The sequence below is a fragment of the Litoribacter ruber genome (assembly GCF_018500185.1).
Classification (GTDB): Bacteria; Bacteroidota; Bacteroidia; order Cytophagales; family Cyclobacteriaceae; genus Litoribacter; species Litoribacter ruber.
In genome coordinates this window covers 1-115,343 of sequence record NZ_JAHBGI010000010.1, presented here as the reverse complement: position 1 = coordinate 115,343, position 115,343 = coordinate 1, and the positions used below count along the sequence as shown (strand labels likewise).

The following is a 115,343-nucleotide window of genomic DNA, read 5'->3' as shown; positions in this document are numbered from 1 at the left end:
TTTCCTAAGTGCCAGAAGGCTAATGTATTGGCAGGTATACCTGCACAAAACCACCGTGAGCGCGGAAAAAATGCTCATCAATTTAATCAGCCGGGCAAAAGAAGTACAGCAATCCGGCGTTAACCTTAATGGAACCGACGAACTCATCCATTTGCTCAAATACGATTATACAGTAGAGGATTTTCAAAACTCCAAAGAGCTTCTTGATATTTTCACCCAGCTTGATGATTTTGATATTTGGGGGGCTGTAAAACTTTGGAAGTCCAATGAGGACTTTGTGCTCAAAACTATTTCCAACATGTTTTTGACACGCAACCTTTTCAAAGTTGACCTGGTAAGCTCCCCTATTGAAAAATCGCAACTAGAGGAAATGAAAAAGAAAACCATCCAGAAACTGGACATTCCGGAAGCATACCTCCCCTATTTCTTTTCTTATGGCAGCATCAGCAACAATGCGTATGTGGCCAAAGACAGCATCCTGATCTACACAAAAAAAGGTCAGGTGATCGATGTGGCCCAAGCGGCTGACTTACCAAACATCAAAGCTATGAGCAAAATTGTAAAAAAGTATTACGCTTGTCGAGCCAAAAAAATTTAACTTTGAGCCAACATAAAATTAACATCCATGGAATTTACCATCAGTCAAGTAGCTGAACTTTTGAATGGCAAAGTAGAAGGCGATGGTTCTCAAAAGGTAAGCAGACTGGACAAAATCCAAGAAGGCAGCCCCGGGGGAATCAGTTTTCTTTCCAACCTGAAATACGAAAACTACCTTTATACCACCAAAGCAAGTGCGGTGATTGTAGCCGACAGTTTTAGCCCTTCCAAGGATTATAACACCACCCTGATCAAAGTTGAAGATCCCTATATAGGTTTTACCCAATTGCTGGAAGCTTATGAAATGATGATCAAGGAAGACAAGCTGGGCGTAGAGCAACCTTCCTACATGGACCCCACCAGTACCATGGGTGAAAATGGCTATCGCGGCGCTTTTTCCCATATCGGGAAAAACACCAAAATCGGAAAAAACACCAAAATCCACCCCCAGGCATTTATTGGGGACAATGTGACTATTGGCGACAACTGTAAAATCTTCTCTGGTGCAAGAATCCTCAACGACTGTGTGATCGGCAACAACTGTGATGTCCACGCCAATGCGGTAGTTGGCGCCGACGGTTTTGGCTTTGCCCCACAGGCTGACGGCACCTATAAAAACATCCCCCAACTCGGCAACGTGGTATTGGAAGACAATGTAAGCATTGGGGCAAACTCCACCTTGGACAGGGCCACGATGGGGTCAACGATCGTCAAAAAAGGCGTGAAAATTGACAACCTTGTGCAAATTGCCCATAATGTGGTAATCGGCGAAAACACGGTAATTGCCGCCCAGGCTGGAATCTCTGGTTCCACCGAAATAGGAAAGAACTGCATAATCGCCGGAAAAGCAGGGATTGTTGGACATTTGAAAATTGCCGACAACACCACAATTGGAGCAAATACAGGGATTTCAAAGTCTATCACCAAGCCCGGCAACACCCTTTTGGGCTACATGGCTATGGACATCAAAGACTTTCTGAAATCCTACGCGGTTTTTAGAAAATTGCCAGAGCTTCAAAACAAATTGAAAGATCTAGAAAAAAAACAATAAATTTGGAGCTTGTTCCAAAAGAATTTCGACCCTTCGAAAAGAAATATTCTGAATGAAAGTAAAACAGCATACCATAGGAAAGCAAGTATCCGTGTCAGGCGTGGGCCTACATACAGGAGTAGTCACCAACATGACTTTTGTCCCTGCCCCACCAAACCATGGCTACAAGTTCCAAAGGACTGACTTGGAAGGCCAGCCTATCATAGATGCGGACGTGGACAATGTAGTGGACGTATCCCGCGGTACCACCCTCGAGCAGGGCGGAGCTAGGGTTTTCACCGTTGAGCACGTATTGGCAGCATTGGTTGGTCTTGAGATTGACAATGTACTTATACAGCTGGATGGCCCCGAGCCCCCTATCATGGACGGCAGCTCCATCCAGTTTATCAATATCTTGGAGGATGCAGGATTTCAAGAGCAGAATGCCTTGAGAAGATTCTTTGAAGTTCCCGAAAGTATCCATTACAGAGATTCCGAGCGGGAAGTGGAAATGGCAGCTCTGCCCCTCGACGACTATAGAGTGACCGTAATGGTGGATTACAATTCCCCTGTTTTGGGAAGCCAGCACGCCTCCATTACCGACATCAGCCAATTCAAAAATGAGATTGCCTCTTGTAGGACTTTCTGCTTTTTGCATGAATTGGAAATGCTATATAACCAGAACCTGATTAAAGGTGGCGATCTAAACAATGCCATTGTGGTGGTGGATCGCGTGGTGGAAGAAGCAGAATTGGCCAATTTGGCCAAAATGTTCAACAAACCTAAGGTTGAGGTTCGAAAAGAAGGCATTTTGAACAATGTGGAGCTCCGTTATAAAAACGAGCCAGCCAGACATAAACTCTTGGACGTGGTAGGGGATTTGGCTTTGGTAGGAAGACCTCTGAAGGCCCAGATTCTGGCGGCCCGACCTGGCCATGCCGCCAATGTGGCTTTTGCCAAAAAGCTGAAAAGAGCCATGGAGAAAAGCGGGCCTAGCCACATCCCTCATTATGATCCAAAGCTTCCGCCTGTTTTGGACATCAATCAGATCAGCAATATATTGCCACACAGGTATCCCTTCCAGTTGTTGGATAAAATCATTTATTTGGACGATACAGTAGTAGCCGGTGTGAAGAACGTGACCATCAACGAACCGTTCTTTATGGGGCATTTCCCAAACAATCCGGTGATGCCCGGAGTACTTCAAGTGGAAGCCATGGCACAGACTGGGGGAATCCTTGTTTTGAGCACTGTGGATGACCCTGAAAATTACTGGACCTACTTTTTAGGAATTGAAAGTTGCAAATTTAGAAAGATGGTACTTCCTGGTGATACCCTGATTTTCAAATGTGAGCTCTTGGCTCCGATCAGAAGAGGTATAGCCAAAATGAAAGGCGAGGCATATGTGGGCAACACATTGGTCTGTGAAGCCGTCATGACCGCAAGTATCGTAAGAAAAGAAGCATGATAAGTAAGCTAGCGCATATAGAAGAAAGTGCAGTAATTGGAGAAAATGTAACCATAGACCCTTTTACCTGCATTCATGAAAATGTTGAAATTGGTGAAGGGACTTGGATTGGGTCAAATGTAACCATCTACCCTGGGGCCAAGATTGGCAAAAACTGCAAAATTTTCCCTGGCGCGGTAATCTGTGCCATTCCTCAAGACCTTAAATTCCAGGGAGAGGACTCTACAGTGGAAATTGGTGACAACACCACCATTCGCGAGTGCGTCACCATCAGCCGGGGTACTTTGGACAAAAGGACTACCAAGGTTGGTTCTAACTGCTTGATAATGGCCTATGTTCACATTGCCCATGACTGTTTTGTGGGCGACAATGTGATCATCGCCAACTCTGTACAGGTGGCAGGGCACGTTACTATTGACGATTGGGCAATAGTGGGCGGCAGCAGCGCCATACACCAATTTGTCAAAATAGGCATGCACTCTATGATTTCGGGTGGATCACTGGTAAGAAAGGATGTGCCACCCTTTACCAAGGCAGCCCGAGAGCCGCTTAGCTATGCGGGTGTAAATTCCTTAGGATTGAGAAGAAGAGGATTTTCCAGCGAGGCCATCAGCCACATACAGGAAGTCTATCGCTATCTTTTCCTTAACAGTCTTAATAACAGCAGGGCCCTGGAGGAAATTGAAATCAACCTGCCGGCAACCAAAGAAAGAGACGAAATTGTCAATTTTATCCGCACTTCAGAGAGAGGTGTCATGAAGGGATATTTCAATTGATATGATCAGCATACAGCTAGACCAGGCTGCCAAGAGATTCCAATACGACTGGATTTTCAAAAATGTCAGCCTGGTTTTTCCTTCTCACAGCAAAATAGCCATCACCGGAAGCAACGGCTCCGGAAAATCCACTTTTTTGAAGTGCCTTTCAGGCCTTATTCCCCTCACTGAAGGCAAAATCACCTATCAGGCCAACGACCGAACCATTACCGAGGAAGATTTTTACCAATACCTTACCCTGAGCGCCCCCTATCTCGAGCTTCCGGAAGAATTCACCCTGGTGGAGTTTCTGGATTTCCATTTCAAATTCAAGAACAAACTTGAAGGTTTGACCACCGAAAAAATGCTGGAATTGATGTATCTTCAGGAGCATAAAAACAAACAGATCCAGTTCTTTTCCAGCGGAATGAAGCAACGGCTTAAACTGGGTGTGTGCTTTTTCTCCGACTCCCCACTGATGCTTTTGGACGAGCCTACCTCCAATCTGGATGTGAGGGGGGTGAATTGGTATTTGGATATGGTAAAAAAATTCGGCCTACAGAAAACTACCATAATCTGCTCCAATGATGAAAGGGAATACAATTTTTGTGATCAAACCATATCCATTGAAGACTACAAGCTTAAAAATCAGCTTTGATTTTTGAAGGGATTAGTTAAATTTACAGCAGAACAATTTTGTATTTATGATCAAGCATCTACTAAAAGGCTTTTTAGCCTTAACTATTTTGATTGCGGCATCTGCCTGCGGAAGTGAAACTCCCGAACCAGACCAAAAAACCCCAGAACAATTGGCAATCGAAGAACTGGCCGATGATGGATCAGCCACTTGGACGGTGGCCCAAGGAGGCTCTGTGACAAAAGATGGGGCAAACCAAACGGACTTGTTCAACGGTTTTTCAATCACCTTCAATGCTTCCGGCCAAAGCCGCACCTATAGCAGTTCAAATGGGCAGGGGATCTTTGATGCCTCAGGCAATTGGTCCTTGGCAGGCAGCAACCTTGACCGGGTGATATTGACAGGCGATCAACCCGCCTCCGGAGAAGAAATCCAATTCACCCGCAACCAAAACAACCTCCGACTCAGCTTCTCCATCCCAATGCCCAACGCAAGAACCAATGCTGTGGCAGGTTCATATGTGTTTGAGTTGACGAAAGAGTAGGCTTAACGCGGTCATTACTTCATTATTCATTATTCGAAGTTCATCATTCATCATTATTTAGTGATCAAATGATGAACTTCTTATTTTTACTGCTTCAGCGTCACCAGCGTCACTCCAGCTCCCCCTCTATCGGCATGCTCGTCTTCAAATGAGGAAACACTATCCATGTGCCTCAACAGGTTTCTGGTAATATCTCTCAAGATGCCATCTCCTTTGCCATGGACGATCCGAAGATCCTTCAAGCCTAACATGAAGCCCTCATCGACAAATCTTTCGACCATCGGCAGAATCTCTTCTCCCCTTTTGCCTCTCAAGTCAAGGTTGACATTAAACTCGCGCATGGCCGCCGTGGTGTCATAGGACATGCGCTTGGCAATGGCTTTCTTCTCTTTTTTTACCTCAGTTTTGCTGATCTTCTCCAGCCTGTTGAGTTTCACATTGGATTTTAGCTCCCCAATGCTGATTTCCACATCCTTATTTTTGATCGAAATCACCTCAGCAACGGCCCCGTTATCCTTCAGCCTCACATGGTCGCCAGGCTGAATAGCTCCTCCGACCACCTTAATCTCAGCCCCCTGGGCTACTTTCTGCTTTTCAGGCTTCACCTCCTGCTTGTGCTGCTCGAGAGTGGCTCTGGCCTTTTTGGTGGCCTCCTTATCAGCCTTGCTTTCACGGATCTCCCGGATAGTGGCTTCTATTTGCCTGTTGGTTTGATCAAGCAGTTGCTTGGCCTCCACCTTGGCCTGTTGCACAATTTCCTTTTTGTTCTTTTCTAAAGTTTCCTTTAACTGAGAGTACTCTTCCATAAGTTTGGTCAGTAGACGGTCTTTCATCTGGGTTTCCAGCAAGAGCTTGTCATACTTGTTTTTTTCCGCTTCTACCTTGTTGAGAAGCTTGTCATATCGCACCCGCTCCTCCCCTATTTTCTCTTTGGCTTCTGCTATGATATCCTTGCGGATCCCGATTTTGGAGGCGATTTCCAAAGCAAAGGAACTCCCAGGCTTGCCTACCTCCAATTGGTAGAGAGGCTCGAGTTTATCCACGTCGTACCGCATGGCACCATTGACCATGCCCTGGTGCTTGGCCGCCACCTGTTTGAGGTTGCCGTAGTGGGTAGTCACTATCCCATACGCTCCCGTTTGGTTGAGGGCTAGCAGGATCGCCTCCGCGATGGCCCCGCCAAATTGCGGCTCGGTACCCGTGCCAAATTCGTCAATAAAGAATATGGTCTTCTTGTCGGCAAATTCGGTAAAATACTTCATGCTCATCAAGTGTGAGCTGTAAGTACTCAAGTCGTTTTCTATATTCTGCTCATCTCCTATGTCGATGAACAGGTTGTTGAAAATGCTAAACTTGGAATGTGGATCCACCGGGATCAGTAGACCACACTGCACCATATATTGGAGTAGGGATACCGTTTTTAAGGTCACCGACTTACCTCCGGCATTTGGTCCAGAGATCACTAGGAGCCTTTTGTTATGGTCAAGCTGTATGTTAAGCGGGGTTATCTTTTTGCCTTGCTGGGCCAAAGCCATTTCCAATAGCGGGTGTCGGGCGTTGTACCATTCGATCACCTTGGCTTTTTCATAGGAGGGCTTGCTTGCATTCACCTTAATGGCAAACCTAGCCTTAGCCCGGATGAAATCCACCATGCCTAGAAACTGGAAAGCCTTTCTCAGGTCTGGAATATAGGGCCGCAAGGTATCGGTAAGTTGCGTAAGGATCTTGGTGATCTCCCTTCGCTCCATGTACTCCAATTCCTTGAGTTCATTGTTGATGTCCAGTACCTCGGCAGGTTCGAGGTACACCGTCTGACCAGTGGCGGATTCATCGTGTACGAAACCTTTAATCTTACGCTTGTTTTCAGCCAAAACAGGCATCACCATCCTTCCTCCCCTGATGGTGAGCGAAGCATCCTCCGGCGTATACCCCTTGGATTTGGCTTCTCTGAAAATCCTATCCAGCACCTTCCTCAACCTGTTTTCTTCATAAAGGATCTGCGACCGGATCAAGGCCAATTCTTTGGAAGCATTGTTTTTCAGCTTTCCTTTTTCATCAATCACCTTCTCAATTGCCTTCAGCAGGGTATTGTCCAAAGTCACCATGCCTACCAGCTGATACAGATTCGGATATTCTTCCTGGTACTTTTCCAGAAATGCCGTGCATCCCCTCAGGGTGATCAATGACATTTTGATGTCATGAAACTCATCCTCATATAGAAAGGTCCCCTCAATCTTGGCTTTTTCCAGAAAAGGGTAAATATTCAAGAAGTTGGAAGCGGGAAACATCTCACCGGATATGATGATCTGCCTAAACTCCTCGGTTTGGTCGAGAAGCTTTTGTATCAATTTGGGGTCCTTGGAAAAGGAAATCTTGGAAACAAACTCCACCCCTAGTGGGCTTGTACATTCGGCCTTGATGTGATCTTTGATTTTGTCAAAATCAATCTTATGCTCAAGGCTTTTGGGATATAGCATATATTATTGTTCTCCTATATTTTGTTTGACCGTCAAAGAATCAATCACCCTGGCATAGAGCTGCTCCATCTTGGCGGCATCACGCAGGTAATACTGAAGGTTTTCAACGTAAACTGAATCCGGCACCCCATGTTTTTCAAAAACCCGGTGCTCCAGGTAAGGGTACACTTTTTTGGAGGAATCATAGGAAATGGGCAACGAACTGGCGATGCCCTCCACCATGTGGATGTCCATCATGATGGCCACCATCTGATCCTCATTCAACAACTGTTTGGGTCTGTCACCGTTGCCGCAGGAAAGGGCAAAAACCGACAGAACCATAAATATTATCAACTTTTTCACACTGCAAAATTAGCCAATTCAAACGAATTTAAATAATATGTTACCTTCTACACGTTTTATTATTCAAATGAGTGCGTTAAATTTAGGCCTCAGGAAAAACACAGCAAATGAAACACCTGCTTAAAAAGCTCAGAAAATATGAAATTATGCTCCGAAAAGTGGCCAACAACCATTTACAGGGGGATTACAAGTCTATTTTCAAAGGGGCAGGTCTGGAATTTGATGACCTCCGCCCCTACCAGTATGGAGACGATGTGAGGACTATTGAATGGAAAGTATCCGCAAAAGGGCACGGAACATTTGTTAAAACTTTTAAAGAAGAAAAAGATCAGTCGGTAATATTTCTGCTCGACATCAGTGGATCCCAAAATATTGGGGCAAAAGGCAGAAAGAAACTTGACCTCGGAAAAGAGATTGCCGGAGTGCTCACGTTGGCCGCCCTCTATGAAGGAAGCCAGGTAGGCCTGATTTCCTTCAGTGACCAAAAAGAACAGGTGGTACTCCCTGGGAAGGGCCAGCGCCATGGGGTCAAACTCATCCGCGCAATCTTTCAGCATGAAAATAAATCCCTGAAAACCGACCTCAATTCCATGTTTACCTACACCTTGAATTTGGTCAAGAAAAGAAGTATCATCATTGTGATTTCGGATTTTATAGATGAGGGCTACGAAAGGACTTTGAAAGCCATGGGCGAAAAACATGACGTGGTGGCCATACAGGTAACCGACCCTCGGGAAACCAAACTTCCTTCCCTGGGCATCATCCCCATTTATGACAAGGAGGAAGACAAAACCACTTGGGTAAACACCGCTTTCCGAACCTTTTCTAAAAAAATCTCATCCACCTTTACCGATGAAAGAGAAGCTATCAGCGACTTATGCAAAAGACATCAAATAAATTACCTATCCATTGACACCCAGCAGGACATTGTTTTGCCTTTGATAGAATTATTTAAGTATCGAAATAAAACCATGAAACGTGGGTAAGCAGCATTCGTTTTTATTCATCATCACCTTTCTATTCCCTTACATGCTGTCCGCCCAGGATGTGCAGGTAGAGGGATATTTCCGTAAGGATTCCGCCAAGCTCGGCGAACGGGTGGAGTACGTGCTTAAGGCCACCTACCACCCCAGCCAGCAGGTCATTTTCCCCGATTCCTCCTTCCGGTTTGAAGATATGGAATACCTGGGCAGAAAAACCTTTGTCACCGATACCCGTGACACCGTCACCAGGGATAGCGTAATCTATTACCTCTCCAACTTCTCCCTGGATCCGGTGCGGAACTTTACCATGCCGGTGTATGAGGTGTTGAAATATGACAGTCTCGAGTACTTCCCCGAAGAGGACCAGCTGGCCCTTATCCTAACCTTATCTGAGATCCCGCCTGAACCGGCCTTCAAAGACAACGATACTTACCAGAAGATCCAAAGGGAATTCAACTATCCATACTTCTATATCGCTCTGTCCATCATCCTGGTGCTGGGTATTGTGATCTATTTTGTGTTTGGAGATAAAATCTATAACCACTGGCTTGCCTGGTTGGAAAAAAGGAGATGGAACAGGTTTGAAAAGAAATGGGAGAATGTCACTTCCACTTTCATTTCCCAACCCACCGCCTCACATGCCGACAATGTGCTGGGCCTCTGGAAAAGGTACCTTGAGCTGGTGACCAACCGGCCCTATCAGGAATGGACCTCCACAGAGGTGGCCATGGACCTTCCCCGTGATGGCATTTTGGATGACCTGCGAAACATCGAACTTATCATCTATGCAGACCGCAAAACAGAGCAACTGCCAGCCATCTGTCAGAACCTGAAAACGGATTGCCGAAATATGTACACTAACAAAATTGAACTGATCCATGAACATAAATAGTATAGGCGACATGCTTTCATGGCATTGGTTTACCCCAGAAACTTTGCGCTCCTTCGAGTGGGAAAACATCTGGGCGCTGCATCTGATTTGGATCATCCCTATATTGATGCTATTGAGGGTTTTTATCAAGTTTTTGAGAAACCCTTCCTTGGAGCTTACCCTTCCCAAGAGAGTGGCCCAAAGCAACCCTTGGACTTATTTAAGGCTGATTCCCACCTTCTTTTTCCTACTGGCCCTCTGGATGATCGCCATCGCCTTGGCCCGCCCACAACGCACCAATGAGCGGGTGGAACAGTCCACGGAAGGTATTGACATCATGCTGGTGCTGGATATCTCTGAATCTATGGATCTGCAGGATTTAAAACCAAACAGATTGGAAGCCGCCAAGGAGACAGCCAATGAATTTATAGAAGGCCGGCGAGGTGACCGGATCGGAATGGTGGTTTTTGCCGGAGAGGCTTTTTCCCTTTCTCCCCTCACCACCGACCACAAAATGCTCACCGACGCCATCAGTGACATTTCCTTCAACATGATGGATGCCAAAGGTACAGCCATAGGAAGCGCCCTCGCAACTGCCACTAACCGCATGAGGGAATCAGAAAGCACCAGCAAGGTGATGGTGCTGCTTAGTGACGGCGACAATAATGCCGGGAATGTGGACCCGGTTTTTGCCGCACAGCTGGCCGCCGCCCTGGATATCAAGATATACACCATTGCAGTGGGGAAAGACGGGATGGTGCCCTACGGCACGGATTTCTTCGGCCGTCCCCAGATGATCGAAAGCTACCTGGATGAGACCACCCTTCGTGAGATTGCCCAAATAGGCAGCGGACAGTTCTTTAGAGCAGGCGACGACGATGCGCTAGACCAGATCTTTGACCAGATCGATGAACTCGAAAAGGCCGAAATCATCGAAAACAGATACAAGGAAACCCAGGACTACTATCGGGCATACATGATGTGGGCTTTTGTATTCTTGTTTTTTTGGATGATGCTGAAGAGTAGTTTTCTTAATAACTTTTTGTTGGATTAGAGGGGTGTACTTAAGTACTATGTACTATGTACTATGTACTATGTACCTAGTAATTACCGTTTGTTCAGGAGTGAGTGGATTTTAGGTAGTTAGCGGAGATGGTGCGTCTCAATGGAACTTGAGGTATGGATGGATACATACACTTGCCACCCATTTTGCAGAGAAGAAGCCTTTTTATCTCATCTGTTCGTATCTGGTACTTGCGTATGGGTACAAAGTACCAGGTACCAAGTACCAGGTACAAAGTACCAGGTACAAAGGTTCTTACCATCGTGCCCCTCCCTCTGAGCTGCGCTATTCGGATGGGGTATCGGTAAGCGAAGAAGCCTTTGAGCGACTTCTTTTTTAACTTGGTGCCCTTTGTGACCCATTTGCCTACGTGAAGCCTCATACCGCCTCAGCAGCAAATACAATCAGCCTGATTCCGAAGCCCACCAGTGCCACTGCCACAACCTTGTTGAGCAACTGCATGATCTTCGGAGTGATGAAGGTGCGGAGTTTGGTAGCGCTGTAGGCCTTGAGAACGTCTATCAGGAACACCGTGAGCAGGATCCCCAAATAATACCCCACCACGTCAAGAGCTCCAAATCCATCCTTTAAATGCACTAATCCCGCAATGGAAGTCCAAAAGAGCAACACAAAAGGGTTGACGCCGTTGAGGGAAAAGCCTTTGGCAAAGCCTTTCCGCTTCATGGGCCGCTTTTTACTCTTGGGGAAACCTCCGGTGTTTGGTCGGCCCATGCCTTTCTTCATAAAAGTCAGGACCCCAAAAGCCACCAAAAAACCGCCACCGACAAAACCCAAGACCATCTCCACCATCGGATTGTTGGTGATCAGGGATACGCCAAAGTAGGTAAGCAACACATAAAGGCTATCACTCAGCAAAATGCCGGCAGCCATCGCCACGGCATACCTGAAACCTTTTTCAATGCTGCTTTGGATCAGGGCAAAAAAAACGGGCCCGATGATAAGGGATAGCACCAGCCCCATTCCAATTCCTTCTATTACATTCATTTTATGCCAGCCCTTTCTCCTTCAAAAAGCCAACCCAAGCCTCCGCCTTATCCCCTTTCAACACACGTGGGAATTTATTCTGCCCGCCTTCCTTGCCCTGTTGCCGCATATATTCAATGAAGGTCTCCTGAGGCAACACTTTCACCTCAATTTCCTTCAACGCATGCTGGCGCTCTGTAATATAGTCGTCATTCAGACTTTTCAGCTTCTCATCAATAATGTTCCTCAACCTCCCCGCATCCACTTCATCATCGCTGCCAATATACCAGTGATGGGCAAATAGGCTCCCGTGTGGCACACCTATGACCGTAAATTCCCGGATATCGATATCCAATTCCTCTGAAGCCAGCTCAATGGCCCTGTTCATATTGTCCACGGAAAGATGTTCCCCACACAAGCTGAGAAAATGCTTGGTCCTGCCGGTGATCACAATCTCGGCTTCCGCCAAAGATTCAAACTTGATCACATCCCCAATCAAATAACGCCAAGCCCCGGCACAGGTGCTGATCAGTATGGCATATTCCTTACCCTCCTCGAGCTGGTCAATGGAAAGGGTTTGCGCATCCGGCTTTACCTCCCCATTTTCGTCAAAATTTTCATCCTTGAAAGGAATAAATTCATAGAAAATCCCATTATTGAGCACCAGCCTCATTGAGCGGCGGTCAGGCAGGGCCTGAAAGGCCAAAAAACCCTCACTCGCCAGGTAGGTTTCCATATAAATAAGCGGCCTATCCAACAGCTTTTCAAAGCCTTTTTTGTAAGGCTCAAAACTCACCCCTCCGTGCACAAAAATCTTGAGGTTTGGCCAAATGTCATGAATAGATTTCAAGTTGTAACGCTCGATGATCTTCTCGAGCAAGATCTGCAACCATGCAGGCACCCCCACAATGATCCCAATATCCCAGTTGGGGGCGTTGTCCACGATCCTTTCGAGTTTATCACCCCAGTTTTTATTTTTGGCAATCTCGGAACCCGGCTTATAAAACCGCTGGAACCATATAGGAAGTTTGCCAGCCGTGATCCCGCTCAGGTCACCGGAAAAATAGGTGCCGTTAAACTCCAAATCCGTGCTTCCTCCCAACATCAGGATACCGGTGTTGAACAGTCTGTCCGGCAGATCATATTTGGACAGGGAAAGGATCTGGCGCACACCTGTCTTCCGGATGGCCCTCACCATTTCGTAGGAGATAGGGATGTATTTGGAGGAGGCTCCCGAGGTGCCCGAAGTCATGGCAAAATACTTGATAGCCCCCGGCCATGTGATGTCCTTCTGTCCTTCCTGCAACTTGTGCCACCATTCGTCATACATCCTGTTGTAGTCGAATATCGGCATATCCTGTTTGAACACCTCATAGAAGGTATTGCCCTTCTTCTTAAACTCCTTGAGTTTGTCCGAAAAACCGTACTGACGTCCAAACTCCGTTTTGGAGGCTGCGATCATCAGTTTTTTCAGCTCTCTTTTCTGAAGCTCAATTGGGGAACTGTATTCCTGTTCCAGGGATTCCCGCAACCTGATGCCGCGTTTCAATAAAGTGCCTAATATCGCCATAATTTTATATGCTAATGTTAAAACAATGCAGGCCGGAGGATTGCCCGTCCTAATCTTAAACAGTATCTTTGAGAGTGTAAATTTAGGAGAATGGCTATAAAAGAAAACCTTCAGGAGATAAAAAACACTTTTATTAACCCCGACTGCCTACTGGTAGCTGTAAGCAAGACCAAACCCAAAGAAGACCTTCAGGAAGCCTATGAGGCTGGCATACGGGACTTTGGAGAAAACAAAGTACAGGAACTCGTAGATAAACAGCCCCAGTTGCCCTCCGACATCCGATGGCATATGATTGGCCACCTACAGCGCAACAAGGTCAAATACATCGCCCCTTTTGTCCATCTTATACATGGCGTGGACTCCTTCAAGCTGCTCAAGGAAATCAACAAACAGGCCAAAAAGGCCGAAAGGACTATCCCCTGCCTGCTACAGGTTCATATTGCGGAGGAGGACAGCAAGTTTGGCTTTGATGAGACTGAGCTCCTCCAGCTAATAGAAAGTGGGGAGCTGAAGACTCTAGAGCATGTGGAAATAAAGGGGTTGATGGGAATGGCCACCTTCACAGAAAATGAGGAACAGATCCGCAGGGAGTTTTCGGGGTTAAAAAGCCTGTTTGACAAATTGAAAACCTTACCACTCCCCGCCAACATGAAAATGGAGGAGCTTTCCATGGGCATGAGCGGGGATTACCTCATCGCACAGGAGGAAGGCAGCACCATGGTGCGGATCGGAAGCGCCATCTTCGGGGCGAGGGGTTGACATTTTAATGGGACACAGAGGAGTTACTCAGAGTTTTAAATGGAGTTGCACAGAGCTTGCCTTTGCTGCAAGCAGGCCTGCCTCGCCGGCAAGGCAGGCATCTTTGCGGAATCACGCCTTGTTACTTCGGTCATCGGTCTTCCGTCCTGACAATCAAAGAAAAATAGGCTACCGACATCATTCCGGATAATATAAAAAAAATGCATAAAGAAAGAATAATACAAGTAGGAGCCGTTTTGGGGGCGCTGGCTGTGGGGATCGGGGCCTTTGGGGCCCATGGATTGGCAGATATGCTGGAGATGCAGGGCCGAGCAGAGACTTTTGAAACGGGAGTGAAATATCACTTTTATCATGCCCTGGCAATGTTATTGGTGGGCATACTGTCGTTATTGAAATTGCAGGAAAAATGGATCAAGCGTAGCGCGTGGCTCTTTTTGGCCGGCATCGTTATTTTCTCCGGTTCCCTTTATGTGCTGTCCCTGACAGGCATCACCTGGCTTGGCGCCATCACGCCCTTCGGCGGCGTAGCCTTCATCGCTGGCTGGATATGTGTGGCAATGGCGAAGTACGAAGGGTGATGTTCGCGGAAATAAAGGGACACGGACCGGCCTGCGCAGGCAGGGTTTCGCGGAGTTGCAGCAAGCCACAATAGCTTTCGTGGCAAAAAGATAAAATCCTTGAAGAATGGATTTCAAAGAGATTAAAGTTAAAGCAAAAAGCTTTTTGAATAGATGGAAGTAAAGACTTATAGCAAGCACGTACACCGCCCCAGATTACTTAGTTCTTTGTACTTAGTACCTAGTACAATCACGCTCCTTTTATTCCTACAAGTCTCCAGCCTAATTGCCCAACCTTCTCGGGATAAGACTGCGGAGCTGGAAAGCTATTTCAACAAGGACTCCTTCTTCAACAACCACCTCACCGGTTTTATGCTCTATGACCTGGACACCCAGCAGCCGGTGTATGAAAAAAACAGCCACCTATACTTCATCCCCGCCTCCACTACCAAGCTCGTAACCTTCTTTTCTTCCCTGATCACTTTGGGGGACAGCACCACCATTCTTAGGTATGTGAACAAAGGCAACGAAGTCACCGTTTGGGGCACCGGGGATCCAAGCTGGAAATACCATGCCCTGCCCCAACAGCCCAGATTAAGGGAGTTTTTTGACAAGTATGAAAAAATCAACTTCTCCGATGCCAACTGGAAGGACCAGGCATTTGGTTTTGGCTGGCAATGGGACGATTATTATTTCTCCTACTCTGCCGAAAAATCACCCTTCCCCATCTATGGCAACGTCGCCAAAGTGATCAACCGCAACAACAAGCCGGAAGTCAGCCCTTCCCTATTTAGGCAAAACCTCACCACCAGCGATAGGGATGTGCGAAACGTGCAAAGGGAATTTCACAGTAACCAGTTCTACTATAATCCCCGCACCTACAACGGCATGAATACCTACGTACCCTTCCTGACCAGCCAGCAGACTTTTGCCCAACTGGCCAGTTCGGAACTCAACAAAATGGTGATCCCCACCAAGGAAAAGCTCCCGAAGGACCACCAGCGCCTCAAGGGGATCCGTACAGAGGCCCTGTATAAAGAAATGATGCTGGAAAGCGACAATTTTATCGCCGAACACCTGCTGCTGATGATTTCTGATGAACTCTTTCAGGAGCTTAATTCTGAAAGAGCCATTGATTATATCAAAAAAACATACTTAATTGACCTTCCTGACGAATTGTTGTGGGTGGATGGCTCCGGGTTGTCCAGGCACAACCTGATGACCCCCCGATCACTGGTGGTTTTGATGGATAAAATCTACAGGGTAATGCCTGACGAGATGCTGTTCAACCTGCTGCCCAAAGGCGGTGTGAGCGGTACCTTAAAAAACAATTACCATGCGCCCAAACCTTATGTGTTTGGCAAAACGGGCACCATTTCCAACAACCACAGCTTGGTTGGATTCGTCAGAACAAAAAGTGACAAGTTATATGCCTTTGCATTTATGAACAACAATTACCCCTACAAGGCCAGCAAGGTGAGAGCAGAGATGGAAAAGGTGATGGTCTATATCCGGGAAAACTTTTAAACACACATGAACAAAAGAAATTTCCTCAAGTCCTTGGGACTATCCATGAGCCTATTTCCCATCCTCGGGATGCAAAAGGCCATCAAATCCACCTCCCCTGTTCAGAAGCTTTTGCCCAAACCTTTGCAAAAAGGCGACATTGTAGGCTTGATCAGTCCTTCTGCGGCCACGGCCGAAAGGATACAGTTTCAGTTGGCCAAAGAGGCGCTGGAGGCTTTGGGTTTTGAGGTCAAAATGGGCGAAAACCTACAGAACCGAAGAGGGCATCTCGCCGGGACCGATGCCGAGCGGGCCAATGACCTTAACGGCATGTTTGCCGATGAGCAAGTGAAGGCCGTCATCTGCATCCGCGGAGGATCCGGGGCGGCCAGGATCCTGCCCATGATCGATTACGAAAACATCAAACGCAACCCCAAACCGATTTTGGGCTACAGCGACATTACCGCGCTGCACAACGCGATCTATGCCAAAACCGGCCTGATCACCTTCCACGGCCCCAACGGCACAGGCAGCTGGAACAGTTTTAATGTAAGACAGTTTGAGGAAGTGTTTTTCAACCAGTCCCTGCACAAGTTTGAAAACGAGCAGGAAAAAGGCGATGAGCTGATCGTCAAAAACAACCGTATCCAGACTATCACTAGCGGTGAGGTAGAAGGAGAACTGGTGGGTGGCAACCTGACGGTATTGACCGCTTTGGCGGGAACGGGCTATCTGCCGGATTTCCACGACAAAATCTTGTTTCTCGAAGACATCGGCGAGGAACCTTACAAGGTGGACCGCATGATGAGCACCCTAAAGCTTATGGGCGCCCTCAGCCAGATCAAAGGCTTCGTCTTTGGTCAGTGCACGGACTGCAGCCCCACGGGCGGATACGGCACCCTAACGCTGGACGACATTTTTGACGATTACATCAAACCCCTCAACATCCCCGCTTACCGCGGTGCCATGATCGGCCATGTGCCCAAACAATTCATCGTACCGATTGGCGCCAAAGCCCGAATGAATGCGGATGAGGGCACCTTCCAGCTTACCGAAAAGCTATTCCAGTCATGATCCACCTGTTCACCTTTTTGGCCTTGAGCTTGGCCGTACTTACAACCCAACCGAAAATGGAGCAAAAACTCACATACTTGGCATTAGGCGATTCTTACACCATTGGGGAAGGAGTCGAAGAGCATGAAAGATTCCCTAACCAGGCCGTGGTCATGCTAAGGGAAAAAGGTTACGATTTTGAGGATCCCAAAATCATCGCCACCACCGGCTGGACCACCGATGAACTCCAAAAAGGGATCAGCGAGGCCAATATAGAGGGGCAGACCTATGATTTGGTCACCTTGCTCATCGGGGTAAACAACCAGTACAGGGGCAGGGACCTGGACAACTACAGGGAGGAATTCAGGCAGTTGCTCGAGCAGGCCATAAGTTTTGCGGGAGGAAAGAAGGAAAACGTCCTCGTCCTTTCCATTCCAGACTGGGGCATCACGCCCTTTGCCACCGAAAAAGAAACAGACAAGGCCAAAGTGGCCCAGGAAATCGACCGCTTCAACCGCGCCAAGCAAGCCATCGCCGAAAGGCACGGCGTCACCTTCCTCGACATCACCACCCACTACCGGGAATATCCCCTAGCCGTGGTTAGCGACAAGCTGCACCCGGATGCGGAGATTTATAAGTATTGGGCGGAGAGGGTTGTGGGGGAGTATTAAATAAAGAAATCAAGGAGCTGAATAAAAACAATCTTTTAACAATTCCAACCCATCTATTGTGAACGACTCACACTTTAGACATCTTTCTAAATATTCGAATGGATTAATTAAGTTCAGCGAACCAATGGGATTTGCAACTGAATTTGAACATTTCCACATTCTTTAAAGCTTTTTCCCATTACGTAAATATTCACAAGTTTACCTATTGAGTACCTCATGGGTCAGGAAATCAAAAGTCATTACAATATATATATATACAGTTAAAAGTAAAATAATATTTATTGCATGAATTCCTTAATCTTCACAATTAATTGAGACATAGGAAACACATACTTACTTGTCACTATATGATTTTTATATTTCTCCAAAACTTTTGAATCATCAGCTAAAAAGAAAAGATGTCTATAGGAACCCAACTCAGATAGCTTTGCATCACTTAAATCGATATCATTGTTAATGATGTGAATAACATATTTTATGCGGTTCCTGTCTAAAATAGAAGTATCTGTTGTATATGTTTGTTTCCAGCGTTCCCGCAGGGTCCTCTTTAAGCTTATTCCAATATAGTAACCATTTTTATCTTTAATCCAGTTATCAACCTCTAACCCAGTCGAAATATGCTCAGGTCCTCCCCCTGTTTTAATTTTGAAATAGTCAAAAATAAATTGAGTTACACTTTCTAGGTCATTACCTGCCCTTTGCTTTCTTTTTTGACCAGTTCTCCTTTCAAACTCTTGGCTTATTGCCGAAATTATGACATCCATATCATGATCATTAAGTGATCCTTCTGCTTGCCCCAATTCTAACTGTAATCTTCCCCTAATACTTGAGATTAGATTCACAATTAAATCTCTTTCTCTATTTAAAGCAATAGTCTCAGTAAAGATATCCCACTCTCTTATAAGATTAGATAATCCTTTTTCATTTTTAGAATCCAAAATAGCCTTTCCATATAATTTTGCAAAAGCTACACATTCATTACTAGGAACATTCTGAATAGCTTCATTTGTAGGCAACAACAACTCTTTAATCGTTAATGCTAACACAAAATAATCCTTCGGATCAACTAGAAAAACCTGCAAATTGTCATACAAATAAACATAAGCATGGAATTTCTTACTATCATTTTTAACTTTATCAAATAAGGTATCATAAAAAATTGAGTCTAAAACCTTAATTTTATCCTCCGATGACTCTTCCTTATTTAGAAGCTTATATGCTGTCAGAATATTTTCATACAAGAATTTGCATTTTGAAATGTTTTTTCCCAACGCCCCAAATCTATTTGTATCAATTAAAAATCTTAGATACCAATAACACTTGTCCCAGTATTGCAATTCATCATTAGTCTTAAATCCAGTATCCTTTAAGTTCATACTATCCATCATCATTCTTTCACTAAAAATTTTTGTATATTTTTTCCTATTTTGAAAATTACGGGGATTGCAACAGAATTACCAAACTGCTTATAAGCTGATGAATTACTTGGATGAAGAATAAATTCTTCAGGAAATCCCTGAAGCCTTGCGCATTCCCTAGGAGTAAGTTTTCTAGGATTACTATTTTCCTGAGGAATTAAGCATTCTTTTCCATCTTTGTAATATCTAGCAACAATCGTATTTGAAGGCTTTTCTAAATCTGCTAATTTGACTGTAAAGCCAGTACCTCGTTCCTTATTCCTCCTACTTCTATTCTGATGACCTTGCCAGAGTTTATCTGATATAGTAAAAGTTTCTGGAACTTTTTCTTCAAGAATATTTTTCAAAGGCAATGGATCCCCACTAATTTCAGGAAATTCAAAATTAATTTTCTGGTTTAAGAAGCAAACCATATAAGTTCTAACTCGTCTCTGCGGAACTAATGATTCCGAGTTAATTATTTTCCAATCAAATGAATATCCTAATTCTTTAATCATCATTTCAATGGTGGAAAAAGTCTTACCATTATCATGGCTTTTCAAGTTTCTAACATTTTCCAAAAATAGTACTTTAGGTCTTTTCACTTTGACAATCCTAAGAATATCAAAGAATAAATTACCCTGATCTTGATCATGAAACCCATGGCTCATACCTAAAAAATTACGGGCAGAAACACCCGCTAGACTAAATGGCTGACATGGGAAACCTGCAGCTAACAGGTCATGATCCGGAATCATTTGATCGATTTCCAGATCACTTATTTCGTAGCTAGTAAACTCTTTAATATCTCCAAACGGGACCTCTCCAAAATTTGCCTCATATGTCTGTTGAGCCGCTTTATCTATTTCAGAGGAAAAAACACATCTACCACCTAATTTTTGAAGTGCAATTCTAAAACCTCCTATCCCAGCAAAAAGATCAATAAAAGTAAAATCCGACTTAACAGGAGGAAAAGGAACATCCCAATTTAGATTTAATTTTTGTTGAAAGTAAGGTTCTTCTAATATACTTTCTTGAATCAACCCTTCATTTACATATTTTTTAACTTTCGCCTTATACCCCTCGTTTTCAATTTTACTTTCAGCATGTAAAAAATGAGTTAAATAAGCCAATTCGGATTGAGCAGTCTTTTTAACTTCGATTTTGTATTTATTTTTGATATCTGAATAATTTACCATTCCTCTATTATTATTTTGTTAGTACGAAGAATAATTAAACAGCTCTTTCATTTCTATCTCTAGAGCAACAGCAAGCTTCTGAACTGTCTCTATTGAGACATTTCGCTTACCTTTCTCTATATCTGAAATGTATGTTCGGTCTAAAAAGGCTAAGTCTGCGAGACTTTCCTGTGATATGCCTTTCTCGGTCCGGATGGACTTTATCTTCTTCCCAAATGCTTCTTTAATATCCATGGTGCAAATAGAAAAAATGTAGACAATTGCACCACGGACTATAGTCGACAAAAAGACTTTAAGGGATATTTTTATGACAACACGTGTCAGGGATTCAAAAAAGTATTAGTAAGAATGCCACCAGAAAAGTGGTAAATAATTTGAAGGGAAGATACGTGTAGGAGAGGAAATATATGGGTTACTCCCCCTACTCCCACCCACCTTTGGCCAAGCGCTGACCCAGCGCTTGGCCAAAGGTGGGGATTGGGTGGCCTCGGCTGGTGGACGGGTCAGCCTAGCCGGAAATACAAGCCGATCAAGCCCAATTGCCAAGAAAAATATGATTATTCTAAGAAAAGTTACGGAAAGCCCCATCGGAAATCCAGCGTTTTCAATGCTCCCGAGCTCCTACGGCCCATTTCCTAGTCAATTTTCGGAAATATCCGTAACTGATCCGTAAGTGATCCGTAGGTGATCCGTAAGTGATCCGTAACTGATACGGGGGAACCCCGAGGGAAAGTAAAGTTTACTCTGTGTTAATCTGTGTTCTCCTCTGTGGTGATTCTTTCACAAACCAGCAAATACCTGTCTATATCATCCAAGATCTCCCCATACTTGTCCATGACAAACTTGCGGGCAAACAGGAAGTCACTTGCCTTTTCCTTCAGCTCTTCCAAATCTCCGGCGCCAAAGGTGACGGGAAGTTCACAGTTTGGCCTCGTCCAGTTGACGTAGGTGACACTGGGGAGGATGCTGGAGGTATCGCCATTTAATATTTCCATCAGCAGACTCTGGAAAAACTCCTCATCGGCGCAGTAGGTGTACTGAAAATACTCCTGCATCTCCTCCCCGCGCATTTCCATAAAACGCAGGATCTTTTCAAAGGTTTTGGTATTGATGGCCCACCAGGCGGATCCGCCGTAAAGCCTAAAGGGTTCCACCCGCTTCTTGAAGATGAGTTTGAATATATCCAGCCCTACCCTGCCCTTGAGCAGGCAATTGATGAGCATCAAATCAATGCCCTTGAAAAAAGCAAAGTCGGCCCTCTTGTCGGAAAAATTGACTTTGTAGGTCTCCCTCCTGCGGTAACAGCTGAATTCCGGCCAGGCTTCCTCTAGGGGCATGCAGGTGATAAAGTTCTTGTCCATGTGTCTTAGAAAAAAAACCCGTATTTCCTCAGCTGGCCTAAGGGGGTAATCCTGCCCGCTTAAAAGCACCATCATCCCCTGCTGCCCATCAGCCAGGGCCACCTCTGCCAAATTGAGCACGGCCTGCACAAACGCATAATCGGCCCAGACACACGCTACCCGGTTACTGATAAACCTGACCCCGTCCGACTCGAGGTAACGGTATTCACCCATATCGGACCTGATGTCCAGATGCACATAAAAAACCGTATCCGGGCCTTCCAATTTCCTGATTAACCTTTCCACTTGTGCGGGATTGCGATGGGCGATGATGAAATAGATGATTTTGTTCATGGGAAAAAATTGGGGGTACGTGAATTAAAAATTTTGGGACGGAAGACCGAAGACCGGAGACCGGAAGACGGAAGACCGAAACCTTAGATACGCTATCAATTTATAAATAATCCCCAAAATAAAAAAGCCCGGGTCTAAAACCCGGGCCTCTTCATAAGTCCTTAAACCATAAACCTTAAACGGCCGCAGGCCCATAAACTATTTCTTCGGTTGCACATTCGAAATCAAGCTTACTTTCTCGATCGGCTCAGAGGCGTTGGAGTAGATTCTCACTACACTGTTCTGCTTGCCCATCTTGCCTGCAGAGTTGAAGGAAACTTTGATCTCGGCTGATTCTCCCGGAGCGATTGGCTCCTTTGGCCAGGCCGGGACGGTACATCCACAGGTGGCGGCCACGTTGCTGATCACGAGGGGGGCGCTGCCGGTATTCTCAAACTTGAAGGTATGCTCCACCTTGTCACCCTGGGTGATGTCACCGAAATCCTTGGACTTCTCGGCAAATGAAATCGCCGCACCTTCGCCATTTGAAGCCTGCTGTGCCTGCACCGCAAAGGCCATCACGGCCATTACCATTACTAATACTAATTTTCTCATGTTTATATATATGTTAATTTTTATTGATCCAATTATTAGCCACGAAGGCTCGAAGACGCTAAGTCCGTTTCAGTTTCACGCAAAGAACGCGAAGGAGGCGCAAAGATCACAGAGTTTCTTCTTACCCACCGTCATTTCGAGTCACATATTTTGCAAACACACCCAATGCTATGACAATATGATTTCTCGCTGCGGCGCTGCGAAAATCGCCGCGATCGCTGCGAGAAAATTTACACGCCATTGTCATTTTCAGTTTCACCCAAAGACCGCAAAGCAAGCGCAAAGACCGCAAAGTCTTTAATTTCAACACTAATAAAATCTCCGCGCTCTTTGCGTGAAATCTCTGCGCTCTTTGCGTGAAACTACCATGCGTGAAACCACTCCGCTCTTCTCACCCAAAAAACCTCGGATGAAAGTTCACCATGAACACCTCTTTGGTCGCTCTGGTCACAGCGGTATATAGCCAACGAATAAATCCCGTATCTAGTTGCTCTTCCTTCAAATATCCCTGATCAACAAATACGGCATCCCACTGCCCGCCCTGCGATTTATGGCAGGTAAGGGCGTAGGCAAACTTCACCTGTAGGGCGTTGAGATAGGGATCTTTTTTGATCATCTCCATCCGCTCCCCTTTCTTGGCGATATCAGCGTAGTCTTCCTGTACCTGCCGGTAAAGCTCCCTATATTCCTCTTGGCTCAACGAGGGCCCTGAGGAATAAAGCGTATCCATGATCACCTTGGCCTCAAAGCTGGGCTCCTCGGGATAATCGAGCAGCTGCAGCTCCAGGGTGGCAAATCTCAGCCCGTACATTTCCTCAAAAGAACGAATTTTTCTCACTTCTACAAAATCCCCGTTGGCCAAAAAATTCACCCTCTCGGAATCGGCCATGTAGATGTAATTGTTTTTCACGATCATCAGCAAATCCCCAGAAGTGATTTCCTCATCCATGAAATGAATCGCCCTCCTTATATATTGGTTGTATTGCACCGCTGCTTTGTTGGACCTGGTGACGATGATGGTATTTTCCACACCAAACTTGTTATAAGCGTACCGCAGCCCGTCCTCGAGCTTTTCACCCGTCATTTTGTAAAAATCCTTAAAGGGCTTTACCTGAAAGGAAATCTGGGGCTTCTCCTTCACCACTTCCTCTCTGAGTTTGGTGGCATTGAACAATATCCCAGAATCGAGCTGCTGCCTCATCACTTCGGTGAGCTCGGTTTCCAGAATGGACAGTCCATAATGCCTCACCATATAATTTTTATCCAAGGCGGGGCTGTTGGGATTGCCCACGGGAGGCAACTGGGCACTGTCCCCTATCAGCATCAGCCTGTTGGACTTGTGCTGGAAGACATAGCGCACCAGGTCCATCAGCAGGCTCTGCCCCATGCCCCCCTCATCGGAAAGCATGGAGGCCTCATCCACGATGAAAACCGTATTGGTGTAATAGTTTTTTTGCAGGTCAAACCCCGAGAAATTCCCCTGTTCGCCCAAGGGCGTGTAAATGATTTTATGAATGGTGTACCCATTTTTGCCGGAGTAGGTAGACATGACTTTGGCCGCCCTGCCCGTGGGAGCCAGCATCAGGGAGCGGTAATTCAACTGGGGAAGCATCTGCACCAGAGCCGATACCACGGAAGTTTTTCCCGTACCGGCATACCCCCTGAGAATGAAGGTGGGTTTTTCGCCCATATGGGGAGAAAGAAACTCATCCAAAAGCCGGAAGAAGGCCTCCTGACCATGGGTGGGGGTGTGAGGAAACTTTCCTCTGATCAGATAGGAAGGCTTTGGCAGAGGATGCGTATCTTTACTCATAATGCTAATCTAAAGCTTTAATGCCGAATATCGAAAAAGAAATATCAGACAAATTTGGGGGAAGGCTGCGGGTGCGGGTCAATGGTGTGCTCATCAAGGAGGACAAGATTTTGATGATCAGGCATGACATGGGCCAGGGCCGCAGTTTTTGGAACGTGCCTGGGGGCGGGATGAAATTTGGCAGTCCAGCCACGGCCAATCTGGCCAGGGAATTTGCGGAAGAAACGGGATTGGAGATCCGGGTGGAAAAATTCCTTTTCACCTTTGAATATCTGGACAGGCCACTCCATGCGGTGGAACTTTTTTTTGAGGTAAGTACCAATGGGCAAAATCCCCAACTGGGGCATGATCCAGAGCTGCCGGCGGGCACACAATTGATCCAAGAAGTGAAATTCATGGACCTAGATGAGCTGCAGTCCATACCCAACGAAGCCAAACATCAGGTATTTTGGGACCTAAAATCACTAAATGATGTAAGAATATGGAAAGGTTATTTTAATTTTGAAAATAAATGCATAAAATAGCATCTTGTAAAAACAGCATCAACCTTATTAAGACGAATTAATTATCCTTTAAAATGAACGTAACTAAGATCTTATCATTGGTATTCCTAGTGGGCGCTCTTGCTTTGGGCTATTTTCTATACAACGGTATCGATACCGTAATGGAAGAAGAAAAGAGAATTGCAAGACTTGAAGCCAGAGTAGTAGAAAAGCTTCAGATGCTGCGCGACGCACAAGTTGCCTACTTGGCCAGCAACGGAGAGTATGCTGACAATTGGAATGATTTGAGGAATTTCATCCAAAGCGGGGATATCTATCTTGTACAAAGATCTGAGACCACCGTCCTATTGGACTACGGTAAGGAAGAAACCACTGTAACTTATGATACACTGGGTTCTGTACCGGTAATGGACTCCTTGTTCAACGAAAGAAGGCACCCTAACTTCAACCTTGAAAACCTGCACATTGTACCGGGTTCTGGGGGAAGAGAGTTTGAATTCTTTGCCGACAAAATCACCCGTAACAACAGGGAGATCGCTGTATTCGAGATCAGAGATCCAGCTCCAATCAACCCGACCAGAAGAGAGAACAACAACGAGAAAGCTTTGAGAGTAGGTTCTAGAACCGACGCCTCTACTTCAGGTAACTGGGAATAATAGTGGTAAAACCATTAGAGAACATGAAGTTTAAATATCTAAGCGATAAATTTGACACCCAAGTGGTGTCAGATTTGTCGCTTTTCTTGTCTAAAGACAACCTTTTGATTATCGCTAAGGACTCCAATGGGGAAGTTGTGGCTGGGGAAAGCCTTCCCGCCTCAGAACTAAATTCCGTCCTGGAATCCAATGAGCTGCTCAAATCAAACCCAAAAACGGCCAAATTGTGGGTGCACAACGACCACTTCAATCTAGTACCGGGTGTGCTGTTTGACCAAAGCCAAGCCGCCACCTACCTAAACTACTCCAGCCCGCTGGTGCAGCAGGAAGCGCATGAGGTGTTTTCAGAAAGCCTGGACAGCAACAACCTGCATCTGGTGGCCGCAATAGACAAAGCGACTTCTGACAAGTTTAGAAAACGGTTCCCAGAGATCAAATTCGGCCATGCTGGCGCCTTGTCCCTGGATTACGTGCTGCAGCAAAAAAACGATTACCTGGGCCAGGAGATCTTTGTCATCGCAGAGCATGGACACATCTACCTTGTGGCTTTTTCCAGCCAGGAGCTTAAGATGTTCAACCGCTTTGAGGTATCCAACACCGAGGAGTTGCTCAAATATGTTTTCGTAGCTTTTGAGCAGCTTAATTTTGACAGGAATTACTGCAAGGTGAACCTGATTGGAGATCTTTCCTCGCTTGGAAGCAACTTGGAAGACCTACAGCCTTATTTCAAAAACCTTATCCCTATCACCCCAAGAGCCAATACCACCTACCACTCCGGGGCTGAGCGCCTACAGGAAACGCAGAGGCTGGAAACCTATTGGACACTCTAAAACCGATTGAATGAAAAAAGTAGCTATTTTTCCGGGTTCTTTTGACCCGTTTACCCTTGGTCACCACGATATAGTAATGAGGGGCGTGGAGCTCTTCGACGAAGTAATTATCGCTATTGGTTACAACACCAACAAAAGTAAAAGGTATTTTGACATCGATTTGATCGTCGATAAAATCAAAGAGACCTACAAGGACCTTCCACAAGTGAAAGTGGTAATCTACAGCGAACTCACCTCCTCCTTAGCCAAAAAGAACGAGGCCAATTTCCTGCTTAGGGGCTTGAGAAATACTACGGATTTTGAATATGAAAATGCCATCGCCCAGATGAACAGGCATTTGAACAAGGACTTGGAAACGGTGTTTCTGATCACTTCACCCAAGTACAGTTCGATCAATTCTACCATCCTAAGGGAAGTGCACCGCTATGGCGGGGAGATCAATGAATTCCTCCCCTACGAGGTCTGAACCTTGGGCACCATCTTGATAAACTTCTTGTAAAGGTACCTCATGGACGGGTAGGAATTGACCAAGGCGAATTTTGCCTCTTGGTGGTTGAGCCACTTCACATCCTCAATCCCCTCTTCGGTCTGCGGCTTCATGTTGGAGTCATCCACGATTTCCATGGCGTACCAATAGGTTTTCTTCAGGATGCTTTTGCGGTTGTGGGTGTAGGTGTGCCACGTTTTCACGATTGGTTCACCTAATTTCACCTTTACCATACACTCCTCCTCCACTTCCCTAACGGCACATTCCTCTGGAGTTTCACCTTTGTCAAACTTTCCTTTTGGCAGATCCCATTTGCCCAGCCTCTTAATAAAAAGCACCTTTTCGCCTTTTGTGACTACACCACCAGCGGCTTTGACAATGGAAAATCGGCTTTTGATATATCTCTTTAGCTTCTCTTTGTCTTTGGACAGGATGGTAATGCTATCCAGGTTTTTGAGTTTTCGAGTCCTGAGCAAGTAGAGCAATTTGTGGATGATCTCCTTGGAGGGATTTACAAGCAGCACATCATCGTGAAATTCCACATAGGAAGGCAGGTCTGTGGGATTGTCATAAATACATTCAAAGGTTTTTTCCGGGGAAAGCTCCTCAGTAGACAGAATGTCTAAAGGCTTGTCATTGATGAAAATTCTCATGGGGCATTCGATTAGAAGCTAAAATTGCATAAAAAATACACCTATCACAACAGCGTTATGGGTTTTATCTTTTAATTTTATTGTATGGAACTATTTAACAAAAACATTGCCGAAGAGGTAGCCAAAAACCTCCTAGAGATAAAAGCCATCCGTCTTAATCCAGAAAGCCCTTTTACTTGGGCATCAGGCTGGAAATCACCCATTTACTGTGACAACAGATTGTCCCTTTCTTTTCCCGAAGTAAGAAACCACATCAAGCATGCGCTAGTAGGTGCTATTAATGAAAACTTCCCTGGAGTAGAATCCATTGCAGGCGTGGCTACTGCGGGTATCCCACAAGGGGCCTTGATTGCCGATGAGATGGATTTGCCATTTTTGTACGTGAGATCCAAACCAAAAGGCCATGGCATGGAAAACATGATCGAAGGGAAAGTAACCCCTGGCCAAAAAGTGGTGGTAGTGGAAGATCTGGTTTCCACCGGCGGCAGTTCCCTTAAGGCCGTGCAGGACTTAAAAAATGCCGGTTTCGAAGTAATGGGCATGGTGGCCATTTTTACTTACGGATTTGACATCGCAAGAAAAAACTTTGAAGATGCTGGAATAAAGTTGATTTGTTTGAGTGATTACTCTGCTATGTTGCCACAGGCAGTAGCCCTGGACTACGCTTCCGATCAGGACTTGAAGTCTTTGGAAGAATGGAGGGAAAAGCCGGAGATTTGGGGTAAATGAAGCGAATGGGTACAAAGCACTAGGTACCAAGTACGGAGGTGAAAGGGTACAAAGTACTAGGTACCAAGTACAAAGTACACCGCAGGGCATGGTGCTTTTTGGAGTAATTTGGAGGCTTTTCTGATATTAACCGTTGTTATTCTCGCCGCCCTCCCTGCGAGCTGCGCTCTTCGGATGGGGTATTAGTGAACGATGACGGGTAGTTGTCCCGAGGCTGTGCCGCGGGACGGCAGAAATGGAGGCTGTGCCTCCCAACTGTGCACACCTCAGCAGCGAATACCTGGTACTTGGTACGTTGTTCTTGGTACCCTGCCCAGTAAATACCTATTAAATCGGTACAAAGGACTAGGTACCTAGTACTAAGTACACCGCATAACATGGTGCTTTTTTGAGTAATTTGGAGGCTTTTCTGATATTAACCGTTGTTATTCTCGCCGCCCTCCCTGCGAGCTGCGCTCTTCGGATGGGGTATTAGTGAACGATGACGGGTAGTTGTCCCGAGGCTGTGCCTCGGGACGGCAGAAATGGAGGCTGTGCCTCCCAAATGTGCACACCTCAGCAGCGAATACCTGGTACTTGGTACGTTGTACTTGGTACCCTGCCCAGTAAAAACCTCTTAAATAGGTACAAAGTACTAGGTACCAAGTACTAAGTACACCGCATAACATGGTGCTTTTTTGAGTAATTTGGAGGCTTTTCTGATATTAACCGTTCTTATTCTGCCCGCCCTCCCTGCGAGCTGCGCTCTTCGGATGGGGTATTAGTGGAAAGATGTCTCGTGACGGCAGAAATGGAGGCTGTGCCTCCCAAATGTGCACACCTCAGCAGCGAATACCTGGTACTTGGTACGTTGTACTTGGTACCCTGCCCAGTAAAAATCTCTTAAATAGGTACAAAGTACACCGCAGGGCATGGTGCTTTTTGGAGTAATTTGGAGGCTTTTCTGATATTAACAGTTCTTAGTCTGGCCACCCTCCCTCCGAGCTGCGCTCTTCGGAGGGGGTAATAGTGGAAAGATGTCTCGGGACGGCAGAAATGGAGGCTGTGGCTCCCAAATGTGCACACCTCAGCAGCGAATACCTGGTACTTGGTCCGTTGTACTTGGTACCCTGCCCAGTAAATAACGCTTTAATAGGTACAAAGTACACCGCAGGGCATGGTGCTTTTTGGAGTAATTTGGAGGCTTTTCTGATATTAACCGTTCTTATTCTGGCCACCCTCCCTCCGAGCTGCGCTCTTCGGATGGGGTAATAGTGGAAAGATGTCTCGGGACGGCAGAAATGGAGCCTGTGCCTCCCAAACGTGCACCTCCGCAGCGAATACCTGGTACTTGGTACGTTGTACTTGGTACCCTGCCCAGTAAAAATCTCTTAAATAGGTACAAAGTACACCGCAGGGCATGGTGCTTTTTGGAGTAATTTGGAGGCTTTTCTGATATTCACCGTTCTTATTCTGGCCACCCTCCCTCCGAGCTGCGCTCTTCGGATGGGGTAATAGTGGAAAGATGTCTCGGGACGGCAGAAATGGAGCCTGTGCCTCCCAAACGTGCACCTCCGCAGCGAATACCTGGTACTTGGTACGTTGTACTTGGTACCCTGATTCATCATTATTCTGAATGAGGATTATAGAAGCCACTATTCATTCTTTGCGTTTCTTAGCTGATCTTTGTGGTGAAAAGTCTCTCTGTGTCTTCTCAAAACTTCTCCTCTACGCCCAAGCCGAAGAGCGCGAAATCGTATTTTACCGGGTCTAGAGGGTCAAGTTCAGCCAGCCTTCCGGTTAGTTCGACGGCTGTCCTCCAGTCGGTCTGTTTTCTTTCGATCAGACCAAGTTTGCGCCCTACTCTGTCCACGTGTACATCGCAGGGGCAGATGAGTTGGGAGGGCTTGACCCGGTGCCAAATACCAAAGTCCACGCCCTTGTCGTCTTTTCTGACCATCCACCGGAGAAACATGTTGATGCGTTTACAGGCGGCCTTTCTAGCAGGTGTGGCGATATGCTTGCGTGTCCGCTGGGGAGCCAATGGGTCGGCAAAGAAGTAATCATGAAAATGAATCAGCATTTTTTCCATTTCCATGGCGCTTCCTATAGGAAGAAAAGCCTCTTCCAAACTCCCGTGCTGCTGATAAAACCTGCGGAAAAAATCCAGAAAATACAGCGTGTCAGTGGCATTGAAGGTGCGGTGCTTAAAGTGCAGGAAAGACTTGAGGTCTGATTCGGAATGGTTTAGGATAAACTCATACGGAGCATTGTCCATCATTTCGAGCAGGGAAACACACTTGTTGATTATGGTCTTCCGCTGTCCCCAAGCCAGTACGGCCGCAAAAAACCCGGCAATCTCAATATCTTGGGGTTTGGTAAAACGGTGGGGAATGCAGATGGGGTCGTTTTCGATAAAATCCGGCTGGTTGTAATAAGCCACTTTTTCATCCAAAAACTCCTTCATACTTTCTCTCATAGAGCTATCTTCACCTCCCCGCCTTGGGTACCGTCAAACCATTTGAAGTTCAGCGAATTGTCATCTTGCTCGGCTAAGTGCCAATCAAAGCATTTAATATTGGTGAGAGACTTTAGCGAATCTTCGTCAGGGTCGTAAAGGCAGATATCGAAATCGGGAAGGTCTTTCGAGTCGGTGCTGTTCCACTTTTCAAGCAGCAAGCCTTCTTCCAACACCTTGATTTTGTTGCCAAAAACATAGTCTTCCAAAACGGAAGGTACCCCATCAGACCTTCGGAAATGATATCCGCTAGGCCCAAACATGATCTGCGTGCAGACCTTCCCCTCTATCAACGAATTATCCTGAACCATTTTCTTCCATTCAGCTTTATCAAAAGTAATCTCCATCTTTTCCCCTTTCTTGAACTTGGTCAACACCCTTGACAAGCCGGAAAACATGTAAGTAACCCCTATAAATAAGAGCCCAAACGATGCAAGAACTGGATAGGAAATTACAAAGATGGCATTCCAGATAAACCGGAAGAAGTGGTGAATGAAGAGTTGGAATTTATTCATTATAGTGGTAATCGAACACAAAACTAGATCGAAAAAAGGACAAACGCAAAAACATTGGCTATTCCTCTCCTTTTCATCAAAACAGTTACCCACTGAAAATGAAGCAAATAACCCTTTTAAAAGGCCTTTGCTCCCATTGAACCTAATGTGTTAAAAATGGCAAAAAAGACGGGAGACCGAAGACCGAATATATCTACGTCCTCAATCTCCCGCCTTCGGTCTCCCGTCTTCCGTCTTTTTCAATAAGAAACCTCCACTGGGAAACGGCTATTAACTGCCCTGAGTTGCTCGTAGGCAGCCTTGGATACTTTGATCAGCAACCTGCCATTGTCGCCGGTTTCAGGAAGTTTTCCTACCACTCGGGCAAAGATGGTCACATCATTCTCCTCGTTTCTGATCCTCATGATGGTACCAACGGGAGCATTTCTGTGCAATACTAGATATTTGGTATGGTTTCCGGTCCCTTCGATTACTTCAGCCTGACCGGTTTCCTTGATATTCTTTCTTTCTGTAGATTCCTCCACTGGCGGTGCGGTTCTGGTATTCACCACCGGACGGGGATTCTCGGCTGGGGCTTCACTTCTTACTGTTTCTATCCACTTTTGGGCAACGTCTGCTTTGTCAGCATTCCCGCTTTTTGCCTGCTGTGGCTGGGATTGATTGGCAGCTTGGTTCTGCTGAGCTGGAGTCTGGGTGGTCGCTCTGGCCGGGGCCGCCCCACCTTCTCGCTGGCTAACTTTCAACTTTTGCCCAGGGGCCAAGTTAGTAGAAGTAAGCAGATTCCAACGGATGATATCATCCACCTTGGTATCGTAATCTTTGGCCAATGAAAAAAGTGTTTCCCCTGGGGCTACAGTATGCATCACCCATTCGCCATCAGTAGAAGCTGCGTTTGGCTGGGCATCACGGGGAGCTTCAGCTCTTTTTTCCTCTCGCTTAGTAGCTGGAGCAGCGGGAGTCTGTGCCGCCGGTGTTTGGGCTGCAGCCGATTCAACTGCCGCTGGCTTTTTACCCTCCTTGATGATTAGGTTTTGGCCTACACTTAGGCCGTTGCCGTTGAGGTTGTTCCATTCTGTCACTTCCTGCACGGATACGTTGTGGGTTTTGGCAATGGCGAAGAGGGTTTCACCAGGCATCACCTTATGTACTTTAGCCCCTTCGGGAAGCGGCTCTTTTTCCGTATATGGGATCCTGATTCTCTGCCCCGGCTGAAGGCCGCCGGCAAGGGTGGGGTTAGCGGTAATAATATCGTTCATGGGAGCATCATAGCGCCGGGCGATTCCAAAAAGGGTTTCCTTTTGGTCAATTTCATGGATGATGAAAGTTTTGCCATCCTTTTTCTCAATCCCCACGGAGTCCATCGCCGCATACTCTGATGCCGACACTGCCACTCCTAAACCCATAAAACACAAAGTCAATAAACTTTTCTTCATTAGAATATTCTTACCTGGTATTAATGTTACTTTTTTAAACAAAATCAACCTGTTTTCAGCAATAACGGATAGTTTTATTTGATGTTTGACGATCCGCTCGAAATATGTGGCAAAGAGGTAATTTTTGCCTACAAATTTCAAATTAATTTCTTTAAATACAACGGGCAAAAGCCACTAAAATATTTAATTATCGTTAAATATTACACCCTAAAATCAGCACTGTAATCAGTTTGGAAGTCGATTCTTTTACTATAGGAGCAACGATAAAATCAATAATTTAGGTATATTGGTGAGTAAAATAGCATCATTCATGAAGTATCCTTTTTATATATGGCTATGTTTGCTGGGCCTAGTAGCTTCCCAAAGCTTTGCTTTTCAGGAGAACAGCATTCCAGCCGCCACTTCCAAGGTTTTTGTTTTTGACATCAAATCGGACATAGACCCCAGGATGAACAGACAGGTCACCCTTGCCATGGAGGAGGCCAAGGAAAAAGCCGCCGACCTCATCATCATCCATATGGATACTTACGGAGGGGCTGTTAATGATGCCGACGATATCCGTACCATGGTATTGGAGTCGGAGATTCCCATCCACGTGTTCATAGACAAGGATGCCGCCTCCGCAGGGGCACTGATCTCCATAGCAGCCGACAGCATCTACATGGCCCGCGGGGCAAGCATAGGCGCCGCCACAGTGGTGGTAGGTGGATCAGGCGAAGCGGCTCCCGACAAGTACCAATCCTACATGCGCTCCATGATGAGAAGCACCGCTGAAGCCAAAGGCCGCGATCCCCAAATCGCCGAAGCCATGGTGGACCAGAGCATCGAAATAGAAGGCATCACCAAGGAGGGCTCGGTTATTACCTTTTCGGTTTCTGAAGCCATAGAAAACGGCTTTTGTGAAGCCCAAGTAAACAGTATTGAGGAAATCATAGAAAGGCAGGGCATTACTGATTTTGAAATCACCCGATATGAACCAAGCGGCGTGGAAAAGGTCATTGCTTTCTTCCTAAACCCTGCTGTCAGCGGTTTCTTGATTCTGGTGATATTTGCAGGCATCTACTTTGAGATCCAGACACCGGGCGTGGGCTTCCCTCTGGCTGCGTCCGTATTGGCGATGATCTTATATTTCATCCCCTATTACCTCACCGGATTGGCTGGGAATTGGGAGATTTTGATTTTTATAGTTGGTTTTGTCCTGCTGGCGGTCGAAATATTCGTGCTGCCGGGATTTGGGGTGTTTGGCATATTGGGCATCTTGGGTATCCTGGCCGGACTTACCTTCGGCATGCTGCCAAACGACGCCTTTGACTTCACTTTTGTGCCCACAGGGGAATTATTTACCGCATTGCTTACCGTGATCCTTTCGGCAGTAATCAGCATAGCCCTGATTTTCTACCTGGCACCAAAGGTAAACCAATGGAAAGCTTTCAACCACATCTCTTTGGCCACTACCCTCAGCAAGTCGGAAGGCTATACCAGTTCCTTCTACAGCGATTCGCTGGTAGGCAAGGAAGGAGTCACGCATACCCGACTTATGCCTAGCGGCAAAATAATAGTGGAAGATGAACTGTATGATGCCTACAGCCGCGGGGAATTTATCGATAGGGGAGAAAAAATAGTGGTGATCAGCGCCGAGGGCACCTCCCTAAGAGTCAAACGGATGGTTTAATATTTGTTAAGATCCTTGCCTGCAGATTTCAGGTTTTTTTTAAGTATGTTTGTGCCAAAGAAAAAGCATGCACGATTTCCAAACAATCTATAGCAAAATTGGGGAGGAAAAAATCAAGAAGCTGGTCCATTATTTCTATGAGGAAGTGGCTCTAAACCCAGATCTGAGGGCTCTTTATCCCGAGGAGTTGGCTCCTGCCGAGGAAAGGCTTTTCCTGTTTTTGCTACAGGTATTTGGCGGCCCCCAGACTTACAGCGAAAAGCGGGGCCATCCCATGTTGCGCAGAAGGCATTTCAACTGGGAAATCGGCGGTAGGATGCGGGATGCCTGGCTGAATGCCATGATGAAGGCAATGGATAAAATGGATTTTGATTCCACGGTAAAAGATCAAATGTTGGGGTACTTCGTAAAAGTGGCCAACCACATGGTAAACAAGCAATGAAAATTCTGAGGAGGATATATTCAATTTACGGTTTGGGGGTGTTTATCATCACCTTCCTGTTGCTTTTGCCTTTTTTTGTGTTGACCATCGAGATTCCCGGCCTGAAGAAATACGGGCGCATGCTCAACAGAGTGTGGGCCAAGCTGTTTTTTGTGATGCTTTTCATCAAGGTGAAATACGAAAACAAACACCACCTGAAGTTCAGCAAGCAGTACATCATCGTAGCCAACCATTTCTCCTATCTGGACATCCCCGCCTTGGGGCTGATTCCCAATGATGCCATCTTTATCGGGAAAAGCTCCCTGGGCAAACTTCCGATTTTTGGCTACATGTTCAGAAATTTGCACATTGCCGTCAACAGAAGTAGCCTGAGAAGCAGGGGAGAAACGATCACCAAAACCAAGGAGGCCTTGGATAAAGGCAGCAGCGTGGTGATTTTTCCCGAAGGGGGAATCATCGCCCCAAACCCTCCGCAAATGGGCAGGTTTAAAGATGGGGCCTTCAAGGTGGCCCTTGAGAAACAAATCCCCATTATTCCTGTAACTTTATCCTATAATCACTTAATTTTGCCGGACGACGGCAAACTGTTGCTGAACTATAAAAACATCAAGGTCGTTTTTCACCCGCCGATTTCAGTGGAAGGACTGGATGTAAAGGCTGCAGGGGAGCTAAAAGAACGTTGCTACCAAACCATTCAGGAGCAATTGTGGAAGGACAACCCCGAGCTGGTGGTTTCAGGCCAAACAGTAGCTGAAAACAATAATCTTCAGAATTTGATCATACATGAAAATAGATAACAATACCCTTAAGAAAATCGCCCATTTGGCCAGACTTGAATTTGATGAGGCAGGGGCAGAGAAAATGACCAAAGACATGACCCAGATTTTGGACTGGGTGGAAAAGCTCAACGAGGTGGATACCGAAGGAGTGGAGCCCATCACCACCATGTCATCTGAAGTCAATGTATTGAGGGAAGATAAAGTAGGCGAGCACCTTTCACATGAAAAAGGACTGAAAAACGCGCCTCAAAAAGACTCTGATTACTTCAGGGTACCAAAAGTAATGGAATAATGCGGTTTTCGAGTCGCACGAACTACCTCCTTTTAGGCCTGCTATGCCTGATCGGGGCGGTAATTCTTATAGAAACACTTTATATCAACCCGGGTAGAGCCATGCCGCTCGAGCCGGGCATTTTTTCTGAAAAGATAAACATTCCCCTCAAGTTTCTGAATTTGGGATTATACCAGTTGCCACTGGAGGTTGAAAACTTTGTGCTTTTCCAGAATTACGAATCCCTCCCCCCTATCCTTCAGACGAATTCCACCCTTGTTTTTGGGTTGGCCATTTGGCTATTGACCGCTGCGGGGATGGTATTTGTATCCACCTTCAAGCGGGTTCAGTTCATTGTCACAGCAGTAATATTCATAGGACTATCCCTGCTGGCCGGATTCAACGGTTTGAATATTGGGGGCATTAACACTCCTTATGGTCTATTGATCTGGATTTTGGGGATGGTGGCTCCGGCCATGCTTATCCATACTTTTTTGGACCATTGGCAGCTTGGCAAAAGAGCCCTAGTAATTATCCCTGTTGGTCTTTTGACCTTGCCACTGTTGGCATACTTAAGCCCGGTGATCAATCCCTACCTCATGATGGCCGAAAACCTCAGCCTTTTGGCTATGGGATTTTCCTTCATCTTTTTTGCCTACATAGGCCACTCCGCCATCACAGGTTTGTTTTTCCTGCTCGTCAAACTTAATAAAGGCGTCGGGATCAAAGTCACCTGGCACTTTGTAACTATCTTTATCATCTACCTGATAGCACTTATCTTTGTATATCTTGACATTACCGGAAACGCCACATTTGGCTTCCCTATAGTACCCATTCCTTTTTTGTTTTTGCTGGTGGGAGCTTTGGGCTTTTTGGAGGTGCACCTCAAAACCAAGCAGATTGAGCAGCCCTACCCTTTTCCAAGCATAGGGAAAAACTTCTATCTGATCGGTTTCGCCATTGCTATTTTCACCTACTGGAAGGCAGCCTTTTCGGTTAACCAGCCCATGCATGACTTTCTCAGACATGGTTTTATTTATACCCAAATAGCCTTTAGTACACTCTTCTTTGCCTATGTGCTAGCCAATTTCTCCAACTTGATGAACAGCGGGCAGATGGTGCACAGGGTGCTATTCGAACCCAAGCTTTTCGCCTACATCCACATGAGACTTGGAGCCCTGATCGGTATGCTCAGTTTGGTCATGTTTGCCGACGGGGTTATTGGTTTGCAGTTTGGGGCCAGCTCCACTAATTTGGCCGCTGACTATTATTACGCCACCAATCGTCCACTTGAAGCTGGGATCCTGTTTGAAAACAGCTGGGACCGCTATAGGAACAACCCAAAGGCAAAAAATGCCTCGGCCCACATGAAGCTCAACCAAAGACAGCCAACCTTGGCCAAAAGAGAGCTCGAACAAAGTCTGGAGGTGGCACCTACCGTGAATGATATCATTTTGCTGTCCTCGGTTTTGCATAGGGAAAACAAAGTCCTGGATGCGATATTCTACCTGACCAAAGGCTTAGAGATTTTCCCTGACAACATTCATTTGAGCAACAACCTGGCGCTGCTGCAGAGCAGAATCAACAAATCGGAAGATGCCTACGCCTTGCTGGAAAATCTTTCAGCCAACAATAAAATCATTTTGGCCAATAAAATCGGGCTTCAGGTAAAACACCTCATCCGATTTGAAGAGGAAATGGATCCTGAAAACGATTTGATTGCACAGATCAACAGCCTGGCTTTTCACAACCAAAAAGGGAATATAGCCCCTTTCAGTTTACGAGATGAAAAAGAAGTGAATACGCCACTTCTGGAGAGGGCGCTGCTGACCAACCAATGGAGCAACCAGACCACTGGGACAGTTGGGGATGACCTGGCATTTATTGACCAGAAACTTTCCGAGGAAAATGCCCCCCAGGTCGAAGAAGAATGGAGGCAGCTCAGGGTGCTGCGGACCCTCCAGGCCAACAAGATAAATGAAGCTGTGGAATACAGCAACGGACTTGCCTTCGGGTTTGCGGGCTCAGCCGGATATTACCACCACCTCACTGCCATGATTCTGGCTGGTCAACTTGATTTTGAAAAGGCGGCCAAAGAACTTCAGCAGGCAGAAGAAAAGGGCTTTCGGAATTTCAAGCCCGAGCACTTGGCAATCTTATATTTTGGAGGGAAGCCCGATTTGGCAATGCGGATTGCCCTGCAGTATGAGGCAGACTGGCCGGAGTGGCTCAACTTGGAAGAGGAAACAGTAGTGGAAACCCAGGAAGAACGTTTCTTTCACGCACTTTCTAGATTGCTTCCCGCCACCAAGCAAGAGGTTTTGGACAGAATTGCAACTGTAGATGATGTGGATATGAGGTCTAGACTTGCTTATGAAACACTTTGGAGAAAAGCCCATTGGTTCGACACAAAAGAATTGGAAGGGTTAAAGACCTTGATCCTCCAATCGCCAACCTTTCAACAGGAAGAAAGCTATATATCTGAGCTCATCACCATGCTGCAACCCGGTGAATGGAAGATCCCAAGCCATGAAAGATTGGAAAGAACAGTGGACGGCAGTGACCTTACCGCCAACGCCTATTGGACCCCTTTGGTGCTCAAAGCGGTAGAAGCTGAGGAAGACCTGATGGAAAAATACAACATCCTTCAGGAAGCAATCAGTTTCAACAGAGATCCTTTGTTGTGGATCAATTTTGTCAAACACAGCCGGATGGCCGGCTTGCACCAATATGGAAGTGAGGCTTTGAGCGACATGCGGGGCTGGGTGGATGACCAAACCCTTGAGGAACTACAAGTTAAACACTTTTAAATGCCGTTTGTGGCATATCATACTGTAATAATCCTTTGAAAACCGTATATTGAAATCCTAAAATAATTTTATGCGATGGGAAAAGTAATTGAAACCAATGACATTCAGAAGGTTTACCGAATGGGAGCCGAAGAAGTACACGCTTTAAAATCTATTTCCATCACCGTCAACAGAGGGGAATATGTGGCTTTTATGGGGCCTTCCGGATCAGGAAAGTCCACACTCATGAACATAATCGGTTGCTTGGACACCCCATCGGCGGGCACCTACATTTTGAACAACAAAGATGTAAGTGACATGACCGAAAACGAGCTGGCCGAAATCAGAAACCGGGAAATCGGGTTCGTGTTCCAAACGTTCAACCTTTTACCCAGGGCCACTTGCTTGGAAAATGTAGCCCTTCCACTTATCTATGCTGGGTATGGCAAAACCGAACGGCACGACAAAGCCTACATGGCACTGAAGAATGTGGGGCTGGCCGACAGGGTAAGTCACAAACCCAATGAACTTTCAGGAGGTCAGCGCCAAAGGGTGGCCATTGCCAGGGCATTGGTGAATGACCCGAGTATCATCCTTGCCGATGAACCTACCGGTAACTTGGATACCAAAACCTCTTATGACATTATGGGCCTTTTTGAGGAATTGCATTCCAAAGGCAACACCATCATCATGGTCACGCACGAGGATGATATCGCCCATTATGCGCATAGAATTGTAAGATTGAGAGATGGACTTGTAGAGTCTGATACTATCAACCATAACCCAACCAGAGCCAAAGTAAAACAGGAAGCCCAAGAATTGGGTTAAACATAACACCAACTTTCAATTCTTCCATGAAAATCTATACCAAATCAGGGGACAAAGGCACCACCTCTCTACTTGGAGGCACCCGTGTATCCAAGGCTCACCTACGCATTGACGCCTATGGAACAGTCGACGAGCTCAATTCCTATATAGGCTTGCTCAGAGATCAGGAGGTCAATTCGAGCCGAGCGGACTTTTTGAAGGATATTCAGGACAGGCTTTTCACCGTCGGAGCGGCACTGGCCACGGCCCCAGGCAAGGACAAGGTCAAGAGGCCCGACATCCATGAGCAAGATGTCGAGTTGCTGGAGAAAGCTATCGATGAGATGGACAAGCAACTTGCACCGCTGAAAAATTTTGTATTGCCAGGTGGACACCAGGCGGTTTCCTTTTGTCATTTGGCCCGAACGGTTTGCAGAAGGACAGAAAGATGCATCATTCTATTAAATGAATCGGAGCATGTGGATGAACTGATCGTCACCTATATCAACCGGCTTTCCGATTACCTTTTTGTGCTGGGTAGAATGATGGCTAAAGAACTGAATATTAACGAGGTCCTGTGGGAACCTAGAAAATAACAACATGAACACTACCATAGAAATCCAAATTAACCAAACCTCCGACTCCAAACTATTGCAAACTGACTTCGACAACCTACAGTTTGGACAGACCATCAGCGACCACATGTTTGTGGCTGATTTTAAGGATGGCGAATGGGGCGAGTTTAGAATAGAGCCGTATGCTCCGCTCACCCTCAATCCGGCAAACTCGACCCTTCATTATGGGCAGTCGGTATTTGAGGGTATGAAAGCTTACAAAAACAAAGACGGGGAAACCCTGATTTTTAGACCGGAGGAGAACCAAAAACGACTCAACGTCTCAGCTCAAAGAATGTGTATCCCTGAACTTCCGGAGGAAATATTCATGAGCGGGTTGAAAAAACTTTTGGAGGTGGACAATGCCTGGATTCCTAACAAGGACGGGTATTCTCTTTACATCAGGCCCTTCATTTTTGCCACAGACGATTTTCTTGGGATCCGACCATCCAGCAATTATAAATTCATCATATTCACCTGCCCGGTGGGGCACTACTATGCCAAGCCAGTGAAGGTGAAGGTGGAAACTAAATATAGCCGCGCGGCTGAAGGCGGTACAGGTTATGCAAAAGCCGCGGGCAATTATGCAGGTTCCTTGTATCCTGCCTTGCTTGCCCAGAAGGAAGGCTATGACCAGCTACTCTGGACAGACGCCAAGTCCCACCAGTTTATAGAGGAAAGCGGCACGATGAATATTATGTTTATCATCAACGGCACCTTGATCACGGCCCCATTGACCACCAGCACCATTTTGGCAGGTATTACCAGGGAAAGTGTGTTGATATTGGCCAAGGAAATGGGATTGAATGTGGAAGAGAGATTTCTAAGAGTGGCAGAACTGGAAGAGGCCTTGGAAAAAGGCTCCGTGGTGGAAGCCTTTGGTACCGGTACCGCCGCTACCATAGCCCACATTTCACTCATCTCTGTAAATGGCAAGGATTTTACTTTGCCAGAAAAACCAAGCGACTCCTTTAGCTACAACGTATTGGAAGAACTTGATGCTATCAAGTATGGCAAAAAAGAAGATCCTTACGGCTGGATTACCAAACTTTAAATTCATAAAGAGCAACATCCACCTAGGTGTTGCTCTTTTTATGTGCACGATTACCTTTCACTTGGATTTATGAAAGTATTATTCTTATCACTGGCATGTTTATTCTGCCTCGAGGCTGCTTTTGCCCAGCATGTATTGCTTCTGCAAAGAGGCACCAATAAGAAAACCAGGATTTTCTACGAAGTAGGGGAAGAAATCACCTACAGGCAAACTGATGCGGACTACTTCTACACCGACGTCATCACAGAAATCCAGCAGGATATCATAGTGATGCGTGAAAATGTGCTCAAGCCTGAGCAAATCGCTGTGGTGGACATCCGGCACAAGGACGAGAGAAACCAGACTATTCGAAACCTCAGCACGTTGGCGGCTGGAGCGGGAGCTCTGTGGTTGACCGCCGAAACGATCAACAGCCTCTATCATGACGGCAGGCTAAGCTACAGTACAGGCGGGCTGATTCTCTCAGGTGCTCTTTTTGCTACCAGTGGAATCATATCCCTTACGAAATATAAGTATTTCAAAAACCAGGGCCGCAACAGAATTCAATTGATCCGACAGGAGCCTGAGGACCAGATTGACTGATTGGGTGGAGGGCCACATTTCTGTTGAGGAAATTGTTAAACTGGGGAGATTAGGTAAATCGGTTTTAAATATCGAAATTTGCACCCTTAAAATAAAACGAATTTATTATGACATCAGACGGGTTGAAAGACTTGAAGGCGCGTATCACGGCCTTGAGGAGGTATCTTTGACTACGATCGTAAGAAAGTAGAAATAGAAGACCTAGAGGCGGTATCCGCCCAACCGGACTTCTGGAATGATCCGGAAGAAGCCGAAAAAACAATGAAACAAATCCAGGCGCGTAAAGCTTGGACATCTGCCTATGAAAAGGTGGAAACCCAAGTGCAGGACCTGGAAGTGCTATATGAGTTTTACACTGCCGGAGAGGTAGACGAAAGCGAGCTCAAAGCTGATTACAACAAGGCCTTATCAGAAGTTGAAGACCTCGAGCTGAAAAAAATGCTCAGCAGTGAAGAGGACCAATTGAGCGCCATGCTGGAAATCAATCCAGGTGCGGGCGGTACGGAAAGTAACGACTGGGCATCCATCCTGATGAGGATGTACATTATGTGGGGAGAGAAAAACGGCTACAAAGTTCGTGAAGTAGACCTCCAAGAAGGTGAAGTGGCCGGGATCAAGTCGGTTACGCTGGAATTTGACGGACCTCTGGCTTATGGGTTTCTAAAATCCGAGATCGGTGTACACAGATTAGTAAGAATTTCACCATTTGACAGTGGTGGAAGAAGACACACTTCTTTTGCCTCTGTATATGCCTATCCTGTGGTGGACGATACCATTGAGATTGAAATCAACCCTTCGGACATCGAGCTACACACCTCCCGATCAGGTGGGGCAGGCGGGCAGAACGTGAACAAGGTAGAAACCAAAGTTCAGCTGACCCACAAGCCAACCGGAATCGTGGTGGTCTGCCAGATCGAGCGTTCGCAGCTAGCCAACCGTGAGAAGGCCATGCAAATGCTGAAGTCCAGGCTTTATCAGCTGGAGATGGAGAAGCGAAATGCCGAGAGGGCGAAAATTGAGTCCGGCAAAATGAGGATCGACTTTGGTTCTCAAATTCGTAACTATGTGCTTCACCCATATAAGCTCATCAAGGATGCCCGGACCGGTCATGAAACTTCCGACGTACAGTCTGTGCTGGACGGCAACCTGAATGAATTTATCAAAGCTTACCTGCTGGCCCAAAGCGAAAAGGAGTCTAAACAGGATTAAGCATCACCATTCTTATTAATGCGATTAAAGGCACTGCGACAAGCGGTGCCTTTAATCATTTGAAACCCCATGAACTTCCGGCCTTCCTTCTTTACCCTTGATTTCATGTTGCTGTGCATAAGTTCATTTCTGTTCTTTGCCAGCTTCAACATGATCGTGCCCGAGCTCCCCTCCTATCTCACTTCTTTGGGCGGGGAGGATTACAAAGGTCTTATCATCTCCTTGTTTACCCTAACAGCTGGTCTTTCTAGGCCCTTTAGCGGAAAGCTGGCCGACAAGGTGGGAAGGATCCCCGTGATGGTTTTTGGTGCCATGATTTGCTTCGGGGTAAGCTTGATGTATCCTATCATGACCTCGATCGGTGGTTTTCTGTTCTTAAGGTTTGTGCATGGCTTCTCAACCGGCTTTACCCCTACCGGCACTTCAGCTTATGTGGCCGACATTGTGCCCTTTCAGCGGAGAGGAGAAGCTATGGGTATACAATCGCTTTTCGGATCCCTAGGCATGGCAGCGGGGCCGGCACTTGGGGGATACATTGCTGCCATTTATGGCCTTACGCCATTGTTTTATCTCTCGGCTATCATTGCATTGCTGTCGGTAGTCATTCTTTTCAAGCTAAAAGAAACTGTACCCAACAAAGAAAAACTTCACAAAAGCCATCTCATGCTAAAAAGACATGAGATCATTGAAAAGCGGGTGGTGGATCCATCGGTAGTCCTGTTTTTTACCGTTTTCTCTTTTGGCATCATCCTGACAATAATTCCGGATTATTCAGCGCATTTGGGTATAAAGAACAAAGGGCTGTTTTTTGCAGTCTTCACCCTATCCTCTCTGGCTATCAGAATCATAGCTGGAAAAACTTCGGACCGCTATGGCAGGATCCCCATCCTCAAGATTGCCACTTTCATTATGGCATTATCTATGCTAATTATAGCTTATGCAGACAGCAAGATGATGCTGATGATTGGCGGAGTACTTTTTGGATGCTCTGTGGGAATGAACTCACCTACCGTTACGGCTTGGACGATTGATTTATCCCTTGATGCTTATCGGGGAAGAGCGCTGGCCACGATGTACATTGCCCTTGAGGCAGGTATCGGTATGGGGGCATTGTTTTCCGGCTGGCTGTTTGCAAACCAAGCTAGCAATTTCAAGATGGTGTTTTTGCTGGGCACGGTAAGTGCGCTGATTGCTTTTGTCTACTTATTTACTTTTCCATACAAGAGAAAATATTTAATAGGCAAATAAACGCAAAACATTTTGATAATATAACATTAATACATTACTTGAAAGTTGTTACTATATTTCAGAAGTCTAATTCTTGTAAAAGGTAATGATTGCCAATAACAGAACATTCATATTGGGATATACTGTCATCACGCTGGTGGCTATCTTTAGCGCACTATTGGGCGGGGGCAGCAATATGGTTCATTACCTAAGTAGGCTTTTGATTGTGCCAGCCATTTTGTTTGCCCTGATTACCCTGTTCAAAAAATTTGAACACCCATTGATCCCAATTCTTATCACAGCAACCTTCTTCAAATTTCTTGGGGACATTTTCTTCATGGTGGATTTTGAAATCATCCTTTTCAGAATGCTCGGCCTTTGTAGCTTTATAGTGGCCAATGTGGCATACGGGCTGATGTTCTTTCTTTCCTTTCAGCAAAAGCCAAAGTTCAAAAAAGATACCTTCTTCCTTCCTGAAATCATCTTTATCACCATCATTCTGGCGGTATTGTTGATCATTTTCCCACGTCTAGGCGTGTTCAAAACACCCGTTTTGATTTACAGCATCTTTTTGGTGCTTACCATGATAGCCGCATTTAGGCGAAGAAAATATTTAAAACCAAGAACTTATGTTCCGGTTTTGGTGGGATCTGTGCTGTTCTTGACAGTGGATATCCTGCATAGTATGGGCCTATACTATCAGGATCCCATTCGAGTAGTGGTATTGGTGGCCGCCTATAGCTTGGGCCACTACTTTGTAATTGAAGGAATGAGCCTCCAGTTTAGTGATGAAATACCGGAGGATCAATCCTCTTTGATAGAACCCTCTTACGGGTTGAGATGAGTGGAGCGCCGGGGAATGGGCATGATCTTGGTCTGCCTTCCATTGATATAGGTGACCTTCTCCCCATCATAAATCGCCTCTTCCTCCAGCATTATGCGAACATCTTTGTCCCATTCCGTTATAAACACCTCTGCATTCAGCTCAATAGAAAAGGCCGTATTGGGGTAAAGCGGGTAATCTCCCGATCCGGGGGTATCGCCCTGATTGTCCCACATCCCTATGGTAGGGCCCGCCGCATGGCCATGATAACCGATCGGGTGGGTGTAAATGGTAGCCTTGATGTTTTCCTTCTCTGCAATTTCCAAACTTCTCCTCAATATCTCGTTACCGCTTCTTCCTGTCTCAAACTGGCTGGTCAAGATATCCTGCAGCCTGTTTCCTACCTTTAAGGCATCTTCCAAATAGGATGGCACCTCGGTTTCCCCTGGCTTAAGCACATAGGCCAGTTGCTGGGTATCCGTATTTAACCTCAAATAGGTAATTCCAAAATCCATGTGAAGCAGATCACCCGGCATGATCACCTCAGCCTCTGGCCTGCTGGCAAACGACTTCAACGTTTTCTCACTTTCAGGCCGTTGAATATCTACAGTGGGATGAAACCAAGTATCCAGCTTGAGCTCCTTGATTCTTTCCCTATACCACCACACCACATCATCGGTGGTAGTAACACCTGGCGTAATGACTTTTTCGGAAAGCCCTTCGGCAATGATTTCATGTGCCAAACCTACAATATGCCTGTAAGTAGCCATTTCCGCTGGAGTGCGGGTTTCCAGCCAGCCCACGGCCAGGTTTTCGGCTGATACCACCTTGTCTTTCAGGTTTTCCGGCAGGTATTCCATCAGCAGGTTATATTCGGTAGCGTTCAACCCGTCAGCATGCCCATAATTGTCCGCCATATTCACAGCGATTTTAGATGGATTGCGTTCTTCAATTAGCTTGGTAAGCTGCTCCCATTGGTCAGGAGTTTCCTCTGGATCCCAGGATTTCTTAAATGCTTTTCCCACATCATAGCGGGCCACGGCAAGTTTTTCCACCCCTTTTCCCTCCCCTTGATCATAAAGCAGGAGCATGGTCCTTCGCCTTGCGGCATGCCAGGTGGCAGGGAGCAAAGTCCTGATCACCGGATCTTCATTATATTCCCGGCTTACCACAAACCACATATCAATCCCCTCTCTGCGCATGAGTTTGGGAAGGACAGAATCCAGTTTGTCGTTTAGCCATTGGTCAATCACCTCGGCTTGGTCTCGCTGGGACATGACATGCGACTGGGCGTGGCTTTCAGAGTAGGCCAAGGCAATGGCCAAGGCCGCGGTCAGTATAGTTTTTTTCATAAGTCGGCTTTGTTAATACATCTTTCATTCTTGAGCAGGGCCTTGATGTCCTCATCTTCCCAATGGCTTTTGATATCCTTGAGGCTCTCGCCGTAGCTTCTCTTAAACTTCCTTCTATAGATTGCCTCCACAAACCTGCGGAGATCGGTAGGTGTTTCCAGTATTAGTTTAGGAACAGTAAATGGCTTATCATCATCCCCCTTGGCAATCATGGTGAAATAACTGGTATTGGTATGGTTCACCTTTCCTGATTTGACATCCTCAGATATCACCTTGATCCCTATCACCATGGAGGAATTCCCCACATAATTGACGGAAGCCTTGAGTGATACCAGCTCACCTACCGAGACAGGCTTTAGAAAATCCACGGTGTCGACCGAGACGGTCACACAATATGCCCCGCTATGCTTGCTGGCGCAGGCATAGGCTACTTTGTCCATAAGTGACAATAGAATACCCCCATGGATCTTCCCGCCAAAATTGGCGTAGCTGGGAATCATGAGTTCGGTGATGGTGGTTCGGCTGAAATTGATTGGGCGTGAATCTTTCTTATTTTCCATATTTAAAAATTGTAGATTGGAAAATAGTCAAAAATGTTGAATTGCGCCAGAGAGAGGGCAATTAAGGCGCCGGCTTTAGTCCAAAACCGGCGCTTTTGTTTCTTTGAGTAACTTATCACTGAGCTTGTGAAACCTCCACAACAGCATCACACCTGTGGATGTCAAACCAATCAGAAGCCCATACCAGATACCCTTTTCCTGCATGTTGAAGACAAAGGCAAAAAGGTAACCCAATGGAAGCCCCATCACCCAATAGGCGACCAGAGTCACCAAGGTGGGTACTTTCACATCAGACATTCCCCTCAAGGCCCCTAGCCCTACCACTTGAATGCCGTCAGAAAGCTGGAAAAATCCTGCGATAATCAACAAGGAGGCGGTCATTTCAATAACCGGAAGTTCATCGATATATAGGGTCGGCAAGAAATTTCTGAACACAATGAAGATAAAAGCAAAACATAGCATGAACAAGGCTACCATGCCAAAGATGGTAAATCCTGCTTCCCTTAACGTTTTGATATCATTTCGTCCCAGCTGGTTTCCCACCCGCACCATGGCGGCGGCCGATAGCCCAGAGGCCATCATGTAACTGATGGAGGCCAAATTTATGGCTATCTGATGTGCGGCAAGGGCATTCACCCCAATCCAGCCCATCATAATGGCTGCGGCACTGAAGGCTCCCACTTCGAAGATAAACTGAAACCCTGTGGGCACACCTATCTTTAGCATTTTGGAAATCATGGGAAAACTGAGTTTTTTAAAGCCGAAGCCAATTTTATATTCAGTGTACCTTTTGGAATGCCACACATAATACCACATGATCAGGCCCATCAACACCCTCGAAATCAGGGTGGCCCATCCAGCTCCGTTTAGGCCCATTTCAGGAAAACCTAGCTTACCATAGATCAACACCCAGTTAAGGAATACGTTGATCAGGTTGCAGAAAATGGTTATAAACATTGCCTGCTTGGTCTGGGATAGCCCCTCAGCAAACTGCTTAAAGGTCTGGAAAAACATGAAAGGGATAAGGGAAAGGGTGATAATTCCCAAATAAGGAATGGCCAGCCTGACCACCTCTTCTGGCTGGTTCATATAACCCAGCGATGGCGCGGCCATCACAATGATCAAAAACAGCCCCAGCGCCGAGAACATATTGATGACAAAACCATGTTTAAAAAGTTTGGCAATACGTTTCCTGCTGCCCTTCCCGTCGGCTGCAGCAACAAGAGGCGTTATGGCCATGGACACGCCGATCCCAAACATCAGCACCACAAAGAAAATACTGTTGGCCAATGATGCCGCGGCCAATGGCTCGGCTCCCAAGCGGCCCACCATCATACTGTCCGCCACCCCGACCAAAACCTGCCCCAACTGGCTTAACATCACCGGATACGCCAAATTGAAGGTGCGGTTGAAATGCTCTTTATAGGTTAGTTGAGTCATCTGTTATTTTATATCTAAAAGCCTACCTGCTTTCAGCAAGCCTGCAATACTTATCGCATCTGTAATCTCTCCATTCATCACCATTTCCAAAGCCTTGGATAGCGGAAGCTTTTTAACGTGGAGTTTCTCGGTTTCCTCAAATTCAGTCTCACCCTGTGTCAAATCGGTGGCCAAAAAAACGAAGCCCTCCTCATCGGTCACCGAATTGGAAGTGTGGATCCTCATGATGTTTTCCCATTTTTGGGCGGAAAGTCCCGTCTCTTCCTTCAGTTCCCTTTGGGCGCTTTCCAGCATATCCACATCAAGCGGTCCTCCTCCCATGGGGATTTCCCAAGAATATTCTCCCAGTGTATAGCGATACTGTCCTACCAGCCAGGTATCCCCCTGCTCATCTACGGGAATAATCCCTAGCGCAAGGTTTTTGAAATGAACCTTGCCATAAATACCATCTGTGCCTGCAGGTGTCAAAACTTGATGCTCCTCAACGGCAATCCACGGATTGTCGTATTTAAGCTCTAAAGAAAGGGTGGTCCAAGGATTCTTCGTCTCCATTATTTCAACCAATTAAGGAACCAAACTGACCGGTCCCAGAGTACAAAGTTAAACAACAAAAAAAGGGTGACCGCTAAGCCACCCTCAAACTTTTTAAAGTCTTTCTTAAGCAGGTATAGGAAGGACTTTGCTGTCCTTGAAAGTTGAAAGGATAACCATTGACTGCATGGAATCCACTTCTTTGATTTCAGAAACTCTTTCCAACATCAACTTTTGGTAAGCAGTGATGTCTTTAGCGATGATTTTCAAGATGAAATCACCAGTACCAGTAATGTGGTGACACTCAATCACTTCCTGAATAAGGTTGATTTCCTTCATGAAAGCGTCGATGTTACCTTTGTTGTGGCCTACTAGACCTACCAATACGAAGGTACTTACACCTAGCCCGATTTTCTCAGGGTCAAGTTTGGCATGGTAACTTTTGATGATCCCAGACTGCTCCAGTTTTTTCACCCTCTCCAAAGTAGGTGCAGGGGAAAGCCCAATGTCTTTCGAAAGCTGAGCATTAGTGATTTTCGCGTTAGCCTGAAGGATTTCTAAAATCTTCCTGTCAATCTTGTCAAATTTTACTTTGATGCTATTATCCATAATGTAGGTATTTGCAAAATTATATGTTGCACAAATGTACTATATTCTTAAATTATTTTAAAGCAATTCAAAACAAAAAACGGCCATTCAAACAAAATATTGTTAATCTTAATGAAGATTATCTAAAATATTACCATCAAACCGTATAATCATCTTGAAAAAATTCAAATTATCTCCTGAATTTACAATTTAGGTGAAATGAATTTTTGATTAAATTTTATTCTTTTTCACAAAATCTCGCGCTTCTTGGTGCGCAGGGTGCTTTCTTTTGGCATATTTCTTCACATCCTTGAAGTATTTTTTGGCCGCTGCCTTGTCATTTTCCTTGGTGGCTATCTTCCCCAAATTCAACAAACTATACAAATAATACCCGCTCTCTTGTGTCTCGGACTCCTCTCCAAATGCTATGGCTTTTTGATAGTATTGCTTAGCCGATTTGGTCTGCCCAATACGCTCATAATACTGCCCAACGAAGAAAGCTGCATATCGACCACTATTGGCTTCATAGCCCGTCTGCTTTGCCTCTATCCGCTTCAGGATCTCCATACTCGACTCCATAGCATCCAAGCTTCTTCCCACCGAATATAATTGACGGGCATAGAATCTATGGAAATACGGATTGTTGGGATATTTGTTGTGCAAATATTCCGTAATACTCAAAGCCTCGTAAGGTTTCTTTTCCTCCGCCGAATAAAGCCTGAAAAGAAAATATTGGGCCTCCACTCTGGCATAGAAGGCATTTTTGGATACATCCTCCAGCTGTTGCAAGCCAAGTTGCTTATCCCCTTTGGGAAACAATGCCAAAATGGGTTTCAATAGAGGATAATTTTCCGGAATCCACACCGAAAAATAATTGAACAGGGCATCCCCTAACAAAAGTTCGGGGCCCAGTTCTTCCTCGCCGCGACTCATTTCCAGATATTTAAGGGCATTTTTTCCAGAGAAAGTGGCTTTAGTCCAAGCCTTTCTCTCACTATATAATCGCCCCTTAAAACCATGTGCACCAGCCAAAAAGAAAGCAGCTTCCTTATTCTCAGGATCTTGCTTAATAAGTTTCTCGGCCTTATGAATAGAGGAATCCATATAAGCAATAAAACGTTTGTCAAACCGCTCGTTTTCCATATCTGGGGCGATCTTCCACCACTGGCTCAAACCTATCAGAAAATCTGGCAGAGGATGATCAGGATAAGAATGCTTCATCACCATAAATCCCCTTTCAGCCGTGGCAAAATCAAAGTTATACATGCTATTCACGTACTCAGTGATGCGAAACTGCAGGCCCCGGTCTAATAAAAGATATCCGGAGGGGTTGTCCACTACCTCTTCCAACGGCTCTCCCCCAACCGTATCCCCCGCTGTCGTACCGACTGCTTCTTTCATTTGTGCGTGGACTCCCCCCGTAACCAATCCCAGTCCAAACACCAACAAACACAATATATTTCGCATACGATACTTCATTTTTCCGCAAAATTATACGCAATAGCTTTCAAAAGCATACATTTACGGTAATATAATTTTGATAATTCTATGGCCGTTTCTCCTACCAACTTATCACAACGCACGGAAGAACTAATTAATTTCGACAAAAGAATCTTTTTTGCTTTTTTGGTGATAACCTTCATCTTACTGCGTTATCTCACCAATATTTTAATCATTGAGGCCATTCCAGGCTCCAATGAATTGGGTCAGGACGGCACATTCACCTTTTTCCATATCTTCAATACGCTCAATTATTTATGGACGCCTTTTGCCTTGCTTTGGAAGTTTACCTTAACCGCTTTTCTATTATGGATTGGCACATTCCTTTTTGGATTTAAAGTCAAATACGGGGAAATATGGAAATTTGTCCTGGTGGCTGAAATGGTTTTTATTTTGCCGGACCTGATCCGCCTGCTGTATTTTGCGGCCATCCCTCCTGATAATTATTGGGAGATCAGGAATTTTCACCCCTTCTCAATCTTTTCATTTCTCTCGACGGACAATGTGCCTAGCAGGTTTCACTATCCTCTTCAGGCAATTAATTTATTTGAGGTTTCATATTGGTTTTTGCTTGCAATAGGCATCCATACCCTTACTGGAAAAAACTACAAAACCTGCTTGGGATTGGTCTTGAGCAGCTATTTGGTGGGGTTACTTTTATGGCTTGCCTATTATGCGATGGTGTATAAAGGATAAAGAATGCCCTAGATCGGTTTAAAATCTGTTAAACCGCCTATTTTTCATCTATAATTTTTTATTTTCGCCATTTGTAATTAAGATTTTAAACATGTTGAATTATAACAAGGTCAATAACCTCACGGGCTGGATAGTTTTTTTCTTTGCCACATTAGTCTATGTTCTGACAGTTGAAGACACGGCGAGCTTTTGGGATCCGGGAGAATTTATCGCGGTAGCTTACAAGCTCCAGGTCCCCCACCCTCCGGGAGCCCCTTTCTTTTTGCTGGTCTACCGGATGTTCAGCTTTTTTGCTTTTGGAAATGAACTGCAGGTAGCCTACTGGATGAACATTGCCAGTGCCTTGTTTTCGGGATTCACGATTTTGTTCCTCTTTTGGTCTATTACCCTATTTGGAAAAAAACTTTTCAAAGTTGAAATGGGCCAAGAGAGCAAGGGCCACACCATCGCCCTCATGGGGGCGGGAATTGTGGGCGCACTTGCTTACACCTTTTCCGACAGTTTCTGGTTTTCGGCCGTTGAGGCGGAGGTTTACGCCATGTCCTCTTTCTTTACCGCCATTGTAATTTGGGCGTTTTTGAAATGGGATGTGATCACCGATCCACGGGAAGAAAACCGCTGGATGATCTTTATCGCTTACCTGGTAGGACTGTCCATTGGAGTCCATTTGCTCAACTTGGTCACCCTGCCTGCCTTGGCGCTGATCTATTACTTCAAGAAATATCCCAACCCTAATCTGAAAGGCGCCTTTTATGCACTCGTTCTTGGAGGGGTTGCGCTAATTATCATCAACAACATCATCATCCCCGGTCTGCCGAGCATTGCAGGTTCCGTGGAGATTTTCTTTGTCAACAGTCTTGGGTTGCCATTTGGCTCTGGTATCATCGTATTCAGTGCTCTATTTATTGGAGCATTGATATGGGCGATGTTTTTCTCCATCAGGGAGAAAAAAGTATTGCTGAATACCATACTTTTAAGCCTAACCTTTATCCTTATCGGATACGGTTCTTATGCCATGATCGTGATCCGAGCCAATGCCGACACGGTGATCAACGAAAACAACCCTAAAGATGTCCTCAGCTTTGTAAGTTATCTCAAAAGGGAACAGTATGGTGATCGCCCGCTCTTGCACGGCAGGTATTTCACAGCCGACATCATTGATCAGGAAGAAGGGGCGCCCATCTATGTGAAGAGTGAAAACAAGTATGAAATTGTAGACTATCAAATCAACAGTACCTACGATCCAGAGCATACCACCATCCTGCCGCGGATCTATTCCACGCAAGATAGGCACAGACAGATCTACAGAGCCAAACTTGGCTTGAGGGAAGGGGAAAAGCCCTCTTTCTCTGATAACATTTATTTTATGTTCTCCCACCAGTTGGGACATATGTATTGGAGATATTTCATGTGGAATTTCTCGGGCAGGGAAAGTGATTTCTCAGATGCACCTTGGCTGGGCTTCTGGGATGCTTTTGACGACACCTATCCAGATTACATTCAAGATAACAAGGCCCACAACAATTACCTCATGTTGCCATTCATTTTGGGTATCATCGGGTTGATCTTCCAGGCCAAAAAGGATCCGAAATCCTTCTACGTAACCCTGATGCTGTTCTTGATGATGGGGGCAGTACTGGTACTTTACCTCAACTCACCTCCAGTGGAACCACGTGAAAGGGACTACATTTATGTGGGTTCGTTTTATGCGTTTGCCATTTGGATTGGTATCGGGGTGATGGCCCTTACGCACTGGATCGCCAAACTGAACAAGAATTTTGCGGTGGCAGGCATCATCGCTACCATGATTGCTTTCCCTGTGCCAGCCATAATGGGAATCCAAAACTGGAATGACCATGACAGAAGCGACCGTTTCTTCTCCGTGGATTCGGCCAGGAATTTCCTGGCATCCTGTGAGCCCAATGCTATCTTGTTTACAGGTGGGGACAATGACACCTTCCCGCTTTGGTATGTTCAGGAAGTTGAAGGTTTCAGAACCGATGTTCGGGTAATTGTATTGAGCTATTTTGACACGGACTGGTATGTAGACCAGATGAGAAGACCGGTGAATGAGTCTCCAGCCATTGACTTCACCCTTGAGCCACGAAATTACCGCAAAGGCACCAATGATGTGCTATATGTAAGCGAAAGGCCAGGGCTGGATGCTATCTCCGCCAGGGAATATTTGAAACTGCTGAAAAACGAAAGCGACTTGTTGAAATTGAGGTCCAGCTTCAAAGGAACCCTGTTTTCAGTTCCCTCCAAAAACCTGATACTGGACGTGAACAAGGATGAAGTAAGAGCCAAAGGGGTGATACCAGAGCACATGGAAGACCTCATGGTTGACCAGCTTAACATGCGTGTGAAGGGCAATTATGTCACCAAAGGCGGCATGATGCTCATGGACATGATTGTGACCAACAACTGGGAAAGACCTATCTATTTCAACAACACCTCATTGGCCTCCATTGGGTTTGACTTGAGTGATCACGTGGTAATGGAAGGCTTGACCTACAGGTTGCTTCCTGTCAAAAAGCCTGAATATGTTGAAGAATTGGTGAATACGGATAAGGCTTATGACAATGTCATGAATGATTTTGCCTTCAGAGGCATGAACAATCCTGACAATTATTTTGACGATGAGTTCAGGAGATTCACCTCTAATCATAGAAGTGCGTTGAATAGTTTAACTATCGCGCTATTGGAAGAGAACCAGACTGAAAAAGCTAGAGATATACAAATGTTGAGTCTGGAGGCTTTCCCTCACGAAGCCATTCCTTATGATTTGGCCAATGGGCAGGCGGTTCCATTGCTTTTCGAACTTGGAGAAGATGACTGGGCTATGGATATCATCGAAAAGATTTCCCATAGATCTGTTCAGATGCTCCAATTCTACACCGAGCGCGACCGGGCTATCGACCGAGAGGCAATGATTGCTGGAGAGATGCTGAAATATTTTATCCCCCTACTCAAGGAAAGAGGTTATGATGAAATGGCTACCCAAATCCAGAATGACATGGACCGCATATTCGGACAGTCCTCTGGAGGAAACCAGCTTCAAAGAAGGTAACACGAAAAAAGCCGTTCCGCAATCTAAGCGGAACGGCTTTTTTATTATGGTTTCTTATGTAAGAAATAAAAGAGGTCCAGTGCCTGTTCGGGGTTGTCTACTTCTATATAGTCCTTGTAGGTGATTCCCTCCACAGCATCACTTTGCTGTTTGTGGAGCTTGTTGCGGTTGAGTCTATTCAGCACCTCGTAAGGCTTCCTCAACCATTTTGCCGGCAATCTATGCTGCAAGTCAAAGACATCAAACCTGGTGATTTTCTTAACCGATTCGCGGTTTGCCTCATGGTATTCCCAAACTTTATCGTTGCCGCCGATCCCTTTGGCCTCCACGTGGTCAAAAATCCCATCGCATAGGTCGGTCAGCTGGTTTGGAGTATACTCTCTTTCGTGCCAAGGGTTCCTGGTGAGTGAGTGCCGGATGTTGGGAGTAGAAATAATGGCATATCCCCCGGGCTTTAGCACCCGGTAGATTTCCTTTAGAAAAAGTTTATCGTCTTTGATATGCTCAATTACCTGAAAGCTGACCACAAAGTCATATTTGTTGCTTTCGACAGTTTCAAACGGAGGGATATTCATCACCTCAAATTTGCCTTTAGGGTATTTCCCCTTCAGCTTCTCGATGATTTCCTCGTTTTTGTCAATAGCATGAAAGCTTTTTACCTGGTCAATAAGTGCGTCCACCCCCCTGCCTTCTCCACAGCCAACTTCCAATAAATCACCTTTTACGTGAGGGATGGCTGCCATATATGCTTTCAACAGGCGTTGGTGAATGGGGTTGTCACTTACCAACTTATCTGAAGTAATTTCCGTTGTATAGGTAGCCATAGAAAATTTTATTAATTTCAACAAAAATACGGTTAATTTTTCATAACATATGAAGTTTCAAAAATTGCAAAAATCAATCCAAACCCTTTTACTTTTATTGGTAATCTGGTCCGTTCCACAATTTGCTTTTGCACAGGCCACCCTTCAAAATCTTAATCAATCGCTTCGCTATTCACGCTATTCCAGAATAGATTTGAAAATTATTCCCATCAAAAAGGCTGAAAACAGCTTTTCGGTGCAAATGCCTATTGAAAAAATTGAAGACAACATTGAATTTGGGGATTACCTGTTTTCCTATGCCGTGGTCAACAGCTTCACCGAAGAGATCACCGATGAAAAAATCATCCCGCTGACGGAGGATAAATTGCGCTACGATACGGACAGGCACTTTTACTTTGAAGAAAACATAGAGGTGCCTGCTGACCAAAATGAGGCTTATGTGGTCCTTTGGGCCAAAGATACCAGGCAGGGAGATGAGTACATTTACCATGCTGACTTGCGCAGCCCTTACATTTTTGAGACCCCCTCATTGGGTGCTTATTTCAGCAACAACATTCCATTTGATCAAAACTTTCTTATCCGCGGACAAGCCCTTCTATTTAAATCCAACCAGGGGGTAAATCTTTTCAGCTTCTATTACCCCCAGGAATTCAACGTGCCTGTGCCTCCAATGGAAACCAAACCTGCGCCGGTACAGAAAGAAGTGGATGTGATCGAAGAGGAACCTTTTCTACAAAATGTCCCCAAAACCTTTGACCAAACTGGCTATTATTTTATACAGTCTGACACCACGGCCCCGGCCGGAGTGCTTGTCAAAACGGTAAATGAAACTTTTCCAAAAGTGGCAGACTGGGATGAAATGGTGCAGATGGTGGTTTATATCTCAACCCGTCGGGAGCATGAGAAGCTTTTGGAAGCCGAGGATAAGAAGCGGGCTTTGGACGAATATTGGATCAACATGACCAAGAGTGAGGATATTTCCAAAACCTTGATCCGGGAATATTTCCGCCAGGTGGAATTTGCCAACATCCTTTTTACCGACTTCCGTGAAGGCTGGAAAACCGACCGGGGGATGATCTATGTAGTAATGGGTCCCCCAGAAGAGGTTTATTTCAATGTGGATAGAGAAGTGTGGGTTTATGGAGGCGTGGACTCAAATTCAAAAATAAACTTTACCTTTGCGCGGGTCAAAAATGTATTGACTCCAAATTATTACCAACTGAACCGTTCCAGAGCCTACCAGCCTGAATGGTTTAAACGAATCACCCTATGGAGAAGCGGAAAGATAGCTTTCTAATAAATAAAGGCGAACACGAAAAGGACTTCCTTTTCGGTACTAGAGCCGTCATCGAGGCCATCAATGCCCAAAAGGATATAGACAAAATCCTTGTCAACAAGGACCAAAACAACGATTTGACTAAGGAACTGCTGGCTTTGGCCAAAGCAGAAAGAATCCCTGTAGTAAGGGTTCCAGAGGCAAAATTAAACCGCATCACGCGCAAAAACCACCAAGGAGTGGTCGCACATGTATCGGCGATCCAGTATGCCTCACTCGACAATGTGATCGAAACCTGCTTTTCCAAAGGGGTTTCTCCACTGATTCTAGTTTTGGATAGGATTACGGACGTGAGAAACTTTGGCGCTATTGCCCGTACGGCGGAGTGTGCCGGGGTGCACGCCATCATCATCCCTGAAAAAGGCAGCGCACAGATCAATTCCGATGCGGTAAAAACATCCGCCGGTGCGCTGAATTTCCTACCGATCTGTCGTGTAAAAAATCTCTACTACACGGTCAAAGATTTGAAAAAAATGGGCCTTACAGTCATCAGTTGTACTGAAAAGACCGAGCGTGACATGTATGCCGCCGACTACTCCGGTCCGACTTGCCTGATTATGGGTTCTGAGGAAGATGGAATTAGCAACGAACTGATGGGCATCAGCGACGAATTTGTCGCCATCCCTATGACTGGCAACATTGAGAGCTTAAACGTATCTGTCGCTTCTGGTGTGTTGATCTACGAAGCTGTAAGGCAGAGGAAGGCTAAGTAATAGCCAAAAATTAAAAAAAACCGCTGAGGCGCAGAGGTCTCAGAGATAAATTTTCTCTGATTCTCTGCGCCTCAGCGGTTTAAAACTTTTTTATTTAAACAAACTCCTCTCCCCTACTCTTAGCATCACTTACAAACTCTCTGAACTTCTTCTCAGCATCAAGTTTGCAGATTAGCAACACGTTATCGGCTTCGGTGATTAGGTAATTGTCTAAGCCTTGTACGACAACGAGTTTGTCGCTGTTCACTTTTACAAAGCTGTTACTTGTATCATAGAGCAAGGCATTACCTTCCACCACGTTGTTTTTATCATCATGAGGCTGAAGTTCGTGAAGGCTCATCCAGGAACCAAGGTCAGACCAGCCGAAATCCCCCAACACTACAAATACATTTTCGGATTTCTCCATTACCCCGTAATCTATGGAAATGTTTTTCACTAGACTGTAAGCCCTTTTGATGAACTCCTGCTCCTGGTCGGTATAAAAGAATCCTTCCCCTTCCTCAAACACTTCGGCGAGCTCCGGCATGTATTTTTCGAAAGCCTTTAGGATACTGCTGTTTTTCCAAACAAACATCCCGGAGTTCCACACAAAATCGCCGCTTTCCACAAAGGTTTTGGCCAGGTTGAGGTTGGGTTTTTCCGTAAAGGTTTTAACTTTTTTGGCTACCCCATTGGTATCCGTCATAAATTGGATATAGCCATAGCCTGTTTCAGGTCGGTTTGGCTTAATACCGATAGTAACCAGGCGTTCATTTTCATCAGCCGCATCGAGGGCATCATTTACCCTGAGTTGGAATTTCTCATCCTTGAGGATGAGGTGATCCGCAGGGGTCACCACCACTCTGGCTTCTGGATCTAGTTTTTTGATTTTATAACTGGCAAAAGCTATACAAGCCGCCGTATTTCTACGCATAGGCTCGGTGAGGATATGGTCTTCCGGCATCTCTGGCAGCTGTTCCTTTACCAGGTCAAAATAGCTATCATTAGTAACCACAAAAAAACGGTCGGGATCGGAGATCTGAACAAACCTATCAAAAGTCATCTGCAGCAGAGTCCGCCCAGTTCCAAGGATATCTAAAAATTGCTTTGGATGGTTATTTCTGCTATATGGCCAAAACCTGGAGCCTATACCTCCAGCCATAATCACTACATAGGGTTTTTGCTTCATAGTATTAAATTAAACAATTCCTTCTTTCATTAAATCATGAATATGGATAAATCCTGCGATATTTCCATTATCCATGGCAACTAATTGGGTTATATTATATTCTTTCATTCGGTTCAGAGCCCGAATAGCATATTCCTGTACATCAATAGTCTTTGGATTGGCAGTCATAATATCCTGGGCTTTCACCTTGGTGATATCGCTGTGGTTTTGAAGCATCCTTCTCAGGTCTCCATCGGTGATAATCCCCAGCAGTTGTCCCTCTTCTCCCGTCACCGCAGTGGCACCTAAGCGTTTGCCGCTGATCTCTACAATGATCTCAGCCAAAGCCGAATCGTGGCTTACCACCGGAATGGTATTTTTGGGCACCACATCGGCCACAGTAAGATAAAGTTGCTTGCCAAGCGCTCCTCCCGGATGGTATTTGGCAAAATCCTCGCTGGAAAACCCTTTGGCTTCCAGCAGGCAAACCGCAAGTGCGTCACCAAGAGCCATATGGACCGTGGTGCTTGTGGTAGGCGCAAGATTATTGGGGCAGGCCTCTTCTTTTATAGTCGCATCCAAAACAAAATCCGCATGTTCGGCCAAATAACTCTGCGTATTGCTGACTAAAGCTATCAATTTCGATCCAAGCCTCTTCAATAATGGTACCAACACCTTTATCTCGGGTGTATTTCCACTCTTGGAAATACAAATTACGAAATCTTCCCGTTGAATCATACCCAAATCTCCATGGATTGCATCCGCGGCATGCATAAACAGGGCTGGGGTGCCTGTGGAGTTGAGCGTGGCCACAATTTTCTGGGCGACTATGGCACTTTTTCCAACCCCGGTGATCACCACCCTACCCTTCGACTCCAGAATGGCCTCCACACAGGCTTCAAAATCGCCATTGATACGTTCAGATATGGACTGTAGGGCTTCAGCCTCGGATTGAAGCACCTTTATAGCGCTGTTTCTAATATTTTTTATTAACTTCAATTTTACCGCGGTTAATTGTTAAATTTGTCACAAAGGTAAAAAAAGAATCCTTTAAAGTTTAATGAGGGGTGAGGCACACATCATTAAAAACAAGAAAGAGGCGTGGATAAAACAGTAAAAGAGAATCTTAAGAAAATCTTCGGTTTTAACCAATTTAGAGGTAACCAAGAAGGGATAGTAGATAATATATTGGCAGGCAACAATACATTTGTGATCATGCCCACAGGAGCGGGCAAATCCCTGTGTTACCAGTTGCCGGCAGTGATCAAAGAGGGGACGGCGATTGTGATTTCTCCTTTGATCGCCTTGATGAAAAACCAGGTGGATCAGCTCAATGCTTTTGGGATTGACGCCTATTTTCTCAATTCAACACTCAGCAAATCCGAAATCAATAAAGTCAAGAAAGAAACTCTTGCCGGACGGGCCAAGCTGCTCTATGTAGCCCCTGAATCCCTGACCAAGGAGGAAAACATCAATTTCTTGAAGCAGGCCAAGCTTAGCTTTGTGGCCATTGATGAGGCGCACTGTATTTCGGAGTGGGGACATGACTTCCGTCCGGAATACCGAAAGATCAAAAGCATCATTGCTCAAATAGGCGACAACCTACCTGTAATCGCCCTTACGGCCACTGCTACACCCAAAGTGCAGCAGGACATTCAGAAAAACCTGCAGATGGAGGAGGCCGACCTCTTCAAGTCCTCATTCAACAGGACCAACCTCTTCTATGAGGTGAAGCCCAAGGTGAAGAACGAGACCAAAAAGCAACTTATCAAGTACGTAAAGTCCCACAAGAACAAATCGGGAATCATCTATTGCCTCAGCCGCAAAAAGGTAGAGGAAGTAGCCGAACTCCTCAAGGTAAACGGCATCAATGCAGCACCTTACCACGCAGGACTTGATTCCAATCTGAGGATTAAAACCCAGGACGATTTCCTCAATGAAGAAATCGACGTGATAGTGGCTACCATTGCTTTTGGAATGGGTATTGACAAGCCAGACGTGCGGTATGTGGTGCATTACGACGTGCCTAAATCCCTTGAGGGATACTACCAAGAAACCGGACGTGCGGGCAGGGATGGATTGGAAGGCCATTGCATGATGTTTTACAGGTATGATGACATCATCAAGCTGGAAAAATTCAACAAGGACAAGCCTGTAAATGAGCGTGAGAATGCCAAAGTTCTCCTGCAGGAAATGGCAGCCTATGCAGAAAGCAGCGTTTGTCGCAGGAAAGTATTGCTTCACTATTTTGGGGAGCGCTTTGAAAAAGACTGTGGATTCTGCGACAACTGCAAAAAGCCGAAGGAGACCTTTGAGGCCATGGAGTCCGTACTGCAGGTAATCGAGGCGGTTAAAGAAACCAAGCAGCGCTTCAGCCTGGAACATGTGGTGAATGTGCTCCGCGGGGAAAACAATGAATACATGGAAAGCTACCATCACGACCAACTGGCTGTGTATGGAAAGGGCAAGGATCATGACGAAAAGCATTGGAAAACCGTTATTCGCCAAGCAATGATTATAGGGCTTTTGGAAAAAGACATTGAGAATTATGGGGTAATCAAACTTTCTGACAAAAGCGAAGAGTTTGTCAAAAGCCCTTATTCCTTGGTATTTAGCAAAGACCATGATTTTGACCAAATAGCCGAAGACAACCTGGCCGAGGAGCTCAATAACTCCAACAAGGCCTATGATGAAAAGCTATTTGAGCTGCTGAAGGCCGAAAGGAAAAAGGTCGCCAAAACTAAAAACCTGCCTCCATATGTGATCTTTCAGGATCCAAGTTTGGAGGAAATGGCCACCCTCTACCCTACCACACGGGAGGAGTTGGCTCAGATCAATGGCGTGGGAATGGGAAAAGTAACCAAGTTTGGCGCCCCCTTCCTAAAGCTAATTAATACGTATGTAGAAGAAAATGAAATTATTACCGCATCAGATGTGGTCGTAAAATCATCCGGTACCCGGTCAAAGGTTAAGATTTCCATCATACAGCAAATTGACCGAAAGATCGATCTGGACGAAATCGCATCCAATCTGAACATCAGCTTGAGCGAGTTGCTACAGGAAATCGAGCAGATCATCTATAGCGGAACCAAGCTTAATATAAATTATTACATTCAAAACATCATGGACGAGGAACGAGAGGACATCCTCCATGAATATTTTATGTCTGCAGAGACTGACAAGATTAAAGACGCCCTGGCAGAGCTAGAGGATGAGGATTTTGGTGAGGAGGAGATAAGAGTCTACCGGATCAAGTTCATCTCTGAACATGCCAACTAACCCAATAGAAATGAAGATTTTACTACTAGGAAGCGGGGGCCGTGAACATGCCTTCGCCTGGAAAATAGTCAATAGCAATAAATGTGAAAAGCTCTATGTAGCGCCCGGCAATGCCGGAACAGGTCAAATTGCGGAAAATGTGAATCTAGGTGTCAATGACTTTGAGTCCATCCGTGAATTTGTACTTCAAAAGGACATCACGATGGTAGTGGTGGGGCCTGAGGAGCCGTTGGTAAGAGGCATCGTGGATTATTTTGCAAAGGATGAGAGCCTGAGATCAATCCCGGTTATCGGACCAGACCAAAAAGGAGCCACCCTTGAAGGCAGCAAGGACTTTTCCAAGAAGTTCATGACCCGTCACGGCATCCCAACTGCCGCCCATGATACCTTTACGCCAGAGACGGTTGACGAAGGTGTGGAATTTATCAAAAAGCAAACCCTTCCAATTGTACTCAAGGCAGATGGACTTGCAGCTGGCAAAGGTGTCTTGATCTGCCAAAATTACCAAGAAGCTGAGGCAGAATTCAGAGACATGCTGCTCAACCAGAAATTTGGCGAAGCGTCAAGCAAGGTTGTGGTAGAGGAATTCCTTCAAGGTATCGAACTATCTGTATTTGTGGTGACAGACGGGGAAAACTATAAAATTTTACCTGCTGCCAAAGATTATAAGCGCATCGGGGAAAGGGATACCGGGTTAAATACCGGTGGTATGGGAGCTGTAAGTCCCGTTCCTTTTGCAGATGACAGCTTTATTTCAAAAGTTGAACATAGCATTGTGCAACCCACCATACAAGGACTCCATGAAGAAGGCGTTAAATACAAAGGCTTTCTTTTTATTGGTCTGATGAATGTGGATGGAGAACCAAAAGTGATCGAGTATAATGTGAGAATGGGCGATCCAGAAACCCAGGCCGTCTTGCCACGAATCAAAAGTGATTTCTTGGACATGCTTTATGCCGTGGGCACTAAGACACTTTCGGGCTACGATCTTCAAATAGATAATACCGCCACTACCACAATTGTCATGGTAGCAGGGGGGTATCCAGATGGGTATGAGAAAGGCAATGAAATCACCGGGCTGCCACAGCAGCAGTCTGAAAAGGCGATGGTTTTCCATGCGGGGACCAAAGCTGAAAACGACAAAGTTCTAACCAGCGGAGGCAGAGTATTGGGCATCACGGGCAGAGGAAACAGCATAGAGGAAGCCCTGAAAAACGCCTATAAGCAGGTAGAAGCCATATCTTGGAAAGATGTCTATTACAGAAAAGACATCGGCCAAGATATCCTAAATTACGGTAAGTAATTACCTATAACGAGGAGTGGAAGCTCCCTTAACATATAGACAGAAATGGCAGGATGCAGTAGCTGCTCCACCGGCTCCGGTACTTCCGGCGGCTGCCAAAATAACGGCACTTGCGGTACGAGCGATTGTAACAAAATGAATTCCTTCGACTGGCTGTCCCATATGGGCATCCCCGAAGTGGATAGATTCGATATAGTAGAAGTAAAGTTTAAAGGCGGACGGAAAGAATATTTCCGCAATGTGGACCATCAGACCTACACTACCGGTGACCCCGTAGTGGTAGATGTGCCCAATGGCCATCATATAGGCTATGTTTCTCTTCAAGGTGAACTGGTAAGACTTCAGATGCAAAAGAGGAAAGTCAAAAATGACGACAACATCCTCCGCATTTACCGTGTGGCCAATCAGAAAGACCTTGATAAATGGGAAGAGGCCCGAAACCGGGAAATCCCCACCCTTTACCGTGCAAAGCAGATCATTGATGAGATTAACCTCAAAATGAAGCTTTCGGATGTGGAATACCAGGCGGACAATTCCAAAGCTACTTTCTATTATTCAGCAGATGACCGAGTGGATTTCCGTGAGCTTATCAAGATCCTGGCTTCGGAGTTTAAGATCAGGGTGGAAATGAGGCAGATAAGCCTTCGCCAAGAAGCCGGTAGAATTGGGGGAATTGGTGTTTGCGGACGCGAACTTTGCTGCTCCACTTGGATACATGATTTCAAAAGTGTCAGCACTTCTGCGGCCCGATACCAAAACCTGTCCTTAAATCCATCCAAACTGAGCGGTCAGTGTGGCAGGTTGAAATGCTGTCTCAATTATGAACTGGAAACCTATATGACGGCCTTGAAGGATATTCCAAATGTGGATAAACCTCTTCAAACCGAAGCAGGCACGGCCAAGCTTCAGAAAACGGACATTTTCCGCCGTTTGATGTGGTTCAGTTATAACAACGACAACAACTGGTTTTCGGTTGATTGTGACAGGGTATCTGAAATAATTGCCCAAAATAAAGAGGGTAAGAAACCTTTCGATCTTCAGCACGATACGGCCTTCGAAGGTGAGGAAAATAACACCAAATCTAACAGTGACTTGGAAGCTTTGGACAAGAAATTTAGTACCACCACCACTAAAAAGAAGAAAAAGAAGAAGAAAAAACCAAAGCTCCAGGGAAGCGCTGACCAACCTGCTCAGCCAAACCAGCAGCCTCAACGTAACAAGCCCCAGCAACAGCCAAAAAGTGAAGGCAGGCCGCCGCGAGACAAGCAGCAACAGGGAAGACCGTCCAAAAAGCGGAGAAATCCGGAGCAAGCGGACTCCTCTCCAAGGAATCAGGAGGCCAAAAAACCTCAGGACAAAAGACCTCAGGACAAGAAGCCCAACAGACCCCAAAGACAGGGAATGGAATCAAAAGCTTTGGGCAACCAGCCTGACAAGCCAAAAGAAAGCAAGAAAAAGAAGTTTCCTCCCAGAAATAAAGGAAAGAACAACAACAAAGGGGATAACACCAATGAATAGAATATTTCCAGCTCTGGCCCTCATTCTGGGCCTGAGCTTTTTTAGTGCCTGCGATCAAAATAGGGTATTTGAAGATTTTCAGGGCATGCCTGCCATCAGGTGGACGGTAGAAGATACGGTAACTTTTGAAACCGACTGGGAAGCTGAAGGACATACCGCATTTGTAGCCGTGAGGTACAATACCGATTATGATTACCACAATTTGTATGTGAGGTATTTCTTGGAGGATACCGTTTCTCAAGCTGTTGAAGAAAAGCTGGTGAATCTGCAGTTATTTGACTCAAAGACAGGTAAGCCACTTGGCGATGGGTTTGGAAGCACGTATACGCTTTATGATACCTTGCCAATCGAGCAGAATGGTCAGAAAATCTCCTTTGTTCAATATATGAGGCAGAAAGAATTGAAAGGAATTGAGGCGGTAGGATTCAAAATCACCAGGAATTAACCTTTTGGAGTTCCTTTCAAAAGGTTATCCACTAGGCCTCTATTCTGCAGCCAATACTGCCTACTAAATACAAAATGCACCGGCCAGTTCTTGGCCTTCAGCCATTCCGGATGGTAGACAAAGGCTGACTTGACGCTCTTTGCGCTATACAATCTTTGATCGTCGGTCAGTACTGCACCTTCAAACATTTCAGACTTCTTAATCGCCAAGTCATAGACTGGCGAAAGGTTTAGCCGCTTCACCTCAAACTCCCCCAGTTCAGTGGCCAGCAGCTCGGTGAGCAACCAGTCGGGCTGGAAACCAAAAACCTGACGGGGGGTGATTTCCACCTTTCTACCCTGCACGATCTGCTCCACATAGCTCAGGTATCCACGAAGCCTTTTCACCCCATCATGGGTTAGGTGCTTGACCTTGAAGTCAGATGCAAGCATGCTGCTCACCACCGTTACCCGCTTTCTGGCCCTAGTAATAGCTACATTAAGCCTGTTTTCCCCACCTGCCTTGGAGAGCAGTCCAAAATTGGCCGTAAACTTACCGGCTTTATTTTTGGCGTAGCCAATGCTGAAAATCACATGGTCAAATTCATCCCCTTGGACATTTTCGATATTTTTAACCTTCACCAGTCTTTTATCAACCCTGTTATCCTTCACCAAAAGATCCAGTATAAGGTCCATTTGGAAGAAATTAAAAGTAATGACGCCTATGCTTTCTCCCGGGTAGGCTTGTTGGCATTTTAGCACCTGCCTGATTACCTCCTCAGCCTCAATGGGGTTAGTCTGTTTTGTCCATACCCCTTCCACATGGATATGGTCAAAAGCCTGAAATCCCGAATTGAGAAGTAGGCGGTCAGGAAGCATTTCAAGCCTGTCTTCATAAAAATGCTGGTTGGAATATTGGATTAGTGAAAGCGATTGGCTTCTATAATGGCTATTTAAATGGTATTTGGAAAAATAATTGGAAGCCAAATCCAGTAGAGAGTCCGTCTCCATTTCCACCCCTTCCTCATCCAGGTCTATTTTTACCCGATACAGGTCGAATGGCTGTAGCTGCTTGCTGTCTCCTACAATAACCACCTGCTTTCCCCTAAGCATAGCGGGCAGGCCTTTTTCGGTATAGCATTGGGAGGATTCATCAAACACCACCAAATCAAAGTCCTGCTGCATGGGAAAAAGGGCCGAGACCGTCTCTGGCGAGGCCAGCCAGCATGGAATCAACTTAAAAACTTCTTCTTTGTATGTCTCCAAAAGCTTCTTTACCGGCCAGACCTTCTTCTTTTTCCTCACCTGATGGGTCAGGTCTCTGTAAGTAACCATATTTCCCAGCCGATTAAACTCAAGTCCTTGGAAAGTCTGCTCCCGCAACTTAAGCTCTGCATTAAAGCGGGCCATCTCCTGCTTTTCCTTTACAGATTCGTCCAATTCTTGCATCACCTGTTCAAACTTTGCGGAGGTAATTTCACGCAAGACAGGGTATTTGGTTTCGATGTGGTCAATCCAACTTTCTCGAAGCCCGGAGAGGAACCTCCATTTCACCTCGTCAAAAGCCAAATCCGGATATTGCTGGGCCAGCTTGGTCATGATTTCCAAATCCACGCTACGAAGTTTCTTTCGTAGCTTGTCCAAGATCACCAATTCTGTATATTCCTCATCCAGATTTTTCCTAAACTCATCTACCCTTCTTTCATTGGTGGTAGTAAGGAGATGCCTGATCTGCACATTGGTGAGATAGCGCTCCCATTGATTAAGTTTGTGCTCGATGAGGTGGGTTATCCCCAATAGTTCCTCCAGGGTAAGATGAAAGAATTCAAAGTCAAAATTGGACCCAGATAGAAATGGGCCGAGTTTACCAACCTCCTCCACCACCATTCGGGCCTCAATTATAGGGATCAAATCAGCCACCTGGGATTGGAATTCAGTAAGCCCAAACGGTTTTTGGGGCATTTCAATCCAGCCTTTTTCATTCAAAAGGGCATATTGGTGATTGAGGTTAAGGCGGTTTTCAAGCCTTTTCACCAATACCTGTAAACCCTCCCTAGTGTCGGGCAATCCATTGGCCTGCAAAAACTCTTTTACATGCTTATAGGCTTTTCGATCAAATAAAAGGGCCACCTTACCCATCCATGAGCTTTTGGCTTCCAAAATCTGTATAGCTTTTTCAAGGCTCTTTTCAATCTCCTCATCGGGCAATTTCCATTCTATATCTTCCTGCAAAAGGTTTTGGAAAGTATTGATCTTCCCCTTAAACCATAACAGATCAAACTCCCCCACCGAAAAAGGAAGCAGTTGAAGAAAGCATTTGTAATCCCGCTCGTTGGTGATTAGCTTTTGAAGCTTAAGAAGCTGCGGCTTCTGAGCGTAACATTCGTAAATGAAGAGATGGTTAAAGCTTTGCCCCATCAATTCCTGCAGAGTAGACTCGGCTGTGCTTTTAAGTTCCAGGATTTCAATTACCGTTTCACGGAGACGCGGCAATGCTCCTTGGCCAAACTTGGAGAAATCAAGCCTGTGAAGCCAAAATGAATCCCTTTCCTGATATTTGGGATAAAACTGGAGAAATATTTTCAGGTCCCTGAAAAACTCGTCCAACCTGTCCCAAGAATAGTCCTTATAAAATTGAGTGAGGTCAAAGCCCTTTTCGGTGGCATTCCCAGTTACATAAAGCTGCTTTATGGGAATCCCGCACTCCTCAGTATTGTAGAGCGCAGACTTGAACTCCTCCAAATACTCCAGATTAATGCTTATCTGCCGGGCGGCTTTGATAAAGTTCCTTTCCAACTGTATCGCATCCAGCCCCCTATTCAATTCCTTATAATTCTCCAGGGCATCTACCTGATCCGAAATCTTTTTATATAACTCTTTTCTATCAGCCCTAAAATCATGCATCAGCCCTAAAAAATTGGCAAAACCCAAAGGCTTCAGTCTGCCATAAACGACATCCAAGGCCGCCCGCTTTTGGGATACCACCAGCACCTTTTTGCCCCTTGCGATGTAATCGGCAACCAGATTGCTTATCAATTGGCTTTTCCCAGTTCCCGGCGGGCCTTCCACCAAGCAGGATTCACCCGCCCTCACGGCTTTGAAAACCTCCTCCTGAGAAGCATCCATGGGAAAAACATTTAGCATATTGTCCTCACGCACCTCGGTGAGGTGATCAGGATCCACGGCAAATTTCTCCGCAAAAAGTTCTTCCAGGTTTTCTGCCTCTTCCTTTTCCATCAACTCCTCAAAGTCCCTAACCAAATGGGAGCCTTTTTGGCTAAACTGACCCAATACAGCATATGAATGAAGCTTTAGCAAGCCTGTCTTATAATTCTTCTCATCCTCTGTCCTGTTGCTTTCAGGGAAATCCAACAGGTTTTTCTCAAACATCTCCTGGTTAAAATTGAGATTCAGTGTCTCTTTGAGAAAATGGTAGAGGGCTGTTAAAAACTCAGTTGAATCCTTTGGCAGATCATCCAAACTTTCCGAAAGGTCTTGATGGACTTTGGTTTGGGTGGCATGCGAATAGGCAAGCAAAAAGTTTTGATTGAACATCAGGGATTCCTCTTCCCTTTTCACCAAATACCACTCTCCATCTATCTGGGCAAGATCTACGGGGAAAAACAACAGTGGACATTTGATGACCTGCTCGTTGATGAGCTTTCCTTCTACAAAGGGCCAACCCACATACAGGTTTTTCTCCCCTGTTTCTTCCTCTGCAAGTTTGACGGATTGTTGGAGGCGATTGAGTTGGCGGGAAAGTTTATTGGAGGTCCTGTCCCTCATATGCAGGACCTTGATCAAGGGAATTTGCTTTTTTCCCGCCACCAGTGCTTCCATATAGCTGAAGGCATCTTTGGAGCGGAGAAAATGGAAACTTTTCAGGTCAACCATCATATTACCCATTAACTTGGGCAAGTATATCGCCTTGTTCTTTGTGGAAAGGTCAATCAAGCGGTTGAGGTAAACCTGGAGTACTTCCTTGAGCATAGGGGGGATTTTATAATTACTTGAACGGGGAGTCCTTCTCTTTGGCCATGTGATTGTAGACGATCTTATCCATCATACCCGGCATCCATTTGTTCAGGAAAGAGGCCAACTTGCCCTGCCTAGTAAGGATCAAGTCTCTTTTCCTCTTGAGAGTGGCATTCAGCATTTCAGTGGCCACCTCGGTAGCGGTCATCATATCGTCCTCATCTCTGGGTGACTCCCCCTGTGCGCTGCCATCTGCAGTTAGGGCATTGTTTCGGATATTGGAAGCGGTGAAGCCGGGGCAGGCCACCAACACATGTACGCCGCGTTTCATCACTTCCGTGCGCAGGGACTCAAAAAAACCGTTCATGGCAAACTTGCTTGCCGTATAGGCCGTTCTGGCCGGGGTGCCCCTAAAGCCATTTACAGAAGAGACACCGATTATTGAGCCTTTATTTTTAAGGATCTCAGGTAGACAAAACTTGGTGGCGTACACCGTACCCCAAAAGTTGGTGTCCATTACCTTCCTAAACACATCCAGGTCCAAATCCTCAAACAGGGCCCGCATGGAAATCCCAGCGTTGTTGATTAAAACATCGATTCTTCCATATTGCTCCATGGCAAATTCAGCCATCTTTCTGTTATCCTCCTCATTGCCCGCATCGGCCAGGATGCCCGCACAGTCGATGCCGAAATTTTGGAGCTTGATCAGGGTGTTATCCAGTTTTACCTGATTCCTTCCTGTGATGATTACTTTGGCACCTTCCAGTCCAAAGACTTTAGCACACGCTTCTCCGATTCCGGAAGTTGCCCCTGTCACGATGACTACTTTATCTTTTAAATTCATGTTTGCTGTACGGTTTGACCTTAAAGATATAAAATTTAGCCTAATTCAAGTGAAAGCCCCTTGAGGATTACCTCCGCCTACCTTCCTCCTTCTTATTATTTTGCTTAATTTTGCACCCTATGTCGAGAAAAATGAAAAACAAGGTTCTCGAGAACCTTACCATTGAAAGAATTGCCTCTGAGGGGAAAAGTGTGGCCCACTACGAGGGGAAAGTGGTTTTCGTACAAAATGTAGCTCCCGGTGATGTGGTAGACGTGCGTGTGACTAGGGGAAAAAGCAGCTTCATGGAAGGCGAGGCCATTAAAATTCATGAATACAGTAAAGACAGGGTGGATCCCTTTTGCCAGCACTTCGGCGTATGCGGAGGTTGCAAATGGCAGCATATAGATTACAAACTTCAACTTTCTTACAAAAGACAGCAGGTCATCGACCAGTTTCAGCGTATTGCCAAGGTGGCCATTCCTGAGGTGATGCCCATCATCGGCTCTGCCGATACCCAGTATTACCGAAACAAATTGGATTTCACCTTTTCCAACAACCGATGGTTGACCAGAGAAGAGATTGATTCAGGAAAGGATTTTGAAAGAAACGCTTTGGGTTTTCACATCCCAAAAAGATTCGACAAAATCGTAGATATTGAGCACTGCTACCTTCAGGGAAATATTTCCAATGATGTCAGGAACAGTCTGCGTGAGTTTGCCCTTTCCAATGGCATCACCTTCTTTGATATGATCAAGCAGGTGGGTGTGTTGAGAAACCTCATCATCAGGACTACCTCCACAGGGGAATCCATGGTGATAGTACAGTTTGGGGAAGACGACAAGGAAGCGATTGAGAAAGTAATGGACTTCCTCAAAACGAAATTCCCTGAGACCACAGCCCTTCTTTACATTGTCAACCTGAAGAAAAATGAGACCATCCATGATCAGGAAGTGATCACCTATTATGGAAAAGATTATATAGAGGAAGAAATGGAGGGGCTGAAATTCCGGATCAACCCGAAATCATTTTACCAAACCAACTCCGACCAAGCGTATAGGCTTTATCAAGTAGCAAGGGAATTTGCGGACCTCCAGGGCGATGAAGTGGTGTACGATCTTTATACCGGAACCGGCACTATTGCCAATTTCGTTGCCAAAAAGGCCAAGCAGGTTGTTGGAATCGAGTATGTGGAAGAAGCAATCGTGGATGCCAGAATAAATTCAAAAATCAACGGTTTGGACAACACCCTGTTTTACGCAGGGGACATGAAAGACATGTTGAATGAAGACTTTATGGCCAAGCATGCCGCTCCCGATGTGATCATCACCGATCCACCAAGAGCTGGAATGCACGAGGATGTGGTGAATATGTTGCTGAAATTGGATGCTCCAAAGATTGTTTATGTAAGCTGTAACCCGGCTACGCAGGCAAGGGATGTGGCATTGCTGGCTGAAAAATATCAGGTGGATATCGTCCAGCCTGTAGACATGTTCCCTCACACTTATCATGTGGAAAACGTAGTACTATTAACCAAAAAATCATGATACCTGACAGCAACGATCCAGAATTAAATGGCAAATACCTAGGTACCATCACCAAGGATTTTGTCAAAATATCCGACACCTTGAAGGAAGCCTCCTATCAGGTGAGGTCTCGAAAATTCTCCGAGTACCCGATTTTCCCAATTTCCAAAACCGAGCAGCCCATAGGCCAGCTTTTTTTGGGTAGGGAGGAAAAGAAGCTGGACTGGAATTATTACATCACTTACTTGGACGAATTCATCCAGAGAAAGCTAATTCCAGAAGATAACCTACAGGAATTTTATCAGAGCTACAAGGATCCAGATGAATTCTGCTGCCTTTTCGTAGTAGACCAGGAATTCACCAGCTTTGTGTATATCCCCTACCCGGAAGAATAAGGGGGAGTGCATAGGTATTGAAAGTATTAAAATGGTCACAAAGTACATGAAGTTAAAAAGAAGTATCACAAAGACTTCATTGAATTAAAAGGGACACGGACCTGCCTGCGCAGGCAGGGTTGCACAGTGTTTAAAAAGGAGTTTCACAGAGGCCTCTTCACGGAGAAATTTTCAAGGAAAAAAAGCTTATTTTAATTTCTTTTTCCGGAAGAGGCCTTAGTGTTACTTCTTTTATTTTGTGTCCTTCGTGACCAATTTAAATTTTTTTTAAATTTTAAAAATGCTTCCATCCTTGTGCCTTGAGGGCTACGGCGGTTTGGCTTTTGGTGACTAGGAATTTCCCTTCCTCCTCTTTGGTCACATGGCCGATGAAGTGGATATCGGGGTGTTTTTCAAGTTTTTGGAAATCCTCCTGCTTGATGGTAAAAAGCAGTTCATAATCCTCTCCCCCATTCAGCACGCAGGTGATCGGATCGAGATTCAGTTCCACAGCCGTACTGTAGGTCTGCTGGTCGATCGGCAACTTATCTTCATAGATAGTCACGCCAACTTTGGAAGCCTTGCAAATATGGAAAAGCTCCGAGGCCAAGCCGTCAGAAATATCCATCATGCTGGTAGGCACCACTTCCAAATCCCTGAGTTCATGGATAATGTCCATACGGGCGTCTGGCTTCAACTGTCGGGCAGTCACCAAGGTGTACTTTTCCAAATCCGGCTTCATGTTTGGATTGGCCATGAAGACTTGCTTTTCCCTTTCCAAAACTTGAAGTCCTACTACGGCGCCACCCAAGTCGCCCGTTACACATATAATATCGTTTTCTTTGGCACCGGAACGGTAGACTACTTGGTCTTCCATCGCCTCCCCAATAGCCGTAATCGAAATCGCCAATCCGGCCCTTGAGGTTGTGGTATCGCCACCTACCACGTCTACATCGTAGTGCTCTGCAGCGGCATTGATCCCGGCGTATAAAGCCTCAACCGCTTCCACTGAAAACCGATTTGAAATCCCGATACTGACCGTGATATGCTTGGGGATCGCATTCATAGCCGCTACATCAGATACGTTAACTGCAACGGCCTTGAAACCCAAGTGGGTCAATGGAGCATAGGAAAGGTCAAAATGAACCCCCTCCATCAATAAATCCGTGGTTACTACCTTGACTTTGCCCTCTCCACATGCAATCACTGCCGCATCGTCCCCTACGCCCTTTAAGGTAGTTTCATGCTTGATTACAATTTTTTCATTCAACCGGTCAATGAGCCCAAACTCGCCGATTTCACCTATCTCTGTTCTTTTTTCTGACATATATTTTAAATTTAACCACAGAGGATCAGAGGTCCCAAAGGAATGTAAGATTTAACCGCAAAGGACGCGGAGGATCGCAAAGTTTTAAAATAAAAATTTTTACCTCTTTGCGAATCTTAAATTCTTTGCGGTTAGTTTTTCTATCAGCTCTGTGTTAATTTTTTATTTAGTTACTTTTTCTCCTGACACAACTCCACCAAGACCCCATTAGTGCTCCTAGGATGCAAAAATACAACTAATTTGTTGTCTGCACCCTGTTTTGGGGTTTCATTGAGTATCTCAAAACCTTCGGATTTCAACCGCTCCACTTCGGTATGGATGTCCTCCACATCAAAGGCTATGTGGTGTATGCCTTCAGACTTCTTTTCTATAAATTTCGCAATGGGGCTGTCCTCGCGGGTGGCCTCAAGCAATTCTACCTTTGTTTCCCCAACCATAAAAAAAGAAGTGGACACGCCTTCACCCTCCACTTTTTCCTCCTTATAATGCTCCTTGCCCAATAGTTTACGGAAAAGTTCATTGGACTTTTTCAGGTCCTTGACCGCTATGCCGAGATGCTCGATTTTTCTCATGTAAATAATTTGTATATTTGTAGATGAATCATTTGTAAGGTAATCACGTTTTACCGTTACTCAAACCAAATTCAGCTCAAACCAAACCGAAATATGATCATAGTATCTGACAAAGCTAAAGAAAGGATTCTTGAATTAAAAAGAGAGGAAGGCCGCTCTGAGAATGAAAACATCAGGGTTTCTGTCAAAGGCGGTGGCTGTTCCGGCTTGATGTATGACCTGGGTTTTGACGGCAAACTTGCGGATTCCGACCAGGTTTTTGAAGATAAAGGCGTCAAGATCATCGTGGACAAGAAGAGCCTGCTTTACCTAGCCGGCACCACGCTCGAATTTACCGACGGCCTCAATGGCAAAGGGTTTCAATTTGTAAATCCTAATGCTTCCAGAACATGCGGCTGTGGGGAAAGCTTTTCCATCTAAGAGCAAATATCAGATCCAAATATTTAAGCAGCCTAACTAGGCTGCTTTTTTTTATGCCTATTGCCAACCTAACCACTTAATTTTTAATCTATTGGCAACAAAATTTTTCCATCCAAAATAATTCTAGCCTATAAAATCATCAAAATTTTTAACTTTAAAATAGTTTTTGTCTAATTTTGACATTTATTAACATTTAATTTTATTGCTTATTCTAATTGAAACCACAATTCACTGTTTATGAGAAAAAGTTTACTAGGCGTATTGGTCCTTATCCTGCTGATGACAGCGGAAACCTTTGCGCAAGCGCAGACCGTATCCGGCACTGTGGTCTCCGACGAGGACAACCTTCCTCTCCCCGGAGTAAATGTGCGGATAAAGGGCACTTCGAGAGGTGCCATCACTGATCTGGACGGGGTCTATTCACTCCAGGCCAGTAGTGAGGATGTTTTAGTGTTTTCATTTGTGGGTTTTTTGACCCAAGAAATACAAGTGGGAAATCAAAGTACGATCAACCTGACCTTAATGACCGACGCCAAAACACTGGGTGAAGTCGTGGTGGTAGGTTATGGTACCATCGAAAGAAGAGAGCTCACCGGCTCTGTAGGATCAGTAAATGCCGAAGTGATCAGAGACGTACCGGCATTGGGGATTGACCAAGCCCTACAGGGCCGTGTGGCCGGTGTTCAGATCACCCAAAACTCAGGTACTCCCGGTGCGGGTATTTCCGTGAGGGTAAGGGGTTCTTCTTCCATCTCGGCATCCAATCAGCCTTTATATGTAATTGACGGTGTGCCTATGACCACCGGGGATCCTTCCCAACTTGGGTTTGGCGGGCAAAGCTCTAACTCCCTTGCCGACCTCAACCCATCGGATATTGAATCGATGGAGGTTTTGAAGGATGCAGCAGCGGCAGCCATTTATGGCTCCAGGGCGGCAAATGGCGTAGTTTTAATCACCACCAAAAGAGGTGCGGACCAGAAAACGCAGGTCAACCTTAACATGTTTGGAGGCATCCAGCAAGTATGGAGGCAGCCTGATTTCCTTGACCGCAGAGGGTATCTGGATCTGATGAACGATGCAATCGGCGGCTTTGTGGCTGGCGATTTTGGCATTCCCAGAGATGAAGTGGGCGACCAGGATCTACTTGATTGGTACTATGGTGGACTTCCTTTTGGCGAAGATGTGAATACCGACTGGGTGAGAGAAGTGACCCGCACAGCCCCAATTCAGAATTATGAACTTACCCTTAGAGGTGGAAATGAAAGAACGAGGTATTATATCTCAGGAAGCTTTTTTGACCAGCAAGGTACAGTTATCAATAGCCGTTTTAACAGGATGTCTACCAGGTTCAACTTGGATCACGACCTGAACGATAGGATGACCATCAGCCTCAACAGTGGTATAAGCCGCTCGGTACAAAACAGGATTGTTTCTGACAACACGCTGAATGGCCCTTTTGCCAATTCCTTGGCTGCATCACCGCTTTGGCCGGTATATGATGAGGCTGGCAATTACACCCGTCCCCAGTTTTTCTACAGTAACCCTGTAGCGGAGGGTATGGAAAATGACAACATCAACCAGTCCATCCGTATTTTCACCAATGCTTTGGCAACCTATGAAGTCATTCCTGACCTCAATGTAAACGTAAGAGTGGGTACTGACATCTTGAACTTCCAGGAGAGACGCTACACCCCGGACAGCTATCCTGGCAGTGCCTCTGCAGCAGAAGGCGGCTCAGGTTCTTTCAGTACCAACAACCCCATCAAATGGGTAGCCGAGGCTTTTGTGGATTACCGAACAACTTTTGCTGACAGACATGCGCTGAACTTTGTGGCAGGTCACAATAGAGAGGAAAACCTGATCACAACTTCATTTGTGAGAGGCATCCAGTTTCCCGATGACCGTTTCCGCTACGTAGGGGCTGCAGGTTTGGTAAATGAAGGAGACAACAACTTTGTGGCTTGGGGTCTAGAATCCTATTTTGGAAGGGCTAACTATAGCTTGGACGACAAGTATTTGTTCAGTGCAAGTTTCAGGGCTGATGCTTCTTCCAGATTTGGACCAAACAACAGATGGGGTTATTTCCCTTCCGTTTCTGCAGGCTGGAGATTAATGGACGAGGACTTTTTCCCGGAAATCGAGCAGTTATCAGATCTTAAACTAAGAGCCAGCTTTGGGTACACCGGTAACCAAGAAATCGGAAACTTTGCCTGGAGAGGGCTTGTGGGCGCAGGAAATTACCTGGGCACGCCATCCATCTTCCCTGTACAATTGGGCAATCCGGATTTGAAGTGGGAAAACACTGCCCAGACCGATATCGGAATTGACGCAAGCTTCTTCAACGGAAGGCTAACCTTAATTGCGGATTATTACTACAAATTGACCAGAGACCTTCTTTTCTCCAGACCAATCCCAACCCAAAGTGGTTTTGGAACCTACCAGTCAAACATTGGCTCAGTTGAAAACAGAGGTTTTGAATTCACCATTTCCACAGTCAATATGGACAGACCAGGCGGAATTACTTGGAGGTCTGATTTGAATCTCAGCTTTAACAGAAACAAGATTCTTGAGCTGTATCAAGGAGAAGATGTATTCTATGGATTTGGAGGCAATTCCCTTGTATTGAGAGAAGGACATCCAATAGGAACATTCTACGGTCTAATTGCTGATGGCGTATTTGCCACCAACGAAGAAGTGCCAGAGGAAAGAAGAGCATTTGGCATACAAGCCGGTGATATGAACTACCGCGACATCAATGGAGATGGCATCATCACTGACGATGACTTCACCGTGTTGGGCAATTCCCAACCGCTATTTTTCGGTGGTTTCACCAATACTTTCACCTATAAAAACTGGGACGCACAAGTGTTCATGCAGTTTTCTGTAGGCAATGAAATCTGGAATGCTGCCGGGAGTTTCCAAGAAGGTATGTTTGCCAACTTCTTTGACGACAACAACAGGGCAACGGTCAACAACCGATGGAGATCTGAGGAAGATCCAGGGGATGGCTTGGTACCAAGAGCCACTATCGACGTGTCTGCCAATAGAAACAACCAGTCAAACTCCACCCGCTTTATCGAAGATGGCTCATACTTGAGAGTCAAAAACCTTATCGTAGGTTACAGACTTCCTTCAACTGTTGTGGATAGAATAAGAGTGAGTAGCGCCCGTGTTTATTTCCAGGCACAAAATCTACTGACCTTTACCAGCTATTCCGGATTTGACCCTGAAGTCAACTTTGCCGGAACGGACAACATTACGCTTGGGGTGGATTTTTACACTTTCCCACAGCCAAGAACATTTACTTTGGGCTTAAACGTAGGATTCTAAGCATATGAAAAAGAATAATTTAATATATACCTATTTATTGGCCGTCAGCTTTCTTTTTGGGATGGGCGCCTGTGACACCTTGGACCAGGAACCTGTAAACCAAATCCCAACCGATGAAGCGATTACAAATGCCAGAAGTGCCGAAAGAGCTATTTTGGGAATGTATGACGGTATGCAGAGTGAGAATTATTATGGATTGAGGTACCTTTATTATCAGGACACCTATACCGATAACTTGCAGCATGCGGGCACTTTCACCACTGATCAAGAGGTAAGTTTCCGAAGAATCAATCCTTCCAACCTTCAAATCAGAAGTACCTGGCAAACCATGTACAGGGTGATCCGGGATGCCAATTTCATCCTTTTTTCCCTATCAAATCTAGACGATGCCACAGAAGAGCAGCTATTGGCCTATGAAGCTGAGGCGAGGTTCATCCGGGCTTATGTGTATTACGATTTGTTGAGGGTATTCAATGGAGTGCCATTGGTAACCGATTTTGTCACTACGGTTGACGAGATCAACACGTTACCACGAGCTTCTACCGAAGACCTGTATGCCTTTATCATTGCAGAACTGCAGTTTGCCGAACAGAACCTTGGAGAGACTCCTGATGCGCCTTTCCGTGCCAGACCTGCCGCTGCCACAGCCATGCTGGCAAGGGTTCATTTGCAAGCGGGAAACCCAGGGCAAGCTGCTCAGAAAGCTACCGAAGCCATAGGCTTGGGTTATAGCTTATTGCCAAATTACCGGGACATCTGGACAATACCTGGCAATGCGGAGATGATTTTCAACCTTAGCTTTACCAACGTGGATGGGGACCAAAGTGCATTGGCTATCTCATCCGATCCTGATACCGGTGGACAGAAGTTTTATATTAGAGAAGACTTCTTCAACCAATTCGCGGCTTCAGCTGCAGAGGGCGACACCAGGTTTGAGGCATCCATTACTTTAGAATTTATTGCGGATAGAGTATTTCGCAGAGTTTTCAAATATTACCGTTCTGCGACCAATGACGACAATGTTCCCCTTATCAGACTGGCTGAAATGTACCTTATCAGAGCCGAGGCAATTGTCAGACAAGGTTCTGTCACTGCACAGGTGATCACCGATATCAACACGATCAGAAACCGTGCAGGCCTAGTTTCCCTCACCGGCCTGGCCTCACCCGCAGCCGCACTGACGGAGATTCAGCGCCAGAGAAGGTTTGAGCTTGCCTTTGAAGGTCACCGCTATTCGGACATGAGAAGATTTGGCAACATCGGCACCTTGTTTCCTGACAACGAACAGTTCCGGGTTATCTGGCCCATTCCTTTGCAGGAAATAGAGGTTAATCCAAATTTGGAACAGAACCCTGGCTATACCGCCGAATAATATGTAAATTTCTTAATTAGGCCGCTCCCACAAGGGGCGGCTTTTTTTTTTTGCTTTTGAAAAGGGAATTTAGGATATTACAGATTGGGAAAATTAGCTTTAGAAAATGTAACTTTATTAAACCTTAGATAAGCCTATTTTATGAAACCTATTTCCCAAGAAGATAAGACCATACTGCTGGAAACCCTGCAGAAAAGATTTGAGAAGCATCCAGACCGCCATCCAAATGTTCAGTGGAGCGAAATTTTGGAAAGGTTGGAAGCCAATGACGAAAAACTCGCCACTCTCCTTCAAATGGAGCGTTCTGAAGGTGAACCCGATGTGGTTGGTTCCAGAACTGAGGAAGGAACATTCATTTTTATGGATTCCAGCCCTGAAAGCCCCAAGGGTCGCCGGAGCGTTTGCTATGACCGCGCTGCACTCAATTCCCGAAAAGAACACAAGCCCAAGAACAGTGCAATGGACCTTTGCTCAGAGATGGGCATCGAAATGCTTTCTGAAGAAGATTACCGGTACTTGCAAAAGTTCGGCAAATTTGACCTCAAAACCTCCAGCTGGGTGGCTACCCCCTCCCCCATCCGCAACCTCGGCGGCGCCCTATTCTGTGACCGGCGCTATAATCAGGTATTCCTCTACCACAATGGAGCAGAATCCTATTATGCCGCCAGGGGTGTCAGGGGTAAGGTGGAGGTTTAAGGAAAAAAATCAGCCTCAAGTATTAGAACAATGAGCCTTTTTAATCCCGAGAGTGTTTATCGGAACCTTTTCCTTTTGCCAATTTATTGCAGTTAATGTGAATCAAAATCTTAAATATGTCTTGCCAAAATCCCCAAAGCAGCCCTAGATTTCCCCTGACTAAGGTCCCGTTTTGAAATCCTTTCGGAACAGGCACGGAGCACACACAAGCCGGCTGTTCTGCGGACCTGATGGAGCCCTGAAGCGGACCTGATCGGGAGGAGGTCGGGAGTATATAGCCCTTTGGGTCGGCGGGTATACGGCCCCATAAAAACGCCGAAGTGGACTCCACCGCATTTTGGATCTTTTAACCTTCACGCAGAAATTTATATGGTGCATCCCTCTGGGACTTATGATGTGGTAGGTGTTTGCTGCCCACCGGTTGTCACCGGCGGTTATTATATCGGCCGCTCCTAGTGGAGCTGTGGGCATACCGTTGTGTGAAGGTCCTCAGACTTCGCACCACTGAGTGCAATGTCTCCGACTCGGGTTAACGTTTCAAATTTCACCGCAAAGTTTGCAAAGAAGCGCAGAGAGGATTAGGTTAAAAGTGGCAAGTAAAAAGTACATCTGGTAACATGAACGGTGACAAAATTTTTCTCGCCGCTTCGCGATTTCTAACCCCCTAAACCAGGCCGAAGGCCGTATAAACTTCTAAACTACGGCTCCTCCTTAATCCATTAATCAGTCCTTAAGGGAATCTAGCGCAGCTATTCCCTTAAGGACATTAAACCTTTAAACCAACACTCCTCCGCACCTTTTAGCCTTTGGCCCACCCCCTTCGCACCTTCACTTCTTCGTGGCAAAAATACGAGTACCTTACACTTACTTCACTTCCAACACCCCCAAAGTATACCGCAGGATCACTTCCTGAAAATAATGGGTATAGCGAGCTTGGGCATGGTCAGATTGGGCGGTCACCAGTTGCTGGTTTGCCTGGGCAAGGTCCACAAAATTGCTCACTCCAAGTCGAAACCTTTCCTCGATCACCTGTTGAGCCACCTCTGCGGCTTCAAGCTGTACCTTTGTTGCCTCCTCTCTTTTGATGGCCACGCGGTAATTCTCGAAGGCAAGCTTGGTCTCTTGGGTGAGCCTTCTCTCTATGGCATTCAATTCCAGCGATTGATTGTTGTGCTCCATTTTACTTCTAGCTACCGCCACCCTATTTTCAAAATTGTTGAAAATAGGAATGGTGATATTGATCCCAAAAGTCCGCTGCGGATAAATCCTCATGTATTGATCTCTAAAACTTCGCTCATCTAATGAGGTGAAGAAGGTATTGTAATTAAAAAAACCATTGATCTGGGGATAATAAAAGGACCTCGCTGCGGAAATCATATCTTTTTGCCCGGCCACCAGTAGTTTTTGTGCCCTAAAATCCTGTCTGTTGTTTGTAGCTAGTTCATAAAGCTCATCCAGACCAAGGTCAAGAAACTCGCTCGGCACTGTTTTAAGGTCAAGGGGCAACAATTCCGGAATTGTGTTGGACTCTAGCTGCAAAGTTTCGGCAAATTGCCACATATCCGTTTCCAACTGGATTTCAGCATCCAGCACCACGGTAGTTAGTCTGGCCACTTCGGATTGCTGGTTGTACTGATCGGAAAGCGTCCGAAGACCCGCCTCAACGAAGCCCTCGATTTGGCGGAGCTGTTCCTTTTGGTTCTCCAAGTTTTGAACCGCAATTCTATAGAGTTCCTGATCAAGTAAAATCTGCAGGTATTGCTGTGCAATTTCAAACACCACATCTTGGGAAGCTCTATGTAGGTTAAGACTTCCTGCCTCTTCAAATTGCCGGGTTGCCCGGGTGGTAAAAAGTCTGCGTCCAGAATTGAAAATGGGAAGGTTTGCATTCAAACCTGTGGTGAGCAAGTCATTGGTAACATTGGTAACAACAAGCTGCCCTTCCAGCTGCTGGTATTGCTGGCCCATTTGGCGGAAAAGGTTGTTGTTGATATTCACTCTGGGAAGGTGTCCCATTATCGCAGCTTGTCTTTCCATTTTTAGGACATGCTGTTCATTTTTCCTTATTTGGAAATTCTGATTTTGCTGTAGACCAATCTCAACCGCATCCTGAAAAGAAATGAGCAGGGTGTCTTGGGCCTTTACAGGCAAAACATACCCCAACCAAACAATTAAAAACAATACTGGTAACTTCATATTAAATGCTGACTTGTTGTAAAATTTTGCCATCCATCATCTCAATTAATCGGTGACCATAATCTGCATTCTCACGGGAGTGGGTAGCCTGTACAATCGTGGTTCCTTCCCTGTTTAGCTGCTGAAATACTTCCATGATCTCTTTGGCCTGTGCGGAATGGAGGTTGCCTGTAGGTTCATCGGCCAGCAAAATCTTCGGTTTGCCCGCCACGGCCCTTGCAATCCCCACCAGCTGCTGCTGCCCTCCGGATAACTGCTCGGGAAACAGGTCTTTTTTGGCCACCATATTGAACCTGTCGAGTAGTTCGGCAATAATGGATTTCCGCTCGCTTGAGGAGACATTCCTGTATAAAAGTGGGGTTTCAATGTTTTCGTAAACGGTGAGTTCATCAATGAGGTGATAAGCCTGAAAGATGTAGCCGAATTCGCTTTTGTGAAGAGCAGACCTTTGCCGCTCCTTCATAGTCCCGATTGACTGCCCGTCCAACAGGTACTCCCCCTCATAATCATCATCAAGCAGCCCTATGATATTCAGCAGTGTTGACTTACCCACCCCCGACGGTCCCATCAGGGTAACAAACTCGCCTTGTTCAATAGTCAGGTCAACGTCTTTGAGAATAAATATCCGCTGAAAGCGGGAGTCGATGTATTTGTTGATGTTGTTGAGGTGGATCATGGGATGTTGGATGTTTGGATGTCGGGTGTCAGATGTCGGATGTCGGATGTATGGATATATGGATATCGGCTGCCTGCACGCCGTGGCGTGTCGGAAGTTAATGTAGGGTGGTATATTCTACATTCGTGCCATGGGGAAAAAGTGTTTTTCCGTGTCTAGGGAGGGGTATTTTGATTTTATGATGGATTTGAATCGTACATTTTTGTTCGTTGGCGGACGATATGGTAAAATACTTTTAGCCAACACTGCTTTAAAAAAGGCTATTATAAATCAAACCCTTTCATCAACTCTAATTTCCATTTCACCGAACCCAAACTTGAAGTGACCGAATTTAAAAGAACTCATATCCTCCATGGATTACTTTTACATTAAAAGAAGTGTGAAAACTTAATTTTTAAATCTTATGGAAAACTTAAGAACTCATCAGATAGGGTTTGGAGCGACGGAAATGAGAAAAAGAGTTTTTGATGTTTTGTTTGCCATCCTAGTGTTGTTTTTCTTGTTAAGCTGGCTCATCCCATTGATGGCAATACTTATCAAGCTGGATTCTTCAGGACCGGTTTTTTTCAAACAACTCCGATCAGGCAGGAACAATAAGCCCTTCTATTGCCTAAAATTCCGCAGCATGATAGTCAACAAGGAGGCAGATTGGCTCCAAGCAAGGCACGACGATGTAAGAATAACAAGAATCGGGGCTTTTATCCGGAAGAGCAACATTGACGAATTGCCACAATTTATTAATGTCTTATTGGGCGATATGTCGGTAGTGGGCCCAAGACCGCATATGCTCAAACATACCGAGGAATATTCATGGAAAATTGAAAACTACATGGAGCGCCATAAAATCCCACCAGGCATCACCGGCTGGGCCCAGGTTAGCGGCTTGAGAGGAGAAACAACAGAGGATGTAGCAATGGAAAATAGAGTAAAAGCGGATTTGTGGTATATGGAGAACAGAACCATGTCTTTGGATGTCAAGATTATTCTCCTTACTGTTTGGCTGTCCTTTTACCCGGTGCATCAGGATCGGGTGACTTCTTTAATGAAGCAATCCGAATTGGCATAATTCCACCAAACCTGAAAAAATAGCATGTTATCAATGAAAAATACGAATAGTTAATTGCAGTGAAGAGAGGTTTATCTCTATTTGACGAAGGTTGGGTAGAGGTGGCCTTTTATTGTTTGATTAACCTATTAAGGAGAAAAATCATGTGGAAAATACATTAAATAGTCCGAGTTGGCATTTAACAATTTCATTATGCATACAAGAACCGCTCTCGTTACCGGTATTACGGGCCAAGATGGGGCCTATCTAGCCGAATTACTTTTAGAAAAAGGTTACAAAGTACATGGCATCAAAAGAAGGTCATCCTTGATCAATACCGACAGGATAGATCACCTGTACCAAGATCCTCATGACCCTGATCCCCAGTTGGTGCTTCACTATGGCGATATGACCGACTCCATGAACATTACCCGGATCATACAGGAAACTCAGCCGGACGAGATTTATAATTTAGCAGCAATGAGCCATGTTAAGGTAAGTTTTGACTTACCGGAATACACCGCCAATGCAGACGGTATAGGGGCCCTGAGGATACTGGAAGCCATCCGCTTGTTGGGTATGGAAAAAAAAGTCAGATTTTATCAGGCGTCCACTTCTGAGCTTTATGGAATGGTCCAGGCTGTTCCCCAGTGCGAAACCACCCCCTTCTACCCCAGATCTCCTTATGCAGTGGCCAAATTATATGCTTATTGGATCACTGTAAATTATAGGGAGGCCTATAATATGTTTGCCACCAATGGGATCCTGTTCAATCATGAATCTCCTATTAGAGGAGAAACCTTCGTCACTAGAAAAATTACCCAAGGAATAGCCAATATTGCCTTTGGGGCACAACAAGTAATTTATATGGGTAATTTGGATGCAAAAAGGGACTGGGGACATGCAAAAGATTATGTGGAAGCCATGTGGAGAATTCTACAACAGGACATCCCTGAAGATTATGTCATCGCAACAGGAATAACCACCACTGTACGGGACTTCATTAAAATGGCTTTTGCAGAAATAGGGTTTCACCTCAGATGGGAAGGAGAAGGAGCTGGAGAAACTGGAATTCTGGATTCCATAGATGAAAAAATATACCGGGAAGCTACTGGTCAAGAATTAGACCCAATAAAGCATGTTCTGGACTCGAAAATAGTAAAAGTGGACCCACGGTACTTAAGACCAACTGAGGTTGATTTACTGATCGGAGATCCTACTAAAGCAAAAGAGAGGCTGGATTGGCAGCCAAAACACACCCTGACCACTTTAGTCCAGGACATGGTGATTTCGGACTTAGAGTGGGTGAGGAACCAAAGAAGGAGTATGGGTGAACTTTATCAGATCGTCAACTATATCGATTAATCACAAAAGGGAATATTCTCTATTACAGTAATTCGATAAACCGAAATTTGTAGAAGCGTGCTTGGAGATAAATCAGAACCAAGCACGCTCTATTTTGACTACTGCAATTAGTTTTAATTAAAAAGTTGGGTCAAATTCTCATGTATAATGCGTTTTATATTGAACCATCACCGTCAAAAGTTTGAAAGCACATGCATACCGGGGAATATAGACTTTAGGCTTATTAATACAACGCACCAGCCAGCCCAAAAAAAGCCTGTCAGCCCAGGTTGGAACCTGCGCCTGCTCTCCTGTTAAAAAGGCAATTGCCGCACCAGTACAGATTATTGCAGGCCTGTAACTCAAATTACCCTTGAGATAAGCACCAAGGATCTCCTGTACCCCCCCACCTAAATTGATCAGAACATATCGGGGCTTTTTCTCTTCCAGTAGGTTCAGCAGATTTTCATCTTCAATACGATCCTTTGGGTAAATCGGAGCTATATAAGAGTTATCAGTTGTCAATTTGAACCCTTTCTTATTTAGATAATCCTGATTGGCATCTGCTTCTTTTTTGGAAGGGTTTACTAACAGAAATTCGGAATGTTTCACTTCCTCATCGGCGAGGAATTGTTGCAGAAATTCAAGCCCGGAAATCCGGTTTATTTTCTGTTCATGGGTCAAGTTCCACAAAAGAGTCATATATCCGCTGTCTGCTATCACCAGATCAGCAGCCTGAAGGGACCTATAATATTCTGTTTCACTATTGATTGTGGCCAACCCCGGGCCAGAAGGCACTACCAAAAGACCTCCCGATTTTAAGGCGGCTATTACTTCCTGCACCTGCCCGTTAAAAAAATCAAGTCCGAGAATTTTGATGAATTTACCCTCCATAAACACTTCATTTTAAACCATTTGCAAATTACAAAGGGGCAAAAAAGAATTGAGGGATTTTCGGTGAACTGGCTTGCTGGGGATATGAACATAAAGGATCAGAGGTTAAGAATTAATATTGAAAATTACCAAACCGTAATTATATGAATCAATTAGTTTTAGGCAAACTACGAAAAAGAGCCATTCACCTATACACCACTGTATTTCAACGAAATACATTATTTCAGAATCAGGCAAGCTATACATTTGTTCTAAACAAGTATTACAAAATTGTAAACCAATTGGTAGAGTAACCTAGTTTGAAGAACCTAACTGTCGATGATTATGAAAATTTCCAGATTTCTTCCAAAATTGACCTTTATGATGGGAATAATTTTTTATTTCATTCTTTCCGACGCATATTCCCAAGGAAGATCCCAAAGTGCACCTGGGAGGGCAAAATCCGAGGCTGCCAAATCAAAAGGAAAAGGCACTTCAGTTCCAATTGACGGCGGATTGGGTTTACTTCTTGCCGCAGGGGCAGCCTACGGTTTGAAAAGGATTAAAGATCAAAAATTAAAAGATATATCTTAAACTAATTATTTTCTGATGGCCCAACGGGTCTCGCAGCAATTGATCATGCAGAAAAAAAACAGATTGTTCCGATTTCTTGTGATTGTAGTAGTACTCATTTTTGGATGGTTGATCCTATATGATGTCTGGTTGAATAAATTCGATGACTTCTTAACGTATCAAATTTCTTTGGCAAGCGGATGGCTCCTCAATCTAGCGGGTTATGAGGTCACCGTGCAGAATACGGCTATCATTCTGAATGGTGAAGAGCTCGTCAGAGTAGGGGCAGCATGTAACGCAATGGTATTGATGGCACTTTTTGCCGGATTTATCATTGCGTTTCCTGGTCCCTTAATAAGGAAGATGATTTTTATTCCTCTAGGTATTCTGATCATTAATATCTTAAATCTGCTCAGGGTCTCAATTTTGGCCCTAAATGCCTTCTATAGCGAGCAAACTCTTGATTTCAATCACAAATACACCTTTACCCTGGTCGTATATGCTGCTATTTTTTATCTATGGATGATATGGGTCCAAAAATTAAGCAAGTACAGAACCTATGTTCCAGCAACTTCAAACGCATAGTATCGTTCGGGTTTTTCTCCTAGTCTTTGTCACGGGTATTTGGATCCTTGCCGGTTTTTTTGAAACCAAGATCTTGGTTTTTTTGGAGACTCTTCTTAGTTCCAATTTTTTCCTAATGGACAAATTTCCATTATACGTTTATTATGGTATTTACTGTGGCCTATGCCTATGCATTATACATTTGGCTTTTTTAAATGCTCAAACTACCCGATTGGCAACCATCCTATATGTACTGCTTTTCATCATTACACTTACCTTAAATGAAGCCGGTAAGATTTTGCTTTTTGAGCCTTTCCGTATTACTGCTTACCGGATGATGACCATTATTGTTTCCCCTTTCCTATTAATATTGATAATTCCAGCAAATTACTTTTTCAAGTATAATAATAAAGCCCAGCAAACTACAGATGGAGTCAATAATACCCCGGAATAACTGTGAGAATTTAACCATTGGAAATAAGGATTTCGGCTAAGAATAGATGCGGTTCACCGAAAAGAAAGCATAATGAGCCAAGATCTTCGCATTTTTAAACTTAACACTTTTCAGGTATTACTGTACCAAATACACAAGGATGCTAATCCTAATTACTATAAGAATCTATCGGCTAAAATCCAACATGAGCATTCTGTTTTTAGTCGAGTTTCTTATTATCCGTACCACAAAAATGTAGCCCCGGGGCTTACCGGGCGAAGCTGTGTTAAATCCTAAGTCAATCTTTTTATGAAATATTCCATATTCAAAATATTTATATATCTCATATTGTTTGCATCCTGTACGAAACGAAATATTGTTTATTTCAGTGATTTGCCCTATGAGGAAATCAACTCTGAAATAATGAACAGAACTGACCATAGAATCCAACCAATTGATTTATTAAACATTTCAGTCAGCACTCTTAATCCAGAATCAAATCTCTTATTCAACCGTGGTTTACTAACCTCGCTTGGAGGCGGTAGCTCGGGAATTAATCAGGCAAGTGTCAGTGAAAGTTACCGGGTCGACAATAATGGTTACATCAACTTCCCTGTATTGGGAAAGGTGGAGGTGGCTGGTTTGACTTTGGAGGAGGCAAACGAGAAATTATCGACTTACCTCCAAGCTGAAGCTAAAAATCCAATAGTCAATATTCGGATCATTAACTTTCGGATCACGGTGATAGGAGAAGTAAGAAACCCCAATACCTTTCCTGTACCTACCGAAAGGATTAATATTCTGGAAGCCATAGGACTAGCCGGAGACCTGACGGCATTTGGCAGACGGGAAAATGTACTTTTGGTCCGGGATGTGGAGGGTGTGCGGACCACGGTACGCTTAGACCTCAATAAAAAAGACCTTTTTTCATCCCCCTATTATTATTTACAGCAAAATGATATCATCTACGTGGAGCCTGTGAGGGCAAGGGCTGAACAGGGAAGTATGGCGAGGGCCAATATTTCTTTGGGTTTTTCTGTCATCTCAATTGTAACCTTATTATTAACCAGGTTTGTCCTATAACGCTCATGAATCCAAAAAACAATAGTTTGTTTGACTCAGGGTCCCAAAAACCAATATTGGAAACGGTGAAGACACAATATTTACCCTACTGGTATTGGTTTGCCATATGCATTTTTTTGGCTTATATGACTGCAAATATTTATACGCGGTACAATTCCACACCTCAATACCTCATCAGCGGAACTTTATTAATTAAAGACAACAACAGCACAGGCGGGCTTTCCTCTCAAATAGGTGACATTTCCGGAAATAGGAATTTGGGTAATGAAATGGTGATACTTCGATCCAAAAATCTGATGCACCGGGTGATTTCAGAACTTTCCCTCCATACCAGTTATTTTTTTGAGGGAAGATTTAAAGATATAGAAGTTTTTCAAGATGACCTTCCGGTATCCCTAATTATCAGCTCAATTGATTCTTCTGCTTATGGAAAATCATTTAAACTAAATATAAAGGAGGACAATACCTTCAACTTAATTGAGGTGGATGATGACAATCAGGAAATAATATCCAAATATAGATTCGGCCAGGAAATAGTGAAACCATATGCAACTTTTACTGTGACTGGATCCCCTAATACAAAAGTGACAAAAGACATTATAGTAAGGTTCCAAAATTTCCGTAAGCTGGCCAGCAAATACAGTAAAAATCTATGGGTGGAATTAGAGACCAAAGATGCAAATGTACTTAGATTAAGCTTGACCGATGCCGTTCCTCAAAGAGGCGTATTAATTCTCAATAAACTTGTTGATGTTTACAACAAGGAAAACATGGAGGACAGAAACCAGGTAGAGGTAAACAGCATCAAGTTTCTGGACGAAAGAATAGCATTCCTATCTGAGGAAATATCTGATGTTGAAAAACATGTTGAACAATATAAAAAACAGAATGACCTAACGGACGTAAATTCAAATGCTCAACTTTACCTCCGCACAGCGAGTGAGTATAATAGGGAACTTGCATCTTTTGATTTACAACTAGAGATAATTAATTCCCTTGAGGAATATCTACAGCAGGAAGAATTAAGGCTGGTCCCGAGCTCCTTGAACATTTCAGATGGAACACTAAATGGACTTATCTCCAAATTCAATGAGCTTCAATTGGATAGACAGCGGATGTTAAGAACCATTCAACCCAGCAGCTCGCTAATCCAGAACATTGATGATCAATTAGCTAATCTGAGAATTAACATAAAAGAAAACCTGGGCAATATCAAAAAAAGTTTATTGATTACCCGTGACAACCTAAAATCCAACTCAGCACAATTCCAATCAAAAATCAGACAGGTACCTACCATCGACAGGGAACTGCAGGAAATCAACAGGCAACAGACGATCAAGCAATCCATATATTTATTTTTGCTTCAGCGTAGGGAAGAAGCCGGACTGGCCCTTGCGTCAATTGAACCAAAAAGCAGAGTTATCGACGCTCCATCAGCAAATAACACTCCCTTTAATACAGGAAGCAGTTCTACTTACCTAGCATCCATTCTATTAGGGTTTTTAATTCCATTTTCATTTATCTACCTGAAAAATATGCTCAACGATAAAATCACTGAAAAGGAAGATGTTGAAAAATCCACCGGTGTACCCATTTTGGGTGAAATCACCCATAGTGATATAACTGATCCTTTACAGGTCACTGAAGGCAATCTCTCTCCTATAGCCGAATCCTTTCGCCTGATAAGAGCCAACCTTCATTTTGCCACTATAGGCAAAGAGAATAAAGTAATATTAATTACATCCTGCCGGAGTGGGGAAGGCAAAACCTTCTTCAGCACTAATCTGGGAGCTAGTTTGGCCATATCAGGAAAAAAGGTAATTCTTTTAGAATTCGACCTCCGTTTGCCCAAACTGATTTCCAACTTAAACTATAAAAACAAAATAGGCATAACCAATTATTTGATATCAAATGATATAGATCTGGAGTCCATAATTATTCCGATATCGGCAATCCCTGGATTATCAGCAATAGGAGCCGGAACCCTCCCCCCTAACCCAGCTGAAATCATGATGAGCACTAAGGTCGGCCAGATGATTAAAGATCTTAGAAAAAAATTCGATTATATTATCATAGACACTTCTCCTGTCGGACAGGTTGCTGATACTTTTAACATTTCATCTTATGCAGACTCCTCCTTATATATCATCCGGTACAATTATTCACGAAAATTAGATTTGGATATTATTGAAGAGGTTCATCAAAGCCATAAATTAAAAAATCCAATGATTGTTCTCAATGATTCTACTAATAAGAGGTCAAAATACGGATATGAATATGGAACTAAGCCTAAAGCCAAAGTTAAAATCTTCCAGAATATTTTTGGATTATAAATATTCAATAAACTTTTATGGGTAAAATATTTCTGGAAAAATTCTTTGAAAAATATTTTGAAAGCTTTACCTATTTTTTCAAAAGGCTAAAGTATAGAATTTTTATCCGAATGGGACTCAGCATTTGTGTGGGGGTATTGGATGGATTTGGCCTTGCCATGTTTTTGCCTCTTTTACAGATGATTGAAGAGCCTTCAGTCGTTGACCCTGATAGCCTCGGGAAATTGTCATTTTTGCTAAATGGACTCTCCTCCCTCGGCCTTCATCTGAACCTCACCACCATTCTGATCATCATGTGCATTTTTTTTATCCTTAAAGGGTTTGCACAATATGGGAACAACATGTACAATGTCACATTAAGGCAATTTTTTGTCAAAACCATCAGAATTTTCCTTTCCAAAAATTTATCAAAAATGTCTTATAAAGATTTTGTCCTTGCTGATGCGGGAAGGATCCAAAACACCATGTCAGGAGAGGTCACTAGGGTTTCAAAGGCCTATGAAAGTTATTTTGGCGCTTTTCAGCAGGTGGTAATGGTAACGGTTTACATGATGTTCGCTTTTTTCATAGATGCGCAATTTGCCTTGCTGATATGTTTAGGTGGAGCCCTTACGAATTTAATCTACAGAAAATTATATAAAGCTACCAAAGTTTCCTCCAAGAGGCTCACCAAAAACACGAATCATTATCAAGGGTTAATACTTCAATTTGTGTCTAATTTTAAATATTTAAAAGCTACACAGTTCATTGATAATTACAATGATAAACTTATTAAAAACATAAAGAAGATTGAAGAAAACAACCGTAGAATTGGACATTTAAACTCGATGGTAAACGCGCTGAGGGAGCCAATTCTGATCCTTGTGGTAAGTGCTGTTATACTGGCACAAGTAAATCTTTTTGAAGGGGCATTGGGGGTCATTCTTATCAGCTTACTCTTCTTTTACCGTGCACTAGCTGCCTTGATTTTACTGCAAACCCAATACAATGATTTCTTGGCAGTTTCCGGCTCATTGGATAATATGAAAAATTTCGAACGGGAATTGGAAGAGGCAAAGGAAAAAAATGGCAAACACCATTTTGAAGGCTTCCAATCCGATATTAAGCTCTTCGATGTATCTTTTGGATTTTTAGAAAATCAAATTTTAAAAAGATTGAATTTGGAGATCCGGAAAAATGAAACCATAGCATTTGTCGGGGAAAGCGGCAGCGGAAAAACCACCTTGATAAATATAATTTCCGGCTTGTTACCGGTGACATCCGGAAATATGGTAATAGACGGCATTGACAGTAAAGAACTCAACAAAAACAGCTATAGCCGAAGAGTGGGATATATCACCCAAGAACCGGTAGTCTTTACTGACACCATCTTCAACAACATCAGCTTTTGGGCAGAGCCTACTGCCGAAAATCATCAAAGATTTCAATGGGCTCTCCAACAGGCATCATTGATTGATTTTATCCAATCCCTTCCTGATAAAGAAAATACCATGATCGGCCACAATGGGGTAAATCTAAGCGGTGGTCAGAAACAGAGGATATCAATTGCTAGGGAATTATTTAAGGAAGTTGATATCCTGGTACTGGATGAGGCCACTTCTGCTCTGGATTCAGAGACTGAAGAAGCAATACAAAGAGGAATAGATCAGCTCCATGGGAAGTACACCATATTGGTAGTGGCTCACCGATTGTCCACCATTAAAAATGCAGATAGAATTATCATCATGGACAAAGGAGAAATAGTAGAGGAAGGGGCCTTCAAAGAGCTGGTCCAGAAATCGTTGAAATTTCAGAAGATGGTGGAATTACAGGTGATGTAAATGGCAAAGTACGTGGAATTGGTAGGGAAACCGGGGGTAGGAAAAACCGCTACTTATATCAAACTGAAGTGCTCTAAAAGTCATCTCATTTTTCATAAAAACTTCCAGAAAAATCCTTATTCAATAAGTGGTGCAATAAATAACAAAATTCAATCTTTAAGGAAGAAATTCCATTTACGCTCCCACTTATCAACGACACCGGAAGAACTTTTAGCTAGATTTTTACATGATAATCATAGGCTGGCTGATAATTTTTGGGAAATAGTTCTTCGTGACAATGACCCTTTAATCAAAAACCACCAATTTCATCTCATCAATTATATCAGAAAAATATTTGAAAAAATCCAGCTTATAAAAGAAGATCTATCTCCCGGACATTTTGTAGTAGATGAAGGTCTTATCCATAATTACAAATATTTTCTCCCAAACAATTCAGGAGAAAACCTTGATCAACAACTGACTCAATTATTCCATATCATGCACCTACCCCAAGGTATTGTGTTTTTTCATGAAGACATCTCGAAAGTTGGAGACCGAACTTTAACCAGAAACAAAATATTAGAAAAAGACATGAATTTGTCCAAAACCGACCTCAACCTATCCAGAGAGGAGGAAATAATGGACTTGATAAAATGCATACAAGTCCTTAAAGAAAAGAAGGTGGAGGTTTTATGGGTGGAGTCCCACGAAGACATTGATTATAATGTTCAAAAAATAACTGAATTCATCAACGCTCTTGATTGACCCTCAGCACTTTTTTAAAATCTTCCTATAGTAATCCTGTTATGAAATTACGCTCTTACTTCAAAATCAAGCCCTTTGTGGAGTTTTTAGCTCGCAAAATGGGCTATGAATTAGTTGGAGAAGGAAGCATATCAGACTTTAAACTTTATCCACGCAAACTGCCAGAGCAAATAAGTCTACAAGCCACTGATCCTTACACGGTACCCATTAGTGTGGATATATCCAATATAACTTCCCGAGTGGGTTTTTCCTTTTCCTCCAACGACTGGCATCCATTTGTCCAAACCTTGAAGGAGTATAAAATAAATCCCAATCTTCGTTATGAAGACTCCACACTTGCCAAACTTTATAACCGCTATACCCCCCAGAATGTCCAAGAGGTGTTGACCGAACAGATACCCACTCCCCAAAAACCTTTTTGTGATTGGCCCCCCAAGTATCAATTTATCACTTGGGTATGGACACTCAACCAAAACCGGGTGGTTAATATAATGAACTACATTAAGGGTCGCTGTGAAACTAATGGCTGGATTTATTTTGGTCCCCATGACATCACTTATGGAAAAAAAGAATTTGATCGGTTGATCAGTCTTTACAATTCGATAAAAAAAGATGGGTTTGCGTCCACGCTTTCTGACCAGGATCCCGTAAATGGTTATTTCCTGAAAAAAGGGAATGATTTGAAATTTGTACTGCTGCAGGGCAACCATCGGGTTTCTGTTTTAAAGGCATTAGAATATAAAACCGTCAAAATCCTTATAAGGAAAGGCCACCCAGCAGTAGTGGGTTATGAAAAATTACACTTATGGACTCAAGGATTTGGAGGGATATATCCTACCATTCTTATTGAACAGTTGTTCAATAACCTATTCTATGGGTCAGGACTGGACAAGGCTAAACGGTATGGGTTGAATCACTGATCGGTGCCAAGCTTTTATGTTTTTTTATACTTCCAAATTACCTCCCTTCTTCAAGTGAAAATGCATTTTGTTATGAAAAAATACATTCTTTTCCTCCTATTAGGTTTGTGTATGGTAGTTTCAGCTTTCTCCCAGGGATTTTCTACCATTTCGGACTTAACCCCAGTTCCTATTTCTACAAACACAGGTGAAAAGCCCCAGTCAAAAGTCTGGGCTTATGAAGGCAAACACTGGGCTGTTCTGCCAAATTCTTCTGGCACTCATCTTTACCGATTGGATGGAACTACATGGACTAATGTCTTAAGATTATCAACAAGGACATCCTCTAAAGCAGATTGTAAATTAAATGGAAATGATGCGCACATTTTATTATTTCAAGGTGCTTCATCACAATTTGTGTCGGTTGAATATAATCATTCCACTGGCAGTTATCAATTATGGTCAAAAAGAACTTCTACAGTCGGATTGAACTTCAGAACCAATACCGAGACTGCGACTATTGATATGGACGGGACGGGAAGAATGTGGCTCGCTTATGATGCTGCACCTGAAGTACATGTCCGGTACAGTGACTCCCCCTACCATACTTGGAGCGACCCCATCACTTTGGCGAATAATATCGCAAATGATGATATTTCCGCCGTAGTAGCCATGCCTGGCAAAATCGGCGTTTTTTGGTCCAATCAGAACACTAAAAGATTTGGATTCAGAACGCATACTGATGGTGCTTCTCCTACTTCCTGGTCTGCAGATGAAATTCCGGCATCTCAATCAGCATTAAACATTGGGGGTGGCATGGCCGATGACCATATGAACCTTGCTGTTGCATCGGATGGAACCCTTTACAGTGCTGTCAAAACCGAATATAATACGACGGGGTATCCTGACATAGCATTATTGGTACGTCGGCCCAATGGAACATGGGATGATTTATATGAGGTAGCCCAAAGGGGAACCAGGCCCATTGTTGTTCTAAACGAAGATCAAAAAAAAATCAGGGTGGTTTATACCGATAGAAACGGAGGGGGAAATATTGAATATAACGAATCCTCTACAGAAAAAATAGCCTTTGGCCCCCAGTTGAGGTTAATGAGCAGTTCAGTTTTGAACAATTCTACGGGGGCGAAAGACAATTTCACCACTGACGTTGTAATTCTGGCTTCAAGCACCACTCATGCTGCAGGTGTTCTTGCAACAGACGGTACTCCACCTTCAGGACTCCAACCACCAACCTTGGACTCTCCTCCTAATTTGTATACCAATGTACCTGTCAACCCTCGATTAGAATGGATCCAATCTTCCGGAGCTGAAACTTATCATGTTCAGGTTTCGAATAAGGAAGATTTTTCATCCTTATTTTACGAAAAAAACGGCGTGACCGATTTGTGGGTTAATCTTTCCGGGCTTGAAAACAATACCACCTATTACTGGAAAGTGCGAGCGTCTAATTCAAAAGAAACAAGTGATTGGTCGGGGGTATGGAGGTTTACCACCAAAGCGGCGCCTTCCGGCACTCCTCTGGTTGCCCATTGGAAATTAGACGAAGGTAGCGGCACTACTTTAAAAGATGAATCCGAATATACTAATATAGCCACCATACGGGGCAATCCAACTTGGATTGATGGAGTGAAAGGTAAGGCTCTGAGGTTTAATGGCTCTAACCAATTTGCAACTGTACCCGACAATGCCTCTTTGGATCTTAGTGAATCACTTACGATAGCTACATGGATCAAACCCGAAAAAACAGCCACACAATATCTTATCAAAAAAGCAGAGAGCCCAATTGATGGCTATGAATTGTCTTTGGCCAGCAATGGCAAGGTTTTTTTCCGCTTCAACCAAGAAACTTCCGGCAACACTTATAGATTAAACTCCTCCACCTCCTATCCTGCTAATGGCAACACTTGGATGCATGTAGCCATAATCTATGACGGGGCAACCCTACGTATGTATATAGATGGAAAAGAAGACAGTAGACAATCCTATTCATCTCCTCCCCCAGTCAACATGAATGACCTGGAATTAACAATAGGCTCCGGATTTGATGGATATCGAGGACTGCAGGGCGCCATGGATGATATCCACATCTACAATACTGCACTATCCTCCGCAGAAATAGCAGCACTTGCAGCAATTGAAGGAGAAGAACCAACAGCCCCAGTCACACCAATTCTTACTTCGCCGGAAAACCAAGCCAAAGGAGTTTCTACCAATCCTACATTGGTATGGAATACCTCAACTGGTGCCGAAACATATCAGGCTCAAGTCTCCACCTCACAAAATTTCTCCTCTTTAATCTTTGACCAATCAGGAATTACTAGTTCCTCTGTAAACGTCTCTGGTCTCTCTCACACTACTACATATTACTGGAGAGTCAGAGCAACTAATGCAGCAGGAAATAGTGAATGGTCAAGTATCTGGAGTTTCATTACAGGTAATGAACCCATTGGAGGAGACCTGGTGGCAAATTGGAAAATGGACGAAGGCAGTGGAACAATTGTAGACGATGCTTCCGAAAACAAAAACCATGCTTCAACCTCGGGAGGGCCTACTTGGATTGACGGTGTAAAAGGAAAAGCCTTAAGGTTCAACGGATCCAACCAATATGCCATAGCGCCAAATCATGCCTCCCTCAATTTGACCCAGTCCCTGACCATCGCCGCGTGGATCAAACCGGAAAAAACCGCTACACAATATTTGATCAAAAAGGCGATACAGGGTTCTGTTGACGGCTATGAGCTTTCACTGGCCAGTAATGGAAGAGTATTCTTCAGGTTCAATCAAAATATGTCAGGTGACACCTACAGATTGAATTCCCAAGTTTCCTATCCTTCCAATGGAAACACCTGGATGCACGTAGCGGCTACTTTTGACGGCTCAACGATGAGGTTATATATCGATGGGGTCGAAAACAGCTCAACCACCTTCAGTTCTCCCCCTCCAATCAATACGAACACCCTTGCACTTGCCCTTGGAGCAGAGGCAAATGGTTTCAGAGGACTTCAAGGTGCTATGGATGAGGTATATATTTTCAACAGGGCACTAAGCTCGGCCGAGGTTAAAGAATTGGCATCAATTGGAGAACCATCTACTCCAATAACCCCTATACTTGCTTCTCCAGAAAACAACGAAAGCGGAGTTTCTACTTCACCGACTTTAACCTGGAGTGCTTCCGATGGAGCTGTAACCTATCAGGCACAGGTATCCACTTCCGTCAATTTCTCGGGAACGGTATTGAACCAAACAGATATTACCCAGACCTTCGTTGAGCTAAATGATCTCCAAAACGAGACAACCTATTATTGGAGAGTCAGGGCAACAAATGAAGCAGGAAACAGCGATTGGTCTTCCACATGGAACTTTACAACCACACCAGCCGCCCCAGCTCCGGCCGAACCGCCGGTTTTGAGCTCCCCGGCCAACAACTCCACCAACATTTCAACAGCACCGGAATTAAGTTGGAGTAATTCCGATGGGGCTGTGAGCTATCAGGCACAGATATCCACTTCCGCCAATTTCTCGGAAACGGTATTTGACCAAACAGATATTGCCCAAACCTTCGTTGAGCTAAATGATCTCCAAAACGAGACAACCTATTATTGGAGAGTCAGGGCAACAAATGAAGCAGGAAACAGCGATTGGTCTTCCACATGGAACTTTACAACCACACCAGCCGCCCCAGCTCCGGCCGAACCGCCGGTTTTGAGCTCCCCGGCCAACAACTCCACCAACATTTCAACAGCACCGGAATTAAGTTGGAGTAATTCCGATGGGGCTGTGAGCTATCAGGCACAGATATCCACTTCCGCCAATTTCTCGGAAACGGTATTTGACCAAACAGATATTGCCCAAACCTTCGTTGAGCTAAATGATCTCCAAAACGAGACAACCTATTATTGGAGAGTCAGAGCAACAAATGAAGCAGGAAACAGCGATTGGTCTTCCACATGGAACTTTACAACAACACCAGCCGCACCTGCACCGGCCGAACCGCCGGTTTTGAGCTCGCCAGCCAACAGCTCAACCAACATTTCAACAGCACCGGAATTAAGCTGGAGGGCTTCCGATGGAGCGGTAACCTATCAGGCACAGGTATCCACTTCCGTCAATTTCTCACAAACGGTATTTGACCAGACAGATATTGCCCAAACCTTCGTTGAGCTAAATGATCTCCAAAACGAGACAACCTATTATTGGAGAGTCAGAGCAACAAATGAAGCAGGAAACAGCGATTGGTCTTCCACATGGAACTTTACAACAACACCAGCCGCACCTGCACCGGCCGAACCGCCGGTTTTGAGCTCGCCAGCCAACAGCTCAACCAACATTTCAACAGCACCGGAATTAAGCTGGAGGGCTTCCGATGGAGCGGTAACCTATCAGGCACAGGTATCCACTTCCGTCAATTTCTCACAAACGGTATTTGACCAGACAGATATTGCCCAAACCTTCGTTGAGCTAAATGATCTCCAAAACGAGACAACCTATTATTGGAGAGTCAGAGCAACAAATGAAGCAGGAAACAGCGATTGGTCTTCCACATGGAACTTTACAACAACACCAGCCGCACCTGCACCGGCCGAACCGCCGGTTTTGAGCTCGCCAGCCAACAGCTCAACCAACATTTCAACAGCACCGGAATTAAGCTGGAGGGCTTCCGATGGAGCGGTAACCTATCAGGCACAGGTATCCACTTCCGTCAATTTCTCACAAACGGTATTTGACCAGACAGATATTGCCCAAACCTTCGTTGAGCTAAATGATCTCCAAAACGAGACAACCTATTATTGGAGAGTCAGAGCAACAAATGAAGCAGGAAACAGCGATTGGTCTTCCACATGGAACTTTACAACGACACCAGCCGCACCTGCTCCGGCCGAACCGCCGGTTTTGAGCTCGCCGGCCAACAACTCTACCAATATTTCAACAGCGCCAGAATTAAGCTGGAGTGCCTCCGATGGAGCTGAATCCTATCAGGCACAGGTTTCCACTTCCGCCAATTTCTCGGAAACGGTATTTGACCAAACAGATATTGTCCAAACCTTCATTGAGCTAAAGGATCTCCAAAACGAAACAACATATTACTGGAGAGTCAGGGCAACAAATGCAGCAGGAAACAGCGAATGGTCATCCACATGGAACTTTACTACTGTAAAAATATCTAGGATAGGTCAATTGGTAGCACACTGGCAATTGGATGAAGGTAGTGGCACTACTCTCAATGATGCCTCCGGTTTCAACAATACAGGCATCATTACAGGAAGTTCCACTTGGGTACAGGGAGTTAAAGAGTTAGCTATTAGATTAAATGGTTCTGGACAATTCGCTACAGCGGCAAATGATCCTTCTCTAAATGTTTCCGAAGAAATCACCATTGCTCTATGGGTAAGGCCTGAGAAACGAGGTGTACAAAGTCTCCTCAACAAAGCTGATTTTGGAGCCCGAAGCGGTTATGAATTGTCCCTGGCCAATAACGGAAGGGTCTCTTTCCAAATCAACCATAATTCCAGCAGGGTGACTTCGCAGGCTTCCTATCCAACGAATGGTAGAACCTGGATGCACATTGCCGTGACATATGATGGGTCTACATTGAAACTTTTCATAGACGGTGTAGAAAACAGCAGCAATAGTCTCTCTTCTTCTCCCCTAATAGGAACCAATGACCTTCCTTTGATCATAGGCGCTGAACAAGGCGGAGTCAATAGTTTAATGGGGGCTCTGGACGATATAATGATTTATAATAGTGCATTAAGCCCTTCTCAAATCGGGGAAATTGCCGGAGCAGTATCTGGTGCTTCCCTAAGGGTTGCTCCAAGTGAACTCACTGAACCTAAGGAAAAGGAAATAGAAGCTGAGTTGTTGGCTTTTCCTAATCCATTTGCGACCAAAGCCACTGTTACCTTTACCTTCCCAGAAGAAAGCGCCTACAGTCTAACCCTTTATGACAGTAAAGGAACAACAGTTACCCAACTGACCCAAGGAGAAGCAAAAGCAAATGAAAAGAACACCTTTGAAATAGATGGAGCAGGACTACCTGCAGGTATCTATCTACTCAGATTGCAGACAAGGCAGGGTAAAACCAAAACCCTGCGGCTTGTTCTGACAAAATAAATCTCCACTTATACACCTTTTCGATTTTTCTGTCATTTAAATGATTATTTATGAATTTAAAAGATAAAGCACTTAATAAGCTGTTTCTATTTAGGAAAAAACACTCCGGCTATTTGACCAGGCTTGTTTCTTTGGCCAGAAGAAATATGCCGGAAACAGTGAGGGAGAAAATCAAATCAAGCTTCTTGAAACCCCACTATGAAAGACTCAGAAGAATCTTGATCAGTCCGAAAAAAACTCCGAGGGTTTTTATAAAAAGGGGATTATCAAGATCCAGGTTCTTTGATCTATTAAATGAACGAAAAGTAAAATATGTACTATTACGTTGGTGGCAGGATTACCCGGAAATCCCTGTTGGAGAGGACCTGGACATCCTAATCCCTGATGAGGAGAGGAGCAAACTGGATGATCTCGTGGTATTTTATGACAATGGGACAGGCCTTAAATGCGACATCTATACCATACAAGGAGGCAATCATGGTTGTCGAAAAAATTTACCTTACTTCCAATCAAACTTAGCACATAAGCTTTTAGATACACGGGTAATGTACAGGGGGATCTATGTTCCAGCACCAGTACCTTACTTTGCCTCATTGGCCTACCATGCATTATTCCATAAAGGAAAAGCTTCCGGTTTGGAGGGGTTCCAGCAACCTGATAATGAATTGGAGCATAGCTACACGGAAATCTTACGGGATCTTGCCAGAGAATTAAAGCTGGAAGTGGAAATTTCTGTTAAGGGGATTTATTCCTGGTTAAAAGAACACAATTTCGCCCCAGCTGAAGACACTTTATCAAAATTGGCTGAAATTAAACCAGAATTAGACTTTCTCCAGACAAGCCTTAGTTCTGACGTAAGAGGTGGAGACCTCATCGTATATATTATCAGGGAGCGACTTTTGGAGGAGGGGCATTTAAAACCTTTTACGGATTTCCTGAAGAAGGAATTTCTTTTCGACATCATAGATGTCCGAATGCTCGAGGAACAGGAGATTCTAATCTGCTCCAGACAAATCAGGGGGGGCAAATGGGACAAAGGCCCATTCAAATATTCCGGGGGGCCTCCTGCTGCTTTTGTTGTGGCATATGATTATCATCCTTGGCCGCTATCTGATGCAGAGGCCAAAAAGCAAACCAGGATGACCAATCGAAACAATCCAAATGCTAAATACGCCTTCAGGGAAAAAATCAATCAAACAAGAATAAACAGAAATTATAACGGGATTCATTCTGCTGACAATGAACATGATGCCAGGTTCTACATTTCACTTTTAGGTAAAAAATACGCTGAATTTATTTCAGATCAAGTGGAACAAAGAAGATCAGGTTTTATTTCCCCAATAGGCACTCCACTAACTCATAAAGAGTATAATGGTACTTTAGAGATAAAAAAAGATTTTCAGATTATACAAGGGAAAACTGCCTGAAAAGAAAATTAGAATAAAAACATTCAAAATGATCTATAATTATAGGACTTTGCAAAAAAACAGGTAATAATTTCCCCGCAAGGGGATTTTCCACTAAGGAGGAATTTAAATTCCAACGATAGATAAACCAATGAGAACTGCAAATTTAAAAATAAGGCCCTATATTGAATATCTAGCACGAAAGATAGGCTATGAATTAGTTGGGGAGGGAAATAAATTGATAAATTTTTCCGAATTTAAATTGTATTCCAGAAAGTTGCCAAAAGAGATTTGTCAAGAAAATATTGATCCTTATTTTTCACCAGTTAGTGTAGAGATAGAAGCCATAACATCTAGAGTAGGTTTTTCTTTTTCTAGAAATGATTGGCATCCCTTTGTAGAAACCCTAAAGGAATACAAGTTAAATTCAAATCTTCTTTATGAAGACTCCACGCTCGCAAAGCTATACTGCCGATATACTCCACAAAATGTTCAAGAAGTATTAACCGATCAGCTATCCACTCCCCAAAAACCTTTGTGTGATTGGCCTCCAAAGTATAAACTCATTTCTTGGATATGGACACTCAATCACACCCGAGTGAACAGAATTTTAAAACATATCCAAAATCGCAAAAAAAACGACGGTTGGATTTATTATGGACCACATGACCTATCTTATGGAAAAAATGAATTTGATCGATTAATCAAGGTTTATAACTCCATTAAATATAATGGTTATTCTTCCAACCTGTCCAAAAGTGATCCCGTAAGCGGGTACTTTTTGAAAAAAGGAAAAGAAATCAGGTTTGTTTTATTAGAAGGTAACCATCGGGTATCTGCTTTACAAGCACTTGGCCATAAAAAAGTAAACGTCCTTATTAGAAAGGGTCACCCTGCGATAGTAGATTATGAAAAACTGCATTTCTGGACAAAAGAAGAGGGGGGATTATATCCTTCCATCCTCTTAAAACAGGTATTCGATAATTTATTTTATGGGACAGGCTTAGATAAAGCTCGAAGGTATAGATTAAATATCTAACCAAATATAAATTTGAGGTTCAAACGCCAGATATTCGTAAAGTTGGAATTAAAACCAAATGGGCAAATGTAGCATTATCCTTTAAAAACTATGGCAAAATATGTGGAATTTATAGGGGTTTCTGGAGTGGGAAAATCTACCACTTATCGATATTTATTTAAAAATTACAAAACCTCCTTACCATGGATTCCTTACGAGGAGTTATGCAAAGATCAATACCACCACACCAATAGTTTCAAGAACTTTTTGGAATATAGATTATATAAACTTTATAAACCCAACCATATCCCAAGGATACCTCACAATCAGGAATCCCTGAACAAATTCGTAAATCAAAACAGAGAGTTTTTAGAAAATTTTTGGAATACAATGTACAATTGTAAAGAAGATGTCAATTTGAGATTCTATAAGACCAATTATATCCGTGACATAATAGAAAAAATTCAAAACGTAAAAGACAGCGCCTATAAAAAGTACTGTATTATTGACGAAGGCCTTATCCATAATTTGAATTATTTCATCAACCCTAGAATCCCTCCTACAGAGACCGAAGTTGAAAGACTTCTAAATCTAATTGAATTACCGGACGGTATTGTTTATTTCAAAGGGGAAATAGATAACATAATGAGCAGAACAATGAACAGAGGATCCTTGAGAGCCGGGGAAAAAAATTTGTCTTCTGAGGATCTTGTATTGAAAAAAACACAATCGATTAAAGAAAAATCCCTGTTTATTGATTGTATTAAAAAGTCCCAGATCCCCATTCTAACTGTACATGCACAGGACTCCATATCAACTAAGGCTGATAAGATAATGGAATTTTTATCCACCTTACATGAAAAAACCACTTCTGCAAAAAGCCTAGAAAACAAATCCACCCCATTTGTTAAGTGATATAATCATGAAGATAGCATTTTGCTCAAGAGGTAAATTTTCCTTGGAAAAAGGATCAACGAAAAATAGAATAGAGCTTTCCGAAAGTTTAAGGAGCTTGGGGTGGGACACTGTTTTGGTTGATAAACAGGTTTTGGGAATTGGTACCGAAGGGAAAGTCCAGGAATCCGTTCACAGTACCGCTTTAAAGGAATTTTTATTGGACAACAATGATAGCTTTGACGTTGTCTTGTATGAGTATGACAGTTTACCCTTTGAAAGGAATATTTTCAACAAACAAACGCTCTTCGTAGCTAGACCTGCAATTTTAGGCTATCATTTACCTCTTACGAAGTTTAAATACAATTTCAGGACAAAAATCGCGAAGATAATAAAATCATTCCTTGGACATGAAAATAAACATCAGGAACTCCTTTATCAAAAAAAAATCAATTTCTGTTTAAATCAGGCTGATCTAATCCAAGTACAGAACAGAAAGGATTGCAGTATGCTGGTTTCCAAGAACCATTCTCCTGAAAAAATAATTGTTGTACCGAATGGAATAACACCTGAAAGAATATCCGAATTTGGAATCCGCCGCACAAAGAATCAAAACACCACTATAGCTTTTGTAGGAACTTTTGACTTTCGAAAGGGTGCTATGGATTTTCCTGTTCTGTATGAAAAGGTAAAAGAAAAATTTCCTTTACTGAAATTAAAACTTTTAGGAACAAGTGGCATGTTTTATTCCGAAAAGCAAGTACTACAATTTTTTCCTAAGCATTTTCGAAATGATATTGAAGTGGTGCCAATATTCCAAGCCAATGAATTACCAGAACTTTTGAATGATTGTGACATAGGAGTTTTTCCTTCTTTTTTAGAAAGCTTTGGTTTTGGGGCTTTGGAAATGATGTGTGCAGGATTGCCCGTTATTGCCTATGATTCCCCAGGACCTTCCGACTTTATCCTTCCTGACCTTTTGGTACCCACGGGCGATATCAATGCACTTATTGAAAAGGTAATTGCCTTATTGAAAGATAAAGCTTTACTAAAACAGAAAGCCAAACAGGCAAGGGAAACAGTGGTGAAAAACTATTGCTGGGATGATATTGCCAAAGAAGTGGATTACCTATATAGAAAGCATTTGGATTTATTGCGTCAAAAACATGTTTTCCAAAATCAGGTATAGATTTTCTTAAACTGAAGCTGGTATGAAGAATCTGATATCGATCATCATTCCATTCTATAATGCGGAAAAATATCTGGCAGCCACCATCCAAAGCTGTCTTGATCAGACTTACCCTGTCATTGAGGTAATTCTTGTAAATGATGGAAGTAATGATAAATCGGAAAATGTAATAAATTCTTTTGATGATAATCGCTTAAAATACTTCTCTTTACCAAACGGGGGGCCATGTAGAGCAAGGAATTTTGGGTTATCAAAAGCTACAGGAGAGCTTATTCAATTTTTGGATGCTGATGATATCCTGGAAAAGCATAAGCTATCGATCCAATTTAAAAAATTTCTTCAATACGGGGACGATTATATCTTTAGTGGAATAATGGGCAATATTATAGGGCATCAAAAAACTTTAGAACAAGATTTTAATTTTTACTATAAGAACTTGTCCGTCTTGGAATATTTTCAGGAAATGTTCAGAAACTTCGGTAAGTATTATACAACCGGAGTTTGGCTGGTACCCAGAAAACTTGTTGATAAGACCCATAGGTGGGATGAAAAAGTCCTTCTGAACAATGATGGTGAATATTTTTGTAGGGTGATTTTAGCCTCAAAAGGAGTTGTTTTTTGCCCAGGAGCAACTTTCTATTATCGTAGAGATGTGCCAATGAGTGTAAGCAAACAATTAAAATCCAAAAGAATAAATGAAAGTTGGTTATATTCTTATACCTGTTACACCAGACACTTCCAATTGACTTTTGATAAAAAAACAGCTAATAACCTGAGCAGAAAAGCCCTCAGCGTTTTTTACTGCAACTCCTACCCTAATCATCCGGATTTATTAAATGAATGCAAAAAGCAGATAAAGGAATTGGGGTTCAATTCCCCATCAGCACATGGGAGCAAAGTATTCAAGATAATCTCTGCCATAATTGGAGTTGATAATGCATTAAAGTTTAGAACATATAAAGACAGGGCCAAGTACCTAACGAAACCCAGTGTATGATGACGGTAGTATTCATTTGTGGATCATTGGAGCCTGGAAAAGATGGTGTAGGAGACTATACCAGAAGGCTAGCTGGAGAATTGATCCGGCAAGGGCATAAGGCAAAGGTCATAGCCCTCAATGATCGTCATATCGATGAGGGCTTTCAAGGCATACAATATATAGAAAACACTGAGGTTCCAATTGTGAGGCTCCCCTCCTCCTTACCTGAAAATAAACGGCACCAAAAAACATCAGGGTTAGTAAAAACGATCAAGCCTGATTGGATAAGTCTTCAATTTGTCCCTTACTCCTACCATTCCAAAGGACTGCCGGTGAGTTTGATAAATCATCTTGATAAGATTCTTGGAGAAATAAAATTTCATATAATGTTCCATGAACTGTGGACAGGAATGGAAGAAACCTCCAGCCACAAACAAACCTTATTAGGACTAGCTCAAAAGTTTCTTATCCGATTTTTAATCAAAAAATCTCAGCCCTTGGTGGTTAACACACAATCCTCTGTATATAAAACCCAATTGACTGCCATAGGTCATAAAGCTGAGCTGCTCCCTTTATTTGGTAACATTCCCAGAAATCCAGATTTCATCCAAACCGCAAAAAATCGCAAAGGAATAGACAAAATTACATTTGTACTCTTTGGCCAAATCCGTAAAAATGCCCCTGTAGCTCAATTTGCTAAAGAAGTTGCTTTACTAACCAAACAGGGGTATCAATTTAATTTGATTTTAATTGGTAAGAATGGGGATGAACAAAACCATTGGGTTTCCACCTGGACAGAAGCAGGCTTGGAAGTTAATGTTTTGGGTGAAATTAGTTCCCATAGGATATCTTCGGTTTTTGAGTCGGCTACAATGGGACTATCAACCACACCCGTTCCCCTAATTGAAAAAAGCGGTGCGGTAGCCGCTATGAGAGAGCATAGCCTGCCAGTGCTTTGTGTGGCTAAACCTTGGAGGTTGAGAAACCAATCGGAATTCGAAATACCAGCGGGAATAAGGGAATATCAAAAAGGAAACTTGGAAAAGATACTGGCCACTAACAGCCGCCCTACCTCCAATGGGGCCGATGTGACACATGTTAGCCAACAGTTTTTAAGGTCTCTAGAAGGTTTTTCCCTAGAAACAATAAAAACCAATTGACCTATACAAGCTAAAAACTTCCTTCTGAATTATCAATGAAAATCCTATTGTTAACCCATAAGTTTTACCCAGACATAGGAGGAATTGAAGTGAATTCTGAGATTTTGGCTTCAAGATTTCTCAAAGATGGTCATGAAGTAAGGGTTTTAACCTGGACGGAGGCAGTAGGCACAAAAAGCTTCCCTTTCAAAATCATTCGAAAACCAAGTTTAAAGCACTTATTGGAAGAACATAAATGGGCAGAAGTTGTCTTCGAGAACAATCCATGCCTCAGACTTGCATGGACTTCTTTTTTCTTCAAAAAACCATCAGTTGTAGCTTTAAGAACTTGGGTAAGCAGGCAAGATGGTCATATTGGGTGGCAAGATAAAGTAAAATTCTGGTGGTTAAAAAGAGCTTCAGCTGTCATTGCAGTAAGTAATGCAGTCAGGGTAAAGAGTTGGCCGGAAGCTGTAGTGATCGGAAACCCTTATCGGCACCAACTTTTCAGGCCTTCACCCCAACCTGGTTCTAGAGCAGGATTTGTGTTTTTAGGAAGGCTTGTTTCTGATAAGGGAGCGGATCTTGCCATCGCAGGATTACATCACCTGGTGAAGGTTAAAAAGTTAAAAAGCCGATCCGACGAAGAATTGACTTTGACAATTATAGGTGAAGGGCCTGAGAGAAAAAATCTGGAAGAAATGGTGGCTGATCTGGATTTAAAAGATCATGTAAAGTTTACAGGAGCACTACGAGAAGAAAAGCTGGTGAATTGCTTAAACAAGCATAAGTTTTTACTTGTCCCCTCACTGTGGGATGAGCCTTTTGGCAACGTGGTACTGGAGGGGCTTGCCTGCGGATGTATTCCAATTGTCTCTAACGGGGGCGGCTTACCTGATGCAGTTGGTAATGCCGGACTGGTTTTTCAAAAAGGAGACTTAAATTCCCTTTTGAATTGCCTTTGCAAAGTTTTAGAAAATCAAGAATTAGAAAAACAATTACGCTCCAATGCGGAGGCACATCTCAGGACTCACCACCCAAAAACAGTTTCTCGCCGCTATTTAGAGATTCTGGAGAGTGTCGTTAAGCCCCGGCTCATTTTATGAAAATCATACTTTCCCATCCTACCGGAAATGCAAATGTCAGAGCAGCTGCCAACGCCCTGGCCGATGCAGGGCATTTGGCTGAATTCAGAACCTCAATTGCCTCTTTCCCCGGAGGCTTACTTGATAAAATAGGCCATATTTGCTCTTTTCCCGATATTTCCAGAAGACAGTTTTCTCCACAGTTAAAATCCGTCACTCATACCTGGCCATGGAAAGAAATAGCCCGGATCCTTGCCTCAAAAGCAGGAGTTTCCTCTTTGCTTAGGCATGAACAGGGAGCCTTTTGTGTAGATAAGGTATATAAATCTTTTGACTTACATGTAGCTTCCATTATTAAGCATGCAAGAGCAGACGCAATGTATTGCTATGAGGATGGGGCTGAGAACTCCTTTTATGAAGCAAAAAAATTAAAGCTTACCTGCTTATATGATCTTCCTATTGGTTATTGGCGGGCTGGACGTAAGATATTTGAAAGTATACGGCTCCAGTACCCGGAATGGGCTACTACCCTCAGTGGTTTAAAAGACTCTGAAGCCAAGCTTTTGCGGAAAGACGAAGAACTAAAAATGGCAGATCTAATTCTTGTAGCCAGTAAATTCACCGCCGGCACATTGAAAGAGTTCCCAGGAAAACTCGCTCCTGTCAAAGTCATTCCATACGGCTTCCCTGCTGTTGTTGAAAATAGAGAATATTCAAATGGAAGCCGAGGACCGTTAAAAGTTCTTTTTGTGGGCAGTTTATCGCAGCGAAAGGGAATTGCAAACTTATTGGAAGCAGTGGATGGCTTGGAAAAGCATGTCACACTCACCATAGTAGGCAAAAAAGTGAGCGAGGATTGTCATCCATTAAATTCTGCTCTAGCCAAACACACTTGGATTCCAAGTCTGTCGCACCCTGAAATACTTTTCTTAATGAAGGCTCATGACGTTTTGGCATTTCCATCCCTTTTCGAGGGTTTTGGACTTGTTATCACTGAAGCGATGTCGCAAGGAACTCCTGTTATAACCACAGACAGGACTGCAGGCCCTGACTTAATAGAGGATGGCAACAATGGCTGGCTAATAGATGCCGGATCAACAGAAGCTTTGAAAATTGCCATAGAAGGATTAATTGGAAAGCCGAAAAAAATCTTGGAAGCCGGAAAAGCTGCTTTGGAAACTGCACGCCGCCGGCCATGGCAGGTATACGGTCAGGAGCTGGTTGATGAATTGGCCAAACATCATCTTAGGAATATAAGTAAATGAGCACTGCACCTTCACCAACTCCAAGGTTAAAATCTTCTTCCCGTCATGCAGAAAGCCATGATTTGGATTCAACCTATGTTAATGGCAAGGATCCCAACCATTTGCTAAAACAGGCCATTTGGGCATATTTCTTATTACTGATTTTTGAAGGGGCCTTGCGTAAATGGTTTCTACCCAGCTTGGCTACACCGTTATTAGCCATAAGGGATCCCATAGCACTTTGGTTAGTGGTCAAATCGATGCAACGTGGATTGTTACCTTCCAATATTTATTTAACCGGGGCAGTTTTTATTGGAACTATCGGCGTATTTTCTGCAACCTTTTTGGGGCACGGGAGCCTTCCAGTAGCAATTTATGGAGCCCGTATACTCCTAATACATTTTCCTCTCATTTTTGTGATCGGAAGCATATTTGATCAAGATGATGTAATTAAAATCGGAAAGGCAACCTTGGTAATTGCAATTCCTATGGCCTTCCTGATTACACTCCAGTTTTATAGCCCCCAATCCGCATGGGTCAACCGGGGTATAGGCGGTGATATGGAGGGAGCCGGATTTAGTGGCGCGATGGGATACATGCGGCCTCCGGGAACATTCTCCTTTACCAATGGCCTTACTTTATTTTATAGCTTGGTCGCCTCATTTGTTTTTTATTTCTGGCTCAACACTCAGAATATCCACAAATTAGTTCTTTTGGGTGCAACACTTGGCTTATTTGCGGCCATCCCTCTATCTATAAGCCGTAGTCTTTTCTTTACAGTGGGAGTCATTATGATATTTACTCTTTTTGCCGTAACCAAAAAACCTGAGTATATCGGAAAAACCATCGGGGCTGTGATCGGACTTTTATTTGCTTTGGTTGTCTTGAGTCAGGTCAGTTTTTTTCAGACCGCCACAGAAGCATTTACCAACAGGTTTGATACTGCCAATAACACCGAAGGTGGAGTGGAGGGGGTATTACTTGACCGCTATTTAGGAGGATTAGTGGGAGCCATTCTTGGGAAAAACAATGAATCCTTACCATTCTTTGGTTATGGGCAAGGGATGGGAACCAATGTAGGGAGCATGCTCCTTACGGGCAAATCGAAATTTTTGATTGCTGAAGGTGAGTGGGGAAGGCTCATTGGTGAATTCGGGCCTTTCTTTGGCATGGCCCTGATTTTTATTAGAATAAGTCTCAGCGCCAAAATCTCCCTTGCCTCCTTTGCAGCTCTAAAAAGAGGAGATTTACTTCCCTGGATTCTCTTAAGTCTAATGTTGTTGGTTTTTCCCCAGGGACAATGGGCACAACCAACTTCACTTGGTTTTTCGACACTGATTGTAGGTTTGGTTATCGCCTCACTAAACAAACCACAAACTTCAGAAATTCTCCATTCCAACTGATCTTAAATGAAGAAGCTGAACCTGGTATTTTTGGCTCATCCTGAGATTTTGGGATCCCAAAGCATGCCCCGATTTGCCGAAATGATGGCGAATGGAATGGCTGAACGCGGACATTCCACTGAAATCATCAGGCCTTCCCCTCATTTGGCAAAAATGACTATCTCCTTCTTCCGAAAATGGTTTGGTTATATAGATGCGTTTCTTCTGTTTCCATTACAAATAAGGCGTAAACTTAAGGGCTATGCTGACAACACATTGTTTGTAATCTTGGATCATGCATTAGGTCCTTGGGTTTTTCTGGTTGCTGACCGTCCCCATGTTATCCATTGTCACGATTTTTTGGCTCAAAAATCAGCCTTCGGTGAGATTCCCGAGCATCCCACTGCATGGTCGGGGCGAAGATATCAGTCTTTGATAAGATGGGGCTATTCAAAAGGGCAAAACTTCATTTCGGTGTCCGAAAAAACTCAATCTGATCTCCACAGGTTTTTAGTAACACCTCCTAACCTTTCTGAAGTGGTCTATAACGGTATCAATAAGAAATTCAGCCCCATGAATCAGAATATTGCACAAAAAGACTTGAGTGAAATCCTCGGCATAGATCTCTCTAAGGGATTTATCCTCCATGTGGGGGGAAATCAATGGTATAAAAACAGAGAAGGAGTAATAGAAATATATGATGCCTGGCGCTCAACCGGAGTCAAACACCTACCACTCTTATTGGTAGGTAAAGCTCCAGATGCTAAATTAAACAGGATTTATAGCAAATCAGACTTTAAGAATGACATCTATTTTATAGAAGGCTTAGAGGATAGAATGGTGAGAATGGCATATGCGGGTGCCTCATTGTTCTTATTCCCATCGCTAGCCGAAGGTTTTGGTTGGCCAATAGCTGAAGCCATGGCTTCCGGGTGCCCTGTTATAACCACCAATGAGCCTCCAATGACAGAAGTGGCAGGAGATGCGGCTCACCTCATTTCCATAAAACCCACAGAAGATTTTCAAAAGAAAGAATGGGCCAAATCATCCGCAAAAATTATTGATAAAATCCTTTGCTTATCCCCCGACGAAAGGTTTAAAATCATAGAAAAAGGCCTTCATAACGTAAAAAGGTTTGAAATAGAACATACTTTGAATCAAGTTGAAAAGCTTTATTTGAGTATTTTAAAAGGAAAGGAAACCCATGAAAATCTTAAGGGTCATTGCCAGCATGGACCCCTCTAACGGGGGACCATGTCAAGGTATCCGATACTCAATTCCGGAATTGGAAAAACTTGGTGTTTCCAATGAGGTAGTTTGTCTGGATGATCCGGCCGCACCTTTTTGTTCCGCAGATCCTTTTCCTGTCCAGGCTTTGGGAGAAGGAAGAGGTCCATGGCAATACAGCGGAAAATTGGGTCCCTGGCTTATGCAACATCTCCACCGCTTTGATGTCGTGATTGTTCATGGGTTATGGCTGTACCACAGTTTTGCAGTAAATAGGGCCTTGAATCATTTTAAAAAATTAAACCATTCCTGTTCACCCAAATTGTTTATCATGCCACATGGTATGCTGGATCCCTACTTCCAACGAGCGGCCGGACGCAAGATAAAAGCATTGCGTAACTGGCTATATTGGAAATTAATTGAGGGGAATGTGGTAAATGGTGCCGACGGAGTCTTATTCACCTGCGAGCAAGAATTAAAATTGGCCCAGTTACCATTCCGTCCCTACTCTCCTGCAAAAGAATTAAATGTAGGATACGGCATTGCAGAACCACCAAAATCCTCTGAAACTATTCTAAAAGCATTTTACCGGTTGATCCCAGGCCTTCGAAATCAAAAATTTTTACTTTTCATCAGTAGAATACATGAGAAAAAAGGGGTAGATATGTTAATTGAGGCGTATGCTGAAATCTGGAAAAGACACTTGAACCCATTGGATACGCACACAGCAAAACCTCCGCTATTGGTGATTGCCGGGCCAGGTTTGAATTCTGATTTTGGTAAAAAAATCAGGAATTCAGCAGCATCCATTATCCCAAAAAACGCTGTTTTTTTCTCAGGTATGCTTTCAGGCGACGAAAAATGGGGTGCATTTTACAGTTGCGAGGCATTTATATTACCCAGTCATCAAGAAAATTTCGGCATTGCCGTAGTTGAAGCTCTGGGATGCGGAAAACCGGTTCTGATTACTGATCAGATAAACATTTATCGAGAGATTATTAGGCAAGAAGCCGGAATTATTGCTAAAGATAATTTAGCGGGGACTATTAAGTTACTGGACGATTGGATTAGCCTTTCTCCCCGGGAAAAAACAACTATGGGAGATAAAGCTTTCGATTGTTTTTTAAAGTACTTCAGCTTATCACAAAATGCTAGAAAGCTCCTTTCCGCATTACAATAACCTAACAAATAATTTTAGATTATGATAAATCAGGATACACATTCTGGCCCATCATTTTCACTCAAAAATCGAATGGCAAGGATCATTTGGATGATATTTTATTTATTTCTGTTCCGGTATACTCCAAACCCCTTCCATTCCTGGAGGGCGACCATCCTTCGGTTCTTTGGTGCCAAAGTGGGCAAAGGTGTACATGTATACCCAAAAGTAAAAATATGGGCGCCTTGGAACCTTGAATTGGAAGATTATTGTGGAGTGGCTAATGATGTCAATTTATATTCACAAGGGAAAATTACTATTGGGAAAAAAGCTGTAATTTCCCAAGGGGCACACTTATGTGCAGGAACCCATGATTATACCCACCCTGGCTTTCCCCAGATTTCCAAGCCGATCAATATCGGTGGCCACTCCTGGATTGCCGCTGAGGCATTTATCCATCCTGGAATTAATATAGGCGAAGGTGCGGTTATAGGCGCCCGATCGGTGGTGACCAAAAATATGCCCGCATGGATGGTTTGTTCAGGACATCCCTGTAATCCTATAAAGACAAGAAATTTAAATTCACTTTCCTTAGAATCATCTACTATTTTTTCTTAACCACGTTAATATGGAGCCTTTAGATATTACAATCGTCATCCCTGTAAAAAATGAAGAAAAACTTATCGGAGACTGCTTAAAGTCAGTAGGAACAGACTTTTGTAAAAAAATCATAGTCATCGATTCTTCCAGTACAGACAGGACTTGTGAAATAGCTGAGCGGTTAGGTGCGGAAGTGATAAATTTTAAATGGGATGGAAAATTTCCTAAAAAGAGAAACTGGTTTTTAAGAAACCACACTCCTACCACAAAATGGGTTTTGTTTTTGGATGCAGATGAATTTCTAACTGAAGGGTTTAAAAAGGAACTTAGATCCAAAATCCAAAAGGATAGTTATGTAGGGTTTTGGCTTTCATATTCAATTTATTTTGCCGGTAAAAAATTAAGGGGGGGATATCCCCTTCAAAAACTCGCCCTCTTTCAAGTTGGGGCAGGAGAATATGAAAGAATTAAGGAGCAGCATTGGAGTAAATTAGATATGGAAATCCACGAGCATCCTATCGTAGAGGGAAAAGTTGGAAAAATAAAAAGCAAAATAGATCATAGGGATTTTCGAAGTATTGAACATTATATCCAGAAACAAAGGGAATATGCAAAATGGGAATCCTATCGCTACCTGGATTTAAACCCAAAAAGTCGTTTATTACTTACGGCCAAGCAGAAATTAAAATATAGACTTCTTACCAGTCCATGGGTTGGTCCCTTGTATTTTCTTGGCAGCTTCATCTTCTTGGGAGGATTTAGAGATGGTTATACGGGATTGACATTTGCTTTTTTAAAAATGGCATATTTTAATGAAATCTATTGCCGGATTAAAGAATTGAAATCCTCATGCCCCTCCCATTTGATACCAGGCCAAATTACCGGTTTGAAATCAAAATCGAGCCAAAAGATTAAGTCGAGATTTCCTTACCTAAAAAGAAATACCTCAGCCAAAATTTTTCCTAATTGACTTACCCACAAACTTATTTCAATCTATAAATCATCCTTTTTTACAGGTAATACCCGACAGAGACTGGGCGGAATTACTTTAAAAGTTTTGCTTACACATTTAAAACATCTTTAGAGGCATGTTAAAATATTTATTAGTATTTTGTAGGACCTTTGGTGTGCTTTCCCCCCTTCAGTAATTCTCTTCTCTCCCAAGACCTAATAGATCCAGAAGCACAGACTACTACAGGTATTGATTCTGTTAAAGAAGAAGTCCAATCAAAAGTCCTTGTATTACTCAAGGTAGGACCGAATCTTTCAAACATGAATTTCAAAAAAGGTTATCATCCTGATGCTGATCACATCGACCCATCATGGAAAACAGGATACTTTGTTGGAACTGGAATCCAAATACCATTCCCCCGACGATTTTCCTTAGGCAGGAATATGTTTTATCCTGAACAAGAGGAGAACTCTACCCCCAGGTGTCTATTACGGCGATGATGGGCCAGTGATTACGGAGCATG

The 115,343-nt window shown here is 44.1% G+C and carries 99 protein-coding genes (1 of these 99 running past the window's edge); 69 read left to right on the top strand and 30 right to left on the bottom strand.

Annotation, left to right across the window (positions count from 1 at the left end):
* The 6 genes in view from KIH41_RS13960 to KIH41_RS13935 are tightly spaced (at most 52 nt apart) and all read left to right on the top strand, a layout consistent with a single transcriptional unit that may run on beyond the window.
* Nucleotides 1-598: the 3' end of an HD domain-containing protein gene (locus KIH41_RS13960; protein WP_213943758.1), read on the top strand. It extends 623 nt beyond the left edge of the window; 598 of the gene's 1,221 nt are visible here — the last part of the coding sequence; the start codon falls outside the window, past its left edge; it ends in the stop codon at nt 596-598.
* A gap of 27 nt (nt 599-625) precedes the next feature.
* A complete protein-coding gene (lpxD, locus tag KIH41_RS13955; protein WP_213943757.1) occupies nt 626-1,648 on the top strand; it encodes a UDP-3-O-(3-hydroxymyristoyl)glucosamine N-acyltransferase in 1,023 nt (340 codons plus the stop codon).
* Between the two features lie 52 nt (nt 1,649-1,700).
* Nucleotides 1,701-3,095, top strand: a complete 1,395-nt coding sequence (locus KIH41_RS13950; RefSeq protein ID WP_213943756.1) for a bifunctional UDP-3-O-[3-hydroxymyristoyl] N-acetylglucosamine deacetylase/3-hydroxyacyl-ACP dehydratase — start codon at nt 1,701-1,703, stop codon at nt 3,093-3,095.
* Nucleotides 3,092-3,871 (top strand): acyl-ACP--UDP-N-acetylglucosamine O-acyltransferase, encoded by a 780-nt coding sequence (gene lpxA / locus KIH41_RS13945; protein ID WP_213943755.1) that lies wholly within the window; start codon nt 3,092-3,094, stop codon nt 3,869-3,871. The genes KIH41_RS13950 and lpxA overlap by 4 nt, the downstream gene beginning before the upstream one ends.
* A gap of 1 nt (nt 3,872) precedes the next feature.
* The gene (locus tag KIH41_RS13940; protein WP_214162770.1) at nt 3,873-4,508 is read left to right on the top strand and encodes an ABC transporter ATP-binding protein; all 636 of its coding nucleotides are present in this window, start codon (nt 3,873-3,875) and stop codon (nt 4,506-4,508) included.
* A gap of 46 nt (nt 4,509-4,554) precedes the next feature.
* Nucleotides 4,555-5,031: a hypothetical protein gene (locus KIH41_RS13935; RefSeq protein WP_246539133.1), complete on the top strand. Its 477-nt coding sequence runs from the start codon at nt 4,555-4,557 to the stop codon at nt 5,029-5,031.
* An 86-nt stretch (nt 5,032-5,117) separates the two neighbouring features.
* Here the strand turns inward: KIH41_RS13935 and KIH41_RS13930 are convergent, their stop codons facing one another.
* Nucleotides 5,118-7,508: an endonuclease MutS2 gene (locus KIH41_RS13930; RefSeq protein WP_214162769.1), complete on the bottom strand. Its 2,391-nt coding sequence runs from the start codon at nt 7,506-7,508 to the stop codon at nt 5,118-5,120.
* Nucleotides 7,509-7,511: 3 nt separating this feature from the next.
* Nucleotides 7,512-7,850 carry a DUF4296 domain-containing protein gene (locus KIH41_RS13925; RefSeq protein ID WP_317194954.1) on the bottom strand — a complete coding sequence of 113 codons (339 nt, stop codon included), beginning with the start codon at nt 7,848-7,850 and terminating at the stop codon, nt 7,512-7,514.
* Nucleotides 7,851-7,957: 107 nt separating this feature from the next.
* Between KIH41_RS13925 and KIH41_RS13920 the strand changes: the two genes are divergently transcribed.
* The 3 genes from KIH41_RS13920 to KIH41_RS13910 are packed head-to-tail and all read left to right on the top strand — an operon-like array spanning nt 7,958 to nt 10,758.
* Nucleotides 7,958-8,836, top strand: a complete 879-nt coding sequence (locus tag KIH41_RS13920) for a DUF58 domain-containing protein (RefSeq protein WP_213943751.1) — start codon at nt 7,958-7,960, stop codon at nt 8,834-8,836.
* Nucleotides 8,829-9,725 (top strand): hypothetical protein, encoded by an 897-nt coding sequence (locus KIH41_RS13915; protein ID WP_317194953.1) that lies wholly within the window; start codon nt 8,829-8,831, stop codon nt 9,723-9,725. Before KIH41_RS13920 ends, KIH41_RS13915 begins: the two co-directional genes overlap by 8 nt.
* On the top strand, nt 9,712-10,758 hold the full coding sequence (locus KIH41_RS13910; protein ID WP_214162768.1) for a vWA domain-containing protein: 1,047 nt from the start codon (nt 9,712-9,714) through the stop codon (nt 10,756-10,758). The genes KIH41_RS13915 and KIH41_RS13910 overlap by 14 nt, the downstream gene beginning before the upstream one ends.
* Nucleotides 10,759-11,145: 387 nt before the next feature.
* Here the strand turns inward: KIH41_RS13910 and KIH41_RS13905 are convergent, their stop codons facing one another.
* Nucleotides 11,146-11,772, bottom strand: coding sequence for a LysE family translocator (locus KIH41_RS13905; protein WP_213943749.1), 627 nt, complete (start codon nt 11,770-11,772; stop codon nt 11,146-11,148).
* Nucleotide 11,773: 1 nt separating this feature from the next.
* Nucleotides 11,774-13,321 carry a GH3 family domain-containing protein gene (locus KIH41_RS13900; protein ID WP_213943748.1) on the bottom strand — a complete coding sequence of 516 codons (1,548 nt, stop codon included), beginning with the start codon at nt 13,319-13,321 and terminating at the stop codon, nt 11,774-11,776.
* Nucleotides 13,322-13,411: 90 nt separating this feature from the next.
* Between KIH41_RS13900 and KIH41_RS13895 the strand changes: the two genes are divergently transcribed.
* From KIH41_RS13895 to KIH41_RS13875, 5 genes are all read left to right on the top strand, one after another.
* Complete coding sequence (locus KIH41_RS13895) at nt 13,412-14,080, top strand: YggS family pyridoxal phosphate-dependent enzyme (RefSeq protein ID WP_213943747.1); 669 nt, start codon at nt 13,412-13,414, stop codon at nt 14,078-14,080.
* A 200-nt stretch (nt 14,081-14,280) separates the two neighbouring features.
* Nucleotides 14,281-14,658, top strand: coding sequence for a DUF423 domain-containing protein (locus KIH41_RS13890; protein WP_214162767.1), 378 nt, complete (start codon nt 14,281-14,283; stop codon nt 14,656-14,658).
* A 207-nt stretch (nt 14,659-14,865) separates the two neighbouring features.
* The gene (locus KIH41_RS13885) at nt 14,866-16,164 is read left to right on the top strand and encodes a D-alanyl-D-alanine carboxypeptidase/D-alanyl-D-alanine-endopeptidase (RefSeq protein ID WP_246539132.1); all 1,299 of its coding nucleotides are present in this window, start codon (nt 14,866-14,868) and stop codon (nt 16,162-16,164) included.
* Between the two features lie 6 nt (nt 16,165-16,170).
* Nucleotides 16,171-17,217 (top strand): S66 peptidase family protein, encoded by a 1,047-nt coding sequence (locus KIH41_RS13880; protein WP_213943744.1) that lies wholly within the window; start codon nt 16,171-16,173, stop codon nt 17,215-17,217.
* Nucleotides 17,214-17,867 carry an SGNH/GDSL hydrolase family protein gene (locus tag KIH41_RS13875; protein WP_214162765.1) on the top strand — a complete coding sequence of 218 codons (654 nt, stop codon included), beginning with the start codon at nt 17,214-17,216 and terminating at the stop codon, nt 17,865-17,867. Before KIH41_RS13880 ends, KIH41_RS13875 begins: the two co-directional genes overlap by 4 nt.
* Nucleotides 17,868-18,145: 278 nt before the next feature.
* Here the strand turns inward: KIH41_RS13875 and KIH41_RS13870 are convergent, their stop codons facing one another.
* The 6 genes from KIH41_RS13870 to KIH41_RS13845 form a co-directional block, all read right to left on the bottom strand.
* Nucleotides 18,146-19,258, bottom strand: coding sequence for a hypothetical protein (locus tag KIH41_RS13870; protein WP_214162764.1), 1,113 nt, complete (start codon nt 19,256-19,258; stop codon nt 18,146-18,148).
* Entirely contained in the window at nt 19,255-20,463 is a 1,209-nt protein-coding gene (locus tag KIH41_RS13865) for a DNA cytosine methyltransferase (RefSeq protein ID WP_214162763.1), read from the bottom strand. Before KIH41_RS13865 ends, KIH41_RS13870 begins: the two co-directional genes overlap by 4 nt.
* 18 nt (nt 20,464-20,481) lie before the next feature.
* The gene (locus KIH41_RS13860) at nt 20,482-20,697 is read right to left on the bottom strand and encodes a helix-turn-helix domain-containing protein (protein WP_214162762.1); all 216 of its coding nucleotides are present in this window, start codon (nt 20,695-20,697) and stop codon (nt 20,482-20,484) included.
* A gap of 515 nt (nt 20,698-21,212) precedes the next feature.
* Nucleotides 21,213-22,157 (bottom strand): beta-1,6-N-acetylglucosaminyltransferase, encoded by a 945-nt coding sequence (locus KIH41_RS13855; protein WP_214162761.1) that lies wholly within the window; start codon nt 22,155-22,157, stop codon nt 21,213-21,215.
* A gap of 198 nt (nt 22,158-22,355) precedes the next feature.
* Nucleotides 22,356-22,751, bottom strand: coding sequence for a DUF1573 domain-containing protein (locus KIH41_RS13850; protein WP_213943739.1), 396 nt, complete (start codon nt 22,749-22,751; stop codon nt 22,356-22,358).
* Between the two features lie 391 nt (nt 22,752-23,142).
* Nucleotides 23,143-24,564: an ATP-dependent DNA helicase gene (locus KIH41_RS13845; protein WP_214162760.1), complete on the bottom strand. Its 1,422-nt coding sequence runs from the start codon at nt 24,562-24,564 to the stop codon at nt 23,143-23,145.
* 20 nt (nt 24,565-24,584) lie between these two features.
* On the opposite strand from KIH41_RS13845, the gene KIH41_RS13840 reads away from it, so the two are divergent.
* Genes KIH41_RS13840 through coaD form a run of 4 tightly spaced genes read left to right on the top strand, consistent with a single transcriptional unit; the run spans nt 24,585 to nt 27,019 of the window.
* Nucleotides 24,585-25,088 carry an NUDIX domain-containing protein gene (locus KIH41_RS13840; protein WP_213943737.1) on the top strand — a complete coding sequence of 168 codons (504 nt, stop codon included), beginning with the start codon at nt 24,585-24,587 and terminating at the stop codon, nt 25,086-25,088.
* A gap of 53 nt (nt 25,089-25,141) precedes the next feature.
* Nucleotides 25,142-25,723, top strand: a complete 582-nt coding sequence (locus KIH41_RS13835; protein WP_213943736.1) for a hypothetical protein — start codon at nt 25,142-25,144, stop codon at nt 25,721-25,723.
* A gap of 23 nt (nt 25,724-25,746) precedes the next feature.
* On the top strand, nt 25,747-26,553 hold the full coding sequence (locus KIH41_RS13830) for a DUF3822 family protein (RefSeq protein ID WP_214162759.1): 807 nt from the start codon (nt 25,747-25,749) through the stop codon (nt 26,551-26,553).
* A gap of 10 nt (nt 26,554-26,563) precedes the next feature.
* Nucleotides 26,564-27,019, top strand: coding sequence for a pantetheine-phosphate adenylyltransferase (gene coaD / locus KIH41_RS13825; protein ID WP_213943734.1), 456 nt, complete (start codon nt 26,564-26,566; stop codon nt 27,017-27,019).
* On the opposite strand, the gene KIH41_RS13820 is transcribed toward coaD, so the two are convergent.
* Nucleotides 27,007-27,693 carry an NUDIX hydrolase gene (locus KIH41_RS13820; protein WP_214162758.1) on the bottom strand — a complete coding sequence of 229 codons (687 nt, stop codon included), beginning with the start codon at nt 27,691-27,693 and terminating at the stop codon, nt 27,007-27,009. The two genes, coaD and KIH41_RS13820, sit on opposite strands and share 13 nt — an antisense overlap.
* An 84-nt stretch (nt 27,694-27,777) precedes the next feature.
* Here KIH41_RS13820 and pyrE point away from each other — a divergent pair, with 84 nt between their 5' ends.
* Nucleotides 27,778-28,422: an orotate phosphoribosyltransferase gene (gene pyrE / locus KIH41_RS13815; RefSeq protein ID WP_213943732.1), complete on the top strand. Its 645-nt coding sequence runs from the start codon at nt 27,778-27,780 to the stop codon at nt 28,420-28,422.
* 1,693 nt (nt 28,423-30,115) lie between these two features.
* Here pyrE and KIH41_RS13810 read toward each other — a convergent pair.
* The 3 genes from KIH41_RS13810 to KIH41_RS13800 form a co-directional block, all read right to left on the bottom strand.
* A complete protein-coding gene (locus KIH41_RS13810; RefSeq protein WP_214162757.1) occupies nt 30,116-30,880 on the bottom strand; it encodes a TIGR02757 family protein in 765 nt (254 codons plus the stop codon).
* On the bottom strand, nt 30,877-31,434 hold the full coding sequence (locus KIH41_RS13805) for a hypothetical protein (RefSeq protein ID WP_213943730.1): 558 nt from the start codon (nt 31,432-31,434) through the stop codon (nt 30,877-30,879). The genes KIH41_RS13810 and KIH41_RS13805 overlap by 4 nt, the downstream gene beginning before the upstream one ends.
* A 239-nt stretch (nt 31,435-31,673) precedes the next feature.
* Nucleotides 31,674-32,867, bottom strand: coding sequence for a LysM peptidoglycan-binding domain-containing protein (locus KIH41_RS13800; RefSeq protein ID WP_213943729.1), 1,194 nt, complete (start codon nt 32,865-32,867; stop codon nt 31,674-31,676).
* 310 nt (nt 32,868-33,177) lie between these two features.
* Between KIH41_RS13800 and KIH41_RS13795 the strand changes: the two genes are divergently transcribed.
* From KIH41_RS13795 to KIH41_RS13740, 12 genes are all read left to right on the top strand, one after another.
* The gene (locus KIH41_RS13795) at nt 33,178-34,539 is read left to right on the top strand and encodes an NfeD family protein (protein WP_214162756.1); all 1,362 of its coding nucleotides are present in this window, start codon (nt 33,178-33,180) and stop codon (nt 34,537-34,539) included.
* A 67-nt stretch (nt 34,540-34,606) separates the two neighbouring features.
* Nucleotides 34,607-34,981, top strand: a complete 375-nt coding sequence (locus KIH41_RS13790) for a globin domain-containing protein (protein ID WP_213943727.1) — start codon at nt 34,607-34,609, stop codon at nt 34,979-34,981.
* Nucleotides 34,978-35,778 (top strand): lysophospholipid acyltransferase family protein, encoded by an 801-nt coding sequence (locus KIH41_RS13785; RefSeq protein WP_214162755.1) that lies wholly within the window; start codon nt 34,978-34,980, stop codon nt 35,776-35,778. The genes KIH41_RS13790 and KIH41_RS13785 overlap by 4 nt, the downstream gene beginning before the upstream one ends.
* Nucleotides 35,765-36,052 (top strand): Asp-tRNA(Asn)/Glu-tRNA(Gln) amidotransferase subunit GatC, encoded by a 288-nt coding sequence (gatC, locus tag KIH41_RS13780; protein WP_213943725.1) that lies wholly within the window; start codon nt 35,765-35,767, stop codon nt 36,050-36,052. Before KIH41_RS13785 ends, gatC begins: the two co-directional genes overlap by 14 nt.
* Entirely contained in the window at nt 36,052-38,841 is a 2,790-nt protein-coding gene (locus tag KIH41_RS13775; protein WP_214162754.1) for a hypothetical protein, read from the top strand. The genes gatC and KIH41_RS13775 overlap by 1 nt, the downstream gene beginning before the upstream one ends.
* 75 nt (nt 38,842-38,916) lie before the next feature.
* Nucleotides 38,917-39,648 (top strand): ABC transporter ATP-binding protein, encoded by a 732-nt coding sequence (locus tag KIH41_RS13770; RefSeq protein WP_213943723.1) that lies wholly within the window; start codon nt 38,917-38,919, stop codon nt 39,646-39,648.
* A gap of 26 nt (nt 39,649-39,674) precedes the next feature.
* Nucleotides 39,675-40,223, top strand: a complete 549-nt coding sequence (locus KIH41_RS13765; RefSeq protein WP_214162753.1) for a cob(I)yrinic acid a,c-diamide adenosyltransferase — start codon at nt 39,675-39,677, stop codon at nt 40,221-40,223.
* 4 nt (nt 40,224-40,227) lie between these two features.
* Complete coding sequence (locus tag KIH41_RS13760) at nt 40,228-41,295, top strand: branched-chain amino acid aminotransferase (protein ID WP_214162752.1); 1,068 nt, start codon at nt 40,228-40,230, stop codon at nt 41,293-41,295.
* 69 nt (nt 41,296-41,364) lie between these two features.
* Nucleotides 41,365-41,877 (top strand): hypothetical protein, encoded by a 513-nt coding sequence (locus KIH41_RS13755; RefSeq protein WP_213943720.1) that lies wholly within the window; start codon nt 41,365-41,367, stop codon nt 41,875-41,877.
* A gap of 107 nt (nt 41,878-41,984) precedes the next feature.
* A protein-coding gene (prfB, locus tag KIH41_RS13750) for a peptide chain release factor 2 (protein WP_214162751.1) occupies nt 41,985-43,086 on the top strand; the annotation gives its coding sequence in 2 pieces (ribosomal slippage) (nt 41,985-42,044 and nt 42,046-43,086; 1,101 coding nt in all).
* 69 nt (nt 43,087-43,155) lie between these two features.
* On the top strand, nt 43,156-44,334 hold the full coding sequence (locus tag KIH41_RS13745; RefSeq protein WP_213943718.1) for an MFS transporter: 1,179 nt from the start codon (nt 43,156-43,158) through the stop codon (nt 44,332-44,334).
* 85 nt (nt 44,335-44,419) lie between these two features.
* On the top strand, nt 44,420-45,157 hold the full coding sequence (locus KIH41_RS13740) for a lysoplasmalogenase family protein (RefSeq protein ID WP_213943717.1): 738 nt from the start codon (nt 44,420-44,422) through the stop codon (nt 45,155-45,157).
* On the opposite strand, the gene KIH41_RS13735 is transcribed toward KIH41_RS13740, so the two are convergent.
* From KIH41_RS13735 to KIH41_RS13710, 6 genes are all read right to left on the bottom strand, one after another.
* Nucleotides 45,142-46,488, bottom strand: coding sequence for a M24 family metallopeptidase (locus KIH41_RS13735; protein WP_214162750.1), 1,347 nt, complete (start codon nt 46,486-46,488; stop codon nt 45,142-45,144). The genes KIH41_RS13740 and KIH41_RS13735 overlap by 16 nt on opposite strands.
* A complete protein-coding gene (locus tag KIH41_RS13730) occupies nt 46,485-47,048 on the bottom strand; it encodes an acyl-CoA thioesterase (protein ID WP_214162749.1) in 564 nt (187 codons plus the stop codon). Before KIH41_RS13730 ends, KIH41_RS13735 begins: the two co-directional genes overlap by 4 nt.
* Before the next feature lie 75 nt (nt 47,049-47,123).
* Nucleotides 47,124-48,488: an MATE family efflux transporter gene (locus KIH41_RS13725; RefSeq protein WP_214162748.1), complete on the bottom strand. Its 1,365-nt coding sequence runs from the start codon at nt 48,486-48,488 to the stop codon at nt 47,124-47,126.
* A 3-nt stretch (nt 48,489-48,491) separates the two neighbouring features.
* Nucleotides 48,492-49,040 carry an NUDIX domain-containing protein gene (locus KIH41_RS13720; protein WP_213943713.1) on the bottom strand — a complete coding sequence of 183 codons (549 nt, stop codon included), beginning with the start codon at nt 49,038-49,040 and terminating at the stop codon, nt 48,492-48,494.
* A gap of 105 nt (nt 49,041-49,145) precedes the next feature.
* On the bottom strand, nt 49,146-49,628 hold the full coding sequence (locus tag KIH41_RS13715; protein ID WP_143960347.1) for an Lrp/AsnC family transcriptional regulator: 483 nt from the start codon (nt 49,626-49,628) through the stop codon (nt 49,146-49,148).
* A 210-nt stretch (nt 49,629-49,838) separates the two neighbouring features.
* Nucleotides 49,839-51,074, bottom strand: a complete 1,236-nt coding sequence (locus KIH41_RS13710) for a tetratricopeptide repeat protein (RefSeq protein WP_394369814.1) — start codon at nt 51,072-51,074, stop codon at nt 49,839-49,841.
* Nucleotides 51,075-51,155: 81 nt separating this feature from the next.
* On the opposite strand from KIH41_RS13710, the gene KIH41_RS13705 reads away from it, so the two are divergent.
* Together KIH41_RS13705 and KIH41_RS13700 are read left to right on the top strand one after the other, a co-directional pair.
* Nucleotides 51,156-51,803, top strand: a complete 648-nt coding sequence (locus KIH41_RS13705) for a sulfate ABC transporter permease (protein ID WP_214162747.1) — start codon at nt 51,156-51,158, stop codon at nt 51,801-51,803.
* A gap of 91 nt (nt 51,804-51,894) precedes the next feature.
* Nucleotides 51,895-54,873: a glycosyltransferase family 117 protein gene (locus KIH41_RS13700; protein WP_214162746.1), complete on the top strand. Its 2,979-nt coding sequence runs from the start codon at nt 51,895-51,897 to the stop codon at nt 54,871-54,873.
* Nucleotides 54,874-54,917: 44 nt separating this feature from the next.
* Here the strand turns inward: KIH41_RS13700 and KIH41_RS13695 are convergent, their stop codons facing one another.
* Entirely contained in the window at nt 54,918-55,697 is a 780-nt protein-coding gene (locus KIH41_RS13695; protein ID WP_214162745.1) for a class I SAM-dependent methyltransferase, read from the bottom strand.
* A gap of 49 nt (nt 55,698-55,746) precedes the next feature.
* Between KIH41_RS13695 and KIH41_RS13690 the strand changes: the two genes are divergently transcribed.
* The gene (locus KIH41_RS13690) at nt 55,747-56,994 is read left to right on the top strand and encodes a GWxTD domain-containing protein (protein ID WP_213943709.1); all 1,248 of its coding nucleotides are present in this window, start codon (nt 55,747-55,749) and stop codon (nt 56,992-56,994) included.
* Complete coding sequence (gene rlmB, locus KIH41_RS13685) at nt 56,967-57,746, top strand: 23S rRNA (guanosine(2251)-2'-O)-methyltransferase RlmB (protein WP_213943708.1); 780 nt, start codon at nt 56,967-56,969, stop codon at nt 57,744-57,746. Before KIH41_RS13690 ends, rlmB begins: the two co-directional genes overlap by 28 nt.
* A gap of 94 nt (nt 57,747-57,840) precedes the next feature.
* Here rlmB and KIH41_RS13680 read toward each other — a convergent pair whose 3' ends face one another.
* Both KIH41_RS13680 and KIH41_RS13675 read right to left on the bottom strand, forming a co-directional pair.
* A complete protein-coding gene (locus KIH41_RS13680) occupies nt 57,841-58,914 on the bottom strand; it encodes a mannose-1-phosphate guanylyltransferase (RefSeq protein ID WP_213943707.1) in 1,074 nt (357 codons plus the stop codon).
* A gap of 9 nt (nt 58,915-58,923) precedes the next feature.
* The gene (locus KIH41_RS13675) at nt 58,924-59,892 is read right to left on the bottom strand and encodes a KpsF/GutQ family sugar-phosphate isomerase (RefSeq protein ID WP_214162744.1); all 969 of its coding nucleotides are present in this window, start codon (nt 59,890-59,892) and stop codon (nt 58,924-58,926) included.
* Between the two features lie 102 nt (nt 59,893-59,994).
* Here KIH41_RS13675 and recQ point away from each other — a divergent pair, with 102 nt between their 5' ends.
* The 4 genes from recQ (at nt 59,995) to KIH41_RS13655 (ending at nt 65,438) form a co-directional block, all read left to right on the top strand.
* Nucleotides 59,995-62,172 (top strand): DNA helicase RecQ, encoded by a 2,178-nt coding sequence (gene recQ / locus KIH41_RS13670; RefSeq protein WP_213943705.1) that lies wholly within the window; start codon nt 59,995-59,997, stop codon nt 62,170-62,172.
* 10 nt (nt 62,173-62,182) lie between these two features.
* Complete coding sequence (gene purD / locus KIH41_RS13665) at nt 62,183-63,475, top strand: phosphoribosylamine--glycine ligase (protein WP_214162743.1); 1,293 nt, start codon at nt 62,183-62,185, stop codon at nt 63,473-63,475.
* A 135-nt stretch (nt 63,476-63,610) separates the two neighbouring features.
* Nucleotides 63,611-64,993, top strand: coding sequence for a PSP1 domain-containing protein (gene ricT / locus KIH41_RS13660; RefSeq protein WP_214162742.1), 1,383 nt, complete (start codon nt 63,611-63,613; stop codon nt 64,991-64,993).
* Nucleotides 64,986-65,438, top strand: coding sequence for a gliding motility lipoprotein GldH (locus KIH41_RS13655; RefSeq protein ID WP_213943703.1), 453 nt, complete (start codon nt 64,986-64,988; stop codon nt 65,436-65,438). The genes ricT and KIH41_RS13655 overlap by 8 nt, the downstream gene beginning before the upstream one ends.
* Here KIH41_RS13655 and KIH41_RS13650 read toward each other — a convergent pair.
* On the bottom strand, nt 65,435-69,406 hold the full coding sequence (locus tag KIH41_RS13650) for an AAA domain-containing protein (RefSeq protein WP_214162741.1): 3,972 nt from the start codon (nt 69,404-69,406) through the stop codon (nt 65,435-65,437). The two genes, KIH41_RS13655 and KIH41_RS13650, sit on opposite strands and share 4 nt — an antisense overlap.
* Before the next feature lie 16 nt (nt 69,407-69,422).
* Nucleotides 69,423-70,235 carry an SDR family oxidoreductase gene (locus KIH41_RS13645; protein ID WP_213943701.1) on the bottom strand — a complete coding sequence of 271 codons (813 nt, stop codon included), beginning with the start codon at nt 70,233-70,235 and terminating at the stop codon, nt 69,423-69,425.
* 119 nt (nt 70,236-70,354) lie between these two features.
* Here KIH41_RS13645 and rlmD point away from each other — a divergent pair, with 119 nt between their 5' ends.
* Nucleotides 70,355-71,761 (top strand): 23S rRNA (uracil(1939)-C(5))-methyltransferase RlmD, encoded by a 1,407-nt coding sequence (gene rlmD / locus KIH41_RS13640; RefSeq protein WP_214162740.1) that lies wholly within the window; start codon nt 70,355-70,357, stop codon nt 71,759-71,761.
* The gene (locus KIH41_RS13635) at nt 71,758-72,135 is read left to right on the top strand and encodes a hypothetical protein (protein ID WP_213943699.1); all 378 of its coding nucleotides are present in this window, start codon (nt 71,758-71,760) and stop codon (nt 72,133-72,135) included. The genes rlmD and KIH41_RS13635 overlap by 4 nt, the downstream gene beginning before the upstream one ends.
* A 274-nt stretch (nt 72,136-72,409) precedes the next feature.
* Here the strand turns inward: KIH41_RS13635 and thiL are convergent, their stop codons facing one another.
* Both thiL and mce read right to left on the bottom strand, forming a co-directional pair.
* A complete protein-coding gene (gene thiL / locus KIH41_RS13630) occupies nt 72,410-73,441 on the bottom strand; it encodes a thiamine-phosphate kinase (RefSeq protein WP_213943698.1) in 1,032 nt (343 codons plus the stop codon).
* A gap of 170 nt (nt 73,442-73,611) precedes the next feature.
* Nucleotides 73,612-74,013 carry a methylmalonyl-CoA epimerase gene (mce, locus tag KIH41_RS13625; protein ID WP_213943697.1) on the bottom strand — a complete coding sequence of 134 codons (402 nt, stop codon included), beginning with the start codon at nt 74,011-74,013 and terminating at the stop codon, nt 73,612-73,614.
* Nucleotides 74,014-74,106: 93 nt separating this feature from the next.
* Between mce and KIH41_RS13620 the strand changes: the two genes are divergently transcribed.
* The 4 genes from KIH41_RS13620 to KIH41_RS13605 all read left to right on the top strand — a co-directional run bounded on the left by KIH41_RS13620 (nt 74,107) and on the right by KIH41_RS13605 (nt 79,831).
* Nucleotides 74,107-74,433 carry a HesB/IscA family protein gene (locus KIH41_RS13620; protein WP_213943696.1) on the top strand — a complete coding sequence of 109 codons (327 nt, stop codon included), beginning with the start codon at nt 74,107-74,109 and terminating at the stop codon, nt 74,431-74,433.
* A gap of 237 nt (nt 74,434-74,670) precedes the next feature.
* Nucleotides 74,671-77,763 (top strand): SusC/RagA family TonB-linked outer membrane protein, encoded by a 3,093-nt coding sequence (locus tag KIH41_RS13615; protein WP_213943695.1) that lies wholly within the window; start codon nt 74,671-74,673, stop codon nt 77,761-77,763.
* A 4-nt stretch (nt 77,764-77,767) separates the two neighbouring features.
* Nucleotides 77,768-79,135, top strand: a complete 1,368-nt coding sequence (locus tag KIH41_RS13610; RefSeq protein WP_214162739.1) for a RagB/SusD family nutrient uptake outer membrane protein — start codon at nt 77,768-77,770, stop codon at nt 79,133-79,135.
* A gap of 141 nt (nt 79,136-79,276) precedes the next feature.
* Complete coding sequence (locus KIH41_RS13605; RefSeq protein WP_214162738.1) at nt 79,277-79,831, top strand: DUF4256 domain-containing protein; 555 nt, start codon at nt 79,277-79,279, stop codon at nt 79,829-79,831.
* Nucleotides 79,832-80,695: 864 nt separating this feature from the next.
* Here KIH41_RS13605 and KIH41_RS13600 read toward each other — a convergent pair.
* Entirely contained in the window at nt 80,696-82,060 is a 1,365-nt protein-coding gene (locus tag KIH41_RS13600) for a TolC family protein (RefSeq protein WP_214162737.1), read from the bottom strand.
* Nucleotides 82,029-82,703 (bottom strand): ABC transporter ATP-binding protein, encoded by a 675-nt coding sequence (locus tag KIH41_RS13595; RefSeq protein WP_213943690.1) that lies wholly within the window; start codon nt 82,701-82,703, stop codon nt 82,029-82,031. The genes KIH41_RS13600 and KIH41_RS13595 overlap by 32 nt, the downstream gene beginning before the upstream one ends.
* A 403-nt stretch (nt 82,704-83,106) precedes the next feature.
* Between KIH41_RS13595 and KIH41_RS13590 the strand changes: the two genes are divergently transcribed.
* Both KIH41_RS13590 and gmd read left to right on the top strand, forming a co-directional pair.
* Nucleotides 83,107-83,769 carry a sugar transferase gene (locus KIH41_RS13590; protein WP_246539130.1) on the top strand — a complete coding sequence of 221 codons (663 nt, stop codon included), beginning with the start codon at nt 83,107-83,109 and terminating at the stop codon, nt 83,767-83,769.
* A 192-nt stretch (nt 83,770-83,961) separates the two neighbouring features.
* Nucleotides 83,962-85,113 (top strand): GDP-mannose 4,6-dehydratase, encoded by a 1,152-nt coding sequence (gene gmd / locus KIH41_RS13585; RefSeq protein ID WP_214162736.1) that lies wholly within the window; start codon nt 83,962-83,964, stop codon nt 85,111-85,113.
* A 138-nt stretch (nt 85,114-85,251) separates the two neighbouring features.
* Here gmd and KIH41_RS13580 read toward each other — a convergent pair whose 3' ends face one another.
* Nucleotides 85,252-85,986 (bottom strand): WecB/TagA/CpsF family glycosyltransferase, encoded by a 735-nt coding sequence (locus KIH41_RS13580; RefSeq protein ID WP_214162735.1) that lies wholly within the window; start codon nt 85,984-85,986, stop codon nt 85,252-85,254.
* Nucleotides 85,987-86,310: 324 nt separating this feature from the next.
* Here KIH41_RS13580 and KIH41_RS13575 point away from each other — a divergent pair, with 324 nt between their 5' ends.
* The 22 genes from KIH41_RS13575 (at nt 86,311) to KIH41_RS13470 (ending at nt 114,838) form a co-directional block, all read left to right on the top strand.
* Nucleotides 86,311-86,559 (top strand): PID-CTERM protein-sorting domain-containing protein, encoded by a 249-nt coding sequence (locus tag KIH41_RS13575; RefSeq protein WP_214162799.1) that lies wholly within the window; start codon nt 86,311-86,313, stop codon nt 86,557-86,559.
* A 15-nt stretch (nt 86,560-86,574) separates the two neighbouring features.
* On the top strand, nt 86,575-87,123 hold the full coding sequence (gene xrtX, locus KIH41_RS13570) for an exosortase X (protein WP_214162734.1): 549 nt from the start codon (nt 86,575-86,577) through the stop codon (nt 87,121-87,123).
* A gap of 211 nt (nt 87,124-87,334) precedes the next feature.
* Nucleotides 87,335-87,556, top strand: coding sequence for a hypothetical protein (locus KIH41_RS13565; protein ID WP_214162733.1), 222 nt, complete (start codon nt 87,335-87,337; stop codon nt 87,554-87,556).
* A 288-nt stretch (nt 87,557-87,844) separates the two neighbouring features.
* A complete protein-coding gene (locus tag KIH41_RS13560; RefSeq protein ID WP_214162732.1) occupies nt 87,845-88,618 on the top strand; it encodes a polysaccharide biosynthesis/export family protein in 774 nt (257 codons plus the stop codon).
* A 125-nt stretch (nt 88,619-88,743) separates the two neighbouring features.
* Entirely contained in the window at nt 88,744-90,951 is a 2,208-nt protein-coding gene (locus KIH41_RS13555; RefSeq protein ID WP_214162731.1) for a GumC family protein, read from the top strand.
* Nucleotides 90,952-90,968: 17 nt separating this feature from the next.
* Complete coding sequence (locus KIH41_RS13550) at nt 90,969-92,771, top strand: ABC transporter ATP-binding protein (protein WP_214162730.1); 1,803 nt, start codon at nt 90,969-90,971, stop codon at nt 92,769-92,771.
* Nucleotides 92,772-92,783: 12 nt separating this feature from the next.
* Nucleotides 92,784-93,515, top strand: coding sequence for a hypothetical protein (locus tag KIH41_RS13545; RefSeq protein ID WP_214162729.1), 732 nt, complete (start codon nt 92,784-92,786; stop codon nt 93,513-93,515).
* A 41-nt stretch (nt 93,516-93,556) separates the two neighbouring features.
* Entirely contained in the window at nt 93,557-94,435 is an 879-nt protein-coding gene (locus KIH41_RS13540) for a ParB N-terminal domain-containing protein (RefSeq protein WP_214162728.1), read from the top strand.
* A gap of 72 nt (nt 94,436-94,507) precedes the next feature.
* Nucleotides 94,508-100,546, top strand: coding sequence for a LamG-like jellyroll fold domain-containing protein (locus KIH41_RS13535; protein WP_214162727.1), 6,039 nt, complete (start codon nt 94,508-94,510; stop codon nt 100,544-100,546).
* A 50-nt stretch (nt 100,547-100,596) separates the two neighbouring features.
* Nucleotides 100,597-101,973, top strand: coding sequence for a hypothetical protein (locus tag KIH41_RS13530; protein ID WP_214162726.1), 1,377 nt, complete (start codon nt 100,597-100,599; stop codon nt 101,971-101,973).
* Nucleotides 101,974-102,103: 130 nt separating this feature from the next.
* Nucleotides 102,104-102,991 (top strand): ParB N-terminal domain-containing protein, encoded by an 888-nt coding sequence (locus KIH41_RS13525; RefSeq protein ID WP_214162725.1) that lies wholly within the window; start codon nt 102,104-102,106, stop codon nt 102,989-102,991.
* A gap of 90 nt (nt 102,992-103,081) precedes the next feature.
* On the top strand, nt 103,082-103,885 hold the full coding sequence (locus KIH41_RS13520) for a hypothetical protein (RefSeq protein ID WP_214162724.1): 804 nt from the start codon (nt 103,082-103,084) through the stop codon (nt 103,883-103,885).
* 7 nt (nt 103,886-103,892) lie between these two features.
* Nucleotides 103,893-105,053, top strand: coding sequence for a glycosyltransferase family 4 protein (locus tag KIH41_RS13515; protein ID WP_214162723.1), 1,161 nt, complete (start codon nt 103,893-103,895; stop codon nt 105,051-105,053).
* Nucleotides 105,054-105,075: 22 nt separating this feature from the next.
* Nucleotides 105,076-106,050, top strand: coding sequence for a glycosyltransferase family 2 protein (locus KIH41_RS13510; RefSeq protein WP_214162722.1), 975 nt, complete (start codon nt 105,076-105,078; stop codon nt 106,048-106,050).
* Nucleotides 106,047-107,192, top strand: a complete 1,146-nt coding sequence (locus KIH41_RS13505; RefSeq protein ID WP_214162721.1) for a glycosyltransferase family protein — start codon at nt 106,047-106,049, stop codon at nt 107,190-107,192. The genes KIH41_RS13510 and KIH41_RS13505 overlap by 4 nt, the downstream gene beginning before the upstream one ends.
* Before the next feature lie 35 nt (nt 107,193-107,227).
* Complete coding sequence (locus KIH41_RS13500; protein ID WP_214162720.1) at nt 107,228-108,277, top strand: glycosyltransferase family 4 protein; 1,050 nt, start codon at nt 107,228-107,230, stop codon at nt 108,275-108,277.
* A 74-nt stretch (nt 108,278-108,351) separates the two neighbouring features.
* Nucleotides 108,352-109,521: a glycosyltransferase family 4 protein gene (locus KIH41_RS13495; protein ID WP_246539128.1), complete on the top strand. Its 1,170-nt coding sequence runs from the start codon at nt 108,352-108,354 to the stop codon at nt 109,519-109,521.
* The gene (locus KIH41_RS13490; RefSeq protein ID WP_246539126.1) at nt 109,518-110,903 is read left to right on the top strand and encodes a hypothetical protein; all 1,386 of its coding nucleotides are present in this window, start codon (nt 109,518-109,520) and stop codon (nt 110,901-110,903) included. The genes KIH41_RS13495 and KIH41_RS13490 overlap by 4 nt, the downstream gene beginning before the upstream one ends.
* 6 nt (nt 110,904-110,909) lie before the next feature.
* Entirely contained in the window at nt 110,910-112,127 is a 1,218-nt protein-coding gene (locus tag KIH41_RS13485; RefSeq protein ID WP_246539124.1) for a glycosyltransferase family 4 protein, read from the top strand.
* Entirely contained in the window at nt 112,087-113,289 is a 1,203-nt protein-coding gene (locus tag KIH41_RS13480; RefSeq protein WP_214162718.1) for a glycosyltransferase, read from the top strand. Before KIH41_RS13485 ends, KIH41_RS13480 begins: the two co-directional genes overlap by 41 nt.
* A 72-nt stretch (nt 113,290-113,361) precedes the next feature.
* Nucleotides 113,362-113,886, top strand: coding sequence for an LbetaH domain-containing protein (locus KIH41_RS13475; protein WP_246539123.1), 525 nt, complete (start codon nt 113,362-113,364; stop codon nt 113,884-113,886).
* 10 nt (nt 113,887-113,896) lie between these two features.
* Nucleotides 113,897-114,838, top strand: a complete 942-nt coding sequence (locus KIH41_RS13470; RefSeq protein WP_214162716.1) for a glycosyltransferase family 2 protein — start codon at nt 113,897-113,899, stop codon at nt 114,836-114,838.
* Nucleotides 114,839-115,343 lie beyond the last annotated feature (505 nt).

Bases quoted from the DNA above. Each gene is read 5' to 3' on its own strand.
- KIH41_RS13550 (WP_214162730.1), top strand. From the start codon at position 90,969: ATGGGTAAAATATTTCTGGAAAAATTCTTTGAAAAATATTTTGAAAGC.
- KIH41_RS13935 (WP_246539133.1), top strand. From the start codon at position 4,555: ATGATCAAGCATCTACTAAAAGGCTTTTTAGCCTTAACTATTTTGATT.
- KIH41_RS13805 (WP_213943730.1), bottom strand. From the start codon at position 31,434: ATGAATAAATTCCAACTCTTCATTCACCACTTCTTCCGGTTTATCTGG.
- KIH41_RS13695 (WP_214162745.1), bottom strand. From the start codon at position 55,697: ATGGCTACCTATACAACGGAAATTACTTCAGATAAGTTGGTAAGTGAC.
- KIH41_RS13850 (WP_213943739.1), bottom strand. From the start codon at position 22,751: ATGAGAAAATTAGTATTAGTAATGGTAATGGCCGTGATGGCCTTTGCG.
- KIH41_RS13870 (WP_214162764.1), bottom strand. From the start codon at position 19,258: ATGATGATGGATAGTATGAACTTAAAGGATACTGGATTTAAGACTAAT.
- KIH41_RS13770 (WP_213943723.1), top strand. From the start codon at position 38,917: ATGGGAAAAGTAATTGAAACCAATGACATTCAGAAGGTTTACCGAATG.
- KIH41_RS13900 (WP_213943748.1), bottom strand. From the start codon at position 13,321: ATGGCGATATTAGGCACTTTATTGAAACGCGGCATCAGGTTGCGGGAA.
- KIH41_RS13880 (WP_213943744.1), top strand. From the start codon at position 16,171: ATGAACAAAAGAAATTTCCTCAAGTCCTTGGGACTATCCATGAGCCTA.
- KIH41_RS13510 (WP_214162722.1), top strand. From the start codon at position 105,076: ATGAAGAATCTGATATCGATCATCATTCCATTCTATAATGCGGAAAAA.
- KIH41_RS13855 (WP_214162761.1), bottom strand. From the start codon at position 22,157: ATGAACAAAATCATCTATTTCATCATCGCCCATCGCAATCCCGCACAA.
- KIH41_RS13520 (WP_214162724.1), top strand. From the start codon at position 103,082: ATGGCAAAATATGTGGAATTTATAGGGGTTTCTGGAGTGGGAAAATCT.
- lpxA (WP_213943755.1), top strand. From the start codon at position 3,092: ATGATAAGTAAGCTAGCGCATATAGAAGAAAGTGCAGTAATTGGAGAA.
- KIH41_RS13535 (WP_214162727.1), top strand. From the start codon at position 94,508: ATGAAAAAATACATTCTTTTCCTCCTATTAGGTTTGTGTATGGTAGTT.
- KIH41_RS13940 (WP_214162770.1), top strand. From the start codon at position 3,873: ATGATCAGCATACAGCTAGACCAGGCTGCCAAGAGATTCCAATACGAC.
- lpxD (WP_213943757.1), top strand. From the start codon at position 626: ATGGAATTTACCATCAGTCAAGTAGCTGAACTTTTGAATGGCAAAGTA.
- KIH41_RS13800 (WP_213943729.1), bottom strand. From the start codon at position 32,867: ATGAAGAAAAGTTTATTGACTTTGTGTTTTATGGGTTTAGGAGTGGCA.
- KIH41_RS13680 (WP_213943707.1), bottom strand. From the start codon at position 58,914: ATGAAGCAAAAACCCTATGTAGTGATTATGGCTGGAGGTATAGGCTCC.
- KIH41_RS13840 (WP_213943737.1), top strand. From the start codon at position 24,585: ATGCCGAATATCGAAAAAGAAATATCAGACAAATTTGGGGGAAGGCTG.
- KIH41_RS13820 (WP_214162758.1), bottom strand. From the start codon at position 27,693: ATGAGAATTTTCATCAATGACAAGCCTTTAGACATTCTGTCTACTGAG.
- pyrE (WP_213943732.1), top strand. From the start codon at position 27,778: ATGGAACTATTTAACAAAAACATTGCCGAAGAGGTAGCCAAAAACCTC.
- KIH41_RS13845 (WP_214162760.1), bottom strand. From the start codon at position 24,564: ATGAGTAAAGATACGCATCCTCTGCCAAAGCCTTCCTATCTGATCAGA.
- KIH41_RS13755 (WP_213943720.1), top strand. From the start codon at position 41,365: ATGAAAGTATTATTCTTATCACTGGCATGTTTATTCTGCCTCGAGGCT.
- KIH41_RS13500 (WP_214162720.1), top strand. From the start codon at position 107,228: ATGAAAATCCTATTGTTAACCCATAAGTTTTACCCAGACATAGGAGGA.
- KIH41_RS13720 (WP_213943713.1), bottom strand. From the start codon at position 49,040: ATGGAGACGAAGAATCCTTGGACCACCCTTTCTTTAGAGCTTAAATAC.
- KIH41_RS13830 (WP_214162759.1), top strand. From the start codon at position 25,747: ATGAAGTTTAAATATCTAAGCGATAAATTTGACACCCAAGTGGTGTCA.
- KIH41_RS13615 (WP_213943695.1), top strand. From the start codon at position 74,671: ATGAGAAAAAGTTTACTAGGCGTATTGGTCCTTATCCTGCTGATGACA.
- rlmD (WP_214162740.1), top strand. From the start codon at position 70,355: ATGTCGAGAAAAATGAAAAACAAGGTTCTCGAGAACCTTACCATTGAA.
- KIH41_RS13645 (WP_213943701.1), bottom strand. From the start codon at position 70,235: ATGAATTTAAAAGATAAAGTAGTCATCGTGACAGGGGCAACTTCCGGA.
- KIH41_RS13505 (WP_214162721.1), top strand. From the start codon at position 106,047: ATGATGACGGTAGTATTCATTTGTGGATCATTGGAGCCTGGAAAAGAT.
- KIH41_RS13735 (WP_214162750.1), bottom strand. From the start codon at position 46,488: ATGAAAAAAACTATACTGACCGCGGCCTTGGCCATTGCCTTGGCCTAC.
- KIH41_RS13775 (WP_214162754.1), top strand. From the start codon at position 36,052: ATGCGGTTTTCGAGTCGCACGAACTACCTCCTTTTAGGCCTGCTATGC.
- KIH41_RS13515 (WP_214162723.1), top strand. From the start codon at position 103,893: ATGAAGATAGCATTTTGCTCAAGAGGTAAATTTTCCTTGGAAAAAGGA.
- gmd (WP_214162736.1), top strand. From the start codon at position 83,962: ATGCATACAAGAACCGCTCTCGTTACCGGTATTACGGGCCAAGATGGG.
- KIH41_RS13905 (WP_213943749.1), bottom strand. From the start codon at position 11,772: ATGAATGTAATAGAAGGAATTGGAATGGGGCTGGTGCTATCCCTTATC.
- KIH41_RS13575 (WP_214162799.1), top strand. From the start codon at position 86,311: ATGAAAATTTCCAGATTTCTTCCAAAATTGACCTTTATGATGGGAATA.
- KIH41_RS13560 (WP_214162732.1), top strand. From the start codon at position 87,845: ATGAAATATTCCATATTCAAAATATTTATATATCTCATATTGTTTGCA.
- KIH41_RS13865 (WP_214162763.1), bottom strand. From the start codon at position 20,463: ATGGTAAATTATTCAGATATCAAAAATAAATACAAAATCGAAGTTAAA.
- coaD (WP_213943734.1), top strand. From the start codon at position 26,564: ATGAAAAAAGTAGCTATTTTTCCGGGTTCTTTTGACCCGTTTACCCTT.
- KIH41_RS13910 (WP_214162768.1), top strand. From the start codon at position 9,712: ATGAACATAAATAGTATAGGCGACATGCTTTCATGGCATTGGTTTACC.
- KIH41_RS13530 (WP_214162726.1), top strand. From the start codon at position 100,597: ATGAATTTAAAAGATAAAGCACTTAATAAGCTGTTTCTATTTAGGAAA.
- KIH41_RS13705 (WP_214162747.1), top strand. From the start codon at position 51,156: ATGGCCGTTTCTCCTACCAACTTATCACAACGCACGGAAGAACTAATT.
- KIH41_RS13790 (WP_213943727.1), top strand. From the start codon at position 34,607: ATGCACGATTTCCAAACAATCTATAGCAAAATTGGGGAGGAAAAAATC.
- KIH41_RS13595 (WP_213943690.1), bottom strand. From the start codon at position 82,703: ATGATCCACCTCAACAACATCAACAAATACATCGACTCCCGCTTTCAG.
- KIH41_RS13765 (WP_214162753.1), top strand. From the start codon at position 39,675: ATGAAAATCTATACCAAATCAGGGGACAAAGGCACCACCTCTCTACTT.
- KIH41_RS13930 (WP_214162769.1), bottom strand. From the start codon at position 7,508: ATGCTATATCCCAAAAGCCTTGAGCATAAGATTGATTTTGACAAAATC.
- KIH41_RS13785 (WP_214162755.1), top strand. From the start codon at position 34,978: ATGAAAATTCTGAGGAGGATATATTCAATTTACGGTTTGGGGGTGTTT.
- KIH41_RS13590 (WP_246539130.1), top strand. From the start codon at position 83,107: ATGGAAAACTTAAGAACTCATCAGATAGGGTTTGGAGCGACGGAAATG.
- KIH41_RS13860 (WP_214162762.1), bottom strand. From the start codon at position 20,697: ATGGATATTAAAGAAGCATTTGGGAAGAAGATAAAGTCCATCCGGACC.
- gatC (WP_213943725.1), top strand. From the start codon at position 35,765: ATGAAAATAGATAACAATACCCTTAAGAAAATCGCCCATTTGGCCAGA.
- KIH41_RS13620 (WP_213943696.1), top strand. From the start codon at position 74,107: ATGATCATAGTATCTGACAAAGCTAAAGAAAGGATTCTTGAATTAAAA.
- rlmB (WP_213943708.1), top strand. From the start codon at position 56,967: ATGGAGAAGCGGAAAGATAGCTTTCTAATAAATAAAGGCGAACACGAA.
- KIH41_RS13635 (WP_213943699.1), top strand. From the start codon at position 71,758: ATGATACCTGACAGCAACGATCCAGAATTAAATGGCAAATACCTAGGT.
- KIH41_RS13650 (WP_214162741.1), bottom strand. From the start codon at position 69,406: ATGCTCAAGGAAGTACTCCAGGTTTACCTCAACCGCTTGATTGACCTT.
- KIH41_RS13950 (WP_213943756.1), top strand. From the start codon at position 1,701: ATGAAAGTAAAACAGCATACCATAGGAAAGCAAGTATCCGTGTCAGGC.
- KIH41_RS13835 (WP_213943736.1), top strand. From the start codon at position 25,142: ATGAACGTAACTAAGATCTTATCATTGGTATTCCTAGTGGGCGCTCTT.
- KIH41_RS13485 (WP_246539124.1), top strand. From the start codon at position 110,910: ATGAAGAAGCTGAACCTGGTATTTTTGGCTCATCCTGAGATTTTGGGA.
- KIH41_RS13655 (WP_213943703.1), top strand. From the start codon at position 64,986: ATGAATAGAATATTTCCAGCTCTGGCCCTCATTCTGGGCCTGAGCTTT.
- KIH41_RS13715 (WP_143960347.1), bottom strand. From the start codon at position 49,628: ATGGATAATAGCATCAAAGTAAAATTTGACAAGATTGACAGGAAGATT.
- KIH41_RS13810 (WP_214162757.1), bottom strand. From the start codon at position 30,880: ATGAGAGAAAGTATGAAGGAGTTTTTGGATGAAAAAGTGGCTTATTAC.
- xrtX (WP_214162734.1), top strand. From the start codon at position 86,575: ATGGCCCAACGGGTCTCGCAGCAATTGATCATGCAGAAAAAAAACAGA.
- KIH41_RS13690 (WP_213943709.1), top strand. From the start codon at position 55,747: ATGAAGTTTCAAAAATTGCAAAAATCAATCCAAACCCTTTTACTTTTA.
- KIH41_RS13875 (WP_214162765.1), top strand. From the start codon at position 17,214: ATGATCCACCTGTTCACCTTTTTGGCCTTGAGCTTGGCCGTACTTACA.
- KIH41_RS13895 (WP_213943747.1), top strand. From the start codon at position 13,412: ATGGCTATAAAAGAAAACCTTCAGGAGATAAAAAACACTTTTATTAAC.
- KIH41_RS13610 (WP_214162739.1), top strand. From the start codon at position 77,768: ATGAAAAAGAATAATTTAATATATACCTATTTATTGGCCGTCAGCTTT.
- thiL (WP_213943698.1), bottom strand. From the start codon at position 73,441: ATGTCAGAAAAAAGAACAGAGATAGGTGAAATCGGCGAGTTTGGGCTC.
- KIH41_RS13760 (WP_214162752.1), top strand. From the start codon at position 40,228: ATGAACACTACCATAGAAATCCAAATTAACCAAACCTCCGACTCCAAA.
- mce (WP_213943697.1), bottom strand. From the start codon at position 74,013: ATGAGAAAAATCGAGCATCTCGGCATAGCGGTCAAGGACCTGAAAAAG.
- KIH41_RS13490 (WP_246539126.1), top strand. From the start codon at position 109,518: ATGAGCACTGCACCTTCACCAACTCCAAGGTTAAAATCTTCTTCCCGT.
- KIH41_RS13920 (WP_213943751.1), top strand. From the start codon at position 7,958: ATGAAACACCTGCTTAAAAAGCTCAGAAAATATGAAATTATGCTCCGA.
- KIH41_RS13725 (WP_214162748.1), bottom strand. From the start codon at position 48,488: ATGACTCAACTAACCTATAAAGAGCATTTCAACCGCACCTTCAATTTG.
- KIH41_RS13730 (WP_214162749.1), bottom strand. From the start codon at position 47,048: ATGGAAAATAAGAAAGATTCACGCCCAATCAATTTCAGCCGAACCACC.
- KIH41_RS13890 (WP_214162767.1), top strand. From the start codon at position 14,281: ATGCATAAAGAAAGAATAATACAAGTAGGAGCCGTTTTGGGGGCGCTG.
- KIH41_RS13600 (WP_214162737.1), bottom strand. From the start codon at position 82,060: ATGGCAAAATTTTACAACAAGTCAGCATTTAATATGAAGTTACCAGTA.
- purD (WP_214162743.1), top strand. From the start codon at position 62,183: ATGAAGATTTTACTACTAGGAAGCGGGGGCCGTGAACATGCCTTCGCC.
- KIH41_RS13740 (WP_213943717.1), top strand. From the start codon at position 44,420: ATGATTGCCAATAACAGAACATTCATATTGGGATATACTGTCATCACG.
- KIH41_RS13795 (WP_214162756.1), top strand. From the start codon at position 33,178: ATGAAGTATCCTTTTTATATATGGCTATGTTTGCTGGGCCTAGTAGCT.
- KIH41_RS13710 (WP_394369814.1), bottom strand. From the start codon at position 51,074: ATGCGAAATATATTGTGTTTGTTGGTGTTTGGACTGGGATTGGTTACG.
- KIH41_RS13480 (WP_214162718.1), top strand. From the start codon at position 112,087: ATGAAAATCTTAAGGGTCATTGCCAGCATGGACCCCTCTAACGGGGGA.
- KIH41_RS13475 (WP_246539123.1), top strand. From the start codon at position 113,362: ATGGCAAGGATCATTTGGATGATATTTTATTTATTTCTGTTCCGGTAT.
- KIH41_RS13540 (WP_214162728.1), top strand. From the start codon at position 93,557: ATGAAATTACGCTCTTACTTCAAAATCAAGCCCTTTGTGGAGTTTTTA.
- ricT (WP_214162742.1), top strand. From the start codon at position 63,611: ATGAATTCCTTCGACTGGCTGTCCCATATGGGCATCCCCGAAGTGGAT.
- KIH41_RS13700 (WP_214162746.1), top strand. From the start codon at position 51,895: ATGTTGAATTATAACAAGGTCAATAACCTCACGGGCTGGATAGTTTTT.
- KIH41_RS13555 (WP_214162731.1), top strand. From the start codon at position 88,744: ATGACTGCAAATATTTATACGCGGTACAATTCCACACCTCAATACCTC.
- KIH41_RS13605 (WP_214162738.1), top strand. From the start codon at position 79,277: ATGAAACCTATTTCCCAAGAAGATAAGACCATACTGCTGGAAACCCTG.
- KIH41_RS13470 (WP_214162716.1), top strand. From the start codon at position 113,897: ATGGAGCCTTTAGATATTACAATCGTCATCCCTGTAAAAAATGAAGAA.
- KIH41_RS13580 (WP_214162735.1), bottom strand. From the start codon at position 85,986: ATGGAGGGTAAATTCATCAAAATTCTCGGACTTGATTTTTTTAACGGG.
- KIH41_RS13745 (WP_213943718.1), top strand. From the start codon at position 43,156: ATGAACTTCCGGCCTTCCTTCTTTACCCTTGATTTCATGTTGCTGTGC.
- KIH41_RS13525 (WP_214162725.1), top strand. From the start codon at position 102,104: ATGAGAACTGCAAATTTAAAAATAAGGCCCTATATTGAATATCTAGCA.